At 51.7% G+C, this 115,343-nt stretch carries 100 protein-coding genes and 1 other annotated feature (2 of these 101 cut by a window edge); of the genes, 24 read left to right on the forward strand and 76 right to left on the reverse strand.

Annotated features, from left to right (window positions below; translation table 11 throughout):
- On the forward strand, positions 1 to 608 hold the 3' portion of the coding sequence (locus tag IV433_RS12185) for a glutathione S-transferase family protein (RefSeq protein WP_195814627.1). It extends 13 nt beyond the left edge of the window; the window shows 608 of its 621 coding nt (coding positions 14–621); its start codon lies beyond the left edge, outside the window; the stop codon is at positions 606 to 608.
- A 53-nt stretch (positions 609 to 661) separates the two neighbouring features.
- Here IV433_RS12185 and IV433_RS12190 read toward each other — a convergent pair whose 3' ends face one another.
- The gene (locus IV433_RS12190; protein ID WP_195814626.1) at positions 662 to 1,816 is read right to left on the reverse strand and encodes a PQQ-dependent sugar dehydrogenase; all 1,155 of its coding nucleotides are present in this window, start codon (positions 1,814 to 1,816) and stop codon (positions 662 to 664) included.
- A 297-nt stretch (positions 1,817 to 2,113) separates the two neighbouring features.
- Here IV433_RS12190 and IV433_RS12195 point away from each other — a divergent pair, with 297 nt between their 5' ends.
- The 3 genes from IV433_RS12195 (at position 2,114) to yicI (ending at position 7,096) form a co-directional block, all read left to right on the forward strand.
- A complete protein-coding gene (locus tag IV433_RS12195) occupies positions 2,114 to 3,187 on the forward strand; it encodes a sugar ABC transporter substrate-binding protein (RefSeq protein ID WP_195814625.1) in 1,074 nt (357 codons plus the stop codon).
- 182 nt (positions 3,188 to 3,369) lie between these two features.
- Positions 3,370 to 4,737 carry a glycoside-pentoside-hexuronide family transporter gene (locus IV433_RS12200; protein ID WP_195814624.1) on the forward strand — a complete coding sequence of 456 codons (1,368 nt, stop codon included), beginning with the start codon at positions 3,370 to 3,372 and terminating at the stop codon, positions 4,735 to 4,737.
- Between the two features lie 34 nt (positions 4,738 to 4,771).
- Positions 4,772 to 7,096, forward strand: coding sequence for an alpha-xylosidase (gene yicI / locus IV433_RS12205; protein WP_195814623.1), 2,325 nt, complete (start codon positions 4,772 to 4,774; stop codon positions 7,094 to 7,096).
- Positions 7,097 to 7,186: 90 nt separating this feature from the next.
- Here the strand turns inward: yicI and xylR are convergent, their stop codons facing one another.
- From xylR to xylF, 4 genes are all read right to left on the reverse strand, one after another.
- Positions 7,187 to 8,374, reverse strand: coding sequence for a D-xylose utilization transcriptional activator XylR (gene xylR / locus IV433_RS12210; protein WP_152326936.1), 1,188 nt, complete (start codon positions 8,372 to 8,374; stop codon positions 7,187 to 7,189).
- Between the two features lie 188 nt (positions 8,375 to 8,562).
- Positions 8,563 to 9,762: a xylose ABC transporter permease XylH gene (gene xylH, locus IV433_RS12215; protein ID WP_229893360.1), complete on the reverse strand. Its 1,200-nt coding sequence runs from the start codon at positions 9,760 to 9,762 to the stop codon at positions 8,563 to 8,565.
- Positions 9,755 to 11,296 (reverse strand): xylose ABC transporter ATP-binding protein, encoded by a 1,542-nt coding sequence (locus tag IV433_RS12220; RefSeq protein ID WP_195814622.1) that lies wholly within the window; start codon positions 11,294 to 11,296, stop codon positions 9,755 to 9,757. The genes xylH and IV433_RS12220 overlap by 8 nt, the downstream gene beginning before the upstream one ends.
- A gap of 67 nt (positions 11,297 to 11,363) precedes the next feature.
- Positions 11,364 to 12,356, reverse strand: a complete 993-nt coding sequence (xylF, locus tag IV433_RS12225) for a D-xylose ABC transporter substrate-binding protein (protein WP_195814693.1) — start codon at positions 12,354 to 12,356, stop codon at positions 11,364 to 11,366.
- Between the two features lie 383 nt (positions 12,357 to 12,739).
- On the opposite strand from xylF, the gene xylA reads away from it, so the two are divergent.
- Positions 12,740 to 14,059 (forward strand): xylose isomerase, encoded by a 1,320-nt coding sequence (gene xylA / locus IV433_RS12230; protein WP_195814621.1) that lies wholly within the window; start codon positions 12,740 to 12,742, stop codon positions 14,057 to 14,059.
- A 138-nt stretch (positions 14,060 to 14,197) separates the two neighbouring features.
- On the forward strand, positions 14,198 to 15,649 hold the full coding sequence (gene xylB, locus IV433_RS12235; protein WP_195814620.1) for a xylulokinase: 1,452 nt from the start codon (positions 14,198 to 14,200) through the stop codon (positions 15,647 to 15,649).
- A 767-nt stretch (positions 15,650 to 16,416) separates the two neighbouring features.
- Here the strand turns inward: xylB and lsrG are convergent.
- From lsrG to lsrA, 6 genes are read right to left on the reverse strand one after another with little or no spacing between them, the layout of a single operon-like run.
- Positions 16,417 to 16,707 carry a (4S)-4-hydroxy-5-phosphonooxypentane-2,3-dione isomerase gene (gene lsrG, locus IV433_RS12240; protein WP_195814619.1) on the reverse strand — a complete coding sequence of 97 codons (291 nt, stop codon included), beginning with the start codon at positions 16,705 to 16,707 and terminating at the stop codon, positions 16,417 to 16,419.
- 3 nt (positions 16,708 to 16,710) lie between these two features.
- Entirely contained in the window at positions 16,711 to 17,586 is an 876-nt protein-coding gene (gene lsrF / locus IV433_RS12245) for a 3-hydroxy-5-phosphonooxypentane-2,4-dione thiolase (protein WP_152326930.1), read from the reverse strand.
- A 32-nt stretch (positions 17,587 to 17,618) separates the two neighbouring features.
- On the reverse strand, positions 17,619 to 18,623 hold the full coding sequence (gene lsrB, locus IV433_RS12250) for an autoinducer 2 ABC transporter substrate-binding protein LsrB (RefSeq protein WP_370530262.1): 1,005 nt from the start codon (positions 18,621 to 18,623) through the stop codon (positions 17,619 to 17,621).
- 25 nt (positions 18,624 to 18,648) lie between these two features.
- Positions 18,649 to 19,671, reverse strand: coding sequence for an autoinducer 2 ABC transporter permease LsrD (gene lsrD, locus IV433_RS12255; protein ID WP_195814617.1), 1,023 nt, complete (start codon positions 19,669 to 19,671; stop codon positions 18,649 to 18,651).
- On the reverse strand, positions 19,671 to 20,747 hold the full coding sequence (lsrC, locus tag IV433_RS12260) for an autoinducer 2 ABC transporter permease LsrC (protein WP_195814616.1): 1,077 nt from the start codon (positions 20,745 to 20,747) through the stop codon (positions 19,671 to 19,673). The genes lsrD and lsrC overlap by 1 nt, the downstream gene beginning before the upstream one ends.
- Positions 20,741 to 22,318 carry an autoinducer 2 ABC transporter ATP-binding protein LsrA gene (gene lsrA, locus IV433_RS12265; protein ID WP_195814615.1) on the reverse strand — a complete coding sequence of 526 codons (1,578 nt, stop codon included), beginning with the start codon at positions 22,316 to 22,318 and terminating at the stop codon, positions 20,741 to 20,743. Before lsrA ends, lsrC begins: the two co-directional genes overlap by 7 nt.
- A gap of 231 nt (positions 22,319 to 22,549) precedes the next feature.
- Here lsrA and lsrR point away from each other — a divergent pair, with 231 nt between their 5' ends.
- The 4 genes from lsrR (at position 22,550) to IV433_RS12285 (ending at position 27,245) form a co-directional block, all read left to right on the forward strand.
- On the forward strand, positions 22,550 to 23,524 hold the full coding sequence (gene lsrR, locus IV433_RS12270) for a transcriptional regulator LsrR (RefSeq protein ID WP_195814614.1): 975 nt from the start codon (positions 22,550 to 22,552) through the stop codon (positions 23,522 to 23,524).
- 70 nt (positions 23,525 to 23,594) lie between these two features.
- The gene (gene lsrK, locus IV433_RS12275) at positions 23,595 to 25,187 is read left to right on the forward strand and encodes an autoinducer-2 kinase (protein WP_195814692.1); all 1,593 of its coding nucleotides are present in this window, start codon (positions 23,595 to 23,597) and stop codon (positions 25,185 to 25,187) included.
- Positions 25,188 to 26,152: 965 nt separating this feature from the next.
- On the forward strand, positions 26,153 to 26,557 hold the full coding sequence (locus IV433_RS12280; protein ID WP_152326924.1) for a CidA/LrgA family protein: 405 nt from the start codon (positions 26,153 to 26,155) through the stop codon (positions 26,555 to 26,557).
- Positions 26,550 to 27,245: a CidB/LrgB family autolysis modulator gene (locus IV433_RS12285; protein WP_104922277.1), complete on the forward strand. Its 696-nt coding sequence runs from the start codon at positions 26,550 to 26,552 to the stop codon at positions 27,243 to 27,245. Before IV433_RS12280 ends, IV433_RS12285 begins: the two co-directional genes overlap by 8 nt.
- A 329-nt stretch (positions 27,246 to 27,574) precedes the next feature.
- On the opposite strand, the gene flgL is transcribed toward IV433_RS12285, so the two are convergent.
- The 11 genes from flgL to flgB form a co-directional block, all read right to left on the reverse strand.
- Positions 27,575 to 28,537, reverse strand: coding sequence for a flagellar hook-associated protein FlgL (flgL, locus tag IV433_RS12290; RefSeq protein WP_195814613.1), 963 nt, complete (start codon positions 28,535 to 28,537; stop codon positions 27,575 to 27,577).
- A 27-nt stretch (positions 28,538 to 28,564) separates the two neighbouring features.
- Positions 28,565 to 30,217 carry a flagellar hook-associated protein FlgK gene (gene flgK / locus IV433_RS12295; protein WP_195814612.1) on the reverse strand — a complete coding sequence of 551 codons (1,653 nt, stop codon included), beginning with the start codon at positions 30,215 to 30,217 and terminating at the stop codon, positions 28,565 to 28,567.
- A gap of 141 nt (positions 30,218 to 30,358) precedes the next feature.
- Positions 30,359 to 31,327: a flagellar assembly peptidoglycan hydrolase FlgJ gene (gene flgJ / locus IV433_RS12300; protein WP_195814611.1), complete on the reverse strand. Its 969-nt coding sequence runs from the start codon at positions 31,325 to 31,327 to the stop codon at positions 30,359 to 30,361.
- Entirely contained in the window at positions 31,327 to 32,433 is a 1,107-nt protein-coding gene (locus IV433_RS12305; protein WP_195814610.1) for a flagellar basal body P-ring protein FlgI, read from the reverse strand. Before IV433_RS12305 ends, flgJ begins: the two co-directional genes overlap by 1 nt.
- Positions 32,434 to 32,443: 10 nt before the next feature.
- Positions 32,444 to 33,148 carry a flagellar basal body L-ring protein FlgH gene (locus tag IV433_RS12310; RefSeq protein ID WP_195814609.1) on the reverse strand — a complete coding sequence of 235 codons (705 nt, stop codon included), beginning with the start codon at positions 33,146 to 33,148 and terminating at the stop codon, positions 32,444 to 32,446.
- 129 nt (positions 33,149 to 33,277) lie between these two features.
- Entirely contained in the window at positions 33,278 to 34,060 is a 783-nt protein-coding gene (gene flgG / locus IV433_RS12315; protein ID WP_104922283.1) for a flagellar basal-body rod protein FlgG, read from the reverse strand.
- Between the two features lie 21 nt (positions 34,061 to 34,081).
- On the reverse strand, positions 34,082 to 34,837 hold the full coding sequence (locus tag IV433_RS12320; protein WP_195814608.1) for a flagellar basal body rod protein FlgF: 756 nt from the start codon (positions 34,835 to 34,837) through the stop codon (positions 34,082 to 34,084).
- A 27-nt stretch (positions 34,838 to 34,864) separates the two neighbouring features.
- Positions 34,865 to 36,109, reverse strand: a complete 1,245-nt coding sequence (flgE, locus tag IV433_RS12325) for a flagellar hook protein FlgE (protein WP_195814607.1) — start codon at positions 36,107 to 36,109, stop codon at positions 34,865 to 34,867.
- An 84-nt stretch (positions 36,110 to 36,193) separates the two neighbouring features.
- Positions 36,194 to 36,895 (reverse strand): flagellar hook assembly protein FlgD, encoded by a 702-nt coding sequence (gene flgD, locus IV433_RS12330; protein ID WP_195814606.1) that lies wholly within the window; start codon positions 36,893 to 36,895, stop codon positions 36,194 to 36,196.
- Between the two features lie 11 nt (positions 36,896 to 36,906).
- On the reverse strand, positions 36,907 to 37,311 hold the full coding sequence (flgC, locus tag IV433_RS12335) for a flagellar basal body rod protein FlgC (RefSeq protein ID WP_152326913.1): 405 nt from the start codon (positions 37,309 to 37,311) through the stop codon (positions 36,907 to 36,909).
- A 5-nt stretch (positions 37,312 to 37,316) separates the two neighbouring features.
- Positions 37,317 to 37,727 (reverse strand): flagellar basal body rod protein FlgB, encoded by a 411-nt coding sequence (gene flgB / locus IV433_RS12340; protein WP_104922288.1) that lies wholly within the window; start codon positions 37,725 to 37,727, stop codon positions 37,317 to 37,319.
- A gap of 177 nt (positions 37,728 to 37,904) precedes the next feature.
- Between flgB and flgA the strand changes: the two genes are divergently transcribed.
- From flgA to IV433_RS12355, 3 genes are all read left to right on the forward strand, one after another.
- Positions 37,905 to 38,630: a flagellar basal body P-ring formation chaperone FlgA gene (gene flgA / locus IV433_RS12345; RefSeq protein WP_195814605.1), complete on the forward strand. Its 726-nt coding sequence runs from the start codon at positions 37,905 to 37,907 to the stop codon at positions 38,628 to 38,630.
- Positions 38,631 to 38,787: 157 nt separating this feature from the next.
- A complete protein-coding gene (flgM, locus tag IV433_RS12350; protein WP_152326911.1) occupies positions 38,788 to 39,090 on the forward strand; it encodes a flagellar biosynthesis anti-sigma factor FlgM in 303 nt (100 codons plus the stop codon).
- Positions 39,091 to 39,139: 49 nt separating this feature from the next.
- Positions 39,140 to 39,577 carry a flagella synthesis protein FlgN gene (locus IV433_RS12355; RefSeq protein ID WP_195814604.1) on the forward strand — a complete coding sequence of 146 codons (438 nt, stop codon included), beginning with the start codon at positions 39,140 to 39,142 and terminating at the stop codon, positions 39,575 to 39,577.
- 766 nt (positions 39,578 to 40,343) lie between these two features.
- Here the strand turns inward: IV433_RS12355 and IV433_RS12360 are convergent.
- Genes IV433_RS12360 through flhB form a run of 3 tightly spaced genes read right to left on the reverse strand, consistent with a single transcriptional unit; the run spans position 40,344 to position 43,990 of the window.
- Positions 40,344 to 40,760 carry a flagellar protein FlhE gene (locus tag IV433_RS12360; protein ID WP_195814603.1) on the reverse strand — a complete coding sequence of 139 codons (417 nt, stop codon included), beginning with the start codon at positions 40,758 to 40,760 and terminating at the stop codon, positions 40,344 to 40,346.
- Between the two features lies 1 nt (position 40,761).
- The gene (gene flhA, locus IV433_RS12365; RefSeq protein WP_195814602.1) at positions 40,762 to 42,846 is read right to left on the reverse strand and encodes a flagellar biosynthesis protein FlhA; all 2,085 of its coding nucleotides are present in this window, start codon (positions 42,844 to 42,846) and stop codon (positions 40,762 to 40,764) included.
- Positions 42,839 to 43,990, reverse strand: a complete 1,152-nt coding sequence (flhB, locus tag IV433_RS12370) for a flagellar biosynthesis protein FlhB (protein ID WP_152325887.1) — start codon at positions 43,988 to 43,990, stop codon at positions 42,839 to 42,841. The genes flhA and flhB overlap by 8 nt, the downstream gene beginning before the upstream one ends.
- Positions 43,991 to 44,666: 676 nt before the next feature.
- On the opposite strand from flhB, the gene IV433_RS12375 reads away from it, so the two are divergent.
- Complete coding sequence (locus IV433_RS12375; protein ID WP_255562206.1) at positions 44,667 to 45,236, forward strand: tyrosine-type DNA invertase; 570 nt, start codon at positions 44,667 to 44,669, stop codon at positions 45,234 to 45,236.
- Between the two features lie 96 nt (positions 45,237 to 45,332).
- Here the strand turns inward: IV433_RS12375 and IV433_RS12380 are convergent, their stop codons facing one another.
- The 29 genes from IV433_RS12380 to IV433_RS12520 all read right to left on the reverse strand — a co-directional run bounded on the left by IV433_RS12380 (position 45,333) and on the right by IV433_RS12520 (position 77,047).
- On the reverse strand, positions 45,333 to 45,983 hold the full coding sequence (locus tag IV433_RS12380; RefSeq protein WP_195814601.1) for a response regulator transcription factor: 651 nt from the start codon (positions 45,981 to 45,983) through the stop codon (positions 45,333 to 45,335).
- A 59-nt stretch (positions 45,984 to 46,042) separates the two neighbouring features.
- A complete protein-coding gene (locus IV433_RS12385; protein WP_229893361.1) occupies positions 46,043 to 46,750 on the reverse strand; it encodes a response regulator transcription factor in 708 nt (235 codons plus the stop codon).
- Between the two features lie 147 nt (positions 46,751 to 46,897).
- Positions 46,898 to 47,416: a fimbrial protein gene (locus IV433_RS12390; protein WP_195814600.1), complete on the reverse strand. Its 519-nt coding sequence runs from the start codon at positions 47,414 to 47,416 to the stop codon at positions 46,898 to 46,900.
- A 36-nt stretch (positions 47,417 to 47,452) separates the two neighbouring features.
- Positions 47,453 to 47,971: a fimbrial protein gene (locus tag IV433_RS12395; RefSeq protein WP_195814599.1), complete on the reverse strand. Its 519-nt coding sequence runs from the start codon at positions 47,969 to 47,971 to the stop codon at positions 47,453 to 47,455.
- 69 nt (positions 47,972 to 48,040) lie between these two features.
- A complete protein-coding gene (locus IV433_RS12400) occupies positions 48,041 to 48,574 on the reverse strand; it encodes a fimbrial protein (protein WP_195814598.1) in 534 nt (177 codons plus the stop codon).
- 56 nt (positions 48,575 to 48,630) lie between these two features.
- Positions 48,631 to 49,731 carry a fimbrial protein gene (locus IV433_RS12405; RefSeq protein WP_229893362.1) on the reverse strand — a complete coding sequence of 367 codons (1,101 nt, stop codon included), beginning with the start codon at positions 49,729 to 49,731 and terminating at the stop codon, positions 48,631 to 48,633.
- A gap of 14 nt (positions 49,732 to 49,745) precedes the next feature.
- A complete protein-coding gene (locus IV433_RS12410; RefSeq protein ID WP_195814597.1) occupies positions 49,746 to 52,304 on the reverse strand; it encodes a fimbria/pilus outer membrane usher protein in 2,559 nt (852 codons plus the stop codon).
- Between the two features lie 97 nt (positions 52,305 to 52,401).
- On the reverse strand, positions 52,402 to 53,085 hold the full coding sequence (locus IV433_RS12415; protein WP_195814596.1) for a fimbrial biogenesis chaperone: 684 nt from the start codon (positions 53,083 to 53,085) through the stop codon (positions 52,402 to 52,404).
- A gap of 107 nt (positions 53,086 to 53,192) precedes the next feature.
- A complete protein-coding gene (locus IV433_RS12420) occupies positions 53,193 to 53,714 on the reverse strand; it encodes a fimbrial protein (RefSeq protein ID WP_152325878.1) in 522 nt (173 codons plus the stop codon).
- Between the two features lie 495 nt (positions 53,715 to 54,209).
- The gene (locus IV433_RS12425) at positions 54,210 to 54,758 is read right to left on the reverse strand and encodes a tyrosine-type DNA invertase (RefSeq protein WP_195814595.1); all 549 of its coding nucleotides are present in this window, start codon (positions 54,756 to 54,758) and stop codon (positions 54,210 to 54,212) included.
- Positions 54,759 to 55,464: 706 nt separating this feature from the next.
- Complete coding sequence (locus tag IV433_RS12430; protein WP_195814594.1) at positions 55,465 to 56,199, reverse strand: SDR family NAD(P)-dependent oxidoreductase; 735 nt, start codon at positions 56,197 to 56,199, stop codon at positions 55,465 to 55,467.
- A 3-nt stretch (positions 56,200 to 56,202) separates the two neighbouring features.
- Positions 56,203 to 56,451: an acyl carrier protein gene (locus IV433_RS12435; RefSeq protein ID WP_195814593.1), complete on the reverse strand. Its 249-nt coding sequence runs from the start codon at positions 56,449 to 56,451 to the stop codon at positions 56,203 to 56,205.
- A 71-nt stretch (positions 56,452 to 56,522) separates the two neighbouring features.
- Positions 56,523 to 57,335, reverse strand: a complete 813-nt coding sequence (locus tag IV433_RS12440) for a MaoC/PaaZ C-terminal domain-containing protein (protein ID WP_195814592.1) — start codon at positions 57,333 to 57,335, stop codon at positions 56,523 to 56,525.
- Positions 57,335 to 58,606: a beta-ketoacyl-[acyl-carrier-protein] synthase family protein gene (locus tag IV433_RS12445; RefSeq protein ID WP_195814591.1), complete on the reverse strand. Its 1,272-nt coding sequence runs from the start codon at positions 58,604 to 58,606 to the stop codon at positions 57,335 to 57,337. The genes IV433_RS12440 and IV433_RS12445 overlap by 1 nt, the downstream gene beginning before the upstream one ends.
- Before the next feature lie 3 nt (positions 58,607 to 58,609).
- Positions 58,610 to 59,995 (reverse strand): TolC family protein, encoded by a 1,386-nt coding sequence (locus tag IV433_RS12450; RefSeq protein ID WP_195814590.1) that lies wholly within the window; start codon positions 59,993 to 59,995, stop codon positions 58,610 to 58,612.
- Positions 59,992 to 61,938: a MacB family efflux pump subunit gene (locus IV433_RS12455; protein WP_195814589.1), complete on the reverse strand. Its 1,947-nt coding sequence runs from the start codon at positions 61,936 to 61,938 to the stop codon at positions 59,992 to 59,994. The genes IV433_RS12450 and IV433_RS12455 overlap by 4 nt, the downstream gene beginning before the upstream one ends.
- Positions 61,931 to 63,121: an efflux RND transporter periplasmic adaptor subunit gene (locus IV433_RS12460; protein WP_195814588.1), complete on the reverse strand. Its 1,191-nt coding sequence runs from the start codon at positions 63,119 to 63,121 to the stop codon at positions 61,931 to 61,933. Before IV433_RS12460 ends, IV433_RS12455 begins: the two co-directional genes overlap by 8 nt.
- Positions 63,121 to 65,268, reverse strand: coding sequence for a peptidase domain-containing ABC transporter (locus IV433_RS12465; RefSeq protein WP_195814587.1), 2,148 nt, complete (start codon positions 65,266 to 65,268; stop codon positions 63,121 to 63,123). The genes IV433_RS12460 and IV433_RS12465 overlap by 1 nt, the downstream gene beginning before the upstream one ends.
- A gap of 57 nt (positions 65,269 to 65,325) precedes the next feature.
- The gene (locus IV433_RS12470) at positions 65,326 to 66,273 is read right to left on the reverse strand and encodes a lysophospholipid acyltransferase family protein (protein WP_195814586.1); all 948 of its coding nucleotides are present in this window, start codon (positions 66,271 to 66,273) and stop codon (positions 65,326 to 65,328) included.
- Complete coding sequence (locus IV433_RS12475) at positions 66,273 to 66,953, reverse strand: DsbA family protein (RefSeq protein ID WP_195814585.1); 681 nt, start codon at positions 66,951 to 66,953, stop codon at positions 66,273 to 66,275. Before IV433_RS12475 ends, IV433_RS12470 begins: the two co-directional genes overlap by 1 nt.
- A 176-nt stretch (positions 66,954 to 67,129) precedes the next feature.
- Positions 67,130 to 67,321, reverse strand: a complete 192-nt coding sequence (locus tag IV433_RS12480) for a DUF4762 family protein (RefSeq protein WP_104922336.1) — start codon at positions 67,319 to 67,321, stop codon at positions 67,130 to 67,132.
- 540 nt (positions 67,322 to 67,861) lie between these two features.
- The gene (gene cheZ / locus IV433_RS12485) at positions 67,862 to 68,506 is read right to left on the reverse strand and encodes a protein phosphatase CheZ (RefSeq protein ID WP_104922337.1); all 645 of its coding nucleotides are present in this window, start codon (positions 68,504 to 68,506) and stop codon (positions 67,862 to 67,864) included.
- 10 nt (positions 68,507 to 68,516) lie between these two features.
- The gene (gene cheY, locus IV433_RS12490; protein ID WP_104922338.1) at positions 68,517 to 68,906 is read right to left on the reverse strand and encodes a chemotaxis response regulator CheY; all 390 of its coding nucleotides are present in this window, start codon (positions 68,904 to 68,906) and stop codon (positions 68,517 to 68,519) included.
- 47 nt (positions 68,907 to 68,953) lie between these two features.
- Positions 68,954 to 70,003 carry a protein-glutamate methylesterase/protein-glutamine glutaminase gene (locus IV433_RS12495; RefSeq protein ID WP_152325862.1) on the reverse strand — a complete coding sequence of 350 codons (1,050 nt, stop codon included), beginning with the start codon at positions 70,001 to 70,003 and terminating at the stop codon, positions 68,954 to 68,956.
- Entirely contained in the window at positions 70,003 to 70,875 is an 873-nt protein-coding gene (gene cheR / locus IV433_RS12500) for a protein-glutamate O-methyltransferase CheR (protein WP_195814584.1), read from the reverse strand. Before cheR ends, IV433_RS12495 begins: the two co-directional genes overlap by 1 nt.
- Before the next feature lie 68 nt (positions 70,876 to 70,943).
- A complete protein-coding gene (locus IV433_RS12505) occupies positions 70,944 to 72,614 on the reverse strand; it encodes a methyl-accepting chemotaxis protein (protein ID WP_195814583.1) in 1,671 nt (556 codons plus the stop codon).
- A gap of 69 nt (positions 72,615 to 72,683) precedes the next feature.
- The gene (locus IV433_RS12510) at positions 72,684 to 74,378 is read right to left on the reverse strand and encodes a methyl-accepting chemotaxis protein (RefSeq protein ID WP_195814582.1); all 1,695 of its coding nucleotides are present in this window, start codon (positions 74,376 to 74,378) and stop codon (positions 72,684 to 72,686) included.
- A 100-nt stretch (positions 74,379 to 74,478) separates the two neighbouring features.
- Positions 74,479 to 75,072 carry a hypothetical protein gene (locus IV433_RS12515; protein ID WP_195814581.1) on the reverse strand — a complete coding sequence of 198 codons (594 nt, stop codon included), beginning with the start codon at positions 75,070 to 75,072 and terminating at the stop codon, positions 74,479 to 74,481.
- A 502-nt stretch (positions 75,073 to 75,574) separates the two neighbouring features.
- A complete protein-coding gene (locus tag IV433_RS12520; protein WP_195814580.1) occupies positions 75,575 to 77,047 on the reverse strand; it encodes an MFS transporter in 1,473 nt (490 codons plus the stop codon).
- 114 nt (positions 77,048 to 77,161) lie between these two features.
- Between IV433_RS12520 and IV433_RS12525 the strand changes: the two genes are divergently transcribed.
- Entirely contained in the window at positions 77,162 to 78,160 is a 999-nt protein-coding gene (locus IV433_RS12525) for a helix-turn-helix domain-containing protein (protein ID WP_195814579.1), read from the forward strand.
- 332 nt (positions 78,161 to 78,492) lie between these two features.
- Here the strand turns inward: IV433_RS12525 and cheW are convergent, their stop codons facing one another.
- From cheW to IV433_RS12560, 7 genes are all read right to left on the reverse strand, one after another.
- On the reverse strand, positions 78,493 to 78,990 hold the full coding sequence (cheW, locus tag IV433_RS12530; RefSeq protein ID WP_095922337.1) for a chemotaxis protein CheW: 498 nt from the start codon (positions 78,988 to 78,990) through the stop codon (positions 78,493 to 78,495).
- Positions 78,991 to 79,074: 84 nt separating this feature from the next.
- Positions 79,075 to 81,105 (reverse strand): chemotaxis protein CheA, encoded by a 2,031-nt coding sequence (cheA, locus tag IV433_RS12535; protein WP_229893384.1) that lies wholly within the window; start codon positions 81,103 to 81,105, stop codon positions 79,075 to 79,077.
- A gap of 10 nt (positions 81,106 to 81,115) precedes the next feature.
- On the reverse strand, positions 81,116 to 82,234 hold the full coding sequence (motB, locus tag IV433_RS12540) for a flagellar motor protein MotB (protein WP_195814577.1): 1,119 nt from the start codon (positions 82,232 to 82,234) through the stop codon (positions 81,116 to 81,118).
- A complete protein-coding gene (gene motA / locus IV433_RS12545) occupies positions 82,231 to 83,121 on the reverse strand; it encodes a flagellar motor stator protein MotA (protein ID WP_152325852.1) in 891 nt (296 codons plus the stop codon). The genes motB and motA overlap by 4 nt, the downstream gene beginning before the upstream one ends.
- Positions 83,122 to 83,299: 178 nt before the next feature.
- Entirely contained in the window at positions 83,300 to 83,908 is a 609-nt protein-coding gene (gene flhC / locus IV433_RS12550; RefSeq protein ID WP_101078668.1) for a flagellar transcriptional regulator FlhC, read from the reverse strand.
- 2 nt (positions 83,909 to 83,910) lie between these two features.
- Complete coding sequence (flhD, locus tag IV433_RS12555; protein ID WP_120508226.1) at positions 83,911 to 84,255, reverse strand: flagellar transcriptional regulator FlhD; 345 nt, start codon at positions 84,253 to 84,255, stop codon at positions 83,911 to 83,913.
- 1,258 nt (positions 84,256 to 85,513) lie between these two features.
- Positions 85,514 to 86,338, reverse strand: a complete 825-nt coding sequence (locus tag IV433_RS12560; protein ID WP_195814576.1) for an SDR family oxidoreductase — start codon at positions 86,336 to 86,338, stop codon at positions 85,514 to 85,516.
- A gap of 318 nt (positions 86,339 to 86,656) precedes the next feature.
- Positions 86,657 to 86,778: a sequence feature (His leader region), on the forward strand.
- A gap of 73 nt (positions 86,779 to 86,851) precedes the next feature.
- Here IV433_RS12560 and hisG point away from each other — a divergent pair.
- Genes hisG through hisIE form a run of 8 tightly spaced genes read left to right on the forward strand, consistent with a single transcriptional unit; the run spans position 86,852 to position 94,007 of the window.
- On the forward strand, positions 86,852 to 87,751 hold the full coding sequence (gene hisG / locus IV433_RS12565) for an ATP phosphoribosyltransferase (protein ID WP_101078671.1): 900 nt from the start codon (positions 86,852 to 86,854) through the stop codon (positions 87,749 to 87,751).
- A 4-nt stretch (positions 87,752 to 87,755) separates the two neighbouring features.
- Positions 87,756 to 89,069, forward strand: a complete 1,314-nt coding sequence (gene hisD, locus IV433_RS12570; protein WP_195814575.1) for a histidinol dehydrogenase — start codon at positions 87,756 to 87,758, stop codon at positions 89,067 to 89,069.
- A complete protein-coding gene (gene hisC / locus IV433_RS12575; RefSeq protein ID WP_195814574.1) occupies positions 89,069 to 90,202 on the forward strand; it encodes a histidinol-phosphate transaminase in 1,134 nt (377 codons plus the stop codon). The genes hisD and hisC overlap by 1 nt, the downstream gene beginning before the upstream one ends.
- Positions 90,199 to 91,281 (forward strand): bifunctional histidinol-phosphatase/imidazoleglycerol-phosphate dehydratase HisB, encoded by a 1,083-nt coding sequence (gene hisB, locus IV433_RS12580; protein WP_195814573.1) that lies wholly within the window; start codon positions 90,199 to 90,201, stop codon positions 91,279 to 91,281. Before hisC ends, hisB begins: the two co-directional genes overlap by 4 nt.
- Positions 91,281 to 91,871: an imidazole glycerol phosphate synthase subunit HisH gene (hisH, locus tag IV433_RS12585; RefSeq protein ID WP_195814572.1), complete on the forward strand. Its 591-nt coding sequence runs from the start codon at positions 91,281 to 91,283 to the stop codon at positions 91,869 to 91,871. The genes hisB and hisH overlap by 1 nt, the downstream gene beginning before the upstream one ends.
- 5 nt (positions 91,872 to 91,876) lie before the next feature.
- Positions 91,877 to 92,614 (forward strand): 1-(5-phosphoribosyl)-5-[(5-phosphoribosylamino)methylideneamino]imidazole-4-carboxamide isomerase, encoded by a 738-nt coding sequence (hisA, locus tag IV433_RS12590; protein ID WP_195814571.1) that lies wholly within the window; start codon positions 91,877 to 91,879, stop codon positions 92,612 to 92,614.
- The gene (gene hisF / locus IV433_RS12595; protein ID WP_195814570.1) at positions 92,596 to 93,369 is read left to right on the forward strand and encodes an imidazole glycerol phosphate synthase subunit HisF; all 774 of its coding nucleotides are present in this window, start codon (positions 92,596 to 92,598) and stop codon (positions 93,367 to 93,369) included. Before hisA ends, hisF begins: the two co-directional genes overlap by 19 nt.
- 23 nt (positions 93,370 to 93,392) lie before the next feature.
- Positions 93,393 to 94,007: a bifunctional phosphoribosyl-AMP cyclohydrolase/phosphoribosyl-ATP diphosphatase HisIE gene (gene hisIE / locus IV433_RS12600; RefSeq protein ID WP_195814688.1), complete on the forward strand. Its 615-nt coding sequence runs from the start codon at positions 93,393 to 93,395 to the stop codon at positions 94,005 to 94,007.
- Between the two features lie 99 nt (positions 94,008 to 94,106).
- On the opposite strand, the gene gndA is transcribed toward hisIE, so the two are convergent.
- Positions 94,107 to 95,516, reverse strand: a complete 1,410-nt coding sequence (gene gndA, locus IV433_RS12605; RefSeq protein ID WP_195814569.1) for an NADP-dependent phosphogluconate dehydrogenase — start codon at positions 95,514 to 95,516, stop codon at positions 94,107 to 94,109.
- Positions 95,517 to 95,964: 448 nt separating this feature from the next.
- Here gndA and IV433_RS12610 point away from each other — a divergent pair, with 448 nt between their 5' ends.
- A complete protein-coding gene (locus IV433_RS12610) occupies positions 95,965 to 96,855 on the forward strand; it encodes a hypothetical protein (protein WP_195814568.1) in 891 nt (296 codons plus the stop codon).
- A gap of 105 nt (positions 96,856 to 96,960) precedes the next feature.
- Here the strand turns inward: IV433_RS12610 and IV433_RS12615 are convergent, their stop codons facing one another.
- The 14 genes from IV433_RS12615 to IV433_RS12680 all read right to left on the reverse strand — a co-directional run.
- Positions 96,961 to 98,130, reverse strand: a complete 1,170-nt coding sequence (locus IV433_RS12615) for a glycosyltransferase (RefSeq protein WP_229893363.1) — start codon at positions 98,128 to 98,130, stop codon at positions 96,961 to 96,963.
- A gap of 1 nt (position 98,131) precedes the next feature.
- The gene (locus IV433_RS12620) at positions 98,132 to 99,514 is read right to left on the reverse strand and encodes a phosphohexomutase domain-containing protein (protein ID WP_195814567.1); all 1,383 of its coding nucleotides are present in this window, start codon (positions 99,512 to 99,514) and stop codon (positions 98,132 to 98,134) included.
- Between the two features lie 13 nt (positions 99,515 to 99,527).
- The gene (locus IV433_RS12625) at positions 99,528 to 100,940 is read right to left on the reverse strand and encodes a mannose-1-phosphate guanylyltransferase/mannose-6-phosphate isomerase (RefSeq protein WP_229893364.1); all 1,413 of its coding nucleotides are present in this window, start codon (positions 100,938 to 100,940) and stop codon (positions 99,528 to 99,530) included.
- Positions 100,941 to 101,031: 91 nt separating this feature from the next.
- On the reverse strand, positions 101,032 to 102,075 hold the full coding sequence (locus IV433_RS12630) for a glycosyltransferase (protein WP_195814566.1): 1,044 nt from the start codon (positions 102,073 to 102,075) through the stop codon (positions 101,032 to 101,034).
- Between the two features lie 3 nt (positions 102,076 to 102,078).
- Positions 102,079 to 102,696, reverse strand: coding sequence for a histidine phosphatase family protein (locus IV433_RS12635; protein WP_195814565.1), 618 nt, complete (start codon positions 102,694 to 102,696; stop codon positions 102,079 to 102,081).
- Entirely contained in the window at positions 102,693 to 103,661 is a 969-nt protein-coding gene (locus tag IV433_RS12640; RefSeq protein WP_195814564.1) for a glycosyltransferase, read from the reverse strand. The genes IV433_RS12635 and IV433_RS12640 overlap by 4 nt, the downstream gene beginning before the upstream one ends.
- 11 nt (positions 103,662 to 103,672) lie before the next feature.
- Entirely contained in the window at positions 103,673 to 104,728 is a 1,056-nt protein-coding gene (locus tag IV433_RS12645) for a glycosyltransferase (RefSeq protein ID WP_195814563.1), read from the reverse strand.
- Positions 104,718 to 107,387, reverse strand: coding sequence for a glycosyltransferase (locus IV433_RS12650; RefSeq protein ID WP_195814562.1), 2,670 nt, complete (start codon positions 107,385 to 107,387; stop codon positions 104,718 to 104,720). The genes IV433_RS12645 and IV433_RS12650 overlap by 11 nt, the downstream gene beginning before the upstream one ends.
- An 80-nt stretch (positions 107,388 to 107,467) precedes the next feature.
- Positions 107,468 to 109,210: a hypothetical protein gene (locus tag IV433_RS12655; protein ID WP_195814561.1), complete on the reverse strand. Its 1,743-nt coding sequence runs from the start codon at positions 109,208 to 109,210 to the stop codon at positions 107,468 to 107,470.
- A gap of 16 nt (positions 109,211 to 109,226) precedes the next feature.
- A complete protein-coding gene (locus IV433_RS12660) occupies positions 109,227 to 111,350 on the reverse strand; it encodes a glycosyltransferase family 2 protein (protein WP_195814560.1) in 2,124 nt (707 codons plus the stop codon).
- A 1-nt stretch (position 111,351) separates the two neighbouring features.
- Entirely contained in the window at positions 111,352 to 112,326 is a 975-nt protein-coding gene (locus IV433_RS12665) for a glycosyltransferase (protein WP_195814559.1), read from the reverse strand.
- Complete coding sequence (locus IV433_RS12670) at positions 112,323 to 113,504, reverse strand: glycosyltransferase (protein ID WP_195814558.1); 1,182 nt, start codon at positions 113,502 to 113,504, stop codon at positions 112,323 to 112,325. The genes IV433_RS12665 and IV433_RS12670 overlap by 4 nt, the downstream gene beginning before the upstream one ends.
- Before the next feature lie 114 nt (positions 113,505 to 113,618).
- Positions 113,619 to 115,193: a polysaccharide deacetylase family protein gene (locus IV433_RS12675; protein ID WP_195814557.1), complete on the reverse strand. Its 1,575-nt coding sequence runs from the start codon at positions 115,191 to 115,193 to the stop codon at positions 113,619 to 113,621.
- Positions 115,190 to 115,343, reverse strand: the 3' portion of a protein-coding gene (locus tag IV433_RS12680) for a phenylacetate--CoA ligase family protein (protein ID WP_229893365.1). 1,220 nt of this gene lie beyond the right edge of the window; 154 of the gene's 1,374 nt are visible here — the last part of the coding sequence; the start codon falls outside the window, past its right edge — the gene reads right to left on this strand; it ends in the stop codon at positions 115,190 to 115,192. The genes IV433_RS12675 and IV433_RS12680 overlap by 4 nt, the downstream gene beginning before the upstream one ends.

Raw genomic sequence — 115,343 nt, forward strand, 5'->3', positions numbered from 1 at the left:
GGGGCCGCGATAACTCAACTAATGTGAAAAAAGTGCTGTGGTTGCTGGACGAACTTAAACTGCCTTTTCAGCAAATTAACGCCGGGGGCGCTTACGGCAAAAACCATGAGCCGCTTTATCTGTCACTCAATCCGAACGGGCTGGTGCCTTGCATACAGGATGATGATTTTGTCCTGTGGGAATCGAATGCCATTTTGCGTTATCTCGCCGAACGCGCAGGCAATGAAGCGTTCTGGCCTTCCGACCTGCGGGCTCGCGCCAGCGCGGATAAATGGCTGGACTGGACCGCAAACAGCCTGACCGTTCCTTTCCGTCAGGTCTTTCTGACGCTGGTTCGCGTTCCCGAACCGGAGCGTGATATGAATCTGGTGGCCACCGGCATGGCGGCATTTGAAAAACACTGGGCGATTGTCGACAAAGTGCTGGCGCAGCAGGCATGGTTATCAGGCGAACATTTCGGGCTCGGCGATATCCCGCTGGCGATCTACGCCTACGCCTGGTACGGGCTGAATATTGAACGTCAGGCCCATCCGAATGTGGAACGCTGGTATCAACAAATCACACAGCGTCCGGATTTCCAGAAACGCGTGATGATCCCCCTGACCTAGACGTAAACACTAAAGGCGTGCCGCAACGACACGCCTTTTTTAGCCTGCGGCACTCATTTGTTGCCCGGCGACACCTTCAGCAGTTTCCCGTCACTTTCATCCGTCAGCACATACACAAATCCATCCGGCCCGACCTGAACTTCGCGAATACGCTCATTGCGCTCGCTTAACAGACGTTCTTCATGGGTAATTTTTTCGCCGTCTACGGTCAGGCGGATCAGCGATTTCCCGGCCAGCGCGCCCACAAACAGCGAGTTTTTCCACTGCGGGAATTTCTCCGCGTTATAAAACGCCATGCCGCTCAGCGCCGGAGAAATCGCCCAGTAATAAATCGGATCTTCAGCGCCTGTCAGCGTGGTGCCTTTCGCTTCCGGGATAGGCTGCCCGGAATAGTTAATCCCAAACGTCGCCAGCGGCCAGCCGTAATTTTTTCCCGCTTTCGGCAGATTCACTTCGTCCCCGCCGCGCGGCCCGTGCTCCGTTTCCCATAACGCACCGCTCCACGGATCCACCGCCAGCCCCTGCGGATTGCGGTTGCCGTAAGTCCAGATCTCCGGTTTCGCGTTTTTGTCACCGGCAAACGGATTATCCTGCGGAATGCCGCCTTCCGGCGTCAGACGCAAAATCTTGCCTTGCAGCTGATTCAAATGCTGGGCATTGATGCGCTGATTATTATCCCCGACGGACAGGAAAATATTGCCCTGTGCGTCGAACGCCATGCGCCCGCCCAGATTAATGCCGCTTTCCAGCGCCGGTTGCTGCACGAAAATCACTTTAAAATCCGTCAGACTTTGTTTGTCTGCCGACAGCGTGCCGTAACCCAGCGCCCCGTGAGGCTCACCCTTTTCACCCGGCTGCGCGAAAGAGAGATAAACCCGGCGGTTTTTCGCAAAATCCGGCGACAGGCGCACATCCCACAGCCCCGCCTGCCCGCTGACCCACACACGCGGCACGCCTTTGAGCGGCGCGGAAAGTTTTTGGTCTGGCTGCCACAGACGCAGCTGGCCGCTGCGCTCGGTGATCAGCGCGCCCTGCGAATCAGGCAGAAATGCCAGCGACCACGGGTGATCCAGGCCTCTTGCCTGTTCGGTGACCTCCGCGCGGGCAACAGCAAAGGGAACCGGCGATTTCGGCGCGGCAAATGCGTGAGACGCCAGAAGAGAGGTTGAGAAAACGAATAAAGCGGCAGCGCGGAAAGAACAGGACATCAGGCTTCTCCCGGAAACGTTGATCAGCGTTGAATGTTCAGTTTAGGCCATGTGCCTGATTTTGCTCAGCACCACTCTGCGTTCTATAACCAACAGGAATAACGCCAGCCGGAAATATACTATCAACAAAGCATTCCCTCCTTCTTAACATACCGGTAGACTGCGTTGTCACAATGGACGTCCAGACAGACGGACTTCCAAACATCCTCAATTTGGTCCGTTCTTTTTGTTCCGAATTTTTATGCCAAAAAACACCTGTGAAACACACATCGCACCCGACGACGGAGTTGTTAAATAATGAAAAAAATATCCGCATCCCTGCTGGCACTTAGCCTGTTCTCCGCCCTGCCCGCGTTTGCCGCTGATGCCCAGCTGGCACCGGTTCCGGCTGCGATTGCACAACACAACGGCCCGGTGCGCATTGCCGTGATCCGTAACCTTGGCTCCGATGACAACACCACGCAATTTCTGGCGGGTGCCATCAAGCAAGGCCATGCGCTGGGCTTTAAAGTCGATACATTCCTGAGTAACGGCGACGACGCCAAGTTTCAGGATTTCGTGAATCAGGCCATCAGCCAGAAATACGACGGCATTATTCTGTCGCAGGGTCGCGGTCCGTATTCTGAAGCGCTGGCAAATCGTATTGCCGCCGCGGGCATTGCAGTTTCCGCGTTTGATACCGAAGTACCGGATACCATTCCGGGCGTCACCGTCACCCGCCAGGACGACGCGTCTCTGGCGAAAGCCTCGGTCGGCCAGCTGGTGAAAGATTTCAACGGCAAAGCCAACATCATCAAACTGTGGGTGGCCGGGTTCCCGCCAATGGAACGCCGCCAGAAAACCTACGAAGCCATCCTGAAAGAGAATCCGGGCATTCATCAGCTTGAGTCTATCGGCGCGGTATCTTCGGACGTTCAGGGCGACACCGCCAACAAAGTCGGGGCGATTCTGGCGAAGTATCCTAAAGGCCAGATTGATGCCATCTGGGGTTCCTGGGATGCCTTCAGCCAGGGTGCTTACAAAGCGCTGAAAGAGAATGGCCGGACTGAAATCAAACTCTACAGCATCGATGCTTCGAACCAGGATCTGCAACTGATGCGCGAGAAAGGCAGCCCGTGGTTGTTTACGGCGGCGGTGGATACACAGCTGATCGGCGCCGTGAACCTGCGTATTGTGGCGCTGAAAATTGCCGGTGAAAAAACGCCGCAGACTTATGAATTCCCGGCGCAGACCATTCCGCAATCCCTGCTGGTCAGCCAGCCGGATGGCCTGAACGTCAGCGGCCTGAGCAAAATCATTCCGGGTTGGGGAAAATCAGAAGATTTTACCGCGCCATGGTTTGCCACGCTGGAAGCAAAATACAAAAAGTAATCGCCTCAGACCTCCCGGAAACGGGAGGTTATTTCATCACTTATCCCCTCCTTGCGTTCCCGTTTCCCCCCTGCGATCACAGAAATAAAGAAACATAATTTCAGAATTAAAAATCTCAATAGCCGCAACCGCTTACAACCGTTAAAACCTGTACTCTCCCTTTTCATATGGACATTGAAGCAATGAGTACAGAAATCCTTTCGGTCAAGGAAAAGATTGGATATGGATTAGGCGACGCCGCCAGTCATATCATTTTTGATAATGTCATGCTGTACATGATGTTTTTCTACACCGACATTTTCGGCATTCCCGCCGGATACGTCGGCACCATGTTCCTGCTGGCCCGCGCACTCGATGCTATCTCTGACCCCTGCATGGGATTGCTGGCTGACCGCACCCGCACGCGCTGGGGCAAATTCCGCCCTTACGTGCTCTTCGGCGCGATCCCTTTCGGCATCGTCTGCGTCTTCACCTACACCACGCCGGAACTGAGCATGACCGGCAAAATGATCTACGCCGCCATCACTTACACGCTGCTCACGCTGATGTATACCGTGGTCAACATTCCGTATTGCGCACTCGGCGGCGTGATCACCTCGAACCCGACACAGCGTATTTCGCTGCAATCCTACCGCTTCGTGCTGGCGACGGCGGGCGGCATGCTGAGCACCGTGCTGATGATGCCGCTGGTAAAACTCATTGGCGGCGAAAATCAGGCGCTGGGTTATCAGGGCGGCATTGCCGTACTGGCGATTGTCGCGGCCATCATGCTGGCAATCTGTTTTGCCACCACCAAAGAACGTATCGATCCGGGCAAACCGACCGGCACCATGCGCGAGGATTTGCGCGACATCTGGCATAACGATCAATGGCGCATTGTGGGTCTGCTGACCATCCTTAACATCATCGCCGTGGCAGTTCGCGGCGGCGCCATGATGTATTACGTCACCTATATTCTCGGCAATCCTTTGCTGTTCGTCTGGTTCCTCGGCGTCTATTCCGTCGGCAATCTGTTCGGCAGCGCACTCGCCAAACCACTCACCGACTGGAAATGCAAAGTGAGCGTGTTCTGGTGGACCAACGCCATTCTGGCCGTGCTCAGCGTCGCCATGTTCTTCCTGCCGGTTCATGGCAGCATCGCGATGTTTGCGTTCATCTTTGTTATCGGCGTACTGCATCAGCTGGTGACGCCAATTCAGTGGGTCATGATGTCCGACACCGTGGATTACGGTGAATGGAACGACGGCAAACGCCTGACCGGCATCAGCTTTGCGGGCACCTTATTTGTGCTCAAACTCGGTCTGGCGCTAGCGGGCGCGATGATCGGCTGGATGCTGGCCGGTGCCGGTTATCAGTCCGGTGCTGCCACGCAGAACGCGACCACGATGGCCTGTATCGTTGCGCTGTTCACGCTGGTGCCCGCCGCCTGTTACCTGCTGAGCGCCATCATTTGTAAGCGTTATTACATTCTGCGCACGCCGCTGCTGCGCCGCATCCTTGACGAAGTCGCGCAAGGCATCCGCCGCAATCAGCAAGAATTTATGAAATGAATTTGATTGAGATGAAGTTTAAAAGGAGCAGAACATGAAAATCAGCGACGGCAACTGGTTGATACAAGAGGGTTTAGTCTTAACACACCCTTTACAGGTATTTGACGTTCAGCGCGCCGGGAACGAAATGGTGATTTACGCGGCGCCGAAAGATGCCTCTGAGCGTGCCAGCCAGCTCGATTCCCCGCTGTTTACGCTGCGTTTTTTCTCGCCGCAAACCGGCGTGATTGGCGTACGCATTACCCATTTTGACGGCGAAACGGACAAGGGCCCGCATTATCCGTTGATCCAGTCCGAAAAACCGGAACTGCGCTTTGAAGACAATGCGGAATTCGCAGCCTTGCACAGCGGCTCGCTGAGCGTCCGCGTGACCAAAGGCGATAACTGGACGCTCGATTTCCTGCGCGATGGCCGCCGAATTACCGGCAGCGTGGCGAAATCAAACGGTTACGTGCAGGACAGCAATACGCTGAAAACCTACATGATGGAGCGGCTGGATCTGGGCGTCGGCGAAACGGTTTACGGGCTGGGAGAACGTTTCACCGCGCTGGTTAAAAACGGGCAAACCGTCGAAACCTGGAACCGCGACGGCGGCACCAGCACCGAGCAATCCTACAAAAACATTCCGTTTTATCTGACAAACCGCGGCTACGGCGTGCTGGTGAACCACCCGGAATGCGTGTCGTTTGAAGTCGGTTCTGAGAAAGTGTCGAAAGTGCAGTTCAGCGTGGAAGGCGAATACCTCGAATATTTCGTCATCGACGGCCCGACGCCGAAAAAAGTGCTCGACCGTTACACGCGCCTGACCGGCCGCCCTGCGCTGCCGCCCGCCTGGTCATTTGGCCTGTGGCTGACCACATCCTTCACCACCAATTACGACGAAGCGACGGTCAACAGTTTTATCGACGGCATGGCCGAACGCAATCTGCCGCTGCACGTTTTCCACTTCGACTGCTTCTGGATGAAAGCTTTCCAGTGGTGCGATTTTGAATGGGATCCGCAAACCTTCCCGGATCCGCAGGGCATGTTGCAGCGCCTGAAAGCACGCGGTCTGAAAATCTGTGTGTGGATAAACCCGTACATCGGCCAGAAATCTCCGCTGTTCCACGAAGGCAAAGAGAAAGGCTATCTGCTCAAACGCCCGGATGGCCGCGTGTGGCAGTGGGATAAATGGCAGGCGGGAATGGGCATTGTCGATTTCACCAACCCGCAGGCCTGTGAATGGTACGCCGGACACCTGAAACGGCTGGTGGATATGGGCGTGGATTGCTTCAAGACGGACTTCGGCGAGCGGATCCCGACAGATGTGGTCTGGCACGACGGCTGCGACCCGCAGAAAATGCACAACCATTACGCGTTTGTGTACAACAAGCTGGTGTATGAAACGTTGCAGGATAAGCTCGGCGCATCCGAAGCCGTGCTGTTTGCCCGTTCGGCCTCCGTGGGCGCGCAGCAATTCCCGGTTCACTGGGGCGGCGACTGTTACGCCACTTACGAATCCATGGCGGAAAGCCTGCGCGGTGGCCTGTCCATCGGGCTGTCCGGCTTCGGGTTCTGGAGCCACGACATTGGCGGTTTCGAAAACACCGCACCGGCGCATATCTACAAACGCTGGTGCGCCTTCGGCCTGCTGTCGAGCCACAGCCGCCTGCACGGCAGCAAATCCTACCGTGTGCCATGGGTTTATGACGACGAAGCCTGCGACGTGGTGCGCCAGTTCACGCAACTGAAATGCCGCCTGATGCCGTATCTGTATCCGGCCTCCGTGCAGGCCGCCAAAAGCGGAACGCCGGTTATGCGCGCCATGATGCTGGAGTTCCCGGAAGATCCGGCCTGCGATTATCTCGACCGGCAGTACATGCTGGGCGATGACCTGCTGGTTGCACCGGTCTTCAGTGAACAAGGCGACGTGGATTTCTATCTTCCCCAAGGGCGCTGGACGCACCTGCTCAGCAACGAGGTGGCCGAAGGCTCACGCTGGCACCGTCAGCAACATGGCTTCGACAGCCTGCCGCTGTACGTCCGCCCGAATACGTTACTGGCAACAGGCAGCAACAGTGAAAAACCGGATTACGACTACAGTGAGCGCCCGGAATTCCACCTGTTCGAGCTGGAAGATGGCGCAATTGCTGAGAGCCGTCTGACCGATCTGCACGGGAATGTGGTCTTTACGCTGAACGCGCACCGCAGCGGTAACACGCTGACGCTGACCACGGAAGGCCAGGCTACCGGCTGGACGTTGTGCCTGCGCAATATTCACAGCGTCTCGAAATGCAGTCTGGCAACCACTTCGGCGACAGCGCAAGGAATACGCGTGACGCCGGAACACGGCAGCCATCAGTTCGTTATTGTTTTATAAATGACGTTATAAAAACCGCCGTATCAGCCTTAATACATAGCCCCGTCGCGAGTTCAGCGCGGGGCTTTTTTCTGGCATTAGCACTCTGGTTTACACGTCCTGGTAGACGCTTTCGCCGTGAATACTGCGGTACTCTTTGGGCGTCATCTCATAGCCTTTCCTGAATACCGAATAGAAATATTGCAGTGACGGATACCCGCACATTTGCGAGATTTCATTGATGGAAATCGACGTGGCGGCCAGCAGGTTGCGGGCACGGTCGAGCTTTTCTTCGTGGATCACGCCGTGAATCGTTTGCCCGGTTTCATCCTTAAAACGCTTCTCCAGGTTAGACCGTGACATGCCGATGGCGTCCAGAACCTGCTCGACTTTGATGCCTTTACAGGCGTGATAACGGATGTAATGCATCGCCTGAATCACCGCAGGGTCCCGCAAAGAGCGGAAGTCCGTTGAACGGCGTTCGACGACTTTGACCGGCGGAACCAGAATGCGCTGCAATGGCAGGTCGCGCTGATCCAGCAACTGATGCAGAAGCTTTGCCGCGCGATAGCCCATTTGCCGCGTGCCCTGCACCACGGAAGACAATGCCACGCGGGAGAGATAGCGGGTTAATTCCTCGTTATCGATTCCAATAACGCTGAGCTTTTCTGGCACGGGAATGTTCAGATGCTCGCAGACCTGCAATAAATGCCGGGCGCGGGCGTCGGTGACGGCGATAATGCCGGTTTGCTGCGGCAGCGTTTGTATCCAGTCCGCCAGCCGGTTTTGCGCGTGCTGCCAGTTCTCCGGTGCGGTTTCCATTCCCTGATAGACCACGCCCTGATACTGCTCGGCTGACACCAGTTTCCTGAAAGCGAATTCGCGCTCCTGCGCCCAGCGTTTTCCGCCCGCATCAGGCAAGCCGTAAAAGGCAAAACGGTTGATGCCCTTCTCTTTCAGGTGCATAAACGCGGCCTCGACCAGCGCGTGGTTATCGGTCGCGATATAGTGAACCGGCGGGTAATCCTCTTCCCGATGATAAGACCCGCCGACACCGACAATCGGCACGTTAAGATCTTCGAGCAGGGTTTCAATTTCCCGGTCATCAAAGTCTGCGATGACACCGTCGCCCAGCCAGTCTTTGATATTGTCGATACGGCAGCGGAAATCCTCTTCAATGAAGATATCCCAGTCGCTTTGCGAGGCCTGCAAATATTCGCCAACCCCCTCCACAACCTGACGGTCGTAAACTTTGTTCGCGTTAAATAACAGCGTGATCCGATAGCGTTTCTCAAACATGCCTGTTTCTCACCGATGATCAAATAGGCTAAAACCCTGTTCACATGCGCACATGAACAGGGCGGGTTACATAGGTCTGCTGGTCAATAGCACAACGCCGGTTCTGCGTGGCGTTGGCAATCAGAATATGTGAGGCTCCTCGGAGTTTTGTGAGTGACTGTCCGTAAACGTACGATTTACCGGCGGTGTTATGCGCGGCGCTTGGTGGCGGAATCCATCCACACCGCCAGCAGTAAAATCGCGCCTTTAACGATGTACTGCCAGAATGTCGGGACATCGAGCATGCTCATGCCGTTATCGAGCGACGCCATGATAAACGCGCCCATCACCGCACCGGCCACGCTGCCGACACCCCCGGCCAGGCTGGTGCCACCAATGACACAGGCCGCAATCGCATCAAGCTCAGCAATGTTACCTGCGGATGGCGAACCTGCGCCCAGACGTGAGCTGAGAATTAACCCGGCAATCGCCACCATCAGGCCGTTGATGGCAAACACCGCCAGCTTGCTGCGCTCGACGTTAACACCCGACAGTCTGGCGGCTTCGATGTTGCCGCCAATGGCATAAATACGGCGGCCAAAGGACGTGCGCGATGCCATGAACATTCCGCCGAGCATCAGCGCCACCAGAATCAGCACCGGCGTCGGTACACCGCGATAATCGTTGAGCAGATAAATCGCGCCCAGCGCAATAATTGCAGTCAGCGCCTGACGGGTGACGTGACTTTTCGCCGCCGTGACCGGCAGGCCGAGCGCTGCTCGCTGGTTACGGCGGCGCCACTGCCAGCCGATAAACAGCGCCAGAGCAACTGCGCCGATGCCAAAACCGAAGGAATCGGGCAGATAACTCTGGCCGATTAAGGACATCGCGGGCGTGGTCGGCGCGACGGTCGTCCCGCTGGTGATCCCAATCAGAATGCCGCGAAACGCCAGCATCCCGGCGAGTGTCACGATAAACGAAGGCACCTTGCGGTAAGCCACCCACCAGCCGTTCCATGCGCCCAGTAACAGACCCAGCGCCAGCGTGACGATAATGGTCACCGGTAACGGCCAGCCTAACCAGACGTCAAAAATGGCCGCCGCGCCTCCGAGCAGGCCCATCATCGAACCGACGGACAGATCGATTTCGGCAGAAATAATCACAAAGACCATGCCCACCGCCAAAATGCCGGTGATGGCGGTCTGGCGCAGCAGGTTGGAAATGTTACGCGCACTGATATACGCACCATCGGTTGTCAGGCTGAAAAAGACGATGATTACTGCGATGGCCGCCAGCATGACAAAAACCTGAAGGTTGATGTTCTTCAGCTTCGGTACAGACAAAGCACGGCCGTTTTCACCCTCGCCCGCCGCAGCGGATGGGTTTCCTGGTTGGGGAAATTTAGACATGAGCTTCACTCCTCAGGGCGGCTTCCATAACCTGTTCCTGACTTAAATTATTGTTATCCAGGCAGGCTTTTACCTGCCCGAGATGCATAACCACCACGCGGTCGCTGAGCCCCAGCACTTCGGGTAACTCGGAGGAAATGACGATAATCGCCATCCCCTGCGCCGCCAGCTGGCCGATCAGTTTGTAGATTTCATGTTTCGCCCCGACGTCGATGCCGCGCGTCGGCTCGTCGAGAATTAAGATTTTGGGTTTAAGCAACAGGCAGCGGGCCAGAATGGCTTTTTGCTGATTCCCCCCGCTGAGACGGCCAATCGCCAGCTCCGGAGAAGAGGTTTTAATCTTGAGCTGTCTGACCGATTCGCTGATAGTGTGCTGCTCCTGCGCTTCACGCAGCACGCCACCGCCGCTGAACTGATCTAACGCCGCCAGCGTGATATTGCTGCCCACTGCCATCACCGGCACAATGCCGTCGCGTTTGCGATCTTCCGGCACCATCGCCAGGCCACGGCGCATGGCGTCACGGCAACCGCTGATTTCCACTTTCTGGCCACCGAGCCAGATATCTCCGTTCCAGCGTCCCGGATACACGCCGAACAAACACTCCATCGTTTCTGTTCTTCCGGCCCCGACCAGCCCGGCCACGCCCAGCACCTCGCCTTTATGCAGGGTAAATCCGGCGTTATCGACGCGTTTGATGTGCCGGTTCACCGGATGCCAGGCCGTGAGATTTTCGACGCGCAGCACTTCCTCGCCAATCTGGTGTTCACGGGGAGGAAAAAGCTCGGTCAGCTCACGCCCGACCATCATCGAAATGATGTCTTTTTCCGACGTGCTGGCCGCCTCGCAGGTCGCAATGTGCCTGCCGTCGCGGATCACACACAGCTTGTCCGAAATGGCTTTCACCTCATTGAGCTTGTGTGAAATATAAATACAGGCGATATCGTGATGCCGCAGGTCGCGGATAATATCGAGCAGCACGGCAGTTTCGCTTTCGGTGAGCGACGCCGTCGGTTCATCGAGCACCAGCAAACGCACCTGTTTGTTCAACGCCTTAGCGATTTCCACCAGCTGACGCTGACCCAGGCCGAGTTCACCTACCGGCGTATGCGGGTCGATATCCAGCTTCACCTGCGCCAGCATGCGCTGGCAGCGCAAATACATATTGTCGGTATCGAGCATTCCGTAACGGCCCCACTCGTTACCCAGAAACATGTTTTCCAGCACGCTGAGTTGTTTCACCAGCGCCAGCTCCTGATGAATAATCGCAATCCCTTTTTGTTCGGTATCGCGTATCCCTTTTGCGGTCAGACGTTCCCCCGAGAAATAAATTTCCCCTTCATAGGTGCCGCCGGGATAAATACCGCATAACACTTTCATTAATGTGGATTTACCGGATCCGTTCTCTCCGCACAGTGATAACACTTCCCCGGCCGATAGCGTCAGGCTGATATTATCCACGGCTTTTACCGCGCCAAATTTCTTGGTGATATTACGCATATCCAGCAAGGCTGATTTTTCATATTTCTCTGGCATAGTATTTTATCCTGATAAAAACAACACGCCGCAAAGACGTGTTGTTTTCATAGAAAATATTGAAAAATTAAAGGTCGGATTTTTTATGGAATCCGTCAGCCACCACGGTACTTTCGATATTATTTTTATCGACCTGAATCGGTGTTAATAAATAAGAAGGGACTTCTTTTTTACCGTTATTTAACGTGGCGTTAGACTTTGGTGTTTCCCCCTTGCCTAACTGAACAGCAATTTCCGCCGCATCGTTGGCCAGTTTCGTGATGGGTTTATACACCGTCATGGTCTGTGTGCCGGCTTCGATACGTTTGATGGCGGCCAGATCCGCGTCCTGCCCGGAAATGGCGACTTTGCCCGCCAGACCCTGTGCGGATAAGGCCTGCACCGCACCGCCCGCCGTGGCATCGTTGGACGCCACAACCGCATCAATCTTGTTGTTATTGGCCGTCAGCGCGTTTTCCATGATCTTCAGCGCATTCTCCGGCAGCCAGCCGTCAGCCCACTGATCGCCGACCACTTTGATCTTTCCGTCTTTGATTAACGGGTTCAGCACTTTCATTTGCCCGGCGCGGAACAGCTTGGCGTTGTTATCCACCGGCGACCCGCCCATCAGGAAGTAATTGCCCTGCGGCACGCGGTCTACCAGGCTTTGCGCCTGAAGCTCACCCACTTTTTCGTTATCAAACGAGATATAAAAATCGATATCCGCGTTGTTGATCATGCGGTCGTAGGCCAGCACTTTGATGCCTTCACGCTTGGCTTCGGCTATCACGTTGCTCAGCACTTCGCCGTTATAGGGAATGATGACCAGCACATCGACGCCCCGGTTTATCATGTTCTCGATCTGCGCCATCTGTGTTTCTTCATTACCATTGGCAGACTGAACAAAAACATCCGCGCCCAGCGTTTTAGCTTTAGCCACAAAAATATCGCGGTCTTTTTGCCAGCGCTCTAAACGTAAGTCATCAATTGCCATACCAATTTTAATTTCTTTCGCGAGCCCTGACTGGCTGAACAATACTAAAGCGGCACAGGCAGAAAGAATTATTTTATTCATTTTCATCATGTCAGACCTTTTATAAGAATAAGAAGCGGCAGATACAGAGAAACTCGTACAGAAATGACACAAGGATTGTTGACGCTGGGTTATTAATCGGCAATTGCAGATTTTAATCACTGCGTTATGTTTTTTTGTTTATTCTCGGAATTATGATGGGGATCATGGTTTGATTGTAATAAGCACAACATAAGTGCAATTATTCTCGAGGCATCATGGAGAACGAATAAAAACGCTAAACAGAACGGCTTATTTATGCGATCTGACGCACACTTAATAATTCTATTAATTTGAGTGTGAAATAACGTAATTGTGAGAAACGCCATCAACTCCGAAGATAGAAGCTCAGCCTCCCAGTCCCGCTGGGCCCGTTTTCAAGGAGTTATTCAATGCACGCATATTTCGACAAGCTCGACGCCGTTCGCTACGAAGGTGCTAACAGCACTAACCCGCTGGCATTCCGTCATTACAACCCTGAAGAAGTGATCCTCGGCAAAACCATGGCTGAGCATCTGCGTTTTGCGGCGTGTTACTGGCACACATTCTGCTGGAATGGTAACGATATGTTCGGCGTGGGCGCTTTTGACCGCCCGTGGCAACAACCCGGTGATGCGCTGGAACTGGCAAAACGCAAAGCCGACGTGGCTTTCGAATTCTTCAAAAAACTGAACGTCCCTTACTACTGCTTCCACGATGTCGATGTCTCGCCGGAAGGCGCAACGGTCAAAGAATACATTAATAACTTCGCCATCATGACCGACGTTCTGGCGCAAAAGCAGGAATCGAGCGGCGTGAAACTGTTGTGGGGCACGGCAAACTGCTTCACCAACCCCCGCTACGGCGCAGGTGCGGCCACCAATCCCAATCCGGAAATCTACAGCTGGGCAGCCACACAGGTGGTTCACGCGATGAACGCCACCCAACAACTGGGCGGCGAAAACTATGTGTTGTGGGGTGGCCGTGAAGGTTACGAAACCCTGCTCAACACTGACCTGCGCCAGGAACGCGAACAGCTTGGCCGTTTCATGCAAATGGTCGTTGAACACAAACATAAAATCGGTTTCCAGGGCACGTTGCTTATCGAACCAAAACCGCAGGAACCCACCAAACATCAGTACGATTATGACGTGGCTTCTGTATACGGATTCCTGAAACAATTTGGTCTGGAAAAAGAGATCAAAGTGAATATCGAAGCTAACCACGCCACGCTGGCGGGCCACTCTTTCCATCATGAAATTGCCAATGCAATTGCGCTGGGGATCTTCGGTTCCGTGGATGCCAACCGTGGCGACCCGCAGTGCGGCTGGGATACCGACCAGTTCCCGAACAGCGTCGAAGAAAACGCGCTGGTGATGTATGAAATCATCAAAGCGGGCGGCTTCACCACCGGTGGCCTGAACTTCGATTCCAAAGTACGCCGTCAGAGCACCGACAAATATGACCTGTTCTACGGCCATATCGGCGGCATGGATACCATGGCGCTGGCGCTTAAAGTCGCTGCCCGTATGATTGAAAGTCGCGAGCTGGATAAACACGTCGCACAACGTTACGCGGGCTGGAATACCGAGTTCGGTCAGCAGATCCTGCAAGGTAAAATGTCGCTGGAATCCCTGAGCAACTACGCGCAGCAACATGCGTTAGCGCCGCAGCATCAGAGCGGCCAGCAGGAACGTCTGGAAAACCTGGTTAACCGTTATCTGTTTGGTTAATTTATCAGGATGGAAAACGCCCTGCGGCCCGAGGTTTGCAGGGCGTTGAACGTTCAGGAAACGGGTTAACCCATCAACCTTCTCCCGCGCGCCGTGGTGTCATCACCGCCCTGCGTGGAGCAGGAAAAAGGAAAATGTATGTATCTTGGTATAGATCTGGGCACCTCAGGCGTGAAAGCCATTTTACTCAGCGAAGAAGGTCAGGTTGTTGCCAGCCACAGTGAGGCGTTAACCCTTTCCCGTCCGCACCCGTTATGGTCTGAACAAAATCCTGCCGACTGGTGGGCCGCGACGGATAAAGCGGTGACTGCACTTGCCAAAAAACACGCGCTCAAAGATGTCAAAGCTCTCGGCCTGACCGGCCAGATGCACGGTGCCACGGTGCTTGATGCTCATCAGCAGGTTTTACGTCCGGCGATTTTATGGAACGATGGCCGCAGCTTCAGCCAGTGCGAAACGCTGGAAAAAACCGTCCCCGATTCACGCCAGATCACCGGCAACCTGATGATGCCGGGTTTTACCGCGCCGAAGTTGCTTTGGCTGCGTGAGAATGAACCTGAATTATTTGCGAAAATCGATAAGGTCTTATTACCCAAAGATTATCTGCGCTGGCTGATGACCGGCGTTTTCGCCAGCGATATGTCAGACGCGGCGGGCACAATGTGGCTGGACGTCGCAAAACGCGACTGGAGCGAAACGTTGCTGGCCGCCACCGGCCTCACGCGTGAGCACATGCCCGCGCTGTTTGAAGGCAATCAGATCACCGGCCACTTGTTACCGGAACTCGCCTCACGCTGGAAAATGGATTCCGTACCGGTGATTGCTGGCGGTGGCGATAATGCAGCGGGCGCGGTGGGCGTCGGGCTGTATAAAACCGGGCAAGCCATGCTTTCGCTGGGCACATCCGGCGTTTACTTCGCGGTCAGCGACGGTTTTCTCAGTAATCCGCAGCAGGCCGTCCACAGTTTCTGCCATGCCCTGCCCGATACCTGGCACCTGATGTCCGTGATGCTCAGCGCCGCGTCCTGTCTGGACTGGGCAGCAAAACTCACCGGCACCGCCTCCGTGGGGGAACTCATCAGCCTCGCCGAAAAAACTCCCCATGCCGCTTCCCCGGTCTGGTTCCTGCCGTATCTTTCCGGTGAACGCACACCGCACAACAATCCGAATGCCAAAGGCACGCTGTTTGGCCTGACGCATGAGCACGGCCCGGCGGATATCGCCCGCGCCGTACTGGAAGGCGTCGGCTTTGCGCTGGCCGACGGCATGGATGTGCTTCACGCCACCGGCCTGAAACCGCACAGCATTACCCTGATTGGCGGCGGCGCACGCAGCCCTTACTGGCGGCAGATGCTGGCAGACATCAGCGGTGAAACGCTGGAATACCGTACCGGCGGAGATGTCGGCCCGGCACTTGGGGCCGCGAGACTGGCGCAGATCGCCGTGAATGCCCGCAGACCGCTGGCAGATTTTTTACCACCGTTACCGCTGGAGCAGGTTCATGAGCCGGACATGATGAAGCACACAGAATACCTCGCGCGACGCGAAGTCTTCAGGGAGTTATATGTGAGGCTCGAGGGGCTGATGTGATTTCCGATTAGCCATCGGGGGCTCTGACCGAGAATATTTCGGTTTTTCAATTGTAGTGATCACTCAGCGGCTCGCGCCGAAACCGACCAAAGAGGCCCTGGACGGGGCCTCTTTGGAATCTCCGCGTCTTTCTAACTGCGCGCTATCGCTCGCTGGCTATTTTCCAGCGGCTCCGGCTATTGCCGCGAAAACTTGCCGCTGCGCGGTTCCTTCGTTTCGGTCTTCGAGCCCACGGTCTCGAAACACTCACTCAGCAAGCTTTCTGAATGCGGCCAATGGCTATGTAATTCAGCAAGCTTTCTGAAAGCGGCCACTGGCTTTTTTACCCTACTACAGTGGTTTGGTTTGCTCCTCCTCCTGCGAAGGGGGAGGTTGGGAGGGGGTTTAGCAGACAACTGAGCCGCTACAACCCACACCCCATCCCGGCATTCCCCTCGTGAGAGGGGAAGGAGCAGACCAAAATTAGTGAGGTTGTGAACTAAAAAGCCTCTGGCCGCTTTCAAAAATCACGCTGAAAGGAGAGGTGGAAAACCGCGTATTTTTTCGCGCGGTTTGTAATCAGACTGGAAGGAACCGCGCAGCGGCGGGATTTTGCGGCAATAGCCGGAGCCGCTGGAAAATAGCCAGCGAGCGGTAGCGCGCAGTTAAAAAGCGCGGGTGTCCAGAGGGCGCGCGCGTTAACGCGCCCTTTGGGCCAGTTTGGGCGGCGAGCCCAAGGTCTTGGGCTTGATTTTGAATTTAAAACCAAAATTTGAAATCAAAAATCCCTACGGGTAGACCCCCTTAAACACGGTTTTCCTCCGTGGCCCTGTCATGATCTCCTCCAGCGCCTCAACGCATTTGAGATAATGTGGTGTTTTCTTGTGCGCAAGCACCGCTTCGTTATCCCGGTAGGCTTCGTAGATGAAGAACTTTGTCGGTTCGTGTTCATCCTGCAACACGTCAAACCGCAGGTTGCCCTCTTCTTTTACCGCGCCCAGATGATTGGCGTGGAATACTTCGAGGAACTCGTCAATTTTGTCCGGCTTCACATTAATCTCAACCAGCGTCACTTCCATGATTTACCCCTTTTCACTCAGGAACAGCTCGTAGGCATGCGCCACGCTGGCGTTTTCATGCACCACCGCTTTGACCGCGTGCAGCATGGCGACCGGCGATTCAGACTGGAAGATGTTGCGGCCCATATCCACACCCGATGCACCCTGATCGATGGCCTGATAGCACATTTCCAGTGCCTCGCGTTCCGGCAGTTTCTTGCCTCCGGCAATCACAATCGGTACCGGACAACCAGCGGCGATGCGTTCGAAACCGCTATCCACGTAGTAAGTTTTGATGATGTTCGCGCCCATTTCTGCCGCAATGCGCGTTGCCAGCGAGAAATAACGCTGGTCGCGCGCCATGTCTTTGCCGACGCCGGTCACCGCCATCGTCGGCATGCCGTAACGCATCCCCTGATCCACCAGCTGAATGATGTTCTTGATCGACTGATGTTCATGTTCGCTGCCGATGTAAACCTGCGCGGCCATCGCGGCAACGTTCAGGCGCAGCGCGTCTTCGATGGCGACGGCCACCGTTTCGTTGGAAAGCTCAGTCAGGATCGAATTGCCGCCAGAGGCGCGCATCACGATCGGTTTATTGATGGCGGCGGGTACCACGCTGCGCAGCACGCCGCGGGTACACATCAGCACGTCGGTATGTGGGAACAGCGGCGCAATGTTGATGTCGATACGCTCAAGGCCGGTGGTCGGCCCCTGAAAATAACCGTGGTCAAACGCCAGCATGACGGTCCGGCCGGAATCCGGATTAAAAATCCGCGCCAGCCGCGACTGCATTCCCCAGTCGAGCTGTCCGCTGCCCTTGAGGAAAAACGCATGGTTATCCTGCGGCGTACCGATGCCGAAGTTTTTACCGTCTCTGATATCGTCCAAATCTGCCATTTCAGTATCTCCTTAGCTGCAAACCGTTATCGTCAGAAATCGTATTTCGCAATGTTGTCTTTGGTGAAGACCACGCGTTCCGGCAGCAACACGATGCCGTTGCCTTTGGCCTCATACTGGTAGCCCTGCACGCTGTTCGGCACCACTTCCACCGCCCCGACGCCCGGCACATCCAGCTTGTCACCCACGTTGAGTTCGCCTTTTTTCAGTAACTGATCGGCGACGTAAACCGAAATTTTGCCCTGGCTGACCACGTCCCACAGGCCGAACTGTTTCACCGTGCCGCGCTCAACGTAAGGGCGCATAACATTTGGCGTGCTGAAACCAACGATGGCCACATTGGTGCGTTTGAGGTTTTCTGCCGCCTGCGCGGCGGCCGGTAATGCATTGGCATCCGGCGCAATAATGGCGTCCAGATCGCCGTAAGATTTGAGGATCCCTTCAGCGGTTTGCAGTGATTTAGTGGCGTCGTTATAGCCATACTGCGTGGTCACCACTTCCCAGCCCGGATGCTCTTTGGCGATTTTGGCTTTCGCCTCTTTCACCCACTGGTTCTGGTCGGTGACCGTCGGGCTGGAGTAGAAGAACGCCACTTTGGCTTTTTCTTTGGTGACCTGGCTGGAGGTCATATCGACCAGCATTGAGCCGAGCTGTTGCGGTGTGCCCTGATTGATGTAAATCGAGCGGCATTCCGGTTTGGTGTCGGAATCCCAGGTCAGCACTTTGACGCCACGCTGCATGGCGCGTTTGAGCGCCGGGCACAGGCCGTCCGGAGAAACCGCCGCCACCACAATGGCGTTGTAGCCCTGATTGACGAAGTTATTGATCATCTGCACCTGACCGGACACGCTCGGTTCGGTCGGGCCGTCGTAAGTCACATCCACGCCCAGCGCTTTGCCCGCCGCCGTTGCGCCATTACCGCCGCTGGTGAAATAGCCGACACCCACCAGTTTCGGGATAAACGCGATACGTTCGGCGGCCTGCGCGCTCAGGCACGCAAGGCTCACAGCGCTGGCAATCAGCATGGTTTTCAGCATTTTTGTTTTCATCTTGCACCCCGGTTCATTTGGTGGATAAAGAAGGAGAAGACGCAGACCCGCGCTGGCGATAACGCTGGAAAACACTGCGGATAAGACCACGGTTAAGGCTGGCAGAACGGCCAATCACCACCAGAATCAGCAGCGCACCCGAAAGCGCGCTGGATACCTGGCTGGATACGCCGACCATCTGTAAACCCTGCTGTAAGTACCCGATCAGCAGCGTCGCCAGCGCCGTGCCGAGAATTGAACCTGAACCGCCGTAAATATTGGCTCCGCCTAACACCACGGCGGTGATCGCGGGCATCAGCAAGGAGACGCCGAGATCAGAGCGCGCGGAACCGAAATAGGAGGTCATGATGATCGCCGCCACCGCCGACGCCAGCCCGGTCATGCCGTATAACGCAAACGCCGTGCGGCTGACCGGCAACGCGCCGTAACGCGCCACGCGGGCATTCTGGCCGATCAGAAAAACGTTGCGGCCGGTGCGGCTGCGGTGCATCAGCAGCCAGAAAAACAGCGTGGCGAGCAGGAAAATCAGCAGAGGCATCGGCAGGCCGAAAATCACCTGATTCGCAAAATTCGTAAACGCCTCCGGGAAGTTACCGATGCCTTCAAAACCGGTCGCGCCCGCCAGCCCGGAAAGCAACAATGCGCTGCCGCCAAACAGGTACAGCGTGCCGAGGGTAATCACCAGCGGATTGACGCCGGTATAGAGAATGAGTGCCGCATTGAGCAGGCCGCAGGCCAGACCGAGCGCCAGCGTCAGAATGATGGCGAACGCCAGCGGAACCCCCACCTGACACAACACGCCCAGCGCGATGGCACACAATCCGATGGTCGAACCGAACGAAATATCAATACCCCCGCTGACAATCACCAGCGTTAGCGGCAGCGCCACAATGCCGATGGTGATGAAGTCACTGGTGCTGAACAGCAGCGTACTGGCATCCAGCATGCGCGGGTTTGCGATGCCGAACAGCGCAATTTCAACGATCAGCAGCGCCAGCAATGCCGCTTCCCAGCCGTAGTTGCGTAAGGAATTCATCACATCACCCCGCTTTTTTTACCGGTGCTTAACCGGCGTGTGAGATTTTTCGGCTGCGGGCTTTTATGTCCGGCAGATTTCTTCTGCACCGGCGGGCTGGCGGCCAGAAAACGGGCATATTTCTGACGGCGCAGGTTTTTCTGCAACGCCTGCCGCAACCGTCCGTCGAGTACCAGAACGCCGAGCAATACCAGTCCGGCGATGAAGTCGTTCCACCACGCAGGGAGGCGCAGCAACACCAGAACGCTGTCGATTTGCGTCAGGAAACACGCGCCCAGCACCGCGCCAAGCAGGGAACCGGTGCCGCCGAGCAGGCTGATCCCGCCCAGCACGCAGGCCGCGATGGCTTTCATCTCCAGCCCGCTGCCGGTCTGGTTAGGCACGAAACCGATTTGTGAGGCAAAAACTATTCCGGCAATGGCAGCCATCACGCCGTTGATGCCAAACGCGAGAATGCGCACCCGGTTCACCGCCACGCCGAGCTGGCGTGCGCCCTGTAAGTTATCGCCCACCGCGTAAAAGCTGCGGCCAAACGCCGTCCGGCTGAGCACCCAGAACATCGCCACCAGCAGAACAATCACCAGCCAGCCGAGCGCGGAGATGTTAAGAAACACCGGAGCCGACAGGGATTTCAGCCCGGCGGGTAAGCCTTCAATCCATTTGCCGCCGGTCATGAGCAACATCAGGCCGCGGTATAAACCGAGCGTCCCCAGGGTGGCGACAATCGCCGGAATGCGCAGCCAGGCGACCAGCACGCCGTTGAACAATCCCGCCAGCAAACCGGTGCCGAGTGTCAGTAAGCATGCCAGCGTCAGGTCAACGCCGCTGTTGAGCAAAACGCCGAGTGTTACCGCGCAAAGGCCGGTGATGGAACCGACCGAGACGTCAATGTTGCGCGTCAGCATGACCAGCGTCGCGCCCATCGCCAGCAGCATCAGGATCTGCGCGCTGCCGAAAATCATGCTCAGCGTCTGGAAGCTGAACGACTGGCTGTCCATCACGCCGAGCAGCGCAAACAGCGCAATAATCGCCATCAGCGCGGTCAGTTCGCGGTTGTTTTGGATCCGCTTCAGCATGAGGTTCCTCCGGTATTGGCCGTCTGGGGATGATTGCCAAAAGCAATGTGCATGATGTTGTTGACGTTGATTTCACTGCCCTGCAATTCGCCACTCATTTCGCCCTGATGCATGACGAAAACGCGGTCGGCCAGCCCTTCTATTTCGTCCAGATCCGATGAAATCAGAATGACCGCGACGTTCTGTTCCACGACGTTTCGCAGCAGCTGATAGATGTCGGCGCGGGCGGCAACATCTACGCCGCGCGTCGGTTCATCGACAATCAGCACTGCCGGTTGCGCTTCCAGACATTTGGCAATGAGCAGTTTTTGCTGATTCCCGCCGGAGAGCGTGCGCGCCGTTTGTGCGCCGTCGCGGTATTTAATGCCCAGCGCACGGTGATAACGCTCCAGTACCGCCGCCTCACGTTTGATATTCAGCCACCAGCTTTGCCGGTTAAACGTCAGCGACGTGGTGTTCCAGCTCAGCGGCGCATCGAGGTATAAGCCGGACGCCTGCCGGTCTTCCGGCAGATAGACCAGCCCCTTTTTCAGGCGTTGCACGGTGTTCAGCGCGCTGATGTCTTGCTGCATCAGAAGCACCTGACCACTTTGGGCATCACGCAGGCCGTACAGCGTTTCCGCCAGTTCGGTGCGCCCTGCGCCCACAACACCTGCCAGCCCGACGATTTCCCCGGCGCGGGCGCTAAATGAAATATTGATAAACCCTTCACCCGTGAGGTTCAGCACCTGTAAAGCCGGCTCGCGCCCCACCCGGTTTCCTGCCGGCGCGTGGCGACGCGGTCCGGGTAAATCCAGCCACAGTTTTTGTTCCGCCGGTAAGGCGGCGTCCTGCGTGTGCGGCGTGATGGCACGAATTAAGGCGTCGTTATCCAGCTCTGTGAGCGTCCCGCTCAGGGCAATTTTTCCGTCGCGCATAACGCTGACGCGGTCACTGATGGCGCGGATCTCAGGCAGTTTGTGCGAGATAAACACCACGCCCACGCCGCCCGCCGTCAGATGACGAACCTGAGTGAATAAGCGGGCGGATTCCGCCGGTGTCAGCGAGGCCGTCGGTTCATCGAGGATCAGCAGACGGGCGTCGCGCATCAGGCCGCGGAGGATTTCCACCAGTTGCTGATCGGCGACTTCTAATGTGCCCGCCAGTGCGCCGAGCGGCAGATTGCAGCCCAGCTCCGTCAGGGTTTTTTGCAGCTTTTTCTCGCTGTTCTGGTGCGCCGGTAAACGGAAGAGGATGTTTTCGCGCACGGTCAGGCTGGGAAATAGCATCGGTTCCTGCGGCACCAGATAAATTCCGGCCTGATGCGCTTTCGCAGGCGAGCGTGCCAGCAGCGGTTCACCGTTTAACAGCATCCTGCCGCAGTCTGCGGTTTCAACACCGGCAATGATTTTCATCAGCGTGGATTTCCCCGCGCCATTGCCGCCGAGCAGCGCATGCACTTCGCCGCGTTGCAGGCTGAAATCGATATCTTTCAGCACCGCCACGCCGGAAAAGCTTTTACTGACACCGCTCACTTCCAGCAGTGGCGCGGCAGATATCGGGGAATGTGCTGAATGCTCGCTGTGTTGCATACATCAACCTCAGGCCAGATACATTTAATGAACAAATGTATTTATCATTTAACATTGTTCATAAACCTAGTCTGACACGCTGAGGAAAACTTTTGCGCTGATCACAGTTTGTTCAACTCATAGAGTCTGCGATATGATTCGACCAGAATTCATTTGGAATTTGCCAAACACATCACAGTTAACAACATTTCGTTAACGAACAATTGATCTACATTTTGATAAGTGTTCACTATGAATGATAAGACAACGCTTTCTGATCTGACTAACCATCCGGAATTCAGCATGGGCGAAGAGGAACTGCTGGCGCGCACCGCCTGGTTCTATTACCACGACGGTCTGACCCAGAATGAGATTGGTGAACGACTTGGCCTGACGCGGCTGAAAGTGTCGCGTCTGCTGGAAAAAGGCCGGCAATCCGGGGTGATCCGCGTGCAAATCAACTCGCGGTTTGAGGGGTGTCTGGCGCTGGAAAACACTCTGCTCGAACGTTTTGGTTTGCAGCAGATCCGCGTCCTGCCGCAGCTTGCCGACGGTTCGCTGAGTGCCCGTCTGGGTGTCGGCGCGGCGCATATGCTGATGACGTTGCTGAAACCTGAACAACTGCTGGCGGTCGGATTCGGTGAAACGGCCATGAGCACGCTGCAACATCTGAGCGGCTTTATCGCCTCGCAGCAGATCAGGATGGTCACGCTTTCCGGCGGTGTCGGCCCGTATATGACCGGCATCGGGCAGCTCGATGCGGCCTGCGGCGTCAGCATTATTCCCGCGCCGTTGCGTGCCTCATCGGCCAGCGTGGCGGCGATTTTCCGGCAGGAACGCAATGTTCATGACGTGATGCTGGCGGCCTGCGCGGCGGATATTGCGGTGGTCGGCATCGGTTCGCTGAACCAGAAACAGGAAGCGACGATCCTGCGCTCCGGTTATATCAGCGAGGGGGAGCAGTTGTTATTTGGCCGCAAAGGCGCGGTCGGCGACATCCTCGGCTTCTTTATGCAGCGCAGCGGCGAGCTGGCGGAAAACATGGCGATCCACGATGAACTGATCGCCGTCGCCCCCGCCGATCTGGCCAGTATTCCGACCGTTTTAGGCGTGGCAGGCGGCGTCGAGAAAGCCGAAGCTATCGTCGCAGCGCTGAAAGGCAAACGAATTAACGCACTGGTTACTGAAGAGAGCACAGCAAGAGCCATGCTGGCGTTGCTCGACTGACCCGCAGGGAGTGAGGGGTGTGGCGGTCAGGTAAACGGTGCCCGATAAACTGGCACGAGAGAACGTAGCGATGACCTCTACCCTGAACTCTGACGACGATCGTAGCTATTTAATGGCGCTGGATGCCGGTACCGGCAGTATCCGGGCGGTGATTTTCAATCTCGAAGGCGAACAGATTGCCGCCGGACAGGCCGAATGGATCCATCTGGCGCTGCCGGATGTGCCCGGCTCTATGGAGTTTGATCTGCATAAAAACTGGCAACTGGCCTGCCAGTGTATCCGCCAGGCGCTGCACGAAGCGCATCTCCCCGCCTCCGCCATCCGCGCCGTCGCCGCCTGTTCGATGCGTGAAGGGATTGTGCTTTATGATAAATCCGGCGAACCGATCTGGGCCTGCGCTAACGTCGATGCCCGCGCCAGTCGTGAAGTTTCCGAACTGAAAGAAATCCACGATTTCGAATTTGAACGCGAAGTGTATGAATGCTCCGGCCAAACGCTGGCGCTCAGCGCCATGCCGCGCCTGCTGTGGCTGGCGCACCATCGGCCAGATATTTACCGTCAGGCCGCAACCGTCACCATGATCAGCGACTGGCTGGCCTATATGCTCAGTGGCGAGCTGGCGGTTGACCCGTCTAACGCCGGCACCACCGGCATGCTGGATCTGGCGACCCGCAACTGGCGGCCTGAGCTGTTAGACATGGCCGGGCTGCGCGCCGATATGCTTTCCCCCGTCGCCGAAACCGGTACGCGTCTGGGCTATGTCACTGCCAGCGCAGCGGAACTCAGCGGCCTGAAAGCCGGAACCCCCGTCGGCATGGGCGGCGGCGATGCCCAGCTCGGTACGCTCGGTTTAGGGCTGGTGCGCCCCGGTCAGACCGCCGTTTTAGGCGGCACTTTCTGGCAGCAGATTGTGAATTTACCGGAGCCGGTCACCGATCCGGAAATGAACATCCGCGTCAATCCGCACGTCATTCCCGGCATGGCGCAGGCCGAATCCATCAGTTTCTTTACCGGCCTGACGATGCGCTGGTTCCGCGATGCGTTCTGCACCGAAGAGAAAACTCTCGCCGGACGGCTGGGCGTGGATGCTTACAGCCTGCTCGAAGACATGGCTGCGCGCGTGCCGGTGGGTTCATGGGGCGTGACGCCGGTCTTCTCCGATGCGATGCATTTCAAGAACTGGTATCACGCCGCGCCGTCGTTTATCAATCTGTCCATCGACCCGGAAAAGTGCAACAAACCGACGCTGTTCCGCGCGCTCGAGGAAAATGCCGCCATCGTCTCGGCCTGTAATCTGGATATGATCGCCCGCTTTTCCGGCGTGCGCGCAAAATCGCTGGTGTTCTCCGGCGGCGGTTCGAAAGGAAAACTGTGGTGTCAGATTCTGAGTGACGTCACCGGCGTTCCGGTTAACGTGCCGGTCGTGAAAGAAGCCACCGCGTTGGGCTGCGCGATTGCAGCCGGTGTCGCGGCAGGGGTTTATTCCTCGCTGGCCGACACCGGAGAAGCGCTGGTGCGCTGGGAACGGGAATATCAGCCGGACGTGGCGAACCACGCGAAGTATCTGGTGCAGAAAGCCAACTGGCAGGAAGTGTACGCGGACCAGCTGAGGCTTGTTGACAGGCAACTGACGACATCGATGTGGAAAGCACCCGGGTTGTGATGCCTGAAGGTGGGTTGCCACCCAAACTGGCTTAAAACAACCACAAATTCAAGACCTTGGGCTCGCCGCCCAAACTGGCCCAAAGGGCGCGTTAACGCGCGCGCCCTCTGGACACCCGCGCTTTTTAACTGCGCGCTGCCGCTTGTAAAGTATGTTTCAGCAACTCCGGCTATTGCCGCAAAATCCCGCCGCTGCGCGGTTCCCTTCAGTCGGATTACAAACCGCGCGAAAAGATACGCGGTTTTTCACCTCTCCTTTCGGCGTGATTTTTGAAAGCGGCCAGAGGCTTTTTAGTTCACAACCTCACTAATTTTGGTCTGCTCCTTCCCCTCTCACGAGGGGAAGGCCGGGATGGGGTGTGGGTTGTAGCGGCTCAGTGGTCTGCTAAACCCCCTCCCAACCTCCCCCTTCGCAGGGGGAGGAGCAAACCAAACCACTGTAATAGGGTAAAAAAGCCAGTGGCCGCTTTCAGAAAGCTTGCTGAATTACATAGCCATTGGCCGCATTCAGAAAGCTTGCTGAGTGAGTGTTTCGAGACCGTGGGCTCGAAGACCGAAACGAAGGAACCGCGCAGCGGCAAGTTTTCGCGGCAATAGCTGTGGCTGCTGAAACTTAGCCAGCGAGCGGCAGCGCGGGTTGTAAAAAGACGCGGAGATTCCAAAGAGGCCCCGTCCTGGGCCTCTTTGGTCGGTTTCGGCGCAGCGCGTTAAGTGATCACTGCAATTGAAAAACCGAAACTGTCTCGATCAGTTGAAAGCCTTCACTGCAAGTGAATAACCGAAACTTACCCCATGCCCATTTAAACTGTGGGCGTTGGGCTACCAGCCCAAAAATCAAACACGTTTTCCCCGTTTCTTAAACGCTCAGATGGAATACACTTCATTCCTAAATTTCATACTTGGTTATGTGGCGCAGATCACATCTTAATTGTATGATGAATGCATCATTCAAGCGGGCAAATCACTATGAACAACGCATTATCTCTGGCTTTTCACTATATCCGGGCATTTATCCTGATATACCTCTGTCTGTTCGCCGGGAACGCGATTTCATCTCTTTTACCGATCACCATTCCCGGCAGCATCATCGGAATGCTGATCCTGTTCGGGCTGCTTTCCACGCAAATTCTGCCGTTTAAATGGGTCAAACCGGGCTGCAATGTTCTCATTCGTTATATGGCGTTGCTGTTCGTGCCCATCGGCGTCGGGGTGATGAATTACTACGAACAGCTGCGGACACAGTTCGGTCCGCTGGTGGTGTCTTGTCTGGTGAGTACGATTATTGTGTTGCTGGTCGTCGCCTATTGTTCCCACTATATTCATGGCGATCGCGGTGCGGTGACTGACAAGGCGGAGAAGAAAAATGATTGATATTCTGTGGTCACTTCCGCTGACGCTGCTGGTGTTTTTCGCCGCACGCAAGCTGGCAATCAAACTCAAAATGCCGTTACTCAATCCGCTGCTGATGTCGATGGTGATTATCATCCCTCTGCTGCTGGTCACGAATATCCCTTACACACGCTATTTTGCCGGCAGTAAAATTCTCAACGATTTACTGCAACCCGCCGTTGTCGCGCTGGCGTTTCCGCTTTACGAGCAACTGCACCAGATCCGCGCGCGGTGGAAATCCATCATCAGCATCTGTTTTATCGGCAGCATCGTGGCGATGACCACCGGGACCGCGATTGCGTTATGGATGGGGGCGACGCCGGAAATTGCCGCGTCAGTAATGCCTAAATCCGTCACTACGCCGATTGCGATGGCTACCGCGCAATCCATTCACGGTATTCCGGCCATCAGCGCCGTGTGCGTTATCTTTGTCGGGATCCTGGGCGCAGTCTTCGGCCACAGCATTCTGAACGTGCTGAAGATCACCACCAAAGCCTCACGCGGTCTGGCGATGGGCACCGCCTCTCACGCACTCGGCACCGCCCGCTGCGCAGAAATGGATTATCAGGAAGGCGCGTTCAGCTCGCTGGCGCTGGTGATTTGCGGGATTATCACCTCCCTCCTCGCCCCTTTCCTGTTCCCCGTCCTGCTCGCTCTTTTCGGACATTAATGTAGCCAAACCGAACCGAAGTTTCCTCAAACTAGTCCGTGTCGGATCAAGGCGGCAAGTGTGTAAGTCCCGATGAGCTGACATTAAGTCAGTGATTCGGGCGAGCACACGCAGCCAACGCAGACCCGGCGCGAAATAGGAAGAGGAAGAGGAAGAGGAAGAGGAAGAGGAAAAAATGTATGTCGCCCAACCTTAGAAAGACGACATACAAAGCTGAAGGTACCCGGTTTAAGTACAATCAGAAAAGGGCCTGCGTGTCTGCTTTAGCCACAGACGGCAGTCGATAACGAAGAGAGTAAGCGGGCGCGTCAGGTGACGCGCCGGAAGAATTACGAATTCATCTGGAACAGGGACATCCCCTGCATGGCACTGTAGGTTTTGTAAGAGGCCTGAAGCGCGACCTGTTGCAGCGTGTACGTCGAAATTGCGGAGGTCCATTCGGTATCGACCAGATTACTGAGTTTGGTCGAGTTTGCCACGTCGCGGTTATCCCCGAGCGTATCCAGATTGTCCAGTTCGCTCATCTGAGTACCCAACTCTGAACGCACAGACAGCACGTTGTTGAGTGAGTTGCTCAGCCCGCGGTTGGCTTTGCCGATCGCATCTGAATATTCGGTATCAGACGTGTAATCCGCAGAAGGCGTTTTCAGCGCAGTCAGCGCACCGTCGATGGTTTTGAAGATATCGGATTCGCTGGCAGAGCCATCGGGTTCCGCTTTCGCATCACCGGTTAAGGAATCGAAAACCTGATTGCCGGTATGGCTGATGGTCATGGTGCGGCTGGCATCAACCTGCTGGGTCAGCGCCGTCGTGCCACCGGTATAGGTTACGGCACCGGTCGTCGCGTCCTGCGTGTACGGCGGCGTATCACTTTTGTAACCGGCAAAAATGTAACGGCCATTACCATCGGTGCTGTTTGCCAGGTTCAGCAGCTGAGATTTCAGGCTTTCCAGTTTGGTGGCCAGTGAGGAACGGTCGTCGTCGCTCAGGGAACCGTCACCGGCCTGAACGATCAGCGTCTGCGCATCCTGAATGGTGGATGTCACGCTGCTTAACGTCGATTCTTCCTGACTCATGCTCTGGTTGGCAAAGGTACGCGCCACAGAATACTGCGCGTTTTCTGCCTGTGCCTGACGAACCAGTACGGCCTGTGAAGCAGCCAGCGGATCATCAGAAGGCTTGCTGACTTTCGAGCCGGTGGACAGCTGTAAACCGGTCGCCTGGAAACGGTTCTGACCGTCCAACACCGCGTTCATGTTCTGGTCGTAAATCATGTTGGTACTAAGGCGCATGGCATCAGTTCCTTATCAGTTCAAAAATCAGCGAATGTTGATGATCGCGTCAAAGATGGTCGAAGCAGTCTGCACAACCTGCGCGTTCGCCAGATAATATTGCTGGTAACGTTGCAGATCGCCGTATTCTTCATCGAGGTTAACCCCGGAGATAGACTGCTGTTGCGTGGTCAGTTGCGTCACGATATTGGCCTGCGCCGTGCTGGTGGTGGTCAGCGTGGCAACCTGGTTACCGACGTTACTCACCAGGCTGGCATACGCGCCGGTCAGGGTAGATTTACCTTCCACCAGTTTTGCGGTTTGCAGGTTCAGCAATTTCTGCGCATTGGTGTTATCGCTGACGCCGCTGTCTGCTGCGCCTGCGGCGGCAATCAGGGAAGAATCATTGATGGCGACATTAATGCTGCCGGCAACGTTGCTCACCGTTTTGATGGTGATGCTGTCGTTGGTGGCTGGCGTTCCGGTGACGGAAACGGATAAGCCGTCAAAGTCCATCGTCGGATTACCGCTGCTGTCGGTGCCTGCCGTTGGCGTAATGGTTGCGCCATCGGATACACGGGTCACTTTCCACGCGCTGCCGTCGTACGCCATGGTGTAATCGCTGGCTTTCACGGCGGTGGTGTCTTTATAAGCCACGCTCACATCGGCAGTGCCGGTGTTTTTGGTATTCGCCACCGTGGTTGCCCCGGTGAACGAGAAGAAATCTGTACCGGCGTCGCCGTTGAGATCAAAACCGGCTTTGTTGGTGGTGTTGAACGCATCGGCCATGGACAGCGCAAGCTGGCCCAGCTGGTTGATCGCCGGTTCCAGGTTGTCTTTGCGGAATGCCAGCGTGCCGCCGAGTGTCCCGGTGGTCAGACGGCTTTCCTGAAGCTGCGTCACCGAGCCATCAGGCTGGGTCATGCCGACCGTTAGTTTTGACGGATCCGCGCTGGACGCCATCGCCACAACGGTTTTCGCCGTTCCACCGCTCACCAGCGGCGCACCGTTGGCGAAGGAGACGTTGTACGTGTCACCGTCCTGCTGCGTGACGGTCACACCGGTAATATTATTGAGCTGGCTGACCAGCTGATCGCGCTGATCGAGCAGGGCATTCGGTTCCTGCCCTGTGCTGCCGCGCGTCGCGGTGATCTGATTGTTTAACTTGGCAATCTGCGCCGCATAAGTGTTGATCTGGTCAACGTTTTGCGTGATTTGCTGGTTAACGGCGGTATTCATGTCGCTCAGGTATTTCGCCGAGCTGTTGAACTGCGCGGTTAAGCCCTGCGCTTCACCCAAAACCGCCTGACGCGCCGAGCTGTCGCTGGCGTTACTGGTCAGGGTTTGCAGGCCCTTGAAGAAGGTTGCCATGGTGGCATCGATGCCGGTCGAGCTGTCACCCAGCAAATCATCGATGGAGCTGGCCTGATCAAGCTGCGTTGACAGCGCACTGCCTGTCGCGCTCGCGCCCAGCAGTTGCTTCACGACAAAAGAGTTGTACTCACGGTTCACGCCCGTCACCGTCACACCATTGCCAATATACCCGGCAGACGTCGACGTCCCGTTGCTCTGAGTAATGATGGCAGTCTGGCGGTTATAACCGGCTACGCTGACGTTCGCGATGTTGTTGCCGGTGGTACTGAGCGCGGCCTGCGCTGCGTTCAGTCCGCTCATTGCGGTATTAATTAAGCTACTGGACATGAGTGACCTTTTGGCTGCCGGTGACTTTTTTACCACCGTGTAATTAAGGGAACTGAAACGGGGCTTTCCCCTTTTCCCATTCTTAACGTGTTATCGGCCTGTACGGCTAAAACTTGAGAAAAAAAACACGCTTTTGCGGCACTAAAAAATATCTTTTAAATCATGACTGTAAGCTTTCACAGCCTGCTCGCCCGCGCCTTTGATTTTCTGGATCACACTGACCAGTTTGTCGGCGTAATTCGGATCCGTCGCATAGCCCGCGCGTTGCAGTGCATGTGCGGCCTGTTCAGGCGTATTTGCGTACGCCACCTGGGCGTAGCGCGGGTTGTTGGTGAGCAGTTTGATGTAGTCGCTGATCGCTTCCACGTAAGAGCCGTAAACACGGAAACTGGCCTGAACTTTTTTCGCCACGCCGTTGGCGTATTCCGTGGTGGTGATATTGGTCGTCGGGCCTTCCCAGCTGCTGCCCGCTTTGATGCCAAACAGGTTGTAGCTGCGTTTGCCGTCGGCGGTTGGAATTTCGCGCTGACCCCAGCCCGATTCCAGCGCAGCCTGCGCCACAATCAGCTGATGAGAAATGCCGCTGTCTTTACTCGCCACCTGCGCCGGAATGCTCAGGCTGGAGACGAACTGGCCGCTGTCGGTTGGTAGTGGCGCACCGCCGGTGGTGCGATCCGGCGCGGTCGGAATGACTTTACGCAGATACTGTTCCATCGCCTGAATGGGCATGGTTTTCAGCACTTCGCCGTCGAGCGCCATCGGCGTGGTGCCCGCCAGTTCCGACGGCTGTTTTGAGCCGCCGGTCAGCTGTTCCACCATCATGTCGGCCATGCCCAACCCTTTGTCGGACATGTCCTGTGCAATTTGCTGATCGTACATCGATGTATAAAGCTTGGTGGACTGGTTATCGAGGATCCCGCCCTGCGGCAGCGCCTGACGCATGCTTTTCAGCATCATCTGCACGAAGACGCCTTCGAACTGTTTGGCGACTTCTTTGATGTGGGCCTGCGGATCCTGCGAAACGTCCCGCTTCAGTTTGTTCAGGGAATTCGTGTCATACGCCGCACCCTGCGGGTCAAACGCCCCTGACATCGACATCAGATCGCTCATCAGATAATTTCCAAATCAGCACGCAGGCAACCGGCTGTTTTCATCGCCTGCAGGATGGACATCAGATCGATAGGCGTCGCGCCTAACGCGTTAAGTGTGCGGACCACGTTGTTCAGGCTGGCGCTCGAACGCACCTGCTGGATAGAACCGCCGGACTGACGAACGGAAATATTGGTATTTGGCGTCACGACGGTCTGGCCGCCGCCAAATGGCGTATTCGGCTGGCTGACGTCGTTCTGGCGATCGACCACCACGGACAGATTGCCCTGCGCCACGGCGCAGCTGTCGAGCGTGACGTCGCGGTTCATCACCACCGAGCCGGTACGGGAGTTGATGATCACTTTCGCGTCCATCGGCCCGACGTTGACCTCGATGTTCTGAATCTGCGCCAGAATGCGCACCTGCGAGGTATTGCCGCGCGGTACGATGACCTGAATATTGCGCGAATCCAGCGCCGAGGCGGAGCCCAGCCCCTGACGGTTAATGGCGTCACTGACCTGCTGCGCCAGATTGAAATCTTCATCATTGAGTTGCAGGCTAATCACGCCTTCCGTGCCAAACGTGCTTGGCAGTTCGCGTTCAATGGTCGCCCCGCCGGTAATACGGCCACCGGAAACCTGGTTAACCGTGACGCTGCTGCCGCCGGCAGAAGCCCCGGCACCGCCGACCAGCACGTTACCCTGCGCCAGCGCGTAAACCTGATTATCGACGCCTTTCATTGGCGTCATCAGCAAGGTTCCGCCGCGAATACTTTTGGCGTTACCCATTGAGGAAACCACGACATCAATCGCCTGACCGGCGCGTGAGAACGGCGGCATTTTGGCGGTAACCATCACGGCTGCCACGTTTTTCAGCTGCATGTTAGTGCCCGCCGGAACGGTGATCCCTAACTGGGACAACATGTTGGTCAGCGTCTGGGTGGTAAACGGCGTCTGCGTGGTCTGGTCACCGGTTCCGTCGAGGCCAACGACTAAGCCGTAGCCGATCAGGGCGTTATCACGCACGCCTTGTACCGTCGTCAGATCACGAATACGGTCGGCGGATGCGGGCAGTACCACCAGGGCGGACATTGCCAGACAGATGACACCGGAAAGTAGTTTTCGCATGATTGCCTCGTTATAACGGCGATAAGTTTAGGAAGAACCGCTGCAACCAGCCCATGTTCTGCGCTTCATTGATGTAGCCGTTGCCCACGTATTCGATGCGCGCATCAGCCACTTGCGTGGAGATAACGGCGTTGGCACCGCTGATGGTGCGTGGGTTGACCACACCGGAGAACCGGATAAATTCGGTTCCCTGATTAATTTCGATTTGTTTTTCACCGACAACTTTCAGGTTGCCGTTAGCCAGCACTTCCGCAACCGTCACGGTCAGCGTGCCGCTGAAGGTGTTGTTGGCCGCCGCGCCGCCTTTCCCGGCGAAGGTGTTGGCACCGGTCATGTCGAGGTCAGCGCGCGCATTGCCGAACAGACCTTCCAGATAGCGGGGTGCGGTGGCCGCACCAAAGGTGGTTGACCCGTTGCGGCTGGCGTTGGCGGAGGAGCTTTTGCTCGCACTCACGTTTTCCTGCAAGACGATGGTCAGTGTGTCACCGACGTTTCGTGGACGGCGGTCTTCAAACAGAGGCTGATAACCATAGTTCATCGGCTGAACGGACTGGAAAATCGAACCGTTGGGAACCGGCGGTGCGGCAGGTGCAGGCGCGGCGGACGTTGCGCCGGGTACCAGCGGAGTATGGGGCATATACGCACAGCCATTCGCCAGTAACGTGACTAACAGCAGCAGCACCAGCTTGCCTGGTCGGTCTGTATAAGAAGTCATTACCGACGTTATTTTTTTGGTCACCACAGTTATCGCCTTAAAAAAATCGACCTGGTAGGGATCTGAAACGGTTCAGGGCAGAAGCAAATTTGCCCCTGCCCTCTTATTTTTCTTACCACCACAAAAAACTTACAGCTGCGAAAGTTTTTGCAGCATTTCGTCTGACGTGGACACCGCTTTACTGTTGATTTCGTAAGCACGCTGCGTCTGGATCATGTTGACCAGCTCTTCCGCCACGTTGACGTTAGAGGTTTCGACATAACCCTGATACAACAGGCCGGCACCGTTCAGACCCGGCGTGCTGTCTGTTGGCGCGCCGGAACTTTGGGTTTCCTGGTACAGGTTTTCACCCATAGATTCCAGGCCGCTGTTGTTGATGAAGGTGCTCAGCGTCAGCTGGCCGACCTGCTGTGCAGCGGTCTGGCCCTGCACGGTCACGCTGACGATACCGTCACGACCGACGGTCATGCTCAGGGCATTCGCCGGAACGGTGATCGCAGGAATGATCTGGTAGCCGCTGGAAGTAACCAGCTGGCCGTTCTGATCAACCTGGAAAGAGCCGTCGCGGGTATAGGCGGTGGTGCCATCCGGCAGCTGCACCTGGAAGAAACCTTCGCCTTTGATCGCGATGTCTTTACTGTTACTGGTCTGCGACAGGTTGCCCTGTGAGAACAGGCGCTCGGTCGATACCGGGCGAACACCGGTACCGATTTGCAAACCGGAAGGCAGGTTCGTCTGTTCGGAAGACTGCGCACCCGGCTGACGGACTGTCTGGTAAAGCAAATCTTCGAAAACCGCACGCTGGCGTTTGAAGCCGTTGGTGCTGACGTTCGCCAGGTTGTTGGCGATAACATCCATGTTGGTCTGCTGGGCATCCAGCCCGGTCTTCGCAATATATAGCGATGGGATCATGTCATTACTCCTCTGCCATCATCAGCTCATTGACAGCAGATTGTTGGCACTCTGTTCATTTTCATCGACGCTGTGGATGACTTTCATCTGCATCTCAAAGCGGCGTGCGTTGGCTATCATGTCAACCATGGTCGAAACCGGATCCGCGTTACTGCCTTCAAGTGTTCCGGGCATAACGTGGATGGTCGGGTCGGCCTGCAATGTCGCACCCCGGGCTTGCGCCGTCGCGGCTGTCGGACGGAACATGCCGTCGTCTCCGCGGGTCACTTCATTGCCAGCCGCCTTCACCAGTTTCAGTTTGGCGAGCTGCCCCATGGTGTTGGGATCAGCGCCGGCTTCCAGGACAGCAATGGTCCCGTCCGCAGAAATCGTGAGCTGAGACTGCGGCGGAACTTCGATTGGCCCGTTATCGCCCATCACCGGATGACCCTGAATGGTCAGCTGGTTGGCAGGTGAGACCTGCATGTCGCCGTTGCGCGTGTACGCTTCAGTGCCATCAGGCATCTGCACCGCCAGGAAACCATCCTGCTGTAAAGCCACATCCAGCGGACGGCCGGTGTAGTTAAGTTTCCCCTGAGTCATGTCTGCGCCCGGTGTGGAGGCCGTGACCAGCGTACGCGTTTGCAGGCTTTCGCCATCCACCGGTACGGCGCGCATGGCTAAAAGCTGTGCGCGAAAGCCCGGTGTGGAGGCGTTAGCCAGGTTACTTGACGTGACCGACTGCTGAACCAGCGTCTGGCTGGCTGCGCCGCTCGCGGTGTAGATAGCGCGATCCATAGTGCTGCCCTGTTTTTAAGTCGCGCGTTAGCGCAGGTTAACCAACGTGTTCAGGATGGAGTCCTGAGTTTTGATGGTCTGCGCATTCGACTGATAGTTACGCTGAGCCACGATCATGTTGACCAGCTCCGCACTCAGATCGACGTTGGAAGATTCCAGCGCGCCACTGGTCATGGACGCTAAACCGCCCTGACCCGCGATACCGGTCACAGCCTGGCCTGAAGAAGAGGTCGCCGACCACACGTTATCGCCTTCAGATTTCAAACCTTCAGGGTTGGAGAAGTTACTCAGCACAATTTGTCCCAGTAACTGGGTTTTGTTGTTGGAGTAAGTCCCGGAAATCGTGCCGTCGTCATTGATGGTGTAGCCGGTCATCTGGCCTGCTGCATAACCATCCTGATTCTGGGAACCGATGCTGTCGCTGCCGGTGCTCTGCTGAATACTGCCGGTGAAATCCAGAGAAACGGTTTGCGGGGTCACGGTGCCGTTGGTGGCGGTGTTCATTGGCAATGTCAGTGCCAGACCTGCGTTGGCAGCGCCTGTTGCATCGGTGGTGCTGACCAGTGCGCCGCTGGTGTCAAATTTCAGAGAACCAATTTTGGCGGCTGCGGAGCCGGCAACGCTGCCATCTTGTGAGTAAACATCCCAGTTGTTCGCGGAGGTTTTCACGAAATACACGTTGTTGTCGTGCGCATTACCCTGCGAGTCATAGGTGGTGATGCTGTTCACGTAGTTGTAGCTGGTGTCATCGCTGCTGCTGAACGTTTTGGTCGCCGGGATCGCGGTATCCGTTGAGTTCAGGTTAGCCACCATGGTGGCGGCGGTAGAGGCTTTGGCGCTCATCATGGTCGTCGGGATGTTCAGCGCAACAGGCTGTGCGCCCGCGGCGATGGTCGGTGGTGTACCCGTCGCCGGGAAACCGGTCACGCTCAGACCCTGCATGTTCACCAGATTACGGTTCGCATCGAGGGAGAACTGGCCATTACGGGAGTAGTAAACCGCACCGCTGGTGTCGGTCAGGCGGAAGAAACCGTTGCCGCTCAGTGCCACATCCAGCCCGCGGGAGGTGTTGGTGGTGGTACCGTCGTTAAAGTTCTGTGTGACAGCGGCGACTTTTACGCCCATACCGGTCTGAGAACCGGCGAACATATCGGCAAAAGAGGCGGTGGCTGTCTTAAAACCCACGGTGGCGGAGTTGGCGATGTTGTTACCAATCACGTCGAGGTTGGTCGATGCCGCGCTCAGGCCGCTGACTGCTTGGGAAAAGCTCATGTTAGCTCCATTTTACTGTGTGTAGTTGCTGCATGAAGTTAAGGGTTTCAGCTCTTCTTCCCGCGAAGGAAGTGAGCCAACGGCTTACAAAATCTGGCGTACAGAATCGACAGTTGCGGTTCCGCGCACGCCCAGATCCAACGCGGTATTCCCGGATGAATCTTTGGTTACACCATTGACCAGCGCATAGTTCAGCGGTGTTGCCACCATTTGCTGACTGTTGTTCAGGGCATTGATGCTGAAGGTGTAGCTGCCATCCGGGGCTGCGGTGCCATCGTCCTGCGTGCCGTCCCAGGTGTAGCTGTGAACGCCCGCAGTCTGTGAACCCAGGCTGAGGGTTTTCACCACTTTGCCGGTGGAATCGCTGACGGTGGCGGTAACGCTGCTTGCCGCGGTTTCCAGCTCGAAACCAAATGGCGTGGTGCTGACCGTGCCGTCGGTGTCTTTACCCACCAGGATCGCACTGCCGGAAACCATCACGCCGTGGCCAATCAGTGAACTGGCCTGCACGGAAGTGCCGCTGGAGATTTGCCCGGAAATGCCGCCCAGCGTGGTGTTGAGTTTTTCAATCCCGCTCACGGTACTGATTTGTGCCAGCTGGCTGGTGAGCTGGCTGTTATCCATCGGATTGGTGGGATCCTGGTTTTTCAGCTGAGCAACCAGCAGGGTCAGGAAACTACTGGAGAGATCATCGGCCGAGCTGGTTCCGGTGGTGGACGTGCTGGAGCCGGTGTTGGTGATCGTGGTGTTATCAGTGGTGTCATTAATCGACGTCGTTATAGACATATTTCGCTCCGCTATTGCCCCAGAGTGAGAGTTTTCATCATCAACGACTTAGTGGTGTTGAGCACCTCGACGTTGGCCTGATAACTGCGGGAAGCGGAGATGGTGTTGACCATTTCGCTGACCACATCTACGTTTGGCATCTGCACATACCCTTTCGCATCCGCCATCGGATTACCGGGCTCGTACACCATGCGCACCGGCGCCGGATCATCAACGATCTGCGCCACTTTCACGCCGCCGGTTTCCTGCCCCGGCGCCGCGTTCACCTGAAACACGACCTGTTTAGCCTTATAAGGCTGACCATCCGGGCCGGTCACACTGTCGGCGTTGGCCATGTTACTGGCGCTGACGTTCAGACGCTGAGACTGCGCGGCAAGCGCAGAACCGGCGATATCAAAAATACCGAGCATCGACATAGGTTTTATCCTTGCAGCACCGACATCATCCCTTTAATTTGGCCGCCCAGGACGGTCAAATCGGTCTGATAGCGCACGCTGTTATCCGCAAAGTTGGTACGTTCACGGTCCATATCGACCGTGTTACCGTCCGCCGACGGTTGATCAGGGATCCGGTACATCAAATCCATGTCGGCAGGTGAAACGTTTGATGCCGCGATGTGGCGGTCAGACGTCAGTGACAAAGACATGCCGCTTTCACTGGCGCGGCCCTGCTCCATCACTTTCTGCAACTGACTGGCGAAATCGATATCGCGCGCCTGATACCCCGGGGTATCGGCGTTGGCGATATTGGCTGAAAGTATTTCTTGCCGCTGGGCGCGCAGGTTGAGCGCTTCCTGTTGGAACTGTAGTGCGGCGTTCAATTTGTCGAGCATGCGCCCTCCGCAAAGTGAGATTTTGGAGTCGACAGCATAAATGCGGGTGTCAACAACCTATCGTCTGAATAAGCGCAAAATCGTCCGCTATTTGTCCCTTTAGGAATTGCAAACTGAGGGTAGACTTGTCTCCAGTAGACTTTTCGCCGACACATCGGGCACAAAGGTAAATCGCGTATGAACAGGCTGAAACTCCGACGTTTAAGCATCACGCTGGGCTGCATTCTTCTGGGTGTGACATCCGGCGGGAACAGCTTTGCGCAAAATGCGCCAGCCAAAAGCGTGCCTGCGTCGGCCAATAGCGATACACTACTGACCTCGCAGCTCCAGCAGTTCTTCCGTCAGCAATATGCCGACAGCGGAATGCAGGTGAAGGTGGTGGTAATGACCCCCGCCGCGCGTCAGCCGCAGTGTTTATCGCCACAATTTATGCTTTCGTCCAACAGCCGCACCTGGGGAAATGTCTCGGTGGCGGTGAACTGTAACGGTCAGAAAAGTTATGTGCAGACCAAGGTCCAGGTGAGCGGAACTTACTGGGTGGCGGCGAAAAATGTGCCTGCGGGTGCGCATCTGGCGCAAACGGATCTGGAAGCCAAAAACGGGCGTCTGGATCTGCTGCCACCGAAAGCGATCCTTGACAGCAATCAGGCGATCAACGGCGTCACGCTGCGCAATATCAGCATCGGCCAGCCGTTAACGTTGTCGATGCTGCGCCGTCCGTGGATGGTACGTGCGGGTCAGGAAGTGCAGGTACAGGCGACAGGCAGTGGTTTTAACGTGTCCAGCGCCGGTAAGGCGATGAACAACGCAGCAGCAAATGAATCCGTGCGGATAAGAATGCCGTCAGGTGTAATTGTGAACGGGACAGTGGGCTCAGATGGGTCTGTGACAGTGACAATTTAGGTTGAATTGCAACCGTATTTGTAGAAAAAGCTGCAATTAAGGCTAAAGTTATTTCGCCACATGTCGATAACAAACGTATCAGAGTCGTCCCACGACGGCATTTTTGGGGTTTGCGTCACATTAAAGGCCCTGAATACCCTTACCGGAGAATATTTATATGGCTATCGATCGTACTCAAGGTGTTTCACCTTTAACTTCGATCCAGCAGCGTGATCCTTCTGAAGCTTCTGTTCAGAATACGCGCAAAGAAGACACTGTTTCTGGCACCACCACCAGCGGTACGGCGGTGACCCTGAGCTCAGCGCAAACGTCTCTGACTCAGTCAAGTGCGCAGGACATCAACACGGCACGTGTCGACGAACTGAAACAAGCTATCCGTGATGGCAAACTGACCATGGATACCGGCAAAATTGCTGATGCTCTGTTGAAGGACACGCAGGACTATCTCAAAGGTTTTTAAGCCGCAGACCCGGCTAAGAGACGAAAAAGTTGGAAGGTAATAAGGCCCGATGAAGAATTTTATCAAGTCCATGACTACCTTGGTTGAAACGTTGCAAGCGCTGGATCAAGTGATTAATCACGAACAAACGATACTGTGCTCAGGCCGCGTGAACGGAGCGGCCCTGCAGCATATCACCGAGCAAAAGAGCTCATTGCTCGCTACGGTAGACTATCTTGATAAACAGCGTCGTCAGCATGACGAACGCCTGAAACAAAGCGCCCCCTACTCCCGTCAGCCGGAAATCGCCGCGATGTGGAAAGAGGTGGTGCAGCTGACCACCAGGCTGAGTCAGATCAATCGTCATAACGGCATGTTGCTGGGTAAACAAATTGCCTACAACACCGAGGCTTTGGCTATTCTCAACGCCAGCCAGACACAAAAATTCTACGGACCGAACGGGCAGGAAACTGTATCCGGGCAAACCGTCAGGAAGATTTCCGTTTAGACCGAAACGGAGAACGGTTTTTCACTCGCCGTGAGGGCGGGCAGATGATTGAGAAAGTTTCGGTTTTTCAACAACTGTGATCATTTAACTTCCTGCGCCTAAACCGACCAGAGAGGGCCAAGACGGGCCCTCTCTGGACTCTCCGCGTCTTTTTTACTGCGCGCTATCGCTGGCTGGCTATGTTTCAGAAACTCCTCTTATTGCCGCAAACACCGCCGCTGCGCGGTACTTTCGTTTCGGATTCGAACCAGCTCGAAAAAGGACTCTCGCCGTTTCTCATCTCTCACTCAACGTCGTTTTGAAAGCGGCCAGAAGCTATGTAATTCGGAAGAATAATGCTGGTGTTTATGCTCCTTCCCCTTGGCAAGGGGAAGGTTGGGATGGGGTTCGAAATGGCAACTTTGAAGGTGAGTTGTTTGCTAAACCCCCTCCCGGCCTCCCCCTTCGCAGGGGGAGGAGCAAACCAAACCACTGTAATAGGGTGAAAAAGCCTCCAGCCGCTTTCAGAAAGCTTGCCGAGTGAAGTGTTTCGAGACCTATGGCTCGAAACCGAGCGAGGGAACCGCGCAGCGGCAAGTTTTCGCGGCAATAACTGTGGTTGCTGAAACTTAGCCAGCGAGCGATAGCGCGCAGTAAAAAAGACGCGGAGATTCAAAAGAGGGCTCGTCATAGCCCTCTTTTGTCGGTTTCGGCGCAGGAAGTTAAGTGATCACAGTTATTGAAAAACCGAAACTTTCCCGGTCCTCCGTTAAAAGCCCCCGGTAGCCTACCGGTAATTCACAATGACCTGATTCCCGATCACCCGTAGCGGCGTATTCATCGCCCCATTTCCAGTGACGAAATACACAAACCGCAGCGGGGAGCTGGCGGTCTGGCCGTAAAACGAACGCGTCGAACCGCTGTCCGCGTCCAGCCCCACGCAGTGATTCAGGGTGTTGCAGAGTTTCACCTGTAATCCTGCCGGTCTTGCGCCGAGCACTTCATATTTCCAGCTGACCGTGGTGATCGTCGCCGAACTTTTTTGCCTGACCGGCGCGGAATCTGCGGCGGCCAGCGGCGGTGACGACATCATCACGCCCCGGTTTTGCAGCGTTACGCCGCGCTGAGTATCCGACCAGGAACCTGACGCGGCAACGGCAGGCAGGCTTATCAGGCTGAGGACGATCAGCGCGGTGCGAAGCATCTTATTCACCACCGATGGTAGCGGTCATGCGGATCTGGCGGCTGTCGGTCATTTCGAGATTCGACATCACCACAATCTGCGGCAGTGAGCGGCGCAGGAAGCGCGACAACAGCGGGCGCAGCGCGTGATTCACCAGAAGAACCGGTGGCGCGCTGAGCATATCCTGACGCTGTAACGCGGCTTCCGACTGCGTTAACAGACGATCGGCCAGCCCCGGTTCTAATCCGCCGCCGCTTTGCAGCGCCTGTAACAGCAGGCGTTCAAGCGCGGTATCCAGCCCGATAACCTGGACTTCGCCGTTACCCGGGAACCATTGCTGAGTAATCGCCCTGCCCAGCGCGACGCGTACCACAGCCGTCAGTTCGTTCGGATCAGGCTGATTCGGCGCGTATTCCGCCAGCGTTTCGACAATCGTGCGCATGTCGCGAATCGACACGCGTTCGGACAACAGATTTTGGAGAACCTTGTGCATGTTGGTCAGGGAAATCACGCCCGGAATGAAATCTTCCGTCAGCTTCGGCATTTCCTTGGTGACGCGCTCCATCAGTTCCTGCGTTTCCTGGCGGCCAAACAGTTCTTTGGCATGCAGGCTGATCAGGTGATTGAGGTGCGTCGCCACTACGGTACTGGCTTCCACCACCGTGAAGCCCTGAATTTGTGCCTGTTCGCGCATCGCCGGTTCAATCCACACCGCCGCCAGCCCGAACGCCGGATCGACCGTCGGTTCACCCGGCAGTTCGCCAATGGCGTTACCCGGATTGATCGCCATCCAGCGCCCCGGATGTGCGGTCCCTGTACCAATTTCGACGCCTTTCATCAGAATGCGGTAACCGGCAGGCGGCAGTTCGAGGTTGTCGCGGATGTGGATCACCGGCGGCAGATACCCCATTTCCTGCGCGAATTTCTTACGGATACTGCGGATACGCCCCAGCAGTTCGCCGTTTTGCGCAAAGTCCACCATCGGAATCAGGCGATAGCCCACTTCCATGCCCAGCGGATCTTCAAGCTGTACGTCTGACCAGCTGGCTTCCACCAGCTGTTTGCCGCTGTCGGCTGCCGACGGTGCCACTTCTTTTGCCGCAGGAGCTTTCTGCTCCTGACCGCGCGTCCACCACGCCAGCGCCAGTAAAGCGCCGGTGAACAGCAGGAAAACCAGGTTTGGCATGCCCGGCACCATGCCGAGCAGCCCGAGAACACCGGCGCTCAGCATCATGACGCGCGGATTACGGAACAGCTGGGTGACCATCTGCTCGCCTACGTCCTGATTAGTACCGACGCGGGTCACGATGACACCGGCAGCGGTGGAGATTACCAATGCAGGGATCTGCGCGACCAGACCGTCACCGATGGTCAGCAAGGTATAACTTTCTGCGGCGTGGCCGAGATCCATACCGTGTTGCAGGACGCCCACCAGCAGGCCGCCGACCACGTTGATGATCATGATCATCAGACCGGCAACGGCGTCACCGCGCACGAACTTACTCGCACCGTCCATCGAACCGTAGAAGTCTGCTTCCTGCGTAACATCGCTGCGGCGTTTTTTCGCTTCGTCTTCGCCAATTAAACCGGCGTTGAGGTCGGCGTCGATCGCCATCTGTTTACCCGGCATCCCGTCGAGGACGAAACGCGCGCCAACTTCGGCGATACGCCCGGCACCTTTGGTGATAACCATAAAGTTAATCAGCACCAGGATGATAAACACCACGATACCGATGGCGAAGTTACCGCCGACCAGGAAGTGGCCGAACGCTTCGATAACCCGCCCCGCCGCCGCGCCGCCGGTGTGACCTTCGAGTAAGATCACACGCGTGGAGGCGACGTTGAGCGACAGACGTAATAAAGTTGAGAACAGCAGGATGGTCGGGAAAGCCGCAAAATCCAGCGTCCGCTGGGTGAACATCGCCACCAGCAACACCATGATGGACAGCGCAATGTTGAACGTGAACAACAAGTCGAGGAGGAACGGCGGCAAAGGCAGCACCATCATCGACAGGATCATCAGGATGAGGATTGGGCCTGCCAGAACCTGCCATTGTCCGGACTTAAAGTTGGCGGGTAAACGCAGCATCGCGGCCAGATTAGCCATGGGTATCACTTTCTCCTGCAAAATCCAGACCGTCAGGCACTGGTAAATGTTGAGGTTTTTTCGGGATCAGTCCGCCTTCGCGCTTCCAGCGTTTAAGCTGATAAACCCAGGCCAGAACTTCGGCAACCGCGGCGTACAGCGCGGTCGGGATTTGCTGACCAATTTCACTGTGCCGGTAAAGCGCACGCGCCAGCGGCGGCGCTTCCAGCATCGGAATTTTGTGTTCGGCACCCAGCTCTTTAATGCGCAGCGCCACGTCGCCCGCGCCTTTCGCCAGCACTCTCGGTGCGCTCATTTTGTTTTCGCTGTACTGCAATGCAACGGCGTAGTGCGTCGGGTTGGTCACAATAACGTCGGCTTTCGGCACATCGGCCATCATGCGGCGGCGTGCCATGGCGCGCTGTTGCTGGCGGATACGGCCTTTAACATGCGGGTCGCCTTCCTGACTTTTATGTTCGTCGCGGATATCCTGCTTACTCATGCGCAGTTTTTTCAGGTTGCTCCAGATTTGCCAGAACACGTCGAACGCCACCATCGGCGTTAACCCGAGAACCACCATCAGCCCGCAGAACGCCACCATGTTCAGCGCTTCGCCGAGTGCGGGGATCGTCGGCTGCGCCATCAGCCGCATCATGTCCGGCCATTTGTGCCACACATAAAAACCGGCGACAGAGCCGACCAGCAGCGCTTTCAGGATGGCCTTGAGCAGTTCGGCCAGCACCTGACCGGAGAACAAACGCTTAAATCCGGCAATCGGATCCATGCGGCTGAATTTCGGGGCAAATGATTTCCCGCTGAACATCAGCCCGCCGAGCAACAGCGGCGCGGCCAGGGCAATCAGGATCAGGCCGCCGATAACCGGCAATAATGCCCAGACTGCGCGGCCCAGCAGTGTTGCCATTTGCTGCAACACCTGGCGGTCATCGCTGACCATGCCGTGATCAAACTTCAGCCCCTGCGAAATCATCACACCCAGCTGACGCGCCATCGATTCACCGGAAACCCACAGCAACGTCAAACCGCCCCCGAGCATTAGCATCGAGGTCAGTTCGCGCGAACGCGGGATTTGCCCTTCTTCACGGGCTTTTTCCAGCCTGTGGGATGTGGGGGCTTCTGTTTTTTCGAGATCGCTGTCTTCAGCCACCGGTGTTTCCTGTCAGCATTTACCCGGCGCAAAGAGCGACGGGCACAATTTATTGCAAAAAATCCCAAAGGCAATGGAGTTGCAGCAAGGCAGCAAGTGAGGGAATCCCGATGAGCTGACATAAAGTCAGTGATTCGGATGACCAAGCGTAGCTAAGCCGCTGCAACTTCAATGACGCAGGGATAGCATGACAAAAGCGGCTAAGTCTTATGGATGGAAAAGAGGCAGGTTTTGAGGTCTGTTTACTAAATCAAATGGATAAATGTCTTGAAGAACCTGAGAGCGGAGGGGACTATTTTAGGAATTCACTGACTTTATGTGGGTTTATTCTTATTCAATGATCAAAAAATAGCATATGCGTCCTTCCTTTTTGAGAAGTTTAAACGTTAGAATCGCTGCGCCAAACTGATTAGTTTTTATTTTGTGGATAGCACTGCTGTGTAAAATTCATTACCTAAAACCACCGTTAATCGTCCTGAAAAAATGAGTTTTCTTTCACGTTGATTTCAGACGATATTATTAGATTACCGTTTTTTCTGATATTTCCCTGCTCATGCATGACTGACATTTGTGGAACTGTCTGCGAAAAAGCTCGCCGGTAAAAAATAACATCCCTTACCCTGTCTTTGTTCCGGGACTTAAACAGCCCCGTAAGAACATAAATCATCTGCAATTAATCAAGGATAGAAAAAATATGAGTGGGAGAAAGTACTTAACTCAGGTTGAGATGGAGAAACTCGTCGGTACCGTTTCGACAGGCGTCAATAAAGTGCGCGATAAATGCATGTTATTAATGTGTTTTATTCACGGCCTTCGTGTCAGCGAGCTGGCTAATTTACGGGTTAAGGACATTGAGCTTTCGACCAAGATAATTTATATCACCCGCCTCAAAAACGGGTTCTCTGTTCAGCATCCCATTCAGGACAGGGAGATGACTTTTATTAAAGAATGGCTTGAAATACGGTCACAATATCTGGATGCCGACTCAGAATGGTTATTTCTTTCCCGTCATGGCGGCCAACTGTCACGACAACAACTCTATCGTTTGTTCCGTAAATACGGCGAGGACGCGGGAATTAACGTGGCGGTCCATCCGCATATGCTCAGACACGCCTGCGGTTATGCGCTGGCAGATACCGGCTGCGATACGCGGCTGATTCAGGATTATCTTGGCCACAGAAATATTCAGAACACGGTTATTTATACCGCCAGTAACGCCGGGCGTTTCCGGTCAATCACCATATAACGGGCGTTACCTTTTTACGTTTCTGCCCGTCAGGGGCCGCAGTACGCGGCTCACCGGGCTAATCCATGTTGCGGGGATGGCTAAATCCCCCTCAGTTCACATGCCATTTTTGAGCAGCAGGAACAACTCCGCATCGGTCGTGATGTGCAGCTTGCGCATGACATTACATTTATGCGCACTGACGGTTTTGATGCTGAGATTTTTCAATTCCGCAATCTGGCTGAGGCTCATGCCGTTGAGCAGATATTTGATGATCTCATTCTCGCTTTGCGTCGGCCGGAATCCGGTGCGCTGACTGGCTACATCCTGCTCGGCTAAGGTGCAGCAGATTAGCGGGCTTAACACTTTCTTTTTCGCCAGCGCATGACGGAATAGATCATCGGTAATCACCGGCGACTCTCCGCGCGCAATCAGGCTGATATTGCTGAATTTGAGCAATTTTTTCAGTTTGTCGGCGTCGCGACACAGCGTATAGACCACGATAATCAGCTGGGGAAATTGCAGGCTCAGGCGCTGGAGAATTTCCTGCCCTTCCTGAATACTTTCCTGATAGCCATGAAGATCGGTGATCAGAATGTCCACCGACTGGTACATCAGGCCTTCTGCAATGCGGCCCAGACTGGTTTCTTCCATGCGGATGTCACAGGTCTCGTCGATGGAGTTAACCAAATAGGACAGCCCTGAAAGCGTCAGCGGATGGCTGTCCATCAGGGCGATCGTCCGGGGTTTGATGTGGGCGTGAATCATGGTGTAGCTCCCTGACTTGCCGGGAATAAATTCCCGGCTCGTGGCTCAGTCATCTGAAATTACATGATCGCGGACGGGCCGATTTTGGCCATCCACGTCCCCTGGGCAAAGAGCTCGCTGTCATTGTGAAACCCCAGTTTCATCATTGCATTGCGCTTATGCGTGCTGACAGTGCGGATATCCCGGTGGAGTGTTTGCGCGACCCGCGAAACGCTCAGACCGGAGAACAGATACGCGAGAACGTCCAGTTCACGGGCGGTGAGTGGCGTTGTCTGTCGGGCACCGGAGAGAATTTGCCGCGCACGCGGGCTTAACCACTGTGTTGCACCGGCCAGCACTTCGGTGACGCATTGTTCCAGCGCCAGCACGGGCTCATTTTTGAGCAGCAGGCCGTGCGCCCCGGACGATGCCAGAAGTTCGAGGATCCGGTGGTCACTGTAGTCCGTACAAATCACAATTTTCATGGCAGGACTGGACGCCACGATCTGGGAAAGCAGGCGTAACCCGTCGAGCACTGATTCCTTTTCACCGCAAATATCCATAATCAGCAACGCAGGGGGGGCGTCGGCGATTTTCTCCGGGATGGCGGCAAGCGACTGAACATAGGTAAAAGGTCCGGCGATCCCGGCGGATTCGACCAGCATTTTTTTCACGCCCAGCGCGGTGACCGGGCAGGCATCCATAATGAACGCCCCCTGCGGATAGGCGGCTGCGGCCGCAGAAATGAAGGCATGCTGATGAAATCTGACGCTGTTTAAACTGTTCATAATGTCTTCCTTGTATTTTCAGTGATCCTTTCCGTGCCCGATTGCACGAAACGAATTCCCTTCTGGTGAACAACATCCATTGTTCACCACTTTATGAGTGCCCTTTCCCGCCTGCCCCTCCGGTGACAGACGGGAAAGATGGCGATCTTACTGATAGGTAAAGTTGATTTGTGTCAGGCTCACCAGTGAGCCAGCGGTGACCTCGCCGCTCGTGGTGTAAGGCCGCGCGGCCAGCTCGTACACCGCACTTCTCTGCGCATCGACATCGGCGCTTAACTGACTGCCGGGCGCCAGTACCACCGTTTTATCGGCATCGGTGACCAGTTGCACGCCGACGTGGGTGGCCGTTCCGCTGTTGCTGTAAAGCGTCGCGTCTTCCTGCGCCGGGGTGCCGGTGAAATTAGCGATGACGCTGGAAACCGTCGCAGGGCAATTGTTCAGCCTGACTTCAAAGGATTTCCAGTCACCGCCCGCACCCGCCGTCGCCAGGTCCTTTTTGATAATGAGCTGACCAAAATCCACATCGCGGCTGACTGACGCGGTATCCACAATGCACGGGCTGCTGACGACTTTCCCGTTGATATTCAGATCTGCGGCGTTAGCTGTGGCCGCGCTGACCACCACTGCCAGCAGCAGAACGCCCTGAATACTTTTTATTGGCTTCATTGAATGTCTCCCATGACGGCCCGTGCCCGCCCGCCGTTACTGGTAGGTAAAGGTGGCCTGTACAGAACCGATGATCGTGCCTGGCATGACAGAACCGGCGGTCGTGTACGCACGGGCCTGCAACGGGTAGACCACTTCATGGGTGCTGGCATCAACATCTACCGCGTACGTCTCACCGTTACCGAGCTGCTTACCTGCCGTGTTTTGCAGTTCCACTTCTACGTTAGTCGCGGTGCCGGTATTGGCGTACAGTTTGGCGTTCGCCGTGGCAGGCGTACCGGCGAAAGTCGCGGTGCTGACGGTCGTGGTTGCCGGGCAGTTAATCAGCTTCAGATCAAACGTTTTCCATCCACCTGATTCGCCCGCGGTCGCCAGCGCCGTGGCTTCCAGCGTATCGAGCGTCACCTGCACCGGCGCACCGGCATTATCGACGGTACAGGCAGAGGCCACGACCGTGCCGTTAATGTTGATTTGTGTCGGATCCGCAAAGCTGCTCTGGCTCAGGCCAGCAAAAATGACCAGCGCCAGTGATGAAGTTTTCATAAGTCCTTTCATGTTATTTCCTGTTTTCACGTTAATAAAAGTCATGTTGAAAATTGCGTTTAGTGAACGTGCCGTGCGACGTTATTCGTAGATAAACGTCGCCAGCAACACACCGTTTATCGTTCCCGGCGTCACATTGCCGTTAACGGTATACGCGCGGGCCTGCAGGTCGAATTCAGTGCCACGGCTGGCCGCATCAATATTTTTCGTATACTGAACAGCGTTACCCAGACGCGTTCCCTCGCTGTTTTGCACTTCGATTTGCGCGTTTTCCGCCGTACCGGCATTGGCATACAACGTGTTGTCAGCGTCATCCTGCGTGCCGTTCATCGTCAGGGTCACCGTCGCGGTTGACGTCGGGCAGGCGGTCAGCGCGATGGAAAATGATTTCCATTCCGACGCTGCGCCCGGTGCCACCAGGCTGGCGGCCTGGATGTTTTGCCCCAGATCGACATTCAGCCCGCCAGCCGGCACGTTGATCGTGCACGGCGACGCCTTGATGTTGCCGGTAATATTCATGATGGTGTCGGCTTTCGCGACCTGTGAGGCCAGGACAAAAGCCGCGCCCAGCACCAGCGCCGTCACAATCTGCTGTTTATTCCGTTGAGAGTTCATCGTACTTATCTCCTTATCTTTCCTCTGTCAGTCACGCTGCGCTTCGGGCGCAGGCATTACTGTATTTCAGCGCGGATCGTGGCCGTTGCCGTGAAGTTCCCGGTATCTGGCATATTCCCCGTGGTGTTAAAGGGATATAAGTTGATTTCCGATGTTCCCACCTGAGACGTGTAATCCATGTTCAGCGGCAGGAAACCGCTCACAGGCGCAACAGTTGCCCCCGAAGCATTGAGGATCCGCACCGCCACATCGCCGTTTGTGGTCGCCAGCGCGGTCGGATCATTACCATCCGGCGTCCCCTGGAAGGAGAGACTGACCTGAACACCTTCGGAGATGTTGGTACAGGCGACGTTGAAAGCGACATTCTTCGGCGTGAAGTTTTTCGCCATCTCGCCTTTGGTGGATATATCCCCCGACATGATGTCGCCGAATGGCACGGTGATCACACCGCCGCCGTTGATCACGCAGGACTGCGGTACGGTGACCGTTCCGCTCATCCAGACCGTGGATACCGGCGTCGGGGACTGCGTCGTGGCATCGGTCGCGATATACACATCAACAATTTTCGTCAGAGGGATAGTCTGGACACCGACAAAAGGACGGCGGAAGTACAATGACACCGAGCCTCGGGACCCTGTAGCGTACGGGTATCTGTCGCAACTGGTCGCTGTATTGAGGTTGCTGCGCCCGTCAAAAGGCGTCGCGATAAAGTCATTCACCTTCCCGGCGATGTACACCTTACTGGCCACCGCGAGGTAATCGTTGATCGCGTAATAATTCAGCGTACCGTCGCTGTAAACCATGCCGGTGTCCGGTACTTTGGCGGTCGCGTATGCGCCGGTGTAGCTGCCGGTACAGGAACAGGTGACGTTATAGTTTCCGGTAAGGTTCCAGGTAAACGCGTCCGGCTTCACCATCCCGGCGGTGTTCTGTGCCGGGTCACTCAGCAGATAATCCATGCCGAAGTTATAGGTTTTGGTGCCGTCCGTTGGCTGACAGCTCGCCGCCTGGGCCGCGCTGCTCATCGCCCAGACCGACAGGCTGAAACAGACCAGCGCGCAGGTTTTTCCCCAGAAAGAGATACGGGGATGAATGATTTCAGACGCCATTTGTACGTTTTCCCTTTCCACTGACTGCTCAGGATGTTGATTATTCATTTCCGTATTTCCCCTCACCGGCAGGCTCCGTTAACCATCTGAATCCCCGAACCGGCAGGCTGCTCAGATAGGGTGTAATTCACCTGACACGCTTGTGACGCGCCGCTGCCCCATTTCACATCCAGCTTGCCCGCGTCGGCCAGACCGGAAAGATACACTTGCCCGCTGTCGCCCACGATGCTGCTGTTACCGTTTTTACCGGTGCTGTTGGTCGCCATTGCACCAAACGGAACCGGCTGGCCATCGGCACGGGTCAGGGTCATCAGGACACGCTGGCCGACGTTAGGGTCGAAGTCCGCACGCACCACTGCGCCGCGGGTCGGGATCACCGCCGTACTGGTCAGCGTCATATCGACGTCGTCCGGCAACGTTGCGGTATCGAGCGAAATCTGGTTGCGACGGTACGCCGTGGCATACGGCACCACCGCATAACCGCGCCAGTCGGTTTTAACACCGGTGTTGCTGGCAATGCTGACGCCATCCGCGCCCGGCGCTTTCACCAGAACAATGGTTTCGCTCAGCGGTTGCGATAACGTCACGCCGTTTTCATGCACCAGAATGCCGCCCTGCAGGCCGTAATCCATGCGACGCTGGCTGTTGTCGTAACCGTAACCGGCGTTAACTTCGCCATAACCGCCTTTGTAGTCCGCACTCGCGTACCCGTTGGAACCCTGCCCCTGGCTGCCATAACCCTGATTGATGCTGTAGTTCAGGTTGTTATCCGCCAGCGTGGTTCCGCTCAGGCCAACGTTTTGCGTGGTGTTGCCGTTCTTGCTGGTGTTGAGGTTGTACGTGGCATAACTGCCCGCCAGCCACTGACCCAGCGGCACGCTGATATTGACCGCGACAATCTGGTCGGTGTAATACGTGCGGTTACCGTTACTGTCAGTGCCGTTGCGGTTGTAGGTGTAGTTGAGGCCGTAAGAAACGCCTTTCCAGGTGTTGTTGTAACCCACACTGGCAGACTCGGTAGAACGGTTGTTATTCCAGTATTCTTCTTTCACCAGGCTCAGGGACATCGCACCGGCTTTTTCCCATAAGTTCTGGCTCAGCGTCAGTTCTGCGCGGCTCTTCTTATGATCGGAGTAATAGCCGTTGCCGCCGGAATAGCTTTCCAGCGCCTCTTTCAGGGTATAGAAGCCCTGCGTGGAATAACGGTAACTGGCCAGGCTGAAGTTCGTGCCCGATTCAACGAAGCTTTTACCGTAGCGCACACGGTAAGACTGACCGCTGTCTTTCGGGTTATCTTCCTGCTTGGTCCACGCCTGCGTCACGTCCGCCGACAAGGCGCCGATGGCCCCGAGGTTTTGCCCGAGCCCCATCGCCAGCGACTGATATTTACTCGCTGCCTGCAAACCGCCGTACACCGTTGCGCCGTGGGATAAACCATAAATGGCCGTGCCCTGCGTGAACGGCGTCTTCTCAACATCGCTGCTGTAAGAACGGTACTGACCGCTGGTGAAGCTGTATTTCAGATGGCCTTCACGCTGAAGCACCGGCACCGAGGCAAACGGCACGACCAGATTCTGCTCGCTGCCGTCGGCTTCTTTAATGGTTACGTTCAGGTCACCACTGCCCGCAGTCGGGTACAGGTCGGAAATCGCAAACGCCCCCGCGGGCACGTAGCTCTGGTAAATGACGTATCCGTTCTGGCGGATCGTGACCTGTGCGTTACTGCGCGCAATCCCGCGCACGACCGGCGAATAGCCTTTCATGCTGTCGGGCAACATGTCGTCATCCGTTGCCAGCTGAACCCCGCGGAATGGCACGGTATCAAAAACTTCCGTCGGTGAGTTGCTGTCACCAAGCGTCAGCTGGCTTTTGAGCACCTGAATATCGCGCTGCAAATACGTATTAATGGAATCCCAGTGATCGGTCCCTTTGCTGTCGCGGTTCCAGGTCGAATAGTTACGCAAACGCCAGGCACCCAGATTCGCGCCGGAACGCAGATTCAGGTAATAGGTATCGGAATTACGGGTGTCGCTGTTACGCGCTTCGGTATTCGCCCCGCTGAAGCTGTAGTTCATCAGGAACGCCGGAATACCCGAATCCCATTTGTCAGGAGACACGTAGCCGCGCGCCTGAGAATTGAGTGAGGCCTGAGGAATGCTCAGATCCAGCCGTTGCTGATCAAAACGCAGTGCCGCAGAAGACTGAGGGATTTCGCCGGTAAAGTTGGCGCACTCATCCGTGGCAGCAATGCCCGGATACATCCCCGTTCTGACGCCCATCTCTTTGAGCATTTCGGTGCTCAGACAAGGCTGAAGGCTCTTTTTGCCCGAGCTGTTTGTGACGAGTGAAAATACGACGTCTTTGGTATCGACCATCGAACCATTGAGATAAATATCAACGCGGTACGTGCCCGGTGGCTGCAAGTCCCCTTCTTCAAAAACAGAAAGATCGGCTTTTCCCTGTGCAGGGTTATCAATTTCCAGTAATGCCGGGTTGAAATATTCCGCCGCACTGGCCATTCCTGCACCGCCCATTAACATCGCGAACTGACAGGAAACCAGCCAGGCAATCCGGGAGCGTTTAAAGCCGGTCGAAGTCTTATTCTTCGGTTTTTTGTTCATTCGTATAATTCCATTTTTCAACGCAACCAGAATGACTGGTGCACCCTCCATCCCTTGTCCTGCCCGCACAGCAAAGCTTATCCGGCGACGGCGCAGATCAGAGTGTTGCCACTAACGGCTTGCTGGTACCGCCGTAGTCGTTAATGAACTGCCAGCTCAGTGCGCCGCCGTTCAATGCAGGAACGGCAAAGGTGGCGCTTGATTGCGGTGCAACCATCGTGGCTTCTTTCACGGCAGTGCCGTTAATCTTCACATTGAAGAAAGTGATGTAATGTGCAGAAGGGTTGGTCACCTGCAGGTTGTTACCGACGCGTTTCCAGGTCAGCGTTTTAGCGGCGTCTTCCAGCGAGTCCTTCACGGCCGCCGGGCGGTAAATCAGTTTGATGCGCGTTTTCACCGCAATTTGCAGGGTGTTTTCTTTTTTCTCAGCTGAAGGAATCGATTTAATGTTCAGCCAGTAGAGCGATTCTTTGTTGTCCGGCAAATTGCCGCCCGCGCGAACGACTCGCAGGATATTTTGCTGGTTGCCATCAAGACGGAACAAAGGTGGCGTGACGATAAAAGGTGCCTTTTCACCCTGCGCACCCGTTTCGGTCAGGGCGCCATCGACCCAGGACTGAATGAGATACGGCGTGTGATCCGGGTTACTGATATTGATCGACGCTTCTTTCTTTCCGCCGTCATAAATCAGACGTGTTCCGCCCACGACGATGCCTGCCTGCGCCGCAGACGCGAATGTCATTAATAGTGCTGCCACCGCTGTGACGCGCCATTTATTCATGGTGATTCAACCTGTCTTTGGGATTCATGTAGACCAAGGGTTCAAACAGACCAGAGGCTCTGGAGCCCCTGGTCTGACTTATCTGATCGCCAGGCGATCAGTAAGACTTATTGATAAACAACGGTGAACTGAGTCACGCCGTTTGCATCACCGACAGTTACAGCGTCAGTCAGGGAGATGTAACGTGCAGAGAAGTCCAGGTTGTTAGCGCCAGTGCTGACCAGCGGGTATACAGAGGAGTCTTCGTACAGTGGAACAACTTTGTTCTGGTTGTCAGAAATCTGGATACCTACGCCAGTCGCGGTAGTGTCGCCAGCGGTCAGTGCCAGAATGCTGTTATCACCAGAAACCTGGTTGCCGTCGAAACGTACGGTTGCACCAGTTACAGTGTCCGGGCAGTCAGTCAGAACCAGAGTGAACTTCTTAGGTGCAGCCAGGGTGCCTGCAACCGGGAAAGCTGTACGTGCGATATTGCCCAGGAAGACGTTCTGGTCTTTAGAAGCTGTATCAACAGTACAAGCTGCATCAGTGATGGTGCCGGTGAAGTTTACTGCGCCATCAGCTGCGAAAGCTGAAGAAGCAAAAGCGGAAGCAGCCATCAGGGCAACAACAAGAAGATTCTTTTTCACGATATTTTTCCTATTAACATATTGCTGTCGATACACCTTCAGGGTGTAATCGAATTGTTTTTGACAAAACCATCTGCCATTCCTTTATTTAGTTCATGGAGTTCCACTCCATTTAATAAAGCGTTTGATCAGGTTAACGTTCTAAACCAAACGATTCATTTTGAACTAAAGTGACTCCTTTGGTGACAACCACCAAAAAACCAATAACTGGCAGCCACTAAAACCAGATAATTTAATATTTACAGCTTTTTATTCTGGTTAAACTGAGAGATGTCGCAGACGTGAAATAGCCACAGCAACGGGATATAAGAAAAAACCGAGAGATGAAAATGGCGAGGAAATAGTTTTTACGACAGTAACTTATTGAAAAAACGTTAATTAATGTGAATTTTGGCGGGGAGGAATTTACAGTATTGACAGAGATTTACGCTCTCACTAGGATAGGCTCCAATTTAGTTCAAAATGACTCCATTGTAATAATTAATTACATGTTATTTACCACACTTCTTTAAACCGCTGAGCGTTGCTGGCGGTATATAAAACGGTGTTCTGAATATTCCGGTGACCTAAATAATCCTGGATTAACCGGGTATCTATTCCGCGATCGGCAAGCGCAAATCCGCAGCCATGTCTTAACATATGAGGATGGGCATTAATAGTGAGATTAGCGGCCTCACTATAATTACGAATTAACCAGTAAATTCTCTGCCGGGATAATTTCGCGCCACGGTTTGATAAAAACAACCAGTCTGAATCCGCGCCCCGATATTGCTGCCTTTTATTGAGCCAAAGCCGGAGAGATTTCCTTTCTCTCATATAAAGAGGATGAACCGTAGAAAAACCATTTTTTAAACGGTGGATATAAATATTGTTGCCCTCCATATCGATGTCGGACAGCCGCCAGTTGCTGATCTCACTGACCCGGCAGCCGTGGATAAAGCACATCCAGATCAGGCAATAATCACGCTCCGCGTGCCTGCCATGCAGCGTGGCCTCGAGCAGTTTCTCCACTTCGGACGGGGTCAAATATTTACGATTTTTCATAGTGCCTGTTCCTCTGTATGTTATCTGAGATAAGGTTATCGTTCACCCAACCCAACAAATAAAGTCTGTTAACATTTATTTGTTTTCAGGCTAATCCTTGCAAGTGAAAGGTTAACTTCTGCTCCTTGTTTAAATACCCAATGTCACTAATAAGACGCTCACACCTCCTGCAAAAAAATTAATAATGTTCAAAAAAACATCTAAAGCCGTTGCGCTATATATATGCGATTCGCTCACCTCACGAAATGTAAACCGATAATAAAAAGCCCCTGAAGCAGAGTATAGGTGAGGTTAGTTATATCATCATAAGGAAAATAACACAGGCGGAGTAAGTAAATAATAAACCGCACGGAAATATAAGGAATTTACCGGTCTTACCGATAGCTTTGAATGATTAATCGCTAAAAAACATCCTAAAAGCTGACATATTTGTCTGTTTTTTATCAGGTTTTATTGGCGAAAAAACCCTGTAAGCGGTAAGGAATTTTCTTAGCCTTATTCGGTGGTTTTTTCATCGTGTGAACATTTATTTTTCATTGTGCAAACAAAGGGGCAAACAAATGGCGGTAACTGATCACGCAGTGGCCAGAATGTGGCAAAGCAGAGGAAAAATCTGACGGAGAACGGCAAGACGAGGGCGGGGAAATCAAACAAAATCAGGACGCATAGCGTCCTGATTACACAGCGGAAAGAGGCGGGGAAAAACTCAGGCGGAAAGACCGCCGTCCAGAACCAGTGTCTGGCCGGTCATATAGGCACTGTCATCGCTGACCAGCCAGGATACGGCGCCAGCCACTTCTTCCGGCTGACCAAAACGTTTGAGCGGAATCGTTTTACGGATCCCCGACAGCACGTCTTTCGGCACGGCATCGAGAATTTCCGTGCGGATATACCCCGGCAACAGGCAGTTAACCCGCACGCCAAAACGCCCCAGTTCGATGGAAAGCGTCCGGCTGACGCCGATCATCGCGGCTTTGGTGGCGGCATACGCCGTCTGGCCGCTGTTGCCTTTAATGCCGGTGACGGATGACATCATCACCACCGAGCCGCCGCCCTGCAACATCATCGGTTCCAGTAATTGCTGGTTCCAGTAGAAGATGGCATTCAGGTTGGTATCCATCACTTTGTGCCAGTTTTCGCTGGTCTGATGAATATGCAACGCATCGAGCGTAATCCCGGCATTGTGAACCACCGCATGCGGCGCGCCCAGACGCGCCAGCAGCTCAGCGGACAACGCCGCCACCGCCGGTTCATCGCGGCCATCACACTGATGCCCTTCTACCGAACCCGGCAATCCGGCACACGCCTGTTCCAGCTCATCGCTTTCCTTCTGGCTGTTCTGCCAGGTGAAAACGACATTCCAGTCTTTTGCCAGCCGCATCACCGTGGCACGACCGATGCCACGGCTTCCGCCGGTCACGAGGATCCATTTATCCTGCATGGCTTATTTACTGTTATCGCTGAGGTACTGGCACAATTCACGCAGCGAAATTTGCGGATTATTGACGAACAATTCGGCTTCCACCGACACGCCAAATTCCTTTTTCGCCAGCACCATCAGCTCAACATAATCCAGACTGTCCAGCTTGAGCTGGTGAAGCGGTGAGTCAGGCGTTAAGGCATCAGGTTCCAGGTCTTTCGCATCGCACAGCATCTCGCTGACTTTTTCATAAACTTCATCGTATTGAGCCATTTTTTAGTCCTTTAATATCATTATGTTGGTGTGTGTTTTTTTAAAATTGAATCTTGAATTAATATTTTTATTCAGGCTTTCAGCGGCCCGGTTTTGAGCGTGACGGTCACCGTCATGAGCGGTTCATCGCCGCGCCATGCCTGGAGACTGGCGAGCAAAATCAGCCCCGAATGCTTAACGCCGGTCACCAGCGTCGGCAGCACGGCGTAATCAAAAGCTTCGCAGCACGCCGTTTCTGTGCCCGCCGCCAGCAACGAACGTGAAAAACGGGTCTCATGATGCGTTTGCACCACCTGAACCTGGCTGAAAACCTCGCTCAGGCAGGTTGCCCTGACTTCCGGCAAAATGCTGCGCACGGTGTCGAGCGTGCCGGACGACTGAACCAGCTGGCGAAACAGCACCGCGTCCATAAAATTCCAGACCGCCACCGGTTTTTCCCCGTGCGGGAAATCCTGATAAAACGACCTCAGGGTTTGCGCAGAAAGTGAAAACGTCTGCGCCACCGGCGCTAAATTTACGCCACCGGTGCCGGTCAGTTTGCTGCTGATACTGGCCTGCGCGGAGGCCTCTTTGCCCAGCAGGTTGCCGCTTATCTGCATGTGTCCGCGGCGCACCGTTTCACTCAGCGCCAGCTGGTACGGCTCATCGCAAAGCACCGGTTCGCGCAGGCGGCTGACGAAACTGAAACCGTCCGCGCCGGACGCGTCGTTTTCCATCCGGGCGCTCAGCGCCGTTTTGATATCGAGCATTGCGCGCATGCCGTGAACGCATAAACCGTCCAGCCCCAGCCGTTTCGCTTCGGCGTGATCAAAATGAATCGGGTTGTAATCACCGGAAAACTTCGCCCACGTTTCGGCATCGCGCAGGCTGTAAATAAACGACATTATTGCCCCCGGCTGATCACCAGCGCCGCGTTCGCCCCGCCAAAACCAAAGCTCAGGTTCAGGGTGGTACTAATCTGCGCCGGACGGTGCTGGTTCGGGATGTAATCCAGATCGCACGCCGGATCCGGGTTATTCAGATTGCAGGTCGCCGGCATAATCTGGTGCGCCAGCGCCTGGAGGCAGACGATGGTTTCAAAACTGCCCGCCGCGCCAATCAGGTGACCGGTATAGGATTTGGTGCTCGAACACGGCGTGGCGTAAGCCACTTCATCGCCCAGCGCCATTTTGATCGCTTCGGTTTCGTTGAGATCGTTAAGCGGCGTGGACGTACCGTGCGCGTTGATGTAATCGAGCTGACTGGCCGCGATGCCCGCCTGATCCAGCGCATGACGGATGGTCTGTACCCGCGCAATTTTGTCAGCTGCCGGTGCGGTAAAGTCAAAGGCGTCGGAGAAATTCCCGTATCCGCAAATCTCGCCGAGGATAGTCGCGCCCCGCGCCAGCGCGGTTTCGCGATCTTCCAGACACAGCACCGCCGCGCCTTCGCTGAGCACAAACCCATTGCGGTCGAGGCTGAACGGGCAGCAGGCACGAGTGATTTCTTCCTGTTCACTGGCCAGCGCGCCAAGCACGTCGATATTCCAGACCGCCGAATCCGAGCGCAGCGATTCCCCCGCCCCGGCGAGCATCATTTTCGCCCGCCCGTTGCGGATCAGTTCAAACGCATCGCCGACCGCCATGGTGCCAGTGGCACAGGCCGCGATGGTCGTATTCTGATAGCCACGCAGCCCCCACAGCAGGCTGACCGCCGCCGTGGCAGAGCTTGGCATCGAGAAAAAACAGCCAAACGGCGAACCCATTCCGGTACGCAGAAAATCGTCGTAATGCACCTGCGTTTCATCCTGCCCCGCCCAGCCGGTGCCCATAATTGCGCCGCAGTCCAGCAGGTCATAATGCTGTTCCGGATGTTCATCACCGAAGGCCATTTTCATGGCTTCCTGCGCCGACGCGAGTGTCAGGCGGGCATAACGCGGCAGGCGACGGCGGATGGCCGCCGGTACATTTTTTAATACCGGCTCGTTTTCAATCAGCCCGTAGAAGCGCGATTTGATTCCGGCCGCCGATTTGTCGCAGTACTGATAACCCGGTTTGTACGCCATGATCGCCGCCCAGCTTTCTGCGGCATTCATGCCCAGCGGCGTGACGGCGCCGTAACCGGTCACCACGACCCGACGCGGGGCGTTAGCGCGTTCAGACAGTTCCTTTTCCATCACTTATCCTTTCTGATCCATTGTGTTGTCTTCCCCGCCGCCCAGCGCCAGCCAGAGTTTCATGGTGGAGTAGAGATAATTGTATTGGGTGGTGATCAGCGTGTTTTCGCTGTCCAGCAGCGAATCCTGCGCATCCAGTAATGTCTGGAAAGTCACCGATCCGTTGCGGTACTGGCTGTCCACCAGCGTCAGCCGCTGGCGGCTCAGTTCCAGATTCTGCAACTGACTCTGCTTTTGCTGCTGATACGTCTGGCGTTGTGACTGCGCGTTATCCACATCCTGCAGCGCGCTGTAAACGGTGCTGCGGAACTGGATTGCGGCGGTCTGCACATCCAGCCCGGACTGTTCCACCGTCATCTGCACTTTGTTCCACTGGATAAACGGCAAATCGAGCGCCGTGCCCAGCGTGCGTGCCGGATTGCTGAACCACTGGCCGAACACCGCCGCACCCGCATTCAGCGAACCGTTCAGGGTAAGCGACGGATAAAAGCTCAGCCGCGAAACGTCAGAACCCGCCAGCGCGGCGCGTAAATTCATTTCGGATGACTGCACATCCGGCCTTCTGGCGATCACCTCAACCGGCAAACGGCTGGCGACCGGTACGGTCTGGTGGAAATCCAGCGAGCGGCGTTCAGCGGCAAACTGTCCCACGGGGCGGTTAAGCAAAATCGCCAACGCAATGCGCGACTCTTCGCGCTGCCGGATCAGATCCCGCAGGCTGTTTTCCCGCGTCAGTACCGTTTGCTGCGACTGCAAATAATCCAGCTGACCGAGATCGCCCGCACTGAAACGGGAGGTGACCATCTTCAGCGTCTCCTGCGCGATCGTCAGGCTCTGCTGTAATGTCGTGATCTGCTGATTCAGGCTGGCAATCTGCCAGTAAAGCTGCGCCGTGTTGCCAATAAGCGTCAGCGCGGTCGCCTGCAAGTCTTCGGCAGACGCTTTCGCCAGCCAGTCCGATTGCTCCCGGGTGCGCGCCAATTTTCCCCACAAATCGAGCTCATATGACGCCGACAGCCCGTTGTCGTAACTTTCCACCGGCGTGGTGGACTTGCGCATATTTTTGGTGTTGCTGGCCGACGCGTTCGCCGTGAAATCTGGCGTCAGATTGGTATCCGACAATCCGGCAGCCAGCCGCGCCTGTTTAAGTTTGATCCCGGCAAGCGCCAGATCGTTATTACTTTGCAGTGCGGCATTGATCACCCGCGACAGCTGCGGGTCGTCAAAGTTATCCCACCAGTGCGGCGTGAACTTCGCGTAGGCAGAACCCGTTTCCTGAAAGCGCCAGGCGTCAGGCACAGAGAGCATCGGCCTCTGGTAATCGCTTTTAAGCAGTTGCCCGCAGCCGCTCAGCATCAGCGTGACGGCGATAAGAGTCAGTTTGTTCATTCGCGAGCCAGCGCCTCCGTCGGGTGCAGACGGGCAGCATTCCGCGCCGGGAAAAAGCCGAACCCCAGCCCGATAAGCGCGGAGAATCCGCAAGCCAGCAAAATAGGCGGCCAGGTGAAAATCATGGTGAATTCCTGCGTAACCTGAGAAAAAATCAGCCCGGCGAGGCCGGAACCGGCAATACCAATCAGCCCGCCGAGCGTACAAATCACCATCGCCTCAATCAGGAATTGCCGCATGATGTCCGCCGGGCGTGCGCCCACGGAAAGGCGGATACCAATTTCATGCGTACGCTCGGTGACCGACACCAGCATGATATTCATCACCCCGACGCCGCCGACCAGCAGGGAAATCCCGGCAATGGCGGTGATCAGCAGTGTCATGGATTCCGACGTTTTGCGGATCGTTTTGGTCATCTGATCGTTGGTCATCGTGAAGAAATCGCGTTTCCCGTGCGCCGAATCCAGCAACCGCTCAACGTCTTTCTGCGCATCCTCAATCGGGAAATTGTCGGCAATGCGCAGCGTGATGGATTGCAGCGGCGTATCCCCGGACATGCGTTCCATCAGTGACGTATAAGGGATCCACGAACTCAGCTGCTCGCCGATGTATTTCGGCCCTTTTCTGTCCGCCACGCCAATCACGCGGTAAGGCACGCCGGAAAGCTGAACGATCTCGCCCATCGGATCTTCGCCGCCGGGAAACAGCGTGCTGCGCACACTCTGATCGATGATGACGACCGGTTCGCGGTCGTCGAGATCACGGCGGGTAAAATGGTTTCCCGACGCAAAATTCAGCCCCTGCACGCGGAAAAATCCGTTGCTGACACCGGACAGCGAAACCAGCACCTGCCGACCGCCGCGTATCGCGATGACCGTTTTACTGACCACCGGCGACAGACTGTCGATAAAAGGCTGACGGCCAAGCAGTTCAACGTCGTCCAGCGTCAGCGAGCGTTCAAAATCCGGACGCGGTTTATCCCAGCCCAGACCGGGCTGAATTTCGATGGTGCTGGTGCCGAGCTGGCTGATCTGACTCAGAATGCTCTGCCGGGCGCCCTCGCCGACCGCCATGGAAGAGACCACCGATGAGATGCCGATAATAATGCCCAGCATGGACAAGAATGCGCGGACGCGGTGTCCGAGCAGCGATCGCCACGCCATGCGCACGGCTTCTTTGATGCCCTGCCAGGCCGGAGAACGGCCCGTTGCGGTGGTCGCCGGTAAGCCCTGCGGCTGCCCCTGTTCCGCCACCGGATTTTCGCTGTCGGCAATAATCGCCCCGTCGTGGATCTCCACAATGCGCTGGCACTGGCTGGCGATATTGCGGTCGTGCGTCACGATGATGATGGTATGCCCGGCCTGATGCAGACCGTGCAAAATCGCCATCAGTTCCTGCCCGCTGCTGCTGTCCAGCGCGCCCGTCGGTTCATCCGCGAGAATAATCTGCGCGCCGTTCATCAGTGCACGGGCAATACTCACGCGCTGCTGCTGGCCGCCGGAAAGTTGCGCCGGACGGTAATCCAGGCGGCTGCCCAGCCCGAGGCGCGTCAGCAAATGTGTCGCGCGACTCTCACGTTCAGCCGCAGGCATATCGGTGTAAAGCGCCGGTATGGCGACGTTTTCCGTTGCCGTCAGATACGGCATCAGGTGATAACGCTGGAAAATAAAACCGATGTACTGACTGCGCAGCTGCGCCAGCTGTTCGTTGCTGGCCACACCCGTCGGCACATCCATAATGCGCATGCTGCCTTCTGACGGCTTATCCAGGCAGCCCAGAATGTTCATCAGCGTGGATTTACCGGAACCCGATGCGCCGATGATGGCCAGCATTTCCCCGGCATGCACGCGCAGGGAAATGTCTTTGAGCACGGTAACGGCGGCATTTCCTGAGCCAAAATGCCGGTAAATATGCTCAAGCTCGATTAACGGAGAATCAGCCATTGACGGCTCCTGAACTGCCCTGCAACGACACGACGCGCTCGCCTTCCTTCAGCCCTTCTTTAACTTCCGCAAACTGGCGGTCATTAATCCCGACGCGGATCAGGCGTTGTTCAACGGTTTTCCCGTTCAGGACCTGCACCAGATACTGGTCTTTACCCTGCGGCTCACCGAGCGCGACAACCGGCAGACGCAGCACGTTTCTGGCCTGTTCGGTGACAATAAACACCTGCGCGGTCATCGATGTCCGCAGCACATGGTCGTGATTTGGCACACTGAAAACGCCGTTGTAATAGACGGCAGACGGCTGCTGGGATGACGTCGTGCTGGCGGTATCGTCCTGCAAAGCGTCATTCGGTGCGTCCTGCAAGGTACCCATCACACTTTCATAACGATGTTTCGGATCTGCCACCACGTAGAACCACAGCGGTTGCCCGGCGTGAACTTTCAGAATGTCCGTTTCTGAAATACGGGTCTGCACGGTCATGGTATCGACATTCGCCAGCACCAGAATGGTCGGCGCGGTTTGTGAGGACACCACGGTTTGCCCTTCCTTGGTGACAATACCCAGAACCTGGCCGTCGACCGGCGCGAGGATCCGCGTATAGCCCAGATTGGCTTTCGCCGTTTCCAGCGACATCTGCGCCTGCACAATCTGCGCTTCATTCACCTTGACCTGCGCCACCTGCGTATCGACTTTCGCCTGCGCCTGCTCCAGCGTGCTGCGGATCCCGGAACCTTCACTGTCCATCTTCCGCTGGCGTTTCAGTTCCAGCTGGTATTGCTTGAGGGTAAAAAGTGACGCCTGTTTCTGCGCCACGGCGCTGTCGAGTTCGGCTTCGGATTTACGCAGTTCGCTTTGCTGTAAGGTCGGGTCGATTTCGGCCAGCAGCTGGCCTTTCGTCACCTTGTCACCGGCACGGACGTACAGTTTTTTAAGCTGCCCGTTAACCTGCGCACCCACGTTGACCTGCACGGACGGTTTGAGGATGCCGGTCGCCAGCACCGTTTTTTCGATGTCGCCGCGGCTGACTTCTTCCGTCACCAGCGGAACTTCGGTGCGGTTCAGCGCCTGCCAGAGCAGGAAACCGGCGACGACCAGAACAATCACCAGCGCGCCAAGCAGCGCAAAAACCGCCCTGCGTTTTCTGACCGGCAGCGCATTTATTTTTTTTAATCCGGACATCACGCCTCGTCTCCCTGAGCGATTCGGTGGCTGCCCGCTGCGGCACCGTAAGATTCCACGCGACGCTGGTCCATCCGGCAAATGCGGTCAAACATCGTCAGGGTGGTTTCGCTGTGCGTGACGGTAATGAGCGTTTTCTGATACTGGCGGCAATGTTCAATCAGGGTATGCATGACCTGCAACGCGGTCACTTCATCCAGGTTCGCGGTCGGTTCGTCCAGCACCAGCACCGGACAATCGCTGTACATCGCACGCGCCAGCATCAGGCGCTGACGCTGGCCGAGGGATAACGCCGGATGACTTTCGCGGATCAGCGCATTTTGTTTCCCCGGCAGACGGTCAATGACGTCCGTCAGGTTCAGCCCCTGAAAAGCCTGATCAACGCGCAGCTGTTTTTGTGCGTCAAAATGCGGGTCAAACAGCGTGATGTTTTGAACCACCGAGGCATTGAACAGGATGTCCTCCTGGCTTTGCAGGAAGAACAGTTTCTGCGCCTGACGGCTGCTCACCCGCTGACCGTCTGCCAGAATTTCGCCTGACTGCGGTTCAATCAGCCCGGTGATCACTTTCAGCAACGTGCTTTTGCCCGCGCCGCTTTGCCCGACGATCGCCAGCGCTTCGCCGCGACGCAGCACCATCGACAGGTTTTCCAGCACCGGTTTGCCGGGTTCATAGGCAAAGCAGATATCACGATAGGTCAGTTGCTGATTGAAATGCGCCACCGGCGGCAGCGTCTCGCCGTGTCCTTCTTCGCTGACCGGCGCGGACGGGAACAGATCCTTCGCGCGGGTATCGATGACGTGCAGCTGATTTTTCTGCAAAACGGAGAAGAAAATCTGCGTGATGTACGCGGTAAAAATCTGGCGCACAAAGCTGTAGGCGAAAAACTCACCGAGAGAAATCAGGTTATCTTTCAGCAGCGGCAGCGCCAGCAGCATGAAAAACACCATCTCCAGACTGCCGATCAGCTGATACAGACTGCTTTTGACCTGCTCGTAAACGTTCTGCTTCTGGCGGCAGTCAAACAGCGAAAGCGCGTATCCGGCAAAAACGCCCTGGCGCTGGCTGCTCAGCCCTGCCGATTTTATCGTGGCAAAACCCTGGATGGTTTCGAGCAGGAAATCACTCTGCTCGGCGCTTTTTACCTGAATTTGCTGGGTGTAAAAACGATCGCGGAAAATCGCCCAGACGCTGACCAGCCCCATCAGGGTGACGCCCGCGGCAGAAATGGCGGCCAGCATCGGGCTGATGTAACACATCACACCGAGCGCAATGGCGCCGACAATCCAGTTCACACGCAGGCCGTTGTCCAGCTCGATTTTTCGGGCGGCGGCCAGTTGCCAGTTAGAGAAACGGCTGTAGATTTCGCCGGGGCTGCGTTTCTCAAAATAGGCCAGGGAATTCGTCATCAGACGCGCAAAACCGCTGACACTTTGCATCACCACGAAGCGCTTGATGAACCGCTCGGTCACGCTGCGCACGGCAAAAGCCAGCAGCGTGGAAATCACGAAGGCCAGCAGATAGTAGAAGTATGGGAAATCGGTTTTCCCGCCGGACGAGAAGACATTATTGATGGCGCTGCTGACCATCACCGGCATGATAAACAGCGTCAGGGAGACCAGAAATGCCAGCATCATCAGGCTGTAAATGCCCGGAATACCTGCGGTTTCTTTCAGGCTCATGCATTCAAGCGCACGGAAACGGCGGGTTTTCTTCACCTTTTCAGGAACGGGTTTTGCCGTTGCGGCGTCTTTATCGAGCACCAGCGCATAGCCGCTGATCTCTGATTTCAGCGCCGCCACCGGCAACAGCTGTTCGCCAATCGCCGGGTTCATCACGCAGACATAACTGCCCTGCCGGTAAGCCAGCAAAACATAGTGACTCGCGCCGTAGTGTAAAATCGCCGGCAGCGGCAGTTCGGACAACTCTTCCAGATCGAACGCGACAGGATACGCAGGGATCGACAGCTCATTTAAAATGTCGCAAAGCGTGGACAGCGCGGTGCCGTGGGCCGAGGCGGGGAAACGTTCACGCAGCGCATCGAGCGGCGCGTCAATGCCCTGCGTTTCGGCCAGCATGGAAATACAGGCCAGCGCACATTCATTGGTTTCAGCCTGATAAACCAGTCTGGGAATAATATTATCCATAAACAAACGACCTCAACATCCTATTCTTATCAGTAATATCCCTGCACGCACTTTGGTTTATTCATTAATAAAAAAGAGTGAGTGTGAATGCCACAGCATCCAGTCAGTGGAATGTTCGCTTATACTTCGTTCAATAATTCCCGGCATTTCGGTTTTCAGCTTTTTGGCCGGCACCGGTTCATGCACCGCTATTTTCAATCCTTTATCGTAATAAAGGTGATAAAAAACGACCTGTGCCGACATCATTCTTGCCAGACGAATAATTCCGCTGTGCAGATGGGCCGGACGGCAAAATATCCGGCACGGAAACTTTTCGCTTTTATCCTTGCTCGCAAAGTTGGTGAAGTCAGGTGTAATGTCAGGAAAGAGAATAATATTTCGCTTATTCTCTGCCGCTTCCATTACCGACGTCATCATATTGCCCGCCAGGGTTTTGTTATTGTCATGAATTGAACAGTAGGTCAGATCGACGCCGCCCAGCTGCCGTTCAGCTTCATCATGCGCATTGGCGCTTCTTGATGTGATGACCGTTGCTTTTCCCGGATACGCCGCCGCGCCCACCATGGTGGAAAGCACGTCTGACACCATGTGCAGCGGTGCCAGAATGACCGGCTGCCCGGCGCGCTGCAACGGCTCAACCACCGCATTCAGCGCCGCCGAACAGGCCGCCAGTTCGCGCAACGCACGGCGGCTTTGCCCGTACGTCACCGCCTGAATCAGCAGCTCGCGACGCCGGGTTTGCCAGATATAATTAAACGTCTTTTTATCATCAAGCAGGCACTTCCTGTTTGAATGGGCGACCGCAGCACGCAGTTTAACCGTGCGTGGCGTCAGCCCCAGAAAGCGCCCGAACCGTGACAAACCAAAAATAATACGGTAATCAATGTGCCGGAATAACAAACAATGCGCCCTGTAACCGATAAGCCGGAGTTTATAGAAAAACCACATCAGCCTGACCGACAGGTTTTTCCAAAACAGAGCGCACCACAGGGCGAAGAATTTCATTATTTCTCCAGCGCCTTGTCATGCTCTAATAATGACAGCAAATTATCAGAGAACGCCGGGAACTCGCGATCCTGAATAGCAACCCATTTTTTATTCACAATAAAGATCGGCGTGGCATTAATATCGTAGTACTGAGTGACTTTCGTCATGTAATCCAGCAGTTCTTTAACTTCAGGCGTCTGGCTGACTTTATTATATTCATCAACGCTGATCTTGTTTTCCTGAAGCCACGCAGTGCGTTTCTCTGCATCACCTAAATCAATTTTGTTTTTGAGCACGGCTTCATAAGCACTCTCGCGGTGCGCCTCTTCAATGCCCATGACCTGAAGTGTCGCAAATACCGGCGCAAAACGTGCCAGCCCGCCCTGGTTGTCGAGGCTGAAATGCAGGCGCACCAGCTTTTTACCTTCCGGCATACGCTTTTCCAGCGCTTCTACGTTCTTTTCATTCAGCGCGCAGAAATGACAGCCGTAAGAGAAAATTTCGATAATATCCTGCCCGTCCTGGATCGGACTTTTTGATAATTTGTCGGCGCTCAGGGAAGTCAGAACCTGCTGTTCTTCCGGGCTGCCGCTATTCTGGTTTAAAACGAAATAATGGAACCAGGCGGTAGTAATAAGCGCTGAAATAACCGCTACAAAAACGGTATAAGCCAGAATGGGGAGTATTCTTTTTTTCATGGGAGGCTTTCATCCTGAAAATTAACGCGATGCTTTGACGGCTCCCTGTTAATAAATACTTTCAATTGTGATTATTCACAGGAGCCAGGTGGGCGTTGTATTACTGCAATACAACGCCCGGTCAGAATAAATATGACTACCTGGATTTATTCCAACTTACAGAGAGAAAATTACTCTCAGCCTACGCTACCGCAGTTGATGATTGCAGCAGCAGTAAAGGTTTTAGTCACAACGCCGTTTTTGTCAGTACAAGTTTTAACAGCGTTACAAACTGTGGCATTACCCACCAGGTTCAGTTCGAAGCTGTTAACGCAAGTAGTGGTGCCGCCAACGATTGTGCTTGCTTCAGTCATGTTGATCTTTTTCATGTGATATCCTTATTTAAGTATCTGTTAAGAGTTAATTGAGCATGACTCACTTTATAAACATGACGTTTATAAATAACGGTTTCCGCCCGGTGCAGGAAATATATTTTCATACTTCCAGAATTCCCCACCGGCTGATGAAATTATTATTTCCAATCAGCTCAGTGGCGAATGCGGCGTATTGTATCGGCGGTTTTTTGATTGAGCAATACACCCCACAGGCGACATTCCACCCAATATTTACGGGCAACTCACAGCGGATACAGGATATTTCTTATTAACTCTTCAGAGCTGAAGATAACAGATAATTTTCACCTAACCCTGAGACAGATCTGGATTAATTTGTTTCCAGGATTTTTCCCGGATAAGTGTAGGAGCACAGGATCCTGCGACGTGAAATTTTTTTAAAATAAATCTCACAAAATCACTTAACTGACTTCGCGGGCAGAAAAACGGAGGGAACGGGCGAGAAATGCAGCGCGGTGGGACGTTTTCCCATCCGCCTTCTGAATTTTGAAAGCGGACGGGCAAACATTCTGAACATCAGAAACCTAACGAATCCAGCAGGTCGTCGACCTGTTCTTGCGAAGCGACAACACCGACGCCGTTGGCGTCGAGTTGCGGGCCGTTAAGCAGACTGTCGTTTTCACGCTTGGCTTTAACCTGCTGCTCAGGAATGTTTTCCATCAGCACCATCAGCAGCTGATTTTCAATTTCCTGAACCACGATCATCATGCGCTTGATCACCTGACCGGTGAGATCCTGGAAGTCCTGCGCCATCATGATTTCCATCAGCTGAGCATTGGTAAAGCTGGTGTGCTCAGGGACTTCTTTCAGGTAGCTGCGGGTATCCGTGACCAGTTCTCGCGCATCCGATAATTCAATCGGGTTCTCGAACCATTCATCCCAGCGCTTATCCAGCTTTTTCGCGCCAGACTCCAGTTTGTTCTGGCGTGGCTGTGCGGCTTCAACGCTGTTCAGGGCGCGTTCTGCGGCCTGAGCGGTCATAGTGACGACGTAATCCAGACGGTCGCGCGCGTCAGGAATGGCTTCAGCCGCCTGAGCAATGGCCTGATCCAGGCCAAGTTCACGCATGCTGTCACGCAACATACGGGTCAGTTGCCCAATGCGGGCGATAATCTCGCCCGCGGTTGCCGCATCATTTGCAGGCATTGGTATCTCTGCCATAAATCAGCTCCTACATGCCCAGTTTTTCGAAGATTTTGCCCAGTTTTTCTTCCAACGTGGCCGCAGTGAAAGGTTTCACAACATAACCACTGGCACCGGCCTGTGCGGCTGCCACAATGTTTTCTTTCTTCGCTTCTGCCGTCACCATCAGCACCGGCAGTTTGGCTAATGCGCCATCAGCGCGGATGGTTTTCAGCAGATCCAGACCGTCCATGTTTGGCATGTTCCAGTCGGATACCACGAAGTCAAAACCACCGGCACGCAGTTTGTTCAGTGCATCGACACCATCTTCCGCTTCTTCAACGTTGTTGAAGCCCAGCTCTTTCAGCAGGTTGCGCACGATACGACGCATGGTAGAGAAATCGTCAACTACCAGAAATCTCAGATTTGGATCGGCCATGTTTTATCTACTCCTAAGGTTTGGTGCTAAGCCGCGAGGCTGAAAAATTAAATACGTAATGCCTGACCGGCTGATATTTGTGCCAGCATCCGCTGACTGATTTGACTGAGATCCACCACTTCGTTTACGCCACCGGTCGCGATAGCCTCACGAGGCATACCGAATACCACACAGCTGGCTTCGTTTTGTGCAAGGGTATACGCCCCTGCGCGGTGCATCTCCAGCATGCCGGCGGCCCCGTCATTGCCCATTCCCGTCAGGATCACCCCAACGGCATTGCGTCCGGCATACTGCGCCACCGAACGGAATAACACGTCGACCGATGGACGATGGCGGTTCACCGCCGGCCCGTCGTTCAACTTAACCTGATAGTTGGCGCCACTGCGCGCCAGTTCCATATGTCTGTCGCCCGGTGCGATATACGCATGGCCCGGCAGAACGCGCTCGCCGTCCTCGGCCTCTTTCACGGTGATCTGACACAGTTTGTTCAGACGTTCGGCAAAAGAGCGCGTAAAACCCGGCGGCATATGTTGCGTAATCATCAGCGCCGGACAGGTCGGCGGCAGCGGCTGCAACACGTGGCGAATGGCTTCGGTGCCGCCGGTAGACGACCCGATGGCAATCAGCTTTTCACTGCTCAGAAGCGGCGTATGGCTGAGAATGCGTGGCTGCTCAACGTTGACGTTTTTGTTGAGACGCGCTTTTGACGCCGTGCGGATCTTATCGGCAATCATTTCGCTGTAGGCCAGCATCCCTTCACGAATACCGAGCTGCGGTTTAGTGACGAAATCGATCGCCCCCAGTTCCAGTGCGCGCAGCGTAATTTCCGAGCCTTTACCGGTCAGCGACGACACCATCACCACCGGCATCGGGCGCAGACGCATCAGTTTTTCCAGAAAATCCAGGCCGTCCATGCGCGGCATTTCGACATCCAGCGTCAGAACATCCGGATTGAATTTCTTGATCAGATCGCGCGCGACCAGCGGATCAGGCGCGGTCGCCACCATTTCCATATCCGGATGGCTGTTGATGATTTCCGTCATCAGCTGACGCATTAACGCCGAGTCATCGACGCTCAACACTCTGATTTTATTCATTACCTCTCCTTGGCGAGGCCGTAGACGGTCTGGCCGCGCAAATAAAATTCCCGGCTGATTTGGCTGAAGTTTTCGGAGTGTCCGGCAAACATCAGGCCACCCGGTTTAAGTAACGGAACAAATCGGCGTAAAATTTTCTCCTGTGTTTCTTTATCGAAATAAATCATCACATTACGACAGAAAATTGCATCAAACGGACCGTTCAGCTGCCATTGGTTTGCCAGCAAATTCAGCTGCTGGAAAGCCACCATCTGCGCCAGTTCAGGGCGTACACGCACCAGGCCACTGTGCGGGCCGGTGCCTTTGAGGAAGAATTTCTGTAACTGCTGCGGGCTGAGCGTGCGCAGCTCTTCCAGCCGGTAAACGCCCGCCGTGGCTTTTTCAAGCACCTGCGTGTCGATATCGCTGGCCTGAATGCGGCAGTTTGCCATCCGCGGCCCCAGCGCTTCGCTTAGCGTCATGGCGATGGAATACGGCTCTTCACCGGTCGATGCCGCCGTACTCCAGACGCTGTAATTATTCGGACGCGAACGGGCATGCTCCGCCAGAATCGGGAAGTGATGCGCCTCGCGGAAAAATGCCGTCAGGTTGGTGGTCAGCGCATTGATAAACGCCTGCCACTCCGGGCTATTGCTGTCACTTTCCAGCAAAGCCATGTAACTGCTGAAGTCATTAAGCCCGAGGATCCGCAACCGCCGGACGAGGCGGTTGTAGACCATTTCGCGTTTATGGTCCGCCAGTACAATTCCCGCCCGCTGATAAATCAGCTCACTGATCCGGCGGAAATGCGTATCTGACAGCGGTAAACGCTGGATCATCTGTGCCATGATCGAGGAGTTATCAGCACTCATTGGCGAGCCTGGTTGATTCATGGTGCAGCTCCATTAATGGACAGGTGGTGTGACGGAAACCCCATTGACGCTTCATCCCAATTAGCCTGTCAGAAGGTTTCCCAGTTATCTGCCGAACCCGCTCGCGCGGTGGCCGGAAGTAACGTGGGTTGAGCCACCTGGCGTGGTGTAAAGGCCTGCGACTGGCCACTGCGGCGTTGCAACACGCCTTCGGTGGTGGCAAGGCGGAACACCGATACTGCGCGGGTCAGATTCTCAGATTCAATTTCAAGCGCGTGCGTGGAAGCAGCAGCCTGCTGAACCAGCGCGGCGTTTTGCTGAGTCACCTGATCCATTTGTGTCACGGCAATCGAAACCTGCTCGATTCCGCGGCTTTGTTCGTCTGACGCCGAGGCGATTTCGCCCATGATGTCGGTGACGCGTGTCACGGCGCGCACGATGTCATCCATCGTGTTACCGGCGGATTCCACCAGAACAGAACCCTGACTGACGCGGCTGACAGATTCATCAATCAGCGCCTTAATTTCTTTGGCCGCCTGCGCACTGCGCTGTGCCAGGCTGCGAACTTCACCGGCCACGACCGCAAATCCGCGACCCTGCTCACCGGCACGCGCCGCTTCGACTGCGGCGTTCAGCGCCAGAATGTTGGTCTGGAAAGCAATGCCGTCAATCACGCTGGTGATGGCGCTGATTTTCTTCGAGCTTCCGGCGATATCATTCATGGTTCTCACCACGTTACCGGTCAGTTCGCCGCCTTTTTCTGCGGTGTTGGAGGCATCGCGCGCCAGCTGTGTGGCCTGACGGGCATTCTCGGCGTTCTGTTTCACGGTCGCGGTCAGCTCTTCCATGCTGGCAGCGGTTTCTTCCAGCGCCGAAGCCTGCTGCTCGGTGCGTGAAGACAAATCGGTGTTACCGGCAGCAATGCCTTTCAGGCCGGAGAACATGGTGTCAGCGCCATGACGCACGGTGCGGACGGTTTCGGCCAGCGACTGCTGCATCTGTTGCAGGCTTTCGAGCATCACTTTAATTTCGTAGCGCCCTTCTACCGTGATGGGCGCGGAGATATCCCCGGCACCGATACGGTCAAAGTGGCCGCGCATGATGGTCAGCGGAGTGAACAGAATGCGACGGGTGACGACCAGCGCCAGCGCCGTCAGAACCAGCAACAGCACGGTAACGATGGTGGTGTTAATCATCACGCTCTGATAAGAATCCGTAGTTTGCGTTTGCGCCTGCTGGAAACGTCCGCCCACATAAGCGGTGTAATTACCGACTTCTTTCTGGAACAAATCCTGATACTTCTGCGTCGGGCTGGCGAGGAATCCGTCCATGTCGCCGCGCGATAACGAATCAATCAGAACCTGCAACATACCGTGCAGCGCTTCGTAGCTGGCTTTATTCACGGTCGTCAGTTCAGCGGCTTTTTCAGTTCTGCGCGGCAGAGCCAGGAAAGCAGCGTAAGAATCTTCAGCACTTTTCAGGCTGTTTTTAGCGTCACCCATCAGCTGCGTTACGGTGTCCTGCGGCTGTTTCAGCGCCAGACGCGTCGCCGCACGGTTCAGGGTATTACGGGTTTGCAGCAAATATGACCAGGTCTGGCTGAGCGCATCACGCTGTTCGGCGGTGTTTGATATCTGCTCAAAATTTAATTTATCCGTGTGGGCAGCTTGCAGCGATAAACCGCTACTGACCAGTTGCATAACGAAAAACACTAACAACAACAAAAACATGCAGGTGGACACACGGATGTGCTTAAACATGGATAACCTCGTTGGGTGACAGCCCTGACCGTCACCCTCTTTCTTATATAATTATGCGATGTACGTGACTCAGAAGGTTTCCCAGTTTTCGGTTAAATCTGTACTTTGCGCTCCACCTGAACCGGCTTTAGAACCTGAAAGGTTCGGAGTCAACAGAGGCAGTCTTGCCGAAGTGCCCGGGTTCTGGCGCACGCTGTTATTTGCGGTCTGACTCAGCGTAAACACCGCCACAGATTGCGTCAGCAGGCTTGCCTGCTCTTCCAGGGCCGCCGAAGCGGACGCGGATTCTTCAACCAGTGAGGCGTTCTGCTGCGTCACCCGATCCATTTCAGTGATAGCTTGTGCGACCTGCTCAATCCCGCGGCTCTGTTCATCAGAAGCCGAGGTGATTTCGCCCATAATGTCAGTCACACGCGTAACGGCGTTCACCATGTCTTGCATGGTTTCACCGGCACTTTCGGCCAGCACTGAACCGGTATTAATACGGCTGACAGAATCATCAATCAGCCCTTTAATTTCTTTTGCTGCCTGCGCGCTGCGCTGTGCCAGCGTACGCACTTCACCGGCAACGACCGCAAACCCGCGGCCCTGTTCACCTGCACGGGCGGCTTCTACGGCGGCGTTCAGCGCCAGAATGTTGGTCTGGAACGCAATCCCGTCGATCACACCGGTAATGTCGGTGATTTTCTTCGAGCTGCTGGCGATGTCATTCATGGTATCGACCACGTTTGCCACCACTTTCCCGCCCTTCTGTGCAGTTTCAGACGCGCTCAGTGCCAGCTGGCTGGCCTGACGGGCGTTTTCGGCATTCTGTTTCACCGTTGCGGTCAGCTGTTCCATGCTGGCTGCGGTTTCTTCCAGCGCGGACGCCTGTTGCTCGGTGCGCGAAGACAAATCGCTGTTACCGGCAGAAATTTCGCTCGCCCCGCTGTAAATGGCATCTGCGCCGTGACGCACGCCGGACACGGTGCGAATCAGTTCGTCCTGCATGTACTTGAGACTATCGGCAAGCTGGCCGATTTCATTACGGCTTTTCACGACTATTTCGTGCGTCAGGTCACCGGTTGCAATTTTGCGGATGGTCTCGACAATATTTTTCAGCGGATGGACCAGAATTTTCTGCACGCCCAACCAGGCCAGAACCATGAAAATAATCAGCACAGCCAGCACGGTGCCCAGCATCCACAAGGCGTGGGTGAAGGAGTTATCGCTGATCTGAACGGCGTCGTTGTACAGGCGATCGTTCTGATCGATATACGTGACGAAGGCTTTTTCGAAGTTGTCCTGATACTGCTGTGTCGGTTGTTCGAAGAAATCATTGATACGGCCCAGACCAATCAGTTCGATCAGTTCAGAAAGCGCGTCGTGCAGAACCTGATATTGCTTTTTAGCATCTGCCGCGTATTCCGGGTTCTGGCTGGCATCGACAGGAATTTTTTGATAATTGGCAAAATGCTGATCGGCGATTTGCAGATCTTTCGTCGCGGTATCAATCAGCTCCTTCACCGTCGCGCCACTGCCCATCTGGTTAGCGTCAAGCATGAAACGGATACCCGCACGGTTAAGCGTATTGCGGGTTTGCAGCAGGTAAATCCAGCTGGCGTTGAATTCCGCCTGTTGTAAACGGATTTGCTGCGAAGTGGTGAAATTGTCTTTGTCTGTCTTTAAGGATTTAAAGAACAGGCCGCCGGATACCAACTGTAAAGCACCGAAGACCACCAGTAAGATCACGATACCCGTGACCACTTTCATACGGTTGAACATGTTGTTCCTTTTTAAATGGGAAATATCTGGAATGGTTATCGGCAGAAAAGGAGGGAACTTTATGTGATCGGGTTCAAAAGATTTTGGGGGGAGAATGGGATCAGGCGACAGTGGCGACAAAACTCTTTAAAAGCGCAATACGCTGTGCATCAGGCTCGACCAGGAGATCGTTGTGGATCATCAGCACCACGCCTTTCAGCAATTCGGTGGTGTTGTCGATTTGGGAAAGGCCTTTGAGTTTTTCAATATCATTGCCAATTTCACGCCCCTTCAGCGAAAGGCGTTTATTAGCCAGACCGGTCGCCAGTTCTGACGTCAGCAAAGTCACCAGACGCACAGCGGCCTCAGGGTCTGAGGCCAGCTGATGAATATAATATTTCAGCAGCAAAGGCACAAAGTCAGGCGTTGCACCTAACTCCGCACTCGCCAGATTTAACAGGTCAATCATATGCGCAGGCACACGGCTTTCCACGGCTTTGCGTTGTACCTGAAGCTGCTTTTTAATGGCGGGCACGGACTGAAAAGGGATCACCGCAACGTTGCCACAGGTTTTACACACGCCCGCGATGATATTTTTGACGATCCCGCTGCCGTCATCAAACGGCACATCGCGCAGCTGATAGCTGACCATCCGAAAAGCCTCACACATTCCGCACTCGGCTTTTTCTTCATCCCCAACTTTACAAATAATCATAATTTCCCTTAATGATGAACGCTGATAAAAACGCTGTTAGGTTCTGCAAAATACCATTTGATGTACCAGTTAACCCCGGAATACCAGAGACTAATAATGTGGACATCAATACTGCTATCCAGGTGGTGAGTACGTCGCTGGTAATGTTTCCCGGCTGCCAGGCTGATTACCCTCTCCAATTCCTGCGCACTCACATCTCCAGTGCTTAAAAGATTTTTGAGACAAATTCCCCGCCTCGCAGCAAATCTGACTTGTCCGTTCTTCAAACACTCGATCACTTTCCCTTTGATCTCTCTGAAACTCATGTGGCCTCAATGTACGCCAGTTGTCGTACTTAATCAAACTCTCATTTTGCACCACGCTGATATCCGTGAGGCCCCGTATTACGGGCGGATAACACCCTATCTGACAAAAAGATGCACCGGTTAAATGATTATTTTTCAGGCAAATGGAAGGCGCTACGCAAAGTGCGCTGCAAGAAATGCAGCGCTGATTTTAAATGTCAGTACGGCTCGCAAGATGCGGTTTTACGCCGCCTCCTCACGTTAAACAGCAAATAGCTTGCCAGCGCCAGTGCCCAGACGCCGGTTGCGCCGTACAGCAAAACACCGGAAAAACCTTCTGTCAGTGCCTGCGCTGCTATATCGCCAGCAAGCAAAACTTCGCTGCCACCGGCGATGTGTTCGGCGATTGCCGGTAAATTCTCTGCGGCGGGCAATAATGCTTTCAGGCTGGTGGCGATGCCCGTGACCAGCAGGCTTCCCATCAGCGCAATGTTGATTGCCAGCGTGATAAGCCGCGCGCTGATATCAATGCCCGACGCCATTCCTGCGCGGTCGCCGGGGACGGAACCGGTTGTCGTGTTGGTCACCGGCGTATTGGTCAGGCCCAGCGCAGCACCGGCAATCAGTGCGCCCGGCAGCAGGCTGGTGTGCGTTACGACGGCGATATTCATCAGCATAAACCCCGCGCCGATAGTGAATAAACCCAGCGGGATCAGCCGCGCCGCGCCGAATCTGGCGGTCAGCTTTTCGCCCAGCGGCGGCATCAGCAGCGTCGGTAAGGTGTACGCAAGAAGCGCCAGCCCGGTCGCCACGCTGGTATAGCCCAGCCCGCTCTGATAATAAACCGGAAGATAAATCATCAGCGGCCAGAAGCTGAAATTCATGCCCACAGACCCCATCAGCGCGCCGGAAAATGGCCGGATGCGGAACACCGAAAAATCAAACATCGGGTGCGGATGACGTTTCTCCGTCCAGACAAACAGCGCCGCACTCAGCGCCGTCACCGCAATGATGCTGCGCGCCAGCGTGCTTTCCCAGCCCAGACTGCTGCCCTGCGTAATCAGATACGTCGCGCCCATCACTGTCACCGAAAGCGTCAGCAATCCCCCGAGATCGAGTTTTTTGACCTGCCCGTCGCGGGATTCCACCACGTTGTTCAGCGCCAGAATCAGCGTGATCACCGCGATAAAACAGTGCACCAGAAATACCCACTGCCAGCTAAGCCACGCCACCAGAAGCGCGCCGATAATCGGCCCGAATCCCAGCCCGAAACCGAAGGTAATTCCCCACGCGGCGAATGCCTGGCTGCGCGCCTTGCCCTGCGGAAATTGCGTGGAAAGAATCGCGATGAGACACGTCAGCATCGCGCCGCCGCTCAGGCCCTGAAGGAAACGTCCGGCAATCAGCCACGCGGCGCTGCCGGATAATCCGCACATCAGCGACGTCAGCCCGAACGCGGTGATACTAATGATGAAAACGCGTTTGCGTCCAAAACGGTCGGCCAGCGTGCCGGTTGCCATCAGCACGGTTGTACAGGCCAGCGTGTACGCGTTCATTATCCACTGAAGTTCGCGGAAACTGGCGTGCAGCTGTGCTTCAAGAACCGGCGAGATAACCGGTACGCTGGAGATTTCCAGCCCTGACATCAGGGCGGCGAGGCACACAGCCATCAGTGCCAATGTGTTTTTCATGCGTAAATCCTGCAAACGTTGAGAGGCGTTCAGCATGTAAGATTGGCGGCGCAGTGGAAATCAGCGGATATGCCATGTATCGTCAAGATCATGCCAAACTAACGGTGACCTGTTATGCAAAAAATCGAAGCAACACGCGTTTCTGCGCCGCAAAACCGGCGGCTGGTTTTGCTCGCCTACGAATGTTTGTGCACGTTTGAATTTGGGACAGCGGTCGAGGCGTTTGGCCGCGCCGATGAACTGACCGGCGAACCGTTGTACGAGTTGTCCGTCGCGTCAGTTGAGGAAGGCACATTTGGCGCACAGGGCGGCGTCCGTTTGGTGGTAGATGGCGGGCTGGAACTGCTCGAAGGCGCGGGCACGATTGTCATCCCCGGCTGGCGCAGCGTACACGAACCGGCACCGGCGCGGCTTATTGAAGCGTTGCAAAAAGCACACAACAGCGGCACGCGGATTGTGTCGATTTGCGCAGGCAGTTTTGTGCTCGGCGCTGCCGGTTTGCTCGACGGAAAACGTGCCACCGCGCACTGGAACAGCACCGAGATTCTGGCGCAAAAATTCCCCAAAGTGCAGGTCGAGCACGGCATGATTTACGTCGATGAAGGCAGCATTATCACCTCTGCGGGCGGCGCGGCCGGTGTCGATTTATGCCTGCATCTCATCCGTCGCGATTACGGGATAGAAGTCGCCAACCGCACCGCCCGCCGGATGGTGACGCCACCAATGCGCGAAGGGAATCAGGCGCAACTTATCCAGCAACCGGTGCCGCTGCGGCAGACCAAAACGCTCGCGCCGCTGCTCGATGATTTACGCAGCCATCTCAATACGCCGATGGTGATTGAACAACTTGCCGTTCAGGTGGGAATGAGCCGCCGCACATTTTTGCGTCGTTTTCACGATGCAACCGGCACTACGCCGGGCGAATGGATGCTGACCGTCCGGCTGGAAAAAGCCTGCGCGTTGCTTGAAAGCGGGAAGATGAGCGTTGACCGCGTCGCAGAACAAGCCGGTTTCGGTTCACCCGAAACACTGCGCCACCACTTCCGGCAACGGCTTAACACGACACCGACACGCTGGCGGAAAGAATTTAGCGGGAGAGATTTGGTGGGTTGATTCAGGATGGAGTCGTCTGCTAAACCCCATCCCGACCTTACCCTTTGCAGGTGGAGGAGCAAACAACTCGTTGTTATCTTTCAAAAGATGAAATGGCGCGCTCAAAATCTTGCTGAACGGAGCGGCCTGAAGACCTGAGGCTTCAGGACCGAGAGAAGGAACCGCGCAGCGGCAAGATTTGCGCCACCCGCCGATGTGGCGGAACATGTCCGTCGTTCCAGCGGCAGCGCGCAGTGAGAAAAACGCAGGATTGTTAAGGGGCGCGTTTACGCCCCTTAACCCGGTGTGGGCCGACGCCCACGGTTTTGGCCTTGACCCTGACGTTCAAAGACTTAGATCTTCGTTACCGAATCAACCAGCGCCATTTCTTCACTGCTCAGCAGCTTCTCGATATCCACCAGAATCAGCATACGATCGCCCAGCGAACCCAACCCGGTCAGGTATTCGGTCGACATGGTGACGGCAAACTCCGGCGCAGGACGGATCTGATCCTGGCTCAGTGACAGCACGTCAGAAACGCCATCAACCACAATCCCGACCACGCGGTTTTCAAAGTTGAGGACGATCACCACGGTGTTTTCGTTGTAAATCACATCTTCCTGAGCGAACTTCACACGTAGGTCGAGGATCGGCACGATCACGCCGCGCAAGTTGGTGACGCCTTTAATAAATGCCGGGGTGTTGGCAATGCGGGTTACCTGGTCGTAACCGCGGATTTCCTGCACTTTCAGGATATCGATGCCGTATTCTTCATCGCCTAAAGTAAAGATCAGGAATTCCTGACCTACCGTTTCGCCCGCAATTTTAGACACGGTTGCAAGTCCTGCCATGTTGTTCACCTTTGCTTTTTATCTTTAAATCGGCCTGAGTTTTTCACACCCGGCGACGGTTCAGGTCGCCGGAAGCTTTGCTTATTATGCGGCGGTTGCGCCTGTTGCTAATTTATCGCGGTTGAGCGACTGCAAGGCCGACACATCCACAATCAGCGCCACGCTGCCGTCGCCCAAAATGGTGGCGGCTGAAATGCCCGGCACTTTGCGATAGTTGCTTTCCAGGTTTTTCACCACCACCTGGTGCTGACCAATCAGCTGATCAACCAGCAACGCATAACGACGCCCTGCACTTTGTAAAATCACCACGATGCCCTGCGTCGCCTCGGTTTTCGCGTCTTTAACATCGAAGACGTTATAAAGCTCAACCAGCGGCAGATATTCGCCGCGCACTTGCAGAACGCGCTCGCCACCGGCCAGCGGGTGTAAATCTTCCGACAGCGGTTGCAGCGATTCCATCACCGCATTCAGCGGCAGGATGAAGACTTCTTCACCGACTTTTACTGACATGCCGTCGAGGATAGCCAGCGTCAGCGGCAGCAGGATGCGGATAGTAGTGCCTTTACCTTGCTGGGAATGGATTTCAACGTGACCGCCCATTTCCTGAATGTTTCGTTTCACCACGTCCATGCCCACGCCACGGCCTGAAACGTCGGTGACTTTTTCTGCCGTCGAGAACCCGGCGGCAAAGATCAGCATGCCGACTTCTTCGTCACTCATGTTGTCGTTGACGTTCATGCCCTGCGACGCAGCTTTCGCCAGAATACGTTCGCGGTTAAGGCCAGCACCGTCATCGATCACTTCTATGCAGATGTTGCCGCCCTGATGTTCCGCGGACAGCGTCAGGTTACCGGTCGCGTCTTTGCCGTTGGCGATACGCACTTCCGGTGTTTCCACACCGTGGTCGAGGCTGTTACGCACCAGATGCGTTAACGGGTCGATAATGCGTTCGATTAGGCTCTTATCGAGTTCGGTCGAGCTGCCCAGCAACGTCAGTTCAATTTGTTTGTTCAGCTTGCTCGCCAGATCACGCACCAGACGCGGGAAGCGGCTGAACACGAATTCCATCGGCATCATACGAATCGACATCACCGATTCCTGCAAATCGCGGGCATTACGTTCCAGCTGCCCCATGCTGTTGAGCAGGTCGCTGTGGATCACCGGATCCAGCAGGTCAGAACGCTGTGCCAGCATGGACTGGGTGATGACCAATTCGCCCACCAGGTTGATGAGCTGATCCACTTTTTCAACCGCAACGCGGATGCTGGTGGATTCCGGCGCTTTTGGCGCACGGGCTTTTGCCACTTCGGTGTTCGGCACGGCGGTCAGCACCGGCGCCGAACGCGGCGCGGCCGGAACCGGTGCAGCTTCAGCGACAACAGGTACAGCCGCTGGCGTTTCGACAACCGCAGGTGCCGCCGCGGCGGCATGTGTGAAGCTGATTTGTTCCGGTTCGAGCACGAAGCACAGAACCGCAATAATGTCGTCTTCGGTCACGGTGGTGACCAGCGTCGCTTCCACGCTGTCTGCGGTCTGAACCGGATCTTTGATTTCGCCAAGATTACCCAGTTCTTCCAGCATGACCTGAACTTCCTGGGCTTTCAGACCGGAGAGGCGTACGCGCAGGTCGCCTTTGCCTGCGGCAGGTGCGGCAGGTGCAGCTTCCGCGGCATTCGCCGCCGGGGCAGATTCGACGACGTGAAGATCCGGAGCAGGCTCCCGCTCTTGTTGCGCGTCGAGGGCCAGTTGTCTCAGGGCCGCACAGATGTATTCAAAGCTTTCTGCATCGGGATCCCGGGATGATTTATAGGCGTCGAGTTGCTCCTGCATAATGTCTTTTGTTTCCAGAAACAGGTTGATGATGTCGGTGCTCAGGCTCATTTCAGCACGACGAGCACCGTCGAGCAGGTTTTCCAGTAAGTGAGTCGTTTCCTGCAAAACCGTAAATCCAAAGGTCGCTGCGCCACCCTTGATTGAGTGCGCGGCGCGGAAAATCGCGTTGAGCTGCTCAATATCGGGCGCTTGCGGATCAAGCAACAACAGATGTTGTTCCATGTCCGCCAGCAACTCGTCTGCTTCATCAAAAAATGTCTGATAAAAATCAGTAATATCCATGCTCACGTGATCACCTCTGCTGTGAATCGCGGCTTGTTGATGTGGTCGCAGGTGCCGTGACCGTCACAGTGGCCGGAGCCGCTGTCGCAGGTTGGGCGCCTGCCGATGGTGTCACTGGCGTCTGCGTATTAATCCCGGGTATTGATGGTGCCTGTACTGGTGCTGCTGATGATTCGGGTGTCGCTGGCGCGGCCGGAGCCGGGCTCATTTTCGGCGCGAGTGCCGGGGCGGTCTGGCGTCCGGGGACCTGGCGTTGCAGTTCACCGGCGTCATTGATCGTGATCGCTTCGCCCTCACTGTTTTCGCGCTCAATCGCTTCTTCTGCGTGTTTATTGAGAACTAAAATACTGATGCGACGGTTAATCGCGTCCCCGGCCGGATGATTTTTAAGCTGCATGGTGGAACCCATCCCCATCACCCGCAGAACCTTCCCTTCGCTCAGGCCGCCGATGATCATTTCGCGGCGTGAGGCGTTGGCGCGGTCGGTCGATAATTCCCAGTTGCTGTAACCACGTTCGCCCTGCGCATACGGCATGTCATCGGTATGACCGGCCAGGCTGATTTTGTTCGGGAAATCGTCCAGAACCGGCCCGATCGCCCGCAGGATATCGCGCATATAAGGCTCAACAATGGCGCTGCCAAGCTGGAACATCGGGCGGTTTTTGCTATCGATAATCTGAATACGCAAACCCTGCTCGGTGAGGTTAATCATCAGATGCGGACGTAAATCTTTCAGACGCGGATCTGACGCCAGCATGTCTTCCAGCTTTTGCTGCAATTTCTGTAAATCGCCGGCTTCACGCTTACTTTCGCCCTGCGACTGATCCATTTTGTGGACTTCACCGTCCTGCACCGTCGGGTCAGCGCCGCCGCCCGGGATCGGGCTGGTGGCATCGCTGCTGCGTGGCCCGCCGGTGATGGCCACCGCCAGTGGCGTACGGAAGTATTCGGCAATTTGTACCAGTTCTTTAGGGCTGGAGATCGAAATCAGCCACATCACCAGAAAGAAAGCCATCATCGCTGTCATAAAGTCAGCGTAAGCAATCTTCCACGAACCGCCGTGATGCCCTCCGCCGTGCTTGTTCTTTTTCTTGCGTACAACAACGATTGGATGGCTCTGATGCTTCATACTTTTTCTTCTTCAGTTTGTTTCTGGCCCGGTGACTTGACCTGACGAACGTGTTCCTCCAGCTCGATGAAGGAAGGTCGTTCGGAGGTGTAAAGCGTTTTACGGCCAAATTCGACGGCAATTTGTGGCGCGTAGCCGTTGATACTCGACAGCAAAGTCACCTTGATGCACTGCATCATTTTGGCGTTTTCAGCACTTTTCTGGCGCAGTACGCTGGCCAGCGGGGAAATGAATCCGTAGGCCAAAAGGATACCGAGGAAGGTCCCCACCATTGCATGGGCAATCAATGCCCCGAGCTCTGCGGCCGGACGATCTGCTGCCGCCAGGGTGTGTACGATCCCCATAACCGCCGCCACGATACCGAAAGCAGGCAGTGAATCGCCGACCAGCGCCAGGCTGTTTGCCGGGACTTCACTTTCGTGCTCGTAGGTTTCAATTTCCTCGTCCATCAGTGCTTCGATTTCAAAGGCGTTCATATTGCCGCTGACCATCAGGCGCAGATAGTCCGTCAGATATTCGACTAAATGCTTATCGGCAAGGATGCGGGGATAATTAGCAAAAATGTCGCTTTCTGCCGGATTGTCGATGTCATTTTCCAGCGACAGCATCCCCTGCTGGCGCGATTTGGCGAGCAGGCGGTACAGCAGTGCCATTAAATCCATGTACAACGCTTTGTTGTATTTCGACGCACGAAACAGCTGCGGCAAGGCGCGCATGGTGGATTTAATCGCTTTGCCGTTGTTACCGACGAAGAAGGCGCCAATGCCGGCACCACCGATGATGAGTAATTCTGCGGGTTGGTATAATGCGCCCAGTTCACCGCCGACGAGCAGGAAACCGCCAAACACTGAGCCCATGACCACGAGGTAACCTAATATTACTAGCACGATGAATCCTTAATTCTATGTGGTTTTAGGGCGAGGAAAAGCGCGAGGCTGTGCCACCTTGCCCGATGTTACGCAGCTCAAACGTGCATAAAAGGGGCCAGATTATGGCGGAGACGTTAGGGGGAAATGATGAGCGGTGTTACCACCGCTCCGGACGACATACTGCAACCTAACAATCTCAGACAGCGCGCTTGACCTGTTCGTCCAGCTCTTGAGATGTTATATCGGCAACCTGCGGGGAAAGTTTACGTTTTTTTACTGCCCGGGATGGGGGTTGGCAAAGACTGCAGACAAACCCGTGGCGCGGTTGGTGTGCATGGGTAATGAATGAACCTTCACAGCAGTTGCAGGCAGAGAGCTGCAGCATTCCGCTGTCGACAAAACGGACCAGCGTCCATGCGCGGGTCAGCGCGAGGATCGGCGCCTCACCCGGTTGTTCCGGACATTGCTCCAGATAGAGACGGTAAGCCTTAATTACTGCTTCCACGCCATTACAATGCCCGCTCTTTAAGAGAAACGAGTACGCGTTGTAAAACATGGAAGAGTGGATGTTCTGTTCCCAGGTCATAAACCAGTCCGTTGAGAACGGTAACATCCCTTTTGGCGGCGGGCTGCCGCGCAATTCTTTGTACAGTTTAATCAGTCGGCCACGACTCAATTGCGTTTCGCTTTCCAGCATCTGCAATCTGGCACCCAGCGTAATCAATTCCATGGCAAGCTGAATGTCCCGTGCTTCCTGGACGATACTTTTTTCTGCCGGTTTGGTTGACGCATCTTTCCCAGACATAGCTACGCCCTTTTCTTCATCGCGCCGCTGTCTTTCGCAGCCAGGCCTTTAAGCAGGTGGCTGGACAACAGGATGCCGGTGTGGATTTGTTGCAAGTCATCCACGCGCGATTCCTGAGTCAGTCGTTCAATTGTCTTACTGTCGTCAAAGCGGAACTGACATAAAAGCTGGTTCGTTTCAGCCAGCTTCACCATCTGTGGCAGCGTCAGTTGCCCCAGGGTTTCTGCCATTACGTCATCAATCCCCAGGCGAAACATCGCTGAGGCCTTTTCGTCGTTAATCAAGCGCTGTGCCAACAATAGATATGACAGGTTGATATCATATATGTGCTTTAGCAATTCGGACATTCTGTTCTACCCCATTACCGATGCCACTTTTTTAAGGTGGCGGATTGATAGACATATTCCATGCAGCAAGAGTTTCACCCGGCGTGACAGGAGTATTTTTTACTATCAAAACAATTGGATCATTGGCTGATTAATAAATCTCACGTTGGAAATAGATTTATCCTGCGGTATTTACTTCACCGCCAATACAAAGTTGTTCCTGATGTAAACTAAATTAATTGTGACAATTGCACTGCTAAGTAATCGTGAAACACTTCAGTTTTGGTGTACTGGCAGGGTCCGTTGCTGTGATGGCGTCTCATTCAGTGAAACGCTTTTACATACATTATTAGGAATAATCTTACTACGACGCAACTCTAACCCCGTTCCCTTTATACATACAATCTGGGCGTTGCCGAATTTTGAATAAAGTGTGATGCACATCACACTTTTAAAACTTATTTTGTCTCCAAAAGTGCAATTTATCGTAAAAATTTGCGCAGTTTTAAACCAAAAGTAAAAAAGTGTCTAAAAAAGGGGGCTGTGGCTGTCTTTTTTCGCCATTTTGAGATCATTTTGTACAAAGACCAATTAAAGCCAAATGATTAGCACACAGACCAATCAATCATAGCCCACCCAGTTTTTTATGCTGTAAATTTCCAATAGCATGATCATTGTGCTAATTCTGCGCAACCCAGTCACCACAAGGCTTACAGGGGATCGAGTCCGGAAAGTTTTGGTTAAATTTAGTTCAAAAAGTAGGGGAAACGTGAGCAACCACGCTATTTCAAAAGCAAAAAGACAATGATTGTAAGTATTTGTTACCAGACAAGCGCAGACATCCAGTCATGAGACTAGATTGATAAGAAGAAATGATGAGACGGCGGACTCAGGCCGTACAAACGTATCGGCATCTCTTCAGGAAAACTTTAATGATTGTGGTTAAAAAAGTGGTTTATGCCGCTCAATGGCAAATTGAAAGCTCAAGAATAGGAATTTTATTACTCAACCAGCATCCCGCGCCACTTCCGACGTGTAAAATGCGAATAAAGCACATCGCTAACTGCATTTATTAAGAGGATTTTTGAATAGTTACGGAGATTAACCTGTTATTAAGCAGGCTAATTAGCGGGGGAAATAAAAATTTAATAATACACGGCACAGAATCTATCCAAACAAGGGTGCGGCGTTGTTACTGAACAATAAAAGACCAAATAAAAAAGCCTGCCTAAATTTCAGGCAGGCCATAACGTAATATTATCGAATAAGGTTTTGTAAGTTAAAAAGGCATGTTTCGTGGGTCCGGATGCTGATATTCGAACCCCAGTTCTTTGCAGATCCGGCCGCCATCGACAATTTTACCCTTCCCTGCTGAAGGCTCTTCAGCAAACGTCGGTGGCACCAGCCCCATCTGCCGCGCCAGTGCCGGATAGAATTCGGCTTTTGCCGGATGCGAAGGCGCGCAGAGATTATAGGTGTGGCCACCTTTTGGCAGGCTGAGCAATAAGGTGATGGCCGCGACCACGTCATCCTGATGGACCAGGTTGACGCCGTGCTGACCGCCTTTTACCTGCGTTTTTCCCGCCATGAATCGCCCCGGATGGCGATCGCCGCCGACCAGCCCGGCGAGGCGCAGGACATCGACCGACGTATTCGGTAAGCCGTGGAACCAGTTTTCCAGCTCTTTCAGCACAATGCCGCTGCGTGAAACAGGCAGCAACGGCGCGTCTTCTTTCATCACACCTTCATGGTCGCCGTAAACGGACGTCGAGCTGGTAAAGATGATACGCGGGACGTTATGCGCCAGCGCGCTGTCCGTCAGCTGTTGTACCGCCTGGAAATAGAGCTCGCTGCCCTCCGCCGTTCTGCGCGCAGGCAGCGTGATGATTAAGGCATCGACGTTGAGCAACTTTTCGAGATCGTCCGCTTCGCATTCCATTTCCGGCGTGAAGACCAGCGGGAAACATTCAATGCCAATCATTCTGGCGGCATCGACACCGTCGGGCGTGGTTTTGCTCCCGACCACGTCGTACCCTTTTGAGGCCAGCGCCATTGCCAGCGGCATGCCCAGCCAGCCCAGTCCGATAATCGAAATCTTTTTCATACATCGCTCCGTTTGTTCTCTGGCATGATTTCACCAGCTGCAGATATCTCTCTTTATACTAGCAAAATACGCCTTTTCCCTTTGGCGGTGCGTAAGGATTTCTCAGCGTCTGTTAGCAGATCATTCATTTATTTGATGAAAACCCTGCTGCGGATAAGAAAAACTCATCATCGGAAAAAAAGGTTGCGCAGTTGCCGCCCGATAGTTTAGTTTTATTGGCAACGAATTTGATACGTGTGGCGAATGATTCAGTTTTGAATCACGCGGCGCTGAATGAACAAAACGAGACACTGACATGACAAACGTTCTGATTAACCACCATCATCACCATCACCCTGACTAGTCTTTCAGGCGATTGGTGCTGGGAGACTGTTTAGATCTTCCAGTGGCGCAGAACGCAGAGAGAGCCCCCGGAAGATTTCTTCCGGGGGCTTTTTTTATGGCCGAAGGAATTGAAATAAAAGAATCTGACGAACTGAATTTACGATAAATAATTGAGAAACTGAGGTCATCATGCTGGATAAAACACGTTTACGGATAGCAATGCAGAAGTCAGGTCGCCTGAGCGATGAGTCGCGCGAACTGCTGGCCCGCTGCGGGATTAAAATCAACCTGCAGGAACAGCGTCTGATCGCTTTCGCTGAAAACATGCCGATCGACATCTTGCGTGTTCGTGATGACGACATTCCGGGGCTGGTGATGGACGGCGTGGTTGACCTGGGCATTATCGGTGAGAACGTGCTGGAAGAAGAGCTGCTGAGCCGCCGCGCTCAGGGCGAAGACCCGCGTTACTTCACGCTGCGTCGTCTGGATTTCGGCGGTTGCCGTCTGTCACTGGCCACGCCGCTGGACACCGAATACACCGGCCCGCAAAGCCTGCAAAATGCCCGTATCGCTACCTCCTACCCTCACCTGCTCAAGCAATATCTCGATAAAAAAGGCGTTGATTTCAAATCCTGCCTGCTGAACGGCTCAGTTGAAGTGGCACCGCGCGCGGGTCTTTCCGACGCAATCTGCGATCTGGTTTCCACCGGCGCAACGCTCGAAGCCAACGGTCTGCGTGAAGTTGAAGTGATTTACCGCTCCAAAGCCTGCCTGATTCAGCGCGACGGCGAAATGCCACAGGCGAAACAGCTGCTGATCGACAAAATGATGACCCGTATTCAGGGCGTTATTCAGGCCCGCGAATCCAAATACATTATGTTGCACGCGCCAAGCGAGCGTCTGGACGAAATCGTCGCGCTGCTGCCGGGCGCTGAACGTCCGACCATTTTGCCGCTGGCAGGCGATCAGCAACGCGTTGCCATGCACATGGTCAGCAGCGAAACGCTGTTCTGGGAAACCATGGAAAAACTGAAAGCGCTGGGCGCCAGCTCTATTCTGGTTCTTCCAATCGAAAAAATGATGGAGTAATGCCATGAAGCCTGACGCGTTCTCTACTCCTATTGACTGGCAACAATGCGACGCACTGCAGCGTCGCGACCTGCTGACCCGCCCGGCAATTTCTGCCTCCGACCGTATTACTGAATCGGTGAGCGAAATTCTGCGTCGTGTCCGCAGTGAAGGTGACAGCGCGCTGCGTGAGTTTTGCGCCCGCTTTGATAAAACTGAAGTGCAGGATCTTCGTGTCACCGCGGAGCAAATTTCAGCAGCTGCGGCGCGTCTGGGCGATGACGTTAAACAGGCGATGGCGCATGCGGTGCGTAACATCGACACTTTCCATCAGGCACAGAAACTGGCCGTGGTGGATATCGAAACGCAGCCGGGAGTTCGTTGTCAGCAACTGACCCGCCCGATTCAGTCCGTCGGGCTGTACATTCCGGGCGGTTCCGCACCGCTGGTTTCCACCGTATTAATGTTAGCGACACCAGCGCGTATCGCCGGTTGCCAGAAAGTGGTGCTCTGTTCACCGCCGCCGATTGCCGACGAAATTCTGTATGCCGCGCAGTTGTGTGGCGTGGAAGAGGTGTATCAGTTGGGCGGCGCACAGGCGATTGCGGCGCTGGCGTTCGGCACGGAAAGTGTGCCCCGCGTGGCGAAAATCTTCGGGCCGGGCAATGCCTATGTAACCGAAGCAAAACGTCAGGTCAGCCAGAGTCTGGACGGCGCGGCGATCGATATGCCCGCCGGGCCTTCTGAAGTGCTGGTGATTGCTGACAGCGGCGCAACGCCGGATTTCGTGGCGTCTGATTTGCTTTCACAAGCGGAACACGGCCCGGATTCACAGGTTATTTTACTGACGCCGGATGTGAAAATGGCGCAGGCCGTCGGCGAAGCGGTTGAGCGTCAGCTGGCAACGTTATCGCGCAGCGACATTGCGCGTCAGGCACTGGAAAGCAGCCGTCTGATTGTCGCGAAAGATCTCGCGCAGTGTATCGAAATCAGCAATGCCTACGGACCGGAACACCTGATTTTGCAAACCCGCGAGCCGGAGCAACTGGTCGACAGCATCACCAGCGCCGGTTCGGTATTCCTCGGCGACTGGTCACCGGAATCCGCAGGCGATTATGCGTCGGGCACTAATCACGTTTTACCGACATACGGCTACACCGCGACCTGTTCGAGCCTGGGCCTGGCCGATTTCCAGAAACGGATGACCGTTCAGCAATTAACGCCGGAAGGGTTGCTGGGGCTGGCGCAAACAATTGAAATACTGGCGCAGGCGGAACAACTGACTGCGCACAAAAATGCAGTAACCCTGCGTGTAAACGCCCTGAAGGAGCCGCGTTGATGAGTAATGAAAAGAATCTCAGCGTTCAGGCGCTGGCCCGAAAAAACGTACAGGAACTGACGCCTTATCAGTCCGCCCGTCGTCTGGGTGGCAACGGTGACGTATGGCTTAACGCCAATGAATACGCCATCGCGCCAAATTTTGAGCTGACGCAGCAGACGTTTAACCGTTATCCGGAATGTCAGCCCGCGCGGGTGATTAACCGCTATGCCGCTTACGCCGGTGTGGATCCTGAGCAGGTTCTGGTCAGCCGTGGCGCGGATGAAGGCATCGAACTGCTGATCCGCGCATTCTGCGAACCGGGCAAAGACGCCATCCTTTATTGCCCGCCGACATACGGCATGTACAGCGTGAGCGCGGAAACCATCGGCGTTGAAGGCCGTACGGTTCCGGCAAAAGCCGACTGGTCTCTGGATCTTCCGGCAATCGAAGCCGCGCTGGACGGTGTGAAGCTGGTTTACGTGTGCAGCCCGAATAACCCGACCGGCAATATTATCGACCCGGACGAAATCCGCGCCGTACTGGAAATGACCCGTGGCCGCGCGATTGTGGCGGTGGACGAGGCCTATATCGAATTCTGCCCGCAGGCGAGCGTTTCCGGCTGGTTGCAGGAATATCCGCACCTCACCATTTTGCGTACGCTGTCGAAAGCATTTGCGCTGGCCGGTTTGCGCTGCGGCTTCACGCTGGCGAACAGCGAAGTCATCGGCTTATTAATGAAAGTGATCGCGCCTTATCCAATCTCTACGCCGGTCGCAGATATCGCCGCACAGGCACTGAGCCCGGAAGGGCTGGCGCTGATGCGTCAGCGCGTGGCCGAAGTGACTGAAAACCGCGTCTGGTTACTGGAAGAGCTGGAGAAATGCGCCTGCGTTGAGGCTGTTTTTGCCAGCGATACCAACTATGTGCTGGCGCGCTTCACCGCATCAAGCGCAGCATTTAAAAACCTTTGGGATCAGGGCATTATCTTGCGTGACCAGAATAAGCAACCGGGGCTTTCCGGCTGCTTACGTATTACTATCGGCACCCGGGAAGAACTCCGGCGCGTTATTACCGCATTGCAGGCGTTACCCGGCGCCGCAGCCGCTTCTATTAATGAAAAACAAAATAGCCCCCGCAAGGAGCACATGTGAGCCAGAGTCCACAATTTCAAAAAACGCTCTTTATTGACCGTGACGGCACCCTGATTTCTGAGCCGCCGGAAGATTTCCAGGTCGATCTTCTGGACAAACTGGCGCTGGAGCCCGGCGTTATTCCGGCCCTGCTGTCCCTGCAAAACGCAGGTTTCAAACTGGTGATGATTACCAATCAGGACGGGCTGGGCACAGCAAGTTTCCCGCAGGAAACGTTCGACCCACCGCACAACCTGATGATGCAAATCCTGACATCGCAGGGCGTGGTTTTCGATGAAGTGCTGATTTGTCCGCACCTGCCTGCGGACCACTGCGACTGCCGTAAACCTAAAACCAAACTGGTGCAGGCTTATCTGGAAAGCGGCGTACTCGATACCGCCAACAGTTATGTGATTGGCGACCGTGATACCGACATCCAGCTCGCCGCCAATATGGGCATCGCCGGGCTGCGTTATCAGCGTGATACGCTGAACTGGGCCACTATTGCGGAACAGCTTACGAAACGCGACCGCCATGCCAAAGTGAACCGCGTAACCCGCGAAACCGCGATTGACGTGGATGTCTGGCTGGATCGCGAAGGCGAAAGCAAGATCCGCACCGGTGTTGGCTTTTTCGACCACATGCTGGATCAGATTGCCACCCACGGCGGTTTCCGCATGAACATCGAAGTGAAAGGTGATTTGTATATCGACGATCACCACACCGTTGAAGACACGGCGCTGGCGCTGGGTGAAGCCATTAATAAGGCGCTGGGTGATAAACGCGGTATTGGACGTTTCGGGTTTGTGTTGCCGATGGATGAATGTCTGGCACGCTGCGCACTGGATATCTCCGGCCGCCCGCACCTCGAATATAAGGCAGAGTTTAACTATCAGCGCGTCGGCGATCTGAGCACGGAAATGGTCGAACACTTCTTCCGTTCGCTGTCCTACGCGATGGCCTGTACCCTGCACCTGCGCACCAAAGGTAAGAACGATCACCACCGTGTCGAAAGCCTGTTCAAGGCATTCGGACGCACGCTGCGCCAGGCGATTCGTGTCGATGGCAATACATTACCGAGCTCGAAAGGAGTGCTGTGATGAACGTCGTTATCCTTGATACGGGCTGTGCCAACCTTTCTTCCGTGAAATATGCGGTTCAGCGTCTGGGTTTTGAACCGACGGTGAGCCGTGATCCGGAAATTGTTTTGCAGGCCGATAAGCTCTTTTTACCGGGTGTTGGCACCGCACAGGCGGCGATGGAACAACTCGAACAGCGCGAACTGATTACGCTGATTAAAGCCTGTACTCAGCCAGTGCTGGGGATTTGTCTCGGTATGCAACTGCTGGCATCTTCCAGTGAAGAAAACGGCGGGATTGATACGCTGGGAATTATTGAAACGCCTGTACGCCGTATGCCCGATCTCGGTTTGCCTCTGCCGCACATGGGCTGGAATCAGGTGACAGCGAACGCTGACAGCCATTTATTCCGTGGCATCGATGAAAATGCGTACTTCTATTTCGTTCATGGATTCGCCATGCCGGTTTGCGAAAACACGATCGCGCAGACGCTTTACGGTGAGCCTTTCAGCGCTGCCGTGCAAAAAGACAACTTCTTCGGCGTACAGTTTCACCCCGAACGCTCCGGTGCGGCGGGCGCACAGTTGCTGAAAAACTTTCTGGAGATGTAAACAGGATGATTATCCCGGCTTTAGATTTGATCGAAGGCAGCGTGGTGCGTTTGCATCAGGGCGATTACGGCCAGCAGCGTGATTATGGCAACGATCCGCTTCCACGTTTGCAGGATTATCAGCAACAAGGCGCAGAAGTTTTGCACCTGGTTGACTTAACCGGCGCGAAAGATCCGGCGGCACGTCAGATCCCGTTGCTGAAAAAATTGCTGGCGGGCGTGTCTGTACCGGTTCAGGTTGGTGGCGGTATCCGCACCGAACAGGACGTAGAAGCCCTGCTGAATGCCGGTGCAACCCGCGTCGTCGTGGGTTCAACGGCGGTGAAAGATCCGCAGAAAGTTCAGGGCTGGTTCCAGCGTTTCGGCGCAGACGCACTGGTTTTGGCGCTCGACGTCCGTATCGCTGCCGATGGCACTAAAAACGTCGCCGTCAGCGGATGGCAGGAAAATTCCAGTTCCACGCTTGAAGAGATCGTGGAACTGTTTCTGCCTTTCGGCCTGAAACACGTTCTTTGTACGGATATTTCCCGCGACGGCACGCTGGCAGGTTCAAACGTAGCGTTGTACCGTGAAGTGACCGCGCGTTTTCCTCAGGTTGCTTTTCAGGCTTCCGGCGGTATCGGTTCATTGCAGGACATCGCCAATCTGCGTGACAGCGGCGTGAAAGGCGTGATTGTCGGGCGGGCATTACTCGACGGTAAATTCAATGTGACGGAGGCAATTTCATGCTGGCAAAACGGATAATTCCCTGCCTCGACGTTAAAGACGGCCAGGTCGTTAAAGGCGTGCAGTTCCGCAATCACGAAATCATTGGTGACATCGTCCCGCTGGCACAGCGCTATGCGCAAGAAGGCGCCGACGAACTGGTGTTTTACGATATCACCGCTTCCAGCGATGGCCGCGTGGTCGATAAAAGCTGGGTGTCGCGCGTGGCAGAAGTCATCGATATCCCGTTTTGTGTCGCAGGCGGAATCAAAAGCCTGGAAGATGCGGGGCAGATTTTACAGTTTGGTGCCGATAAAATCTCCATCAACTCCCCTGCTCTCGCCGACCCGACGCTGATCAGCCGCCTCGCCGACCGTTATGGTGTACAGTGCATTGTTGTGGGCATCGATACCTGGCACGACGCGGCGACCGGCACTTATCAGGTCCATCAGTTTACCGGCGACGAAGCACGCACCAAAGTGACCACCTGGCAGACAATTGACTGGGTGAAAGAAGTGCAGGAACGCGGCGCGGGCGAAATCGTGCTGAACATGATGAATCAGGACGGCGTGCGTAATGGCTACGATCTGGAACAGCTGAAGATGATCCGCGAAGTTTGCCATGTTCCGCTCATCGCTTCCGGCGGTGCGGGCACAATGCCACACTTCCTTAACGCGTTCCGCGAAGCACGCGTTGATGGCGCACTGGCCGCATCGGTGTTCCACAAACAAATTATCAATATTGGCGAGCTGAAAAGCTATTTAGCTGAAAATGGCGTGGAGATCCGCTTGTGAGTAATCAGGAAGTAAAAACCGGTCTGCTGACCGGCGAACAAATCAGCCAGCTCGATTGGGAAAAAGTGGATAACCTGATGCCTGCAATCATCCAGCACGCGGTGTCTGGCGAAGTGCTGATGCTCGGTTACATGAATCAGGAAGCCCTGAGCGTTACGCAATCTTCCGGCAAAGTGATGTTCTTTTCTCGCACCAAAGAACGTTTATGGACCAAAGGCGAGACCTCAGAAAACTATCTGAACGTCGTGAGCATTACGCCTGATTGCGACAACGATACGTTGCTGGTGCTGGTCAATCCGGTTGGCCCGACGTGCCATAAAGGCAACAACAGCTGTTTCCACCCTGCCGAAACCGACTGGGCATTTTTGTATCAGTTGGAAGAACTGCTGGCATCGCGCAAAACCGCCGATCCGGAAAGCTCCTACACCGCCAAACTGTATGCCAGCGGCACCAAACGCATCGCGCAGAAAGTCGGTGAGGAAGGCGTGGAAACTGCACTGGCAGCAACCGTCAACGACCGCTTTGAGCTGAAAAACGAAGCGTCAGACTTGGTCTATCACCTGCTGGTGTTGTTGCAGGATCAGGATCTTAACCTGAGTGCGGTGATCGATAATTTGCGTCAGCGTCATAAAAAATAACGTCAACCTTGAGACGTAAAAAAGCCGCCTTTGCAGATGCATTGGCGGCTTTTTATTGACGTCAGCAACGGCGCGCTTTTCAGCACGCCGCCAAACGGATTAATCCAACCATTCGGTATGGAATACGCCGTCTTTATCAGTGCGTTTGTAAGTATGTGCACCGAAGTAGTCACGCTGTGCCTGAATCAGGTTAGCTGGCAGAACCGCTGAACGGTAGCTGTCGTAGTAATTGATCGCAGCAGAGAATGTAGGTGTCGGGATACCGTTCTGAACAGCATAAGACACAACATCACGCAGCGCTTGCTGATATTCGTCGGCGATGTTTTTGAAGTACGGAGCCAGAAGCAGGTTAGCGATAGACGCGTTTTCAGCGTAAGCATCGGTAATTTTCTGTAGGAACTGAGCACGGATAATACAGCCAGCACGGAAGATCTTCGCGATTTCGCCGTAGTTCAGATCCCAGTTGTTCTCGTCAGACGCGGCTTTAAGCTGTGAGAAGCCCTGAGCGTAAGATACGAGTTTACCCAGGTACAGAGCACGACGAACTTTCTCGATGAACTCAGCCTTGTCACCAGCGAAAGGTTTAACAGCCGGGCCAGACAACACTTTAGAAGCCGCAACGCGCTGATCTTTCAGAGAAGACAGGTAACGTGCAAACACAGACTCGGTGATCAGAGTCAGTGGCTCGCCCAGATCCAGAGAGCTCTGGCTAGTCCATTTACCGGTGCCTTTGTTCGCTGCTTCATCCAGAATCACGTCGACCAGGTATTTACCTTCTTCGTCTTTCTTGGTGAAGATGTCTTTGGTGATGTCAATCAGGTAGCTGCTCAGCTCGCCTTTATTCCATTCAGCGAAAGTGGTTGCCAGCTCTTCGTTGCTCAGGTTCAGGGACTGTTTCAGCAGGGAATAGGCTTCTGCGATCAGCTGCATGTCGCCGTATTCGATACCGTTGTGAACCATCTTGACGTAATGACCTGCACCATCAGCACCAATGTAAGCAACGCAGGCGTCGCCATCTTCAGCACGTGCTGCGATTTTTTCAAGAATTGGCGCTACCAGTGCATACGCTTCTTTCTGACCGCCAGGCATGATTGACGGGCCTTTCAGTGCGCCCTCTTCACCGCCGGAAACGCCGGTACCGATGAAGTTGAAGCCCTGCTCAGACAGTTCGCGGTTACGGCGAATGGTGTCTTTATAGTAGGTGTTGCCGCCATCGATCAGGATGTCGCCTTTATCCAGGTGCGGAGTCAAGGATGAGATGGTTTTGTCAGTTGCTTCACCGGCTTTCACCATCAGCAAGATACGACGTGGTTTTTCCAGCGAGTCAACAAACTCTTCGACGGTGTAGTGCGGAACCAGATTTTTACCCGGGTTTTCTGCGATGACTTCGTCAGTCTTATCGCCAGAACGGTTAAAAATGGAAACGGAATAACCACGGCTTTCGATGTTAAGCGCGAGGTTACGGCCCATGACCGCCATACCGACAACGCCGATCTGTTGTTTGGACATTAGCAACTCCTGTCTGAATTAGTTGATCGCCCAGAGTTTAGTCTAAACCCCTGTAAACAGTGAGTTTAACTGCACTGAGCTATACAAATGAACACAAGCATTGTACATGAGAATGGCGAAGGGTGAACCTATTGCAGCTATAACAATATTCTGAGGAAGTGATACAAACGATGTCAGGATACTGATACGACCAGCAGGCTAGTTTACTAAAGCAAGGTTGCGGGATAATTACTCAAACAACCCCACATATGCCTTATTATCCAATTACTTAACATAACCAACCGAAGGATAGAAGAGGAATTTGATTAATTTAGAACCTTCTTACAGGACTAGCCATAATTATCACGGCTGAATACAATACCGTTAGGTTCAAAACTTCAATAGAGTTTTGTGAAGATGAAAAAAGCAACAATGCGAAAAGTTAGTAGTCGAATTGTTGGAGATAAATATGAAAAATAGAAAGCTGGGTATTTTCGAACCACTGCATGCTGAAGGCCAAACATTATGCGAGAAAGACTTTATTGCTTTGAGGCTGAAGAGTAACGAACATGCGCATTGGCGCGAGTTTCGTATTTTACTAGATTTTTACTATGAAAAAAAACATGAAACATACGATTACTCAGGAATAATTTCGCCGAAATTCACGTTAAAAACATTAATTAGTGGCAAATCCTTTATTGATTTTATCAATAAGTCAGATGAAGCAGATGTTTATATCATCAATGCTTTCCCTCCACTTGCATACATATCTTACAATGTATGGATGCATGGGGAGGCTTTCCATCCAGGAATCACAGAGCGCACTCAAAAATTACTTGACGTATGCAATATAAAAATCGACTTAAAATGCATACCTCGTCATAGTCATCGTACACTTTGTTATTCAAATTTTTGGATTGGCACTCCAAATTTTTGGAAGCTTTACGCTGAAACTATATTAATACCAATTGAACAATATCTTTTGAATAATCCAGAAAGCGACATCAGTCGAAGCGTGCTTGAAGACACAACACATACTGATCCTGCGCCATTCTTGCCTTTTATCATAGAAAGATTGTTCAGCACATTTATATCAATGCGAAATGATATCACAATAGTTGCCTATCCATTTGATTACAAGAATAGCAGAGACTACTGTTTGAATGATTTTGAGACAGAAGTTGTAAAATGCATGGGTAAAGTGATCGATAAAGCAGACAGCGACGATAGTTATCCTAACATACTCAAAGATTCACAGTATTTGTACACGAAATTATATAAGAATTATTTCTCAGAGTATTACTCAATTCACCCACATCCTCATACGGGCTATACGGCCTCTTTGTTCAAAAAAAAATAATTCTTGTGATAAGCGCACTGATTTTATGAGGATGAATTGCTTCAGTGCGCTCAGTATGAACTACATTTTGACTCTAAGATTGATAATAAATTATCGATAAAAAATTCAAGCTAACTCCTTGTAAACTTCTGCATAACAGCGAGCCATTTCTTGTGCAGTGAATAGCGACATTAACCGTTTATTTCCCTGCTCACCCAACGATTTACACAAATTGGCATCATTGTTCAGCATAATCATACGCTGAGCAATTGCATCAGGATCTTGAGCAGCAACAATAAAACCAGTTACATCATGTCTATTCACGTAACTTGAACCTGAGCCAACTTCGCAACTGATAATTGGCTTGCCGAACAACTGGGCTTCAAGCAGTGAAATTCCAAAAGCTTCCGAACGTAAATGAGAAGGAAATACAAATGCTTTACATAAGGTCAATAAAGAAATTTTATCTTCGTCAGAAACATGCCCAACAAAAGTTATGTTCTTAAGGTGTTTATCTGCTGCTCGCTGCTCTAATTCAAGACGCAATGGACCATCACCGGCAATAACAACAGGAAGTCCAGATATCTCGGCAGCATCGATTAAATACTGCAATCCTTTGTAGTAACGAAGAACTCCGACGAATAAATAAAATCCTTTCCCAACTAGCCCTTCCCACTTAGTCATATTATCAACATCAGTACTGGAATAAGATTCAGGTTCAATGCCGAGAGGTATAATCGAGCACTTCTCTTTATAAGGTTTTAATGTTTCGCTTGTAGCAAGATATTGTGGAGAAGTTGTGATAATACGAGTGACATTTGATAGGAAATATTTCTCAAGTGGCTTATAGAGAATTCTAAGAAAACGTTGCCTGACAATATCTGAATGATAAGTCACCACAGAAGGCTTATTACTATGGCAGAAAATACTCAATATATCACCACTTGGCCATGGATAGTGATAGTTTATAATATCAGCCCATTCAGATAAACGTCGGAACTCTCTAATTAGGCTAAAAGAAAATCCATTAGAAGACACTTCCCAAACCTTCTTCTTAAGGATAATTTGAGTTCCTTCAAAGTAATAATTCTTGTCACTATCATTTGATAAGGATAAAACTTTTGACTCCATACCATAATGCTGTACACCTTGCGTGATAAAACGAATGGCTTGTTCCAGGCCACCTTTGGTTTCCGGGAAACAAGTTCTGTAAACGTGTAAGATTTTCATCATATGTATGGAAAAATAAATTATAATTTTAAGAGGATAAAAAGTACAACCTTTGAGAAAGGTCATTTCAACTGAAGTTTTTGAGATATTCCATAACTTCTCGAGTTTTAATCTGCATTAACTCATTATTATTTCGCGATTCAACATTAAGCCTGACTACAGGTTCCGTATTCGAAGATCGCAGATTGAAGCGCCAGCCGGAAAACTCCAAGCTCAAACCATCAAGTTCATCGGTTTTTATAGCCTGTTTTTTATAAATTTGTTTTAGACTTTCTACAGCGACTTCTGGTTGATTCAAGTGCATGTTAATTTCACCAGAAGATGGATAAAGTTCAATTCTAGAATCAACGGTTTCAGAAAGTTTCATACCCTTAATTGATAACAATTCAGTAACTAATAACCATGGAATCATACCAGAATCGCAATATGCAAAGTCTCTAAAATAATGATGGGCACTCATCTCACCACCATAGATTGCATCTTCATGTCGCATTCTTTCCTTGATGAAAGCATGACCAGTCTTCGACATAACTGGAATACCACCAGACTTCACTATGATATCTTGAGTATTCCATACTAGCCGAGTGTCATGAATAATCCTTTGTCCAGGGTACTTCGCGAGAAATGATTCGGCCAACAAACCGACAATATAATATCCCTCGATAAATCGTCCACACTCATCAAACATAAAACAGCGGTCAAAATCTCCATCCCAAGCTATACCCATATCAGCATTGTATTTAATCACGGCTTGAGATGTATCTGAACGACATTCAGGCAATAGAGGATTAGGTATACCGTTTGGGAAATTGCCATCTGCGTCGTGATGAATTTTAATAAATTCGATTGGGACATTAAGTTCAGAGAATTTTTTTTCTATTTCATCGATAACATGCCCTGCAGCGCCATTCCCTGAATTAACAACTAAACGCAAAGGTCGAATATTTTGCAAAGCAATGTATGTGAGTAAATGTTCAATATAGTTCTGGAGGTTAGAAAACTTAGTATAAGTACCAATTTCAGAAATGTCTGGAAATATTCCATTTTCAGCGATAGATTGTATTTCTCGCAATCCGTTATTTCCGCTGACTGGCACTGCATTTTTTCCAACTAGCTTCATACCATTGTAATCTATAGGATTATGGCTAGCAGTAACCTCAATTCCGCCATCAACATCCATAGTAAAAGCTGCGTGATAGATTTCTTCAGTTCCAGTCAGACCAAGATCAATAACATGAACCCCAGAATCAGTAAGCCCCGCGGCGAGTGATTGTTTCAATGAATCACTTGTCAATCGGACATCACCTCCAACAACAATAGTTTTAGGTTTAAAATGCAAAGCATAGGCACGACCTATCCGATAAGCTACCTCAGGGTTTAATTCTTCTCCAATTTTCCCACGAATATCATACAACTTGAAGCAAGGCATCTTATATGATTTATTATTCATTCTAGCTCCTAACTTATTGTATCGAATTATTAACATCAAGTCTTACAACATCATCTTCTGAAAGATAAAGCCCAGAATGGATCTCAATAACTTCCAAAGGTATTAACCCAGGGTTTTCCAATGAATGAGCCACACCAACAGGTATATATGTTGATTCATTTTCGCCCATAACAAAAATCTCTTCACCTTTATATATTTTTGCAGTTCCAGAAACGACAATCCAGTGTTCTGTTCGGTGATAATGCACTTGTGTTGATATCTTCTGCCCTGGTTTTAAGTAGACTTTATTTACCTGATATCGGGCACCTTCTGAAATATGATCATAATATCCCCAAGGCCTAAAAACCTCTCTGTGATGTAAAGCTTCCTTCCTATCGAATTTTTGAAGCTTATTTACGATTAGTTTTACTTCCTGAACTTGCTTTTTGTCAGCAACCAATACAGCATCTCGGGTTTCAACAACAATAATATCAGTCAGGCCAACAGTTGCGACAAGCCTATTGCTGGCATTTATGTAACAACCACTTGTATTTTCGTGTAAAACATCACCACGGATGACGTTTTGGGACAAATCTTTTTGACCAATTTCCCAAAGTGCCGACCAGGAACCTACATCGTTCCAGTTAACGCCAAGTGGCATAACGACGGCATCCTTAGTTCTTTCCATTACCGCATAATCTATGGAGATATTTGGAGAGTCATCGAAAGAGTTACTATCGACACGAATAAAATCGAGATCTTGACGAGAGTTTTTTAACGCAAGTGAACAGGCAGCAAGCACTTCCGGGCAGTATTTATCCAATTCCTCAATATATTTGGATGCTTTAAATAAAAATATACCACTATTCCAAAAGTACCCACCATGAGAAAGATAGAGTTTAGCTTGTTCACGCCCTGGTTTTTCAACAAAACTTTCTACACTAAAAGCAGAATCAATTGCTACTCCGCTTTTAATATAGCCATATCCTGTCTCGGGAGCTGTAGGAAAAATTCCAAAAGTCACCATTTTACCGCTATCCACCAAAGATAACGCTCTGCCAACCGTTTCATTGAAAACATCTACATCTTCAATGTAGTGGTCAGCAGCAAGCACGAGTAAAATAGAATCGGGATCTGAATGCATCGCGTGCAATGCTGCAAGTGCAATTGCCGGTGCAGTGTTCTTACCAGAGGGCTCTAAAATAATGCCACAATGGCATAAGGACTTTTTACGTAACTGTTCAGCGACGAGGAAACGATGTTCTTCGTTGCATACTATAATAGGATCTTTATAGGATTTGGAACTTACGCGGAGAAGTGTATCCTGAAACAAAGTGTCTTCACTAGTAAGAGAAAGGAACTGCTTTGGGAATTGAGTACGGGAAAGTGGCCATAGTCTCGTGCCAGCCCCACCCGCCATAATAACGGGTAATATAGTATTTGTCATATATCTCACTCCGTGAATAATTTTACACTAGCAGTAATAGCGCCTTACAAGTAAACTGATTTTTTAATTAAAATTCAGGATACATTGATAGTTAAATATGGCCATAGATAATATCTGATAAAGCAGCTGCACTTTTTTCGATATGATAATTGTTATTTACATCATCAAAAGCATCAATAGCTATATTTTTCCTTAATTTCAAGTCTGATGCCATTAACTGTAGCGCTTCTAGCCAGCATAAATAATCATTATCAATAACGATGCCCGTCTGTCGATTTTTGACTGAATTTTTATATATAGTCGCATTTGAATAAATCCCAGGCACACCCGCGCAGCCATAGTTAAGATATTTAAAAGGATTTTTACATTCATTAAATCTAACTGAATCTGAGTCTTCTGAGCTACCAAGTGGTGATATGGAAAACTCATATTCTCCAGAAACTAATGCTCGCATATAACTGTCATAAGGCATTCTGTTCGTAAAATATAGGAAAGGTAAGGAGTGCATTTCAGGGAAAGGATCCCCATAAAAATCGAGAGTATAGTTTTTATTCTTTGTAAAGAAAACCTGTAACGCAGTAAACAGCATTTCTTTTGAAGATTGCATTTTGATCATATCTGCGTTTGTAAAAACAATTTTATGGGTATTATAGTTTCTTTGCAATATTTCTTCACGAGTAGAATATTTATCAACCCACATTCCATTTGGAACGAGTACAGCGTTAGGAATAAAAGACGAGACGCGATCTAGCAAAAACTCATTAGCAACCGTAACCGTATCCGCAAGCGATATAATTTCATTAATAATAGGCAAGCGTATATTTTGCAGAGATCCTGCGCTGTATTTTGGAAACGAAAAAATCCAGTCATCTATATCATAAATAACCTTGACTTTATTTTTCTTTGCCTCTCTCGTGATAGAAAGCGCCTGATTCGAACTATGCTTACTTAGCAATAATACATCAGCCCATTGAACTGCTTGCACAGAAACCGGGTCGGATTCTGAGACAGATGCATATACAAGTTTCCCTTGAAACTGTAAATATTCCAGAACCTCAGTTATCCGTGCAGATACTGACAAAGACGGAACACCCATAGCTACATGAGATTCCCTCTGCAAAGCAATGACTCGCATTATTTATCCCTTAAGAGAATCACGTAGATTATCTATTGAACCTAATGATAAACCTATGATTTTTCCGACAATTTTCTCGGCGACTAAGTCTGCATCAATGATGACCAATGTAGAATTAGAAGGAAGAATGGATGGAAATTGAGATAAAGGTATATTTAGTAACTCGTGCAAAATGCATGCAATTGGGCCCGCATGAGACACAATAACTACACTTTCGTAGGAGCGTTGTAATAATTCACGCAGCCAAGATAAAACTCTAGTATAGAGGTCCTTATGGGACTCCCCTCCAGGATAACAATTGTCAGGTTCTCTATAAAAATCAGGTTGCTCTTTAAGAAAAGAGTCAAGCGTTAAGCTGGCCACAGTACCTGCATCGGTCTCACCTAATCTTTTGTCTTCAAACCAGTCAACATCCGGAAAAATGATTTTTGCGGTTTGCTGAGCCCTCTGCCAATGACTAAAAAAGTAATAGTCAGCAGTGATATCAAGTTCTTTTACCCATTGAGACAATCGATTGACCTGTGCTACGCCTACCGTCGAAAGCGAATCTGCAGGCGTACCAGTAACTAACTTGGCTTGGTTAGCATCAGATAGCCCATGTCTAAATAAATAAAGCCTCATCGCGTTAAACTCTGAAGAATATCAACCAATGGCTCTATAGCATGAGGCAAACAAAATCGCTTCAAAGATTCATCAATGGTTTTTTGTTGAACATTACTCATCAAAACACGGTCGACCGCCTCACTCAAGCTTTCTTCACTATGAGGATCCGCGTAAAAAGCGTTATCGCCAAAATGTTCACGTGACCATTCAGAATCACTTAAAACAAGTTTACATCCAGATAATCCGGCCTCAATTGCAGAGATGCCTGCAGGTTCATACCCAACCTCAATGTAAAATAATGCTCCTTGCAAAGCAGAACGAACTATCTCAGATTTATAGGGTAAATTAGGGATGACTAAAATATCATCACCTCCAGCGTCTAGACAATTCTGGAGATAAGATTTTGAGCGGGCGGTGCCAACTAATACAATTTTAATACCCTTTTCACGGAGTACTTTCACAGCTTGTAGTTGATTTTTATTTTTCTCAATGACCCCAAACCATATGGCATATTTTTCAAGCCCATACAAGGTTTTGAAAAGATCTGGCGGAGCTTGTATCAAATATGAGTCATCGACACTAAGAGTAATATCACGACATTTTTCAATGGGTAATTTGAAGCTCTTAGAGAAATTGTTTTTTTCTGCTAAAGATTTAAAAATTATAGCATCAGCAAGCGATAAATATGAATTAATCAGGTCAGGAGCCGCTATATCACCATCTCTTACCCATAGATTAGGCCATAAAACAATCGGTATATTAGCTTCTTTAATCTTTTCTAATAACTCTAAGCCACCACCATGTACAGAAAAATGAAGCACAACATCATAATCATCCAATGAACGAGAATACGGGCCATAAATATCAACGATAAAACCTTGCTGCTTAAGAGTGTCAGCAATAGAAAAAATTTCGTATTCTCCACCACCTTTAACAAGGAAAGCATGATGATAAGTTGTAATAAGTACTCGAGGAAAATGCATATTGGCAACTTTTATTTATAAATTGAAAAAATAGCATCCCATACTTCATCACGTGTTTGCAATATAATTTCTGCAGCACGGTCTGAATATCGTTTATGAGACTGTTGTTTACTAATTAATGCTTCAATTACCGAGGTTGCATCATTTACAGAAACAATATTTTGGGTAAATGAACCAAGTAAATCATCAGCAGCTGTTCCAGAGCGAACAATAACTGGGACATCGAAATGCATTGCCTCCAGGACGGGTATGCAAAAACCTTCATGCAGACTCATCGTAAAATAGCCATCAGCAGTGATGAAGCGATGAGCCAACTCACTGTCGGTAAGTGTACCCGTAAAGGTGATTCTATCAGCGACACCTAACTCACGTGCAAGATTAAAAAGAAGTTTACTATAATCATAATTTGGCATGCTGCCAACGATGAACATGCGATATTTAATAGTATTGCTACATCCGATAAGACTAAATGCCTTTATAACATCTTCAATACGTTTATGAGGGACTATTCTTCCCACATATAGTAAATCAAAAAAGTTCGAATAAGTCTCTCCAACAATTGGTTTATCATAATTCAATAAACCAGAGTCTTTGAAAACTGGAGGGATAACACTTATCTCAATATTTGGAACATGCTTAGCTAGACGGAGTTTAGAAAAATTCGATGTAGCAATTATTTTATTAAATAAGCTGAGTTTAGGTAACTGTGAGATTGCTTCTCTGCATAATGAAGCAGTCACTGGTTCATATTTTTCCAATAAATCATATGGGGTAATATCATGATAATAACAGACCTTAGGACAGTTGAGTTCTAAGATACTATCGAGGAAAGAGTCGAGAATTGAATAACTGACAAATAAAATATCATCTATTTTAATCGTATCAAAAAGTTCGACTGCATCAATAATGGAAATTTCAGTATACTGTGAACTATATCTCTGAGCGCACAAATGTACATTGTAGCCTAGTCTTTGGCATATTTTAGCCAATCCTATACAGTGATTACCAACCGCATCGCCCTCATGAATGTCCGGCGCGTAAATAAAAATATTTCTATTATGAACCATGATATTTATTTATTTCCTTTAATCGCTCAGAATAAAACTCTGAAACAGAAGAAATTGAATATTTTTCACGAATGAATGTTTGGCCACATAATGAAATCTTATTACGCAGGTTGGTTTCCTCATATACAGTTAACATCTGTCTGCTAGCAATATCAATGTCAGGATCACACCAGTACTGCCCCTCGTAAAAAATATAATCTCCCTTTCGTAACGGAAGCAACTCACCGTCAACTAAAAAGGCTGTATCAGACCGACAAAAATCGACATTCCCTGAAAAGTTTGTAGTTACAACAGGTTGACCTAACAGCATAGCTTCGGCAATTACGCGGCCAAACCCTTCACTTCTGTGAAGAGATATATAACAATCACAAGAACTCATCATATTAATTAAACTCAGACGATCCATCAACTCAGTAATTATAATAATTCTTGGATCAGCACTGGCTATTTTAATTACCTTTTGCCAGGTTGGATCGCTTACATTAATATTCATTGCCTTAATAAGTAATCTCACATTATCATACTGCGAAGAAACTGAAAAAGCATGCTGGAATGCTAATACACCAGCCAGTGGATTTTTCCTAGTTAACCAAGAGTTTCCATCGAACATGAGATAAAACACAAAAGAATCATCTGCAATATTCAGCTCCTTACGCATACTTGCCGTAGGCTTAGGAACAGTAACAGCCATAGGCATCTTGTAAACTGGAGTATTACCATCTTTGAGAAAACAGTTTTTTACGTATTCGCTTTGTGCCCAAATTTCATCAACAAATTTTCTTACCTGTGAAAAGGCCGCAGGCCAATGCGGTAACTCCCATGGCCAAGCACCGATTTTGTATTCATTACCATTTATTAATTTCTCTCCCCCTTCGATAGCCAAGCGGATCATTTCTGTAGGTGGGAGGCAAAATAAACTAGTATTATATTTAAATGTTTCTGAAAAGCGAAGTTCTCCATCAGGAACAACGATTTTGGGAGGACCAGAAATAGGGGCATTTATATATACACCATCGAACCCCAAACTCTCAATAACCTGCCCAGCCAGGCGGGCATCTTCACCTAGCCCGAGAGATCCTTGCGGAAAACCAACGATGTTTAATCCGAAAGCTTTATCATCCACAGGCGTTTTAATTAAAATAGTATTGTTTTTACTAACCACGAGAATTGTATTTTGCAATACCTGATACTCAAGTCTACCGTAGTCATTCCACCATTTAATCAATTCGACAATATTCGTTAGATTATCGGTTTTAAAAGCTTGAATTAAGTCATCTCTGCTAGTGAATATATCAATTAGAAACCGTGGAATGTTAATACCATCGTGAACCACCGGTTTGTAGAGTCCAATTTCTGAAGGACAAATTTCATAGGTTAAGAAATCAAACTGGTAAGTCCCATTTTTTTGCCACCAATCAATTACCTTTAAAATATCAGGAACCCTATCGAGTCTTAGTTTTCTCAATTCATGTAGTAATTCCGGTAACTCAACAATAAATTTTGGAAGTACTAATCCACATGCTACTGGTATAATTTGTTTTAGAGACGATATAAGTACTCTGGAATCCCAGTTTAATTGAGGATATTCTAATTTACCATTTTTATTCCACCAAGCGAGAACGCCTAAAAGACCTGATGTTTTTTTTATATTGAACATCTCTTGCAGATCTTTTCTTTCGTGGATGATACTGTTTATAAATTTGGGAAAATAATTTATATTATCGAACGTAAAGTTTTTTCCAAGTGAACTTAGTGTAATGTCAACATCCCAACTTAATTTAGGGTAACATACCTTACCATCATTTTCCCACCAGTCTATTAGACCTATCAAACCATTTAACTTATCAATATCATAGGCTGAATAAAGATCTTTTCTTTCTGATGATAAACGATGAATGAATAATGGAATTTCTACACCATCACCTATTTGGCAAAAATTTTGAAGTTGTAGAACTAAGTCTTGACTATCCCAATTGATATAGGGATAGTCAAATTGACCGAAATCATCCCACCACTCCAGAAAACCACTAATTCCAGTTACAGTATCTAGGTCAAAACTTTCTTTTATATCCTGTCTTTCATTTACTAACATCTCAATAAAGAGTGGAAGCGTATAGAAGCTATGCTCATTTTTCAAACAAACTAGTGAGTTATTAATGTCTTCCATATTAATACTCAGTTTTACATACACCTCTTTTCCTTCATTTTCCCACCATGCTAATAAAGCATGTATACCAGACAATACTCTAAGGTTAAACGCTGATTTAAGGTCCGGCCTACACTGAAGTAAAAAAATTAAAGCGTGTGGGACGTTCAGAGGAGAATAACTTTGACGATGTGTATTTTGAAAAATTTCGAAGATATCATTTAAGCGATTATCTATCGCAGGTAATAAATTATCATCAAATTGCAAATATTGATGGAGAGCTTGTTTAAATTTTCCAATCCATTCTTTAGGAGTAATGGATTGTAAAAAATCGCTTTCAAGCGAGCTCATAACCCAGTTTATACTATAGATACCTGGGTTTTTTTGTTGCACCTTATTCCACCAAAAATAAACCGTAGTTCTGTTTATTATGTTAAGTGGATAGAAAAATCTAGCTTCCATATCAATTGAGAGTAAAAACTCTATTCCTTTAGGAACATTGAAGAATGGCATTTCTCCGGAATTACATTCACCAGATAACCATGACGTCTTCGAGTCTGGTACGCGATAATTGTTTGCCATATAGGAATCTCTCAAATGTACTGGCTTGGTGTAAATGTCATGTTTTTAGTTGCAGACCACGCATCAAAATTTTGAATATGCGAGATATATTGGTTTTTCTTCCATTCTCCACTGATAGCGAATTCTACGAATGGTGTTATTAATGCTGCGACTTCCGGGGTGAAATCGAGACATTTCACTAATTTCTCATACTCATCAAAGAAAGCTACCATACCTCTTTCAAAAGGTGTGAAAAAAGTTCTGGCCGTAGATTGACGGTCATCTTCAATAAAGGATACCCCTCCTTCACAAGGAATATGACCAATAATAGTTTCATGGGGAGCAGAAAATAACAATTCAAAAACTATTCGATTCTTATATATAGCATCAATTTTTTCATCGCTAAAATTCATGTCACTAATCATTGATCGCTTATTATCACCATGACGCTCTGTCAGACAAAAGTAATAGCCATATATATTAAATTTGAAATATGGTGCTATCGCAGCCTCAAATGCTTCTTGCGTCGATCCTTTCCATCCAACATCAACAATCCCGATATTTGCATTTTCAGGGAGATTTAATTCAGATAATAATAAATGAAGTCCTCTGCGGTTTTCACGGCATACTTTTAATATATCTTTTTTCATTGAAGATAATAGATTATATATGCTGTCATAGTTAATATTTTTTAGCGCTATATCTTCATAGAATCCCAGCGAATCGAGTACTTTTTGACTAGGTGGGACAACACCTATTCTTTCAAATAATTCATGGGCAGATAGTTCATAAGCACCTGAGACGAAGTATGGTATATATTCATTAAAATTACATGATGTGATTGATGAAAGAATAAATGAAGTACGCGACCCTTTGAAATACAAGGAAGGTAAAGTGATGTTATTTTTTGTCGATGCCATATCGGTGCATTTTTTTATCATGTAGCCATCTCGAGCCAGATACAATAAAACATCGATATTATCTTTTGATGAAGCTTTTAGTAACCATTGATTAAAACCAGTGACAGTAGGACCACCATGACTGTAGGCAAAATTTTCTCCGCTATCTACCGGAAAGTTGTGTATCCGATAATCAGTCAACCCAGATACAACGGAATCTGAAATAGAGATATTTTTACTCATACCCATTTCAGAAAATTCATAGTAATAGGCATTTAATCCTTTTTCTTCAGCTTTTTCTACGTCAGCAAGATAATTATCGCCAATGTGAAGAATATCCTCAGGTGCGACGGTGAATTCATTAATAAGCTTTTCAAATATCTCCCCGTTGTCACGTTTAGTTGAGTTTCTATCAGAAGAAATGAAAAGCGGGGTCTTGGGTAAGTTATACTTTTCCAGACATAACTCAAAATAGGTAACTGGTAAGTACATGTCAGATGTAATTACGACTATTTTGTTCAACTTCAACGCTGTTTCAAACAAAAAGATAATTTCTGGGTTAGGATAAATAACATCAAGTTCTGCTTTAAATTCATAACTTTTTATTTCATTTATTTTTGTACTATTCAAGCTTTTGAAATTATCATAAATATTATCAAGAGTTATTTCTTTCTTATCATTCGTAATCATTTCAGCAAAAGCTAACTTTTGCGCTTCCTTTCTTAGAACTTTGAAGTTATCAATTCCAAATTTCATTCCTACCAGATCAAAAACTGATTCTGGATCTTCTACCTTTCGTAAAAATAAAGTATCAAAAAAATCAAATGAGATGATTTTATAATCATTTAGTTTTAGTTCTAACTCTTTTAGATTCATATCAAACGCTCTCAAATTAAACAAGGTCGAAATTTAGACTATCACAATCCAAATTCACACTGTAGAAAGGGTCATATTGGAAGTAATCAGCGTGTTTACTATACAAGTGACGCATGTCACTCTTCAACCTTACTAATTTCGATTCATCAATAGCATCCAAACCTCTACTTACTGACTCATGATGATATAAATGGACAGCCTGACAAACTAAATTATAAAATCCATTTTTATAAAGTCTGATGCATATATCTATATCGTTATATGCAACAGGTAAACTTTCGTCGAAACCACCAACTTGTTTAAACTTGGAAGCTTCAACGGCCATACAAGCCCCAGTGACTGCCAACCAATTGTATTCGAGTTGATTGCGCAGATAATACCCCGGAGATTCAGGATCTTGGCCAAGGAATGCATGGCAAGGTCCCCGCTCTAAATTGACGACCCCAGCATGTTGAATTTTTCCATTACCTGGATAAAGTAATTTTGCACCCACAGCCCCAACATGTTTCAACTGGGAATATGCCGATAAGTCTTCTATCCAATCAGAGGTGATAACCTCTACATCATCATTGGCAAAAATATAAATATCACCACCAGAATTTTTAACACCTACGTTATTAAGTTCTGAATAATTGAATGGTATATTATGTCTTACAACTTTTACTTTCGTATTAGAGTCTAATGAATTTAAATATTTTAAGGTTTCTTCTTCAACTGAACCATTGTCAACAATAATTACTTCAATATTAACATAACTACTTTTATTGAAAATAGAGTTTATAGCACGCTCTAATACAATACAATTGTCTCTCGTCGGTATAATTATAGATACTAATGGATTATTCTGCAGAGCATACTTAACTCGATAGTAGCCTGGGTAGTTTTTTAAGGGTTCGAGGCTCCCGTCAAGGCCACGCCTTTTTATAGCATCTAATCTGACGTTTTGTGTTGCTTGTAATATATATGGTTTAGCACCAACATCTGCCGCTGTTGAGCCGGGTATAATACGCCAGTGATATAATACTTTAGGGATATGACTAATTTTAGTAGTTAGTTCAGAAATACGTAATACTAAATCCCAGTCTTGGCACCCATCATAGAAAGAACGTAAACCGCCAACGCGCTCCAGAATTGTCTTTTTTATACACATTACGTGGCACGTATACATTGTGCTCATCATGCTATCAGGTGACCAAACTGGTTTAAAATGTGGCTCAACGTATGAACCATTTGTGGTAATTTTATCTTCATCGCTATAAATAAAGTCAGGTGATTTTTTTTCAATTTCAAATGCTAATTCATAAAGACAATCTGACGTTAATTCATCATCATGATCCAAAAAAACAACATAATTACCAGTAGCTAAACGAATTGCTTCATTAGTAGCACCTGCAATACCTACATTACTTATTAGTTTTTTAACTTTAATTGAATTTGAAGTTGATTCGAGAGCATTTAGATAATTGGTCGTTTGTTCCGATGGACTTGCATCATCGACGAAGATTAATTCCCAATTTGTATACCATTGATTTCTGACTGACTGTATCAGTCTTTCTAGCAGAATCAAATCTGTATTATACGTTGGAACAATTATTGACAATAGTCCCACACTTTTCTCTAAAAGAGTCAAAAAATTTTTTACTTTATCAGTTTTGCGTGGTTCGATATAACAATAATGTCTACTTCCCTTTTCGGAAAAACAATACCCTTTTTCATCATTATAATCTATTGATTTGAAATCTGATAATCGAATCACTCTCTTTAGATCACAATTTGTATCACCTAAAATATCGACTACGATCTCACTAAAACTGAAAGATGCTTCGCAAGAAATTGGATCTAATCGTAGTGCTTGCAACGAATGAGGAAATTGCAATTCTTCACTTACGTAACCCTCAGAATCTGCATTAAGGATCAAAGAGGTTTCTTCCTTATATCCATTACCTGTATCTGAGTACAAGACACATAATATATTTTTCCCCGATTCTATATTTATTTTGAACGAAAGACGGACCACTTTACCAACGAGATTTTCCCAACCGACAATTTTACATTGTGGGTCAATATTTTCAGATACCCATTTAAAATCTGTATTTGCACTAGGTATAATATTTAAAATAGGCATGATTTCAAATTTCATGTTAGTCTCTTTTCAATTTCCGGTATATATCTACTAGTGAGTTTGTTGCGGAAGGCCAGTTATAAACTTTTTCATTATCATTTAATACTTTTTCAGAGTTTAAACACCTACTAATTTTATTCAAGATATCTTCAACTGAGTCAAAATCGCAGTAAAATGCATTCTCTGAAAAATACTCTTTAGTAGAACCTTCAGATGTAACAACAAGTTTGACATCTTGGGCTCTCGCTTCAAGCGCTGCTAGCCCTGGGGTCTCAAGTGTACTCGGAAGGCAAAATAGTTCACATGCCTGGTATGCTGAACGTAACATCTCAGAATGATGCTCTAAAGGACCAACATAATGAACTTGATGACTATTTTTCAGAGACATAACTTCATCATAATAGTCCTGATTACGAATATGCCCAATGAGTACTAATTTTTTATCCGGAAATGCTGTCATTGCTTTTACTAAATTTAATTGATTTTTTCTTGGTTCTATATTGGCCACATTCAAGATAAAGTCATCGGTAAATTCAAATTTTTTACGAAAAATGCTTGGGTCAGGTTTATCTTCAAAAAATATATCATCAACTCCGTTATAAACAGCTGAAAAAATCTCTCGCGGAAGTGAGAGTACTTCTGAAAGTGCATCACTTTCTAATTCTGAGTTCGTAACAACAACATCTGCGAGTGAAAGCTGTGATCTTATCTCATCAGAAGGATACAGATGCTTAGTCTCAGGCGTCATCCATAAACTTGAGGAAATAACTAATGGCAAACCTAGTTTTTTAATAAAATTACAAAAGTGAACTGACCCCCCCATGCAAGAAAAAAAATGGACAACATCATAATCTAAGAATTTTGGTTCCCATAGATTCATGAGGTCAACTTTAATGCCTTTTCTCTCTAGGGCATGTTTATAGGCAAGTAACTGAATCTCTCCCCCGCCAGGGGTATGAAATGCCATAGGATAGGTTGCAAATAAAATTTTCAATCACTAGCTCCTTTGTCTATTCTGTCAAGCATCAGTTCACTCCTGGCTTCCCATGTATTGTCTCCAACATAAGCTTTCGCTTCTGCAAAACTAAACCGGCCTCTCCGCAATGACAAGTGAATGCATTTTGAAAACTCGTCTACGTCATGCGCAATGAATAAGCCATTTGACACAGACTCTGTAAATTTAAGTGCAGTAGTTATAATTGGAATACCTGCTGAAATATACTCATAATATTTCATAGGAAACATATAATTTGTATATTCATTAATTAAAGTAGGTAAAATGGCAGCATTCATTTGCGATAGATATTTTGGTAAATCACTATAACTGCGATAACCTAACGCATATACATTTGGAAGTTTTTTTAGATTTTCAAAAACTTCATTTTTTTGCCCTTCCCTTTCATCTCCTAATAATATAAAACTAAGATCCTTATTTACACTTGCAACGTCATACAATAACTGGAAATCGACCTTAAAATCAGAGAGAACACCATGGTATATAATACGTGGAGTAGGTATTCTCTTGATATCTTCAGGAATTTCCATAGTTTCAAAGGCAAGACTAAAATGTTCAAAATCAACAACATTTGAAAAATATTCAGTATTATTTTGAAACTCAATACATCGGATTTTCAAGGATTCTGTTGTTGTATAGACTTTATCCGCAAGTCTCAACAACTTTTGCTCTTCGGTAAGGAAGTTAGCTTTATCGATACCTGGAACAGATGAAAGGTCATCAACACAATGATATACCAATCTGTGATAATCTAGACCCACAATTGAATCCATTATAAATGGATGATAAGTCCAAATAATTGGATCTCTAAATTTCGCAAATTTAACGTGCCTTTCTATCAATTTTTTTAATATCCATGCATTAAATTTTTTTACAGTAGGATATCGATGGGCTGCAGGTATTAATAATGGTGAAAGCACCCAAATATCATTTTCTTGCTGTTTTGCTCCAAATATAATTGTTTTAAAACCTTTTTTTATTCTATTGATAATACGAAACACATCCTTTTTGCTTGCGAAATTTGGAGAACGTAATCCAACACTTTCTATGTAAAGTACTCTATGTCCTAGACCTTTAAATGATTTAGCAGTATGTTGTTTATTAGTCCAGTAAGGTTCATGCCAATCCGCAGTTGCAAATATAATAAAATCACTCATTGACATCATCTCGACAGAAGGGATATTAAATTTAATAAATAGACATTCAAATCAATAAAAAGGAATTCTTATATTGACATTCACTAAGCAGCAATAAAAATTATCATTGTAAGTTTAGTTCGACAAATACATATTCTGAGCACTATAAAATTTTTCGCTGAATAATAACGTCGGGATTAATTCAGAATTCCTTGCTCCTCCATCATAGATTACAAACCTCCCATCTTCTTTACTAATTTGGATTTGAGATTTATCAAGAATAAAATCCATAGTGCTATTTTCTGACATAAAAATCGCAGACGGGACCTGTTGCCGCACGTAATTTATCAAGCTCCTATGCGCCTCCGAGCGCTGAAATTCTGATTCCCAACCATATTGATATCGTGAGGAGAAAGGATGGTCCAGATACCCAAAGATCATTTTGCTTGCAGAAAAGGTGTCAAACGACTTTTTATATATTTCCATTGGATCGGTATCTACCAATAAGCAATCACCATGTAACATTACTTGCTGGCTATGCCCGATAAAACCGTTTGGCATATCTGCAAGTTGACCTCCCCGAGCAATTAGGAAATCTGGATCATTGCGTATGATACCACCAATCACTCCCTGGTATCCCACGTCACATAGTGCGTTTAGAGCATAATCAGGATTCTGATGAAACGGAGATACTGCATAACGGATGGGTGCTTGAATCACACTTGTAATTTTTTGCGCAGAAGCAGCTGCCTCATGTCTAGCAACCTCATAGCTTCCTCCCCAATTTGGGGCATGAGTCAGACTGTGGGAGAGGAATGCAACACCCTGCGAAGCCATGAGTTTTATGCACTCATCATGTTTTCGATCATCAAGATTTGCCGCATTAATTGCAAGAGAGAATGGAACATTTTCCTCTTGATACATCTTCCACAGTTCATTTGCTGAAGAAATATCTTCATCGCAATCCAAACGCATCGTAACGGCAGCTTCATGGCCCCACGGAAGGTCAAGTAGCACCGGCAATACAGGAAGTTCATTATACCGCCAGGATGCTATAAAACGTTCGACAATATGCCATTCAAAAGAATCTATAGGACCAACACTCCTGTTAAACCAAAGAATACTGCCTTCTGCTTCATCATATAAAGCCGCATAGCTGCATAATTTATTACCATCAACAGCTACATCTGCAAGCAGGTATTGTTTAGGTACATTAACTAATGCACTAAGGGACCATATGCTATCATCTGTTCTGATCGCACCATAACCAAGATTGTTCCATTCTTTTGCAAAGTCAAACCGTTCAAATGCTCGGTCCCAATTTTGCTCGCCTAATAATTCATGCTGAAGATATTGTATTTTACCTAAACTTTCAGAGAAAGAATTAAGTGGGGCTTCTAAACTTCTTGACCACTCTCGCTCAAGCCCTGTAAATTCAGTGTGACCAATACCTAACCTAAAATGCAGGCTCTGCGCCATAGTCCCAAAGATAATGACTTTGGATTTTTTTGTTTTGAGGAATAGATTAATAATATTTGCTAAATATTCATCCGGGTTGATTACCACTATGATATCTATTTTCTTTAAATTGAGTGCTAGCCCTGAACCTGACATTCGAATAACTTGTGTGCATGATACCGAACGGCGCAGAGCCGCTTCAACCAATTTAGCAGCTCTTAAATCTGTTTGTTTTGATAAGACAGCAATCATTTTGTCACCACATGTCTAAATTTTGCGCGTTCTCCCACCAGAACAAAACTATCATGAGCTACAAAGTGAATATCAAAACAACCAGGGAAGAACTTCTCCAATCGCGTGTGTACAGTGGTCTGATCGGCATTGGATTCAAGAACAATTCTT

The organism is Rahnella laticis, from assembly GCF_015644585.1.
In the GTDB taxonomy this organism is placed as follows: Bacteria; Pseudomonadota; Gammaproteobacteria; order Enterobacterales; family Enterobacteriaceae; genus Rahnella; species Rahnella laticis.

Excerpts from the sequence above, each read along its gene's own strand:
- IV433_RS12190 (WP_195814626.1), bottom strand. The coding sequence starts at position 1,816 with ATGTCCTGTTCTTTCCGCGCTGCCGCTTTATTCGTTTTCTCAACCTCT.
- IV433_RS12195 (WP_195814625.1), top strand. The coding sequence starts at position 2,114 with ATGAAAAAAATATCCGCATCCCTGCTGGCACTTAGCCTGTTCTCCGCC.
- IV433_RS12200 (WP_195814624.1), top strand. The coding sequence starts at position 3,370 with ATGAGTACAGAAATCCTTTCGGTCAAGGAAAAGATTGGATATGGATTA.
- yicI (WP_195814623.1), top strand. The coding sequence starts at position 4,772 with ATGAAAATCAGCGACGGCAACTGGTTGATACAAGAGGGTTTAGTCTTA.
- xylR (WP_152326936.1), bottom strand. The coding sequence starts at position 8,374 with ATGTTTGAGAAACGCTATCGGATCACGCTGTTATTTAACGCGAACAAA.
- xylH (WP_229893360.1), bottom strand. The coding sequence starts at position 9,762 with ATGTCTAAATTTCCCCAACCAGGAAACCCATCCGCTGCGGCGGGCGAG.
- IV433_RS12220 (WP_195814622.1), bottom strand. The coding sequence starts at position 11,296 with ATGCCAGAGAAATATGAAAAATCAGCCTTGCTGGATATGCGTAATATC.
- xylF (WP_195814693.1), bottom strand. The coding sequence starts at position 12,356 with ATGAAAATGAATAAAATAATTCTTTCTGCCTGTGCCGCTTTAGTATTG.
- xylA (WP_195814621.1), top strand. The coding sequence starts at position 12,740 with ATGCACGCATATTTCGACAAGCTCGACGCCGTTCGCTACGAAGGTGCT.
- xylB (WP_195814620.1), top strand. The coding sequence starts at position 14,198 with ATGTATCTTGGTATAGATCTGGGCACCTCAGGCGTGAAAGCCATTTTA.
- lsrG (WP_195814619.1), bottom strand. The coding sequence starts at position 16,707 with ATGGAAGTGACGCTGGTTGAGATTAATGTGAAGCCGGACAAAATTGAC.
- lsrF (WP_152326930.1), bottom strand. The coding sequence starts at position 17,586 with ATGGCAGATTTGGACGATATCAGAGACGGTAAAAACTTCGGCATCGGT.
- lsrB (WP_370530262.1), bottom strand. The coding sequence starts at position 18,623 with ATGCTGAAAACCATGCTGATTGCCAGCGCTGTGAGCCTTGCGTGCCTG.
- lsrD (WP_195814617.1), bottom strand. The coding sequence starts at position 19,671 with ATGAATTCCTTACGCAACTACGGCTGGGAAGCGGCATTGCTGGCGCTG.
- lsrC (WP_195814616.1), bottom strand. The coding sequence starts at position 20,747 with ATGCTGAAGCGGATCCAAAACAACCGCGAACTGACCGCGCTGATGGCG.
- lsrA (WP_195814615.1), bottom strand. The coding sequence starts at position 22,318 with ATGCAACACAGCGAGCATTCAGCACATTCCCCGATATCTGCCGCGCCA.
- lsrR (WP_195814614.1), top strand. The coding sequence starts at position 22,550 with ATGAATGATAAGACAACGCTTTCTGATCTGACTAACCATCCGGAATTC.
- lsrK (WP_195814692.1), top strand. The coding sequence starts at position 23,595 with ATGACCTCTACCCTGAACTCTGACGACGATCGTAGCTATTTAATGGCG.
- IV433_RS12280 (WP_152326924.1), top strand. The coding sequence starts at position 26,153 with ATGAACAACGCATTATCTCTGGCTTTTCACTATATCCGGGCATTTATC.
- IV433_RS12285 (WP_104922277.1), top strand. The coding sequence starts at position 26,550 with ATGATTGATATTCTGTGGTCACTTCCGCTGACGCTGCTGGTGTTTTTC.
- flgL (WP_195814613.1), bottom strand. The coding sequence starts at position 28,537 with ATGCGCCTTAGTACCAACATGATTTACGACCAGAACATGAACGCGGTG.
- flgK (WP_195814612.1), bottom strand. The coding sequence starts at position 30,217 with ATGTCCAGTAGCTTAATTAATACCGCAATGAGCGGACTGAACGCAGCG.
- flgJ (WP_195814611.1), bottom strand. The coding sequence starts at position 31,327 with ATGAGCGATCTGATGTCGATGTCAGGGGCGTTTGACCCGCAGGGTGCG.
- IV433_RS12305 (WP_195814610.1), bottom strand. The coding sequence starts at position 32,433 with ATGCGAAAACTACTTTCCGGTGTCATCTGTCTGGCAATGTCCGCCCTG.
- IV433_RS12310 (WP_195814609.1), bottom strand. The coding sequence starts at position 33,148 with ATGACTTCTTATACAGACCGACCAGGCAAGCTGGTGCTGCTGCTGTTA.
- flgG (WP_104922283.1), bottom strand. The coding sequence starts at position 34,060 with ATGATCCCATCGCTATATATTGCGAAGACCGGGCTGGATGCCCAGCAG.
- IV433_RS12320 (WP_195814608.1), bottom strand. The coding sequence starts at position 34,837 with ATGGATCGCGCTATCTACACCGCGAGCGGCGCAGCCAGCCAGACGCTG.
- flgE (WP_195814607.1), bottom strand. The coding sequence starts at position 36,109 with ATGAGCTTTTCCCAAGCAGTCAGCGGCCTGAGCGCGGCATCGACCAAC.
- flgD (WP_195814606.1), bottom strand. The coding sequence starts at position 36,895 with ATGTCTATAACGACGTCGATTAATGACACCACTGATAACACCACGATC.
- flgC (WP_152326913.1), bottom strand. The coding sequence starts at position 37,311 with ATGTCGATGCTCGGTATTTTTGATATCGCCGGTTCTGCGCTTGCCGCG.
- flgB (WP_104922288.1), bottom strand. The coding sequence starts at position 37,727 with ATGCTCGACAAATTGAACGCCGCACTACAGTTCCAACAGGAAGCGCTC.
- flgA (WP_195814605.1), top strand. The coding sequence starts at position 37,905 with ATGAACAGGCTGAAACTCCGACGTTTAAGCATCACGCTGGGCTGCATT.
- flgM (WP_152326911.1), top strand. The coding sequence starts at position 38,788 with ATGGCTATCGATCGTACTCAAGGTGTTTCACCTTTAACTTCGATCCAG.
- IV433_RS12355 (WP_195814604.1), top strand. The coding sequence starts at position 39,140 with ATGAAGAATTTTATCAAGTCCATGACTACCTTGGTTGAAACGTTGCAA.
- IV433_RS12360 (WP_195814603.1), bottom strand. The coding sequence starts at position 40,760 with ATGCTTCGCACCGCGCTGATCGTCCTCAGCCTGATAAGCCTGCCTGCC.
- flhA (WP_195814602.1), bottom strand. The coding sequence starts at position 42,846 with ATGGCTAATCTGGCCGCGATGCTGCGTTTACCCGCCAACTTTAAGTCC.
- IV433_RS12380 (WP_195814601.1), bottom strand. The coding sequence starts at position 45,983 with ATGATTCACGCCCACATCAAACCCCGGACGATCGCCCTGATGGACAGC.
- IV433_RS12385 (WP_229893361.1), bottom strand. The coding sequence starts at position 46,750 with ATGAACAGTTTAAACAGCGTCAGATTTCATCAGCATGCCTTCATTTCT.
- IV433_RS12390 (WP_195814600.1), bottom strand. The coding sequence starts at position 47,416 with ATGAAGCCAATAAAAAGTATTCAGGGCGTTCTGCTGCTGGCAGTGGTG.
- IV433_RS12395 (WP_195814599.1), bottom strand. The coding sequence starts at position 47,971 with ATGAAAGGACTTATGAAAACTTCATCACTGGCGCTGGTCATTTTTGCT.
- IV433_RS12400 (WP_195814598.1), bottom strand. The coding sequence starts at position 48,574 with ATGAACTCTCAACGGAATAAACAGCAGATTGTGACGGCGCTGGTGCTG.
- IV433_RS12405 (WP_229893362.1), bottom strand. The coding sequence starts at position 49,731 with ATGAATAATCAACATCCTGAGCAGTCAGTGGAAAGGGAAAACGTACAA.
- IV433_RS12410 (WP_195814597.1), bottom strand. The coding sequence starts at position 52,304 with ATGAACAAAAAACCGAAGAATAAGACTTCGACCGGCTTTAAACGCTCC.
- IV433_RS12415 (WP_195814596.1), bottom strand. The coding sequence starts at position 53,085 with ATGAATAAATGGCGCGTCACAGCGGTGGCAGCACTATTAATGACATTC.
- IV433_RS12425 (WP_195814595.1), bottom strand. The coding sequence starts at position 54,758 with ATGAAAAATCGTAAATATTTGACCCCGTCCGAAGTGGAGAAACTGCTC.
- IV433_RS12430 (WP_195814594.1), bottom strand. The coding sequence starts at position 56,199 with ATGCAGGATAAATGGATCCTCGTGACCGGCGGAAGCCGTGGCATCGGT.
- IV433_RS12435 (WP_195814593.1), bottom strand. The coding sequence starts at position 56,451 with ATGGCTCAATACGATGAAGTTTATGAAAAAGTCAGCGAGATGCTGTGC.
- IV433_RS12440 (WP_195814592.1), bottom strand. The coding sequence starts at position 57,335 with ATGTCGTTTATTTACAGCCTGCGCGATGCCGAAACGTGGGCGAAGTTT.
- IV433_RS12445 (WP_195814591.1), bottom strand. The coding sequence starts at position 58,606 with ATGGAAAAGGAACTGTCTGAACGCGCTAACGCCCCGCGTCGGGTCGTG.
- IV433_RS12450 (WP_195814590.1), bottom strand. The coding sequence starts at position 59,995 with ATGAACAAACTGACTCTTATCGCCGTCACGCTGATGCTGAGCGGCTGC.
- IV433_RS12455 (WP_195814589.1), bottom strand. The coding sequence starts at position 61,938 with ATGGCTGATTCTCCGTTAATCGAGCTTGAGCATATTTACCGGCATTTT.
- IV433_RS12460 (WP_195814588.1), bottom strand. The coding sequence starts at position 63,121 with ATGTCCGGATTAAAAAAAATAAATGCGCTGCCGGTCAGAAAACGCAGG.
- IV433_RS12465 (WP_195814587.1), bottom strand. The coding sequence starts at position 65,268 with ATGGATAATATTATTCCCAGACTGGTTTATCAGGCTGAAACCAATGAA.
- IV433_RS12470 (WP_195814586.1), bottom strand. The coding sequence starts at position 66,273 with ATGAAATTCTTCGCCCTGTGGTGCGCTCTGTTTTGGAAAAACCTGTCG.
- IV433_RS12475 (WP_195814585.1), bottom strand. The coding sequence starts at position 66,953 with ATGAAAAAAAGAATACTCCCCATTCTGGCTTATACCGTTTTTGTAGCG.
- IV433_RS12480 (WP_104922336.1), bottom strand. The coding sequence starts at position 67,321 with ATGAAAAAGATCAACATGACTGAAGCAAGCACAATCGTTGGCGGCACC.
- cheZ (WP_104922337.1), bottom strand. The coding sequence starts at position 68,506 with ATGGCAGAGATACCAATGCCTGCAAATGATGCGGCAACCGCGGGCGAG.
- cheY (WP_104922338.1), bottom strand. The coding sequence starts at position 68,906 with ATGGCCGATCCAAATCTGAGATTTCTGGTAGTTGACGATTTCTCTACC.
- IV433_RS12495 (WP_152325862.1), bottom strand. The coding sequence starts at position 70,003 with ATGAATAAAATCAGAGTGTTGAGCGTCGATGACTCGGCGTTAATGCGT.
- cheR (WP_195814584.1), bottom strand. The coding sequence starts at position 70,875 with ATGAATCAACCAGGCTCGCCAATGAGTGCTGATAACTCCTCGATCATG.
- IV433_RS12505 (WP_195814583.1), bottom strand. The coding sequence starts at position 72,614 with ATGTTTAAGCACATCCGTGTGTCCACCTGCATGTTTTTGTTGTTGTTA.
- IV433_RS12510 (WP_195814582.1), bottom strand. The coding sequence starts at position 74,378 with ATGTTCAACCGTATGAAAGTGGTCACGGGTATCGTGATCTTACTGGTG.
- IV433_RS12515 (WP_195814581.1), bottom strand. The coding sequence starts at position 75,072 with ATGATTATTTGTAAAGTTGGGGATGAAGAAAAAGCCGAGTGCGGAATG.
- IV433_RS12520 (WP_195814580.1), bottom strand. The coding sequence starts at position 77,047 with ATGAAAAACACATTGGCACTGATGGCTGTGTGCCTCGCCGCCCTGATG.
- IV433_RS12525 (WP_195814579.1), top strand. The coding sequence starts at position 77,162 with ATGCAAAAAATCGAAGCAACACGCGTTTCTGCGCCGCAAAACCGGCGG.
- cheW (WP_095922337.1), bottom strand. The coding sequence starts at position 78,990 with ATGGCAGGACTTGCAACCGTGTCTAAAATTGCGGGCGAAACGGTAGGT.
- cheA (WP_229893384.1), bottom strand. The coding sequence starts at position 81,105 with ATGGATATTACTGATTTTTATCAGACATTTTTTGATGAAGCAGACGAG.
- motB (WP_195814577.1), bottom strand. The coding sequence starts at position 82,234 with ATGAAGCATCAGAGCCATCCAATCGTTGTTGTACGCAAGAAAAAGAAC.
- flhC (WP_101078668.1), bottom strand. The coding sequence starts at position 83,908 with ATGTCTGGGAAAGATGCGTCAACCAAACCGGCAGAAAAAAGTATCGTC.
- flhD (WP_120508226.1), bottom strand. The coding sequence starts at position 84,255 with ATGTCCGAATTGCTAAAGCACATATATGATATCAACCTGTCATATCTA.
- IV433_RS12560 (WP_195814576.1), bottom strand. The coding sequence starts at position 86,338 with ATGAAAAAGATTTCGATTATCGGACTGGGCTGGCTGGGCATGCCGCTG.
- hisG (WP_101078671.1), top strand. The coding sequence starts at position 86,852 with ATGCTGGATAAAACACGTTTACGGATAGCAATGCAGAAGTCAGGTCGC.
- hisD (WP_195814575.1), top strand. The coding sequence starts at position 87,756 with ATGAAGCCTGACGCGTTCTCTACTCCTATTGACTGGCAACAATGCGAC.
- hisC (WP_195814574.1), top strand. The coding sequence starts at position 89,069 with ATGAGTAATGAAAAGAATCTCAGCGTTCAGGCGCTGGCCCGAAAAAAC.
- hisH (WP_195814572.1), top strand. The coding sequence starts at position 91,281 with ATGAACGTCGTTATCCTTGATACGGGCTGTGCCAACCTTTCTTCCGTG.
- hisA (WP_195814571.1), top strand. The coding sequence starts at position 91,877 with ATGATTATCCCGGCTTTAGATTTGATCGAAGGCAGCGTGGTGCGTTTG.
- hisF (WP_195814570.1), top strand. The coding sequence starts at position 92,596 with ATGCTGGCAAAACGGATAATTCCCTGCCTCGACGTTAAAGACGGCCAG.
- gndA (WP_195814569.1), bottom strand. The coding sequence starts at position 95,516 with ATGTCCAAACAACAGATCGGCGTTGTCGGTATGGCGGTCATGGGCCGT.
- IV433_RS12610 (WP_195814568.1), top strand. The coding sequence starts at position 95,965 with ATGAAAAATAGAAAGCTGGGTATTTTCGAACCACTGCATGCTGAAGGC.
- IV433_RS12615 (WP_229893363.1), bottom strand. The coding sequence starts at position 98,130 with ATGACCTTTCTCAAAGGTTGTACTTTTTATCCTCTTAAAATTATAATT.
- IV433_RS12620 (WP_195814567.1), bottom strand. The coding sequence starts at position 99,514 with ATGAATAATAAATCATATAAGATGCCTTGCTTCAAGTTGTATGATATT.
- IV433_RS12625 (WP_229893364.1), bottom strand. The coding sequence starts at position 100,940 with ATGACAAATACTATATTACCCGTTATTATGGCGGGTGGGGCTGGCACG.
- IV433_RS12630 (WP_195814566.1), bottom strand. The coding sequence starts at position 102,075 with ATGCGAGTCATTGCTTTGCAGAGGGAATCTCATGTAGCTATGGGTGTT.
- IV433_RS12635 (WP_195814565.1), bottom strand. The coding sequence starts at position 102,696 with ATGAGGCTTTATTTATTTAGACATGGGCTATCTGATGCTAACCAAGCC.
- IV433_RS12640 (WP_195814564.1), bottom strand. The coding sequence starts at position 103,661 with ATGCATTTTCCTCGAGTACTTATTACAACTTATCATCATGCTTTCCTT.
- IV433_RS12645 (WP_195814563.1), bottom strand. The coding sequence starts at position 104,728 with ATGGTTCATAATAGAAATATTTTTATTTACGCGCCGGACATTCATGAG.
- IV433_RS12650 (WP_195814562.1), bottom strand. The coding sequence starts at position 107,387 with ATGCCATTCTTCAATGTTCCTAAAGGAATAGAGTTTTTACTCTCAATT.
- IV433_RS12655 (WP_195814561.1), bottom strand. The coding sequence starts at position 109,210 with ATGAATCTAAAAGAGTTAGAACTAAAACTAAATGATTATAAAATCATC.
- IV433_RS12660 (WP_195814560.1), bottom strand. The coding sequence starts at position 111,350 with ATGAAATTTGAAATCATGCCTATTTTAAATATTATACCTAGTGCAAAT.
- IV433_RS12670 (WP_195814558.1), bottom strand. The coding sequence starts at position 113,504 with ATGAGTGATTTTATTATATTTGCAACTGCGGATTGGCATGAACCTTAC.
- IV433_RS12675 (WP_195814557.1), bottom strand. The coding sequence starts at position 115,193 with ATGATTGCTGTCTTATCAAAACAAACAGATTTAAGAGCTGCTAAATTG.